The 113,741-nt window shown below is 63.0% G+C and carries 98 protein-coding genes and 3 pseudogenes (1 of these 101 running past the window's edge); 52 read left to right on the forward strand and 49 right to left on the reverse strand.

Annotated features, from left to right (window positions below):
• Window positions 1-96 precede the first annotated feature (96 nt).
• Genes OIU19_RS06940 through OIU19_RS06960 form a run of 5 tightly spaced genes read left to right on the forward strand, consistent with a single transcriptional unit; the run spans window position 97 to window position 6,590 of the window.
• Window positions 97-3,558 carry a response regulator gene (locus OIU19_RS06940; RefSeq protein WP_264234392.1) on the forward strand — a complete coding sequence of 1,154 codons (3,462 nt, stop codon included), beginning with the start codon at window positions 97-99 and terminating at the stop codon, window positions 3,556-3,558.
• Window positions 3,555-4,376, forward strand: coding sequence for a protein-glutamate O-methyltransferase CheR (locus OIU19_RS06945; protein WP_264234393.1), 822 nt, complete (start codon window positions 3,555-3,557; stop codon window positions 4,374-4,376). The genes OIU19_RS06940 and OIU19_RS06945 overlap by 4 nt, the downstream gene beginning before the upstream one ends.
• Window positions 4,373-4,948 carry a chemotaxis protein CheB gene (locus OIU19_RS06950; RefSeq protein ID WP_264234394.1) on the forward strand — a complete coding sequence of 192 codons (576 nt, stop codon included), beginning with the start codon at window positions 4,373-4,375 and terminating at the stop codon, window positions 4,946-4,948. Before OIU19_RS06945 ends, OIU19_RS06950 begins: the two co-directional genes overlap by 4 nt.
• Window positions 4,942-6,168: a hybrid sensor histidine kinase/response regulator gene (locus tag OIU19_RS06955; protein WP_264234395.1), complete on the forward strand. Its 1,227-nt coding sequence runs from the start codon at window positions 4,942-4,944 to the stop codon at window positions 6,166-6,168. Before OIU19_RS06950 ends, OIU19_RS06955 begins: the two co-directional genes overlap by 7 nt.
• Before the next feature lie 44 nt (window positions 6,169-6,212).
• Window positions 6,213-6,590, forward strand: coding sequence for a response regulator (locus OIU19_RS06960; RefSeq protein WP_186553503.1), 378 nt, complete (start codon window positions 6,213-6,215; stop codon window positions 6,588-6,590).
• Window positions 6,591-6,661: 71 nt separating this feature from the next.
• Here the strand turns inward: OIU19_RS06960 and OIU19_RS06965 are convergent, their stop codons facing one another.
• The 4 genes from OIU19_RS06965 to uvrA form a co-directional block, all read right to left on the reverse strand.
• The gene (locus OIU19_RS06965) at window positions 6,662-7,456 is read right to left on the reverse strand and encodes a class II aldolase/adducin family protein (RefSeq protein WP_264234396.1); all 795 of its coding nucleotides are present in this window, start codon (window positions 7,454-7,456) and stop codon (window positions 6,662-6,664) included.
• A 22-nt stretch (window positions 7,457-7,478) separates the two neighbouring features.
• Window positions 7,479-8,615: an acyl-CoA dehydrogenase family protein gene (locus OIU19_RS06970; protein WP_264234397.1), complete on the reverse strand. Its 1,137-nt coding sequence runs from the start codon at window positions 8,613-8,615 to the stop codon at window positions 7,479-7,481.
• A 185-nt stretch (window positions 8,616-8,800) separates the two neighbouring features.
• The gene (locus OIU19_RS06975) at window positions 8,801-9,691 is read right to left on the reverse strand and encodes a LysR family transcriptional regulator (RefSeq protein WP_264234398.1); all 891 of its coding nucleotides are present in this window, start codon (window positions 9,689-9,691) and stop codon (window positions 8,801-8,803) included.
• A 184-nt stretch (window positions 9,692-9,875) separates the two neighbouring features.
• Window positions 9,876-12,488, reverse strand: coding sequence for an excinuclease ABC subunit UvrA (gene uvrA / locus OIU19_RS06980; protein WP_264234399.1), 2,613 nt, complete (start codon window positions 12,486-12,488; stop codon window positions 9,876-9,878).
• Between the two features lie 244 nt (window positions 12,489-12,732).
• Between uvrA and OIU19_RS06985 the strand changes: the two genes are divergently transcribed.
• Window positions 12,733-13,437, forward strand: a complete 705-nt coding sequence (locus OIU19_RS06985; RefSeq protein WP_264234400.1) for an SDR family oxidoreductase — start codon at window positions 12,733-12,735, stop codon at window positions 13,435-13,437.
• A 73-nt stretch (window positions 13,438-13,510) separates the two neighbouring features.
• On the opposite strand, the gene OIU19_RS06990 is transcribed toward OIU19_RS06985, so the two are convergent.
• The 3 genes from OIU19_RS06990 to OIU19_RS07000 form a co-directional block, all read right to left on the reverse strand.
• Window positions 13,511-13,846 (reverse strand): hypothetical protein, encoded by a 336-nt coding sequence (locus OIU19_RS06990; protein ID WP_186553497.1) that lies wholly within the window; start codon window positions 13,844-13,846, stop codon window positions 13,511-13,513.
• 116 nt (window positions 13,847-13,962) lie between these two features.
• On the reverse strand, window positions 13,963-14,586 hold the full coding sequence (locus OIU19_RS06995; RefSeq protein ID WP_264234401.1) for a glutathione S-transferase family protein: 624 nt from the start codon (window positions 14,584-14,586) through the stop codon (window positions 13,963-13,965).
• A 74-nt stretch (window positions 14,587-14,660) separates the two neighbouring features.
• Window positions 14,661-15,614, reverse strand: coding sequence for a LysR family transcriptional regulator (locus tag OIU19_RS07000; RefSeq protein ID WP_264234402.1), 954 nt, complete (start codon window positions 15,612-15,614; stop codon window positions 14,661-14,663).
• Between the two features lie 275 nt (window positions 15,615-15,889).
• Between OIU19_RS07000 and OIU19_RS07005 the strand changes: the two are divergent.
• The 3 pseudogenes from OIU19_RS07005 to OIU19_RS07015 all read left to right on the forward strand — a co-directional run.
• A pseudogene (locus tag OIU19_RS07005) lies at window positions 15,890-16,717 on the forward strand (amidohydrolase).
• A 74-nt stretch (window positions 16,718-16,791) separates the two neighbouring features.
• Window positions 16,792-17,019, forward strand: a pseudogene (locus tag OIU19_RS07010) (MFS transporter); the annotation flags it as partial.
• Window positions 17,020-17,115: pseudogene (locus tag OIU19_RS07015) on the forward strand (3-oxoacyl-ACP reductase); the annotation flags it as partial. It abuts the pseudogene before it with no gap.
• Between the two features lie 14 nt (window positions 17,116-17,129).
• Here OIU19_RS07015 and OIU19_RS07020 read toward each other — a convergent pair.
• On the reverse strand, window positions 17,130-18,065 hold the full coding sequence (locus OIU19_RS07020) for a LysR family transcriptional regulator (RefSeq protein WP_264234403.1): 936 nt from the start codon (window positions 18,063-18,065) through the stop codon (window positions 17,130-17,132).
• 121 nt (window positions 18,066-18,186) lie between these two features.
• Here OIU19_RS07020 and OIU19_RS07025 point away from each other — a divergent pair, with 121 nt between their 5' ends.
• Entirely contained in the window at window positions 18,187-19,308 is a 1,122-nt protein-coding gene (locus OIU19_RS07025) for an alkene reductase (RefSeq protein WP_264234404.1), read from the forward strand.
• Window positions 19,309-19,647: 339 nt separating this feature from the next.
• Here the strand turns inward: OIU19_RS07025 and OIU19_RS07030 are convergent, their stop codons facing one another.
• From OIU19_RS07030 to OIU19_RS07040, 3 genes are read right to left on the reverse strand one after another with little or no spacing between them, the layout of a single operon-like run.
• The gene (locus OIU19_RS07030; protein ID WP_264234405.1) at window positions 19,648-20,397 is read right to left on the reverse strand and encodes an ABC transporter ATP-binding protein; all 750 of its coding nucleotides are present in this window, start codon (window positions 20,395-20,397) and stop codon (window positions 19,648-19,650) included.
• A 3-nt stretch (window positions 20,398-20,400) separates the two neighbouring features.
• Window positions 20,401-21,231, reverse strand: a complete 831-nt coding sequence (locus tag OIU19_RS07035; protein WP_264234406.1) for an ABC transporter permease — start codon at window positions 21,229-21,231, stop codon at window positions 20,401-20,403.
• Window positions 21,231-22,229 carry an aliphatic sulfonate ABC transporter substrate-binding protein gene (locus OIU19_RS07040; protein WP_372353293.1) on the reverse strand — a complete coding sequence of 333 codons (999 nt, stop codon included), beginning with the start codon at window positions 22,227-22,229 and terminating at the stop codon, window positions 21,231-21,233. The genes OIU19_RS07035 and OIU19_RS07040 overlap by 1 nt, the downstream gene beginning before the upstream one ends.
• A 274-nt stretch (window positions 22,230-22,503) precedes the next feature.
• On the opposite strand from OIU19_RS07040, the gene OIU19_RS07045 reads away from it, so the two are divergent.
• Window positions 22,504-23,328, forward strand: coding sequence for an ABC transporter substrate-binding protein (locus OIU19_RS07045; RefSeq protein WP_264234408.1), 825 nt, complete (start codon window positions 22,504-22,506; stop codon window positions 23,326-23,328).
• Window positions 23,329-23,330: 2 nt separating this feature from the next.
• On the opposite strand, the gene OIU19_RS07050 is transcribed toward OIU19_RS07045, so the two are convergent.
• Both OIU19_RS07050 and OIU19_RS07055 read right to left on the reverse strand, forming a co-directional pair.
• Window positions 23,331-23,495, reverse strand: coding sequence for a hypothetical protein (locus OIU19_RS07050; protein WP_225915593.1), 165 nt, complete (start codon window positions 23,493-23,495; stop codon window positions 23,331-23,333).
• Between the two features lie 139 nt (window positions 23,496-23,634).
• Window positions 23,635-24,237 (reverse strand): TetR/AcrR family transcriptional regulator, encoded by a 603-nt coding sequence (locus tag OIU19_RS07055; protein ID WP_264234409.1) that lies wholly within the window; start codon window positions 24,235-24,237, stop codon window positions 23,635-23,637.
• 119 nt (window positions 24,238-24,356) lie between these two features.
• Here OIU19_RS07055 and OIU19_RS07060 point away from each other — a divergent pair, with 119 nt between their 5' ends.
• Window positions 24,357-25,556, forward strand: coding sequence for an MFS transporter (locus OIU19_RS07060; RefSeq protein ID WP_264234410.1), 1,200 nt, complete (start codon window positions 24,357-24,359; stop codon window positions 25,554-25,556).
• Window positions 25,557-25,706: 150 nt separating this feature from the next.
• Here the strand turns inward: OIU19_RS07060 and OIU19_RS07065 are convergent, their stop codons facing one another.
• Window positions 25,707-26,531, reverse strand: coding sequence for a sugar phosphate isomerase/epimerase (locus OIU19_RS07065; RefSeq protein WP_264234411.1), 825 nt, complete (start codon window positions 26,529-26,531; stop codon window positions 25,707-25,709).
• Window positions 26,532-26,858: 327 nt separating this feature from the next.
• Here OIU19_RS07065 and OIU19_RS07070 point away from each other — a divergent pair, with 327 nt between their 5' ends.
• The 6 genes from OIU19_RS07070 (at window position 26,859) to sodC (ending at window position 34,071) form a co-directional block, all read left to right on the forward strand.
• Window positions 26,859-27,713, forward strand: a complete 855-nt coding sequence (locus OIU19_RS07070; RefSeq protein ID WP_264234412.1) for an IclR family transcriptional regulator — start codon at window positions 26,859-26,861, stop codon at window positions 27,711-27,713.
• Window positions 27,710-29,413, forward strand: a complete 1,704-nt coding sequence (locus OIU19_RS07075) for an FAD-dependent oxidoreductase (protein WP_264234413.1) — start codon at window positions 27,710-27,712, stop codon at window positions 29,411-29,413. Before OIU19_RS07070 ends, OIU19_RS07075 begins: the two co-directional genes overlap by 4 nt.
• A 93-nt stretch (window positions 29,414-29,506) precedes the next feature.
• Window positions 29,507-30,022 carry a sigma-70 family RNA polymerase sigma factor gene (locus OIU19_RS07080; RefSeq protein WP_264234414.1) on the forward strand — a complete coding sequence of 172 codons (516 nt, stop codon included), beginning with the start codon at window positions 29,507-29,509 and terminating at the stop codon, window positions 30,020-30,022.
• On the forward strand, window positions 30,019-30,966 hold the full coding sequence (locus OIU19_RS07085; protein WP_264234415.1) for a FecR domain-containing protein: 948 nt from the start codon (window positions 30,019-30,021) through the stop codon (window positions 30,964-30,966). Before OIU19_RS07080 ends, OIU19_RS07085 begins: the two co-directional genes overlap by 4 nt.
• Before the next feature lie 66 nt (window positions 30,967-31,032).
• Window positions 31,033-33,429 (forward strand): TonB-dependent receptor, encoded by a 2,397-nt coding sequence (locus OIU19_RS07090; RefSeq protein ID WP_264234416.1) that lies wholly within the window; start codon window positions 31,033-31,035, stop codon window positions 33,427-33,429.
• A gap of 126 nt (window positions 33,430-33,555) precedes the next feature.
• Window positions 33,556-34,071 (forward strand): superoxide dismutase [Cu-Zn] SodC, encoded by a 516-nt coding sequence (gene sodC, locus OIU19_RS07095; RefSeq protein WP_264234417.1) that lies wholly within the window; start codon window positions 33,556-33,558, stop codon window positions 34,069-34,071.
• A 33-nt stretch (window positions 34,072-34,104) separates the two neighbouring features.
• On the opposite strand, the gene OIU19_RS07100 is transcribed toward sodC, so the two are convergent.
• Window positions 34,105-35,694 (reverse strand): rhodanese-related sulfurtransferase, encoded by a 1,590-nt coding sequence (locus OIU19_RS07100; protein ID WP_264234418.1) that lies wholly within the window; start codon window positions 35,692-35,694, stop codon window positions 34,105-34,107.
• The gene (locus tag OIU19_RS07105) at window positions 35,691-36,299 is read right to left on the reverse strand and encodes a cysteine dioxygenase (protein ID WP_264234419.1); all 609 of its coding nucleotides are present in this window, start codon (window positions 36,297-36,299) and stop codon (window positions 35,691-35,693) included. Before OIU19_RS07105 ends, OIU19_RS07100 begins: the two co-directional genes overlap by 4 nt.
• A gap of 259 nt (window positions 36,300-36,558) precedes the next feature.
• On the opposite strand from OIU19_RS07105, the gene OIU19_RS07110 reads away from it, so the two are divergent.
• The 6 genes from OIU19_RS07110 to OIU19_RS07135 all read left to right on the forward strand — a co-directional run bounded on the left by OIU19_RS07110 (window position 36,559) and on the right by OIU19_RS07135 (window position 43,095).
• Complete coding sequence (locus OIU19_RS07110) at window positions 36,559-37,629, forward strand: LLM class flavin-dependent oxidoreductase (protein ID WP_264234420.1); 1,071 nt, start codon at window positions 36,559-36,561, stop codon at window positions 37,627-37,629.
• An 81-nt stretch (window positions 37,630-37,710) separates the two neighbouring features.
• Complete coding sequence (locus OIU19_RS07115; RefSeq protein ID WP_264234421.1) at window positions 37,711-38,667, forward strand: ABC transporter substrate-binding protein; 957 nt, start codon at window positions 37,711-37,713, stop codon at window positions 38,665-38,667.
• Entirely contained in the window at window positions 38,664-39,131 is a 468-nt protein-coding gene (locus OIU19_RS07120) for a tripartite tricarboxylate transporter TctB family protein (protein ID WP_264234422.1), read from the forward strand. The genes OIU19_RS07115 and OIU19_RS07120 overlap by 4 nt, the downstream gene beginning before the upstream one ends.
• A gap of 9 nt (window positions 39,132-39,140) precedes the next feature.
• The gene (locus tag OIU19_RS07125; RefSeq protein ID WP_264234423.1) at window positions 39,141-40,643 is read left to right on the forward strand and encodes a tripartite tricarboxylate transporter permease; all 1,503 of its coding nucleotides are present in this window, start codon (window positions 39,141-39,143) and stop codon (window positions 40,641-40,643) included.
• A gap of 146 nt (window positions 40,644-40,789) precedes the next feature.
• Complete coding sequence (locus tag OIU19_RS07130; protein ID WP_264234424.1) at window positions 40,790-41,752, forward strand: tripartite tricarboxylate transporter substrate binding protein; 963 nt, start codon at window positions 40,790-40,792, stop codon at window positions 41,750-41,752.
• 20 nt (window positions 41,753-41,772) lie between these two features.
• Complete coding sequence (locus OIU19_RS07135) at window positions 41,773-43,095, forward strand: LLM class flavin-dependent oxidoreductase (protein WP_264234425.1); 1,323 nt, start codon at window positions 41,773-41,775, stop codon at window positions 43,093-43,095.
• 24 nt (window positions 43,096-43,119) lie between these two features.
• Here OIU19_RS07135 and OIU19_RS07140 read toward each other — a convergent pair whose 3' ends face one another.
• Window positions 43,120-43,713, reverse strand: a complete 594-nt coding sequence (locus OIU19_RS07140; protein WP_264234426.1) for a DUF4157 domain-containing protein — start codon at window positions 43,711-43,713, stop codon at window positions 43,120-43,122.
• A complete protein-coding gene (locus tag OIU19_RS07145; protein WP_186553470.1) occupies window positions 43,700-44,263 on the reverse strand; it encodes a TetR/AcrR family transcriptional regulator in 564 nt (187 codons plus the stop codon). Before OIU19_RS07145 ends, OIU19_RS07140 begins: the two co-directional genes overlap by 14 nt.
• Before the next feature lie 89 nt (window positions 44,264-44,352).
• On the opposite strand from OIU19_RS07145, the gene OIU19_RS07150 reads away from it, so the two are divergent.
• Window positions 44,353-45,084, forward strand: a complete 732-nt coding sequence (locus OIU19_RS07150; RefSeq protein ID WP_264234427.1) for an SDR family oxidoreductase — start codon at window positions 44,353-44,355, stop codon at window positions 45,082-45,084.
• 27 nt (window positions 45,085-45,111) lie between these two features.
• A complete protein-coding gene (locus OIU19_RS07155) occupies window positions 45,112-45,702 on the forward strand; it encodes a 2-hydroxychromene-2-carboxylate isomerase (RefSeq protein WP_264234428.1) in 591 nt (196 codons plus the stop codon).
• Window positions 45,703-45,841: 139 nt separating this feature from the next.
• On the opposite strand, the gene OIU19_RS07160 is transcribed toward OIU19_RS07155, so the two are convergent.
• The 6 genes from OIU19_RS07160 to OIU19_RS07185 form a co-directional block, all read right to left on the reverse strand.
• Window positions 45,842-47,074, reverse strand: a complete 1,233-nt coding sequence (locus tag OIU19_RS07160; protein WP_264234429.1) for a DUF1835 domain-containing protein — start codon at window positions 47,072-47,074, stop codon at window positions 45,842-45,844.
• Between the two features lie 145 nt (window positions 47,075-47,219).
• Window positions 47,220-47,513: a hypothetical protein gene (locus tag OIU19_RS07165; RefSeq protein ID WP_264234430.1), complete on the reverse strand. Its 294-nt coding sequence runs from the start codon at window positions 47,511-47,513 to the stop codon at window positions 47,220-47,222.
• An 8-nt stretch (window positions 47,514-47,521) separates the two neighbouring features.
• On the reverse strand, window positions 47,522-48,067 hold the full coding sequence (locus OIU19_RS07170; protein ID WP_186553465.1) for a cupin domain-containing protein: 546 nt from the start codon (window positions 48,065-48,067) through the stop codon (window positions 47,522-47,524).
• Between the two features lie 108 nt (window positions 48,068-48,175).
• On the reverse strand, window positions 48,176-49,381 hold the full coding sequence (locus OIU19_RS07175) for an MFS transporter (protein WP_264234431.1): 1,206 nt from the start codon (window positions 49,379-49,381) through the stop codon (window positions 48,176-48,178).
• Between the two features lie 86 nt (window positions 49,382-49,467).
• Window positions 49,468-50,001, reverse strand: coding sequence for a cytochrome b (locus tag OIU19_RS07180; RefSeq protein WP_264234432.1), 534 nt, complete (start codon window positions 49,999-50,001; stop codon window positions 49,468-49,470).
• Window positions 49,998-51,050 (reverse strand): catalase family peroxidase, encoded by a 1,053-nt coding sequence (locus OIU19_RS07185; protein ID WP_264234433.1) that lies wholly within the window; start codon window positions 51,048-51,050, stop codon window positions 49,998-50,000. The genes OIU19_RS07180 and OIU19_RS07185 overlap by 4 nt, the downstream gene beginning before the upstream one ends.
• A gap of 125 nt (window positions 51,051-51,175) precedes the next feature.
• On the opposite strand from OIU19_RS07185, the gene OIU19_RS07190 reads away from it, so the two are divergent.
• Both OIU19_RS07190 and OIU19_RS07195 read left to right on the forward strand, forming a co-directional pair.
• Window positions 51,176-51,697 carry a sigma-70 family RNA polymerase sigma factor gene (locus OIU19_RS07190; RefSeq protein ID WP_264234434.1) on the forward strand — a complete coding sequence of 174 codons (522 nt, stop codon included), beginning with the start codon at window positions 51,176-51,178 and terminating at the stop codon, window positions 51,695-51,697.
• Complete coding sequence (locus OIU19_RS07195; RefSeq protein WP_264234435.1) at window positions 51,694-52,446, forward strand: anti-sigma factor; 753 nt, start codon at window positions 51,694-51,696, stop codon at window positions 52,444-52,446. The genes OIU19_RS07190 and OIU19_RS07195 overlap by 4 nt, the downstream gene beginning before the upstream one ends.
• Window position 52,447: 1 nt before the next feature.
• Here the strand turns inward: OIU19_RS07195 and OIU19_RS07200 are convergent, their stop codons facing one another.
• The gene (locus OIU19_RS07200) at window positions 52,448-53,176 is read right to left on the reverse strand and encodes a thioredoxin family protein (RefSeq protein WP_264234436.1); all 729 of its coding nucleotides are present in this window, start codon (window positions 53,174-53,176) and stop codon (window positions 52,448-52,450) included.
• Window positions 53,177-53,394: 218 nt separating this feature from the next.
• Complete coding sequence (locus tag OIU19_RS07205) at window positions 53,395-54,054, reverse strand: HAD family phosphatase (protein WP_264234437.1); 660 nt, start codon at window positions 54,052-54,054, stop codon at window positions 53,395-53,397.
• A gap of 93 nt (window positions 54,055-54,147) precedes the next feature.
• On the opposite strand from OIU19_RS07205, the gene lexA reads away from it, so the two are divergent.
• The 4 genes from lexA to OIU19_RS07225 are packed head-to-tail and all read left to right on the forward strand — an operon-like array spanning window position 54,148 to window position 59,887.
• Window positions 54,148-54,765, forward strand: coding sequence for a transcriptional repressor LexA (gene lexA / locus OIU19_RS07210; RefSeq protein WP_186553457.1), 618 nt, complete (start codon window positions 54,148-54,150; stop codon window positions 54,763-54,765).
• On the forward strand, window positions 54,765-55,382 hold the full coding sequence (gene imuA, locus OIU19_RS07215) for a translesion DNA synthesis-associated protein ImuA (RefSeq protein WP_264234438.1): 618 nt from the start codon (window positions 54,765-54,767) through the stop codon (window positions 55,380-55,382). Before lexA ends, imuA begins: the two co-directional genes overlap by 1 nt.
• Window positions 55,383-55,391: 9 nt before the next feature.
• The gene (locus OIU19_RS07220; RefSeq protein WP_264234439.1) at window positions 55,392-56,810 is read left to right on the forward strand and encodes a DNA polymerase Y family protein; all 1,419 of its coding nucleotides are present in this window, start codon (window positions 55,392-55,394) and stop codon (window positions 56,808-56,810) included.
• Entirely contained in the window at window positions 56,807-59,887 is a 3,081-nt protein-coding gene (locus OIU19_RS07225) for an error-prone DNA polymerase (protein WP_372353294.1), read from the forward strand. Before OIU19_RS07220 ends, OIU19_RS07225 begins: the two co-directional genes overlap by 4 nt.
• A gap of 93 nt (window positions 59,888-59,980) precedes the next feature.
• Here the strand turns inward: OIU19_RS07225 and OIU19_RS07230 are convergent, their stop codons facing one another.
• Both OIU19_RS07230 and OIU19_RS07235 read right to left on the reverse strand, forming a co-directional pair.
• The gene (locus OIU19_RS07230) at window positions 59,981-60,802 is read right to left on the reverse strand and encodes an aldo/keto reductase (RefSeq protein WP_264234441.1); all 822 of its coding nucleotides are present in this window, start codon (window positions 60,800-60,802) and stop codon (window positions 59,981-59,983) included.
• Window positions 60,790-61,695 (reverse strand): LysR family transcriptional regulator, encoded by a 906-nt coding sequence (locus OIU19_RS07235; RefSeq protein ID WP_264234442.1) that lies wholly within the window; start codon window positions 61,693-61,695, stop codon window positions 60,790-60,792. Before OIU19_RS07235 ends, OIU19_RS07230 begins: the two co-directional genes overlap by 13 nt.
• 120 nt (window positions 61,696-61,815) lie before the next feature.
• On the opposite strand from OIU19_RS07235, the gene OIU19_RS07240 reads away from it, so the two are divergent.
• The 3 genes from OIU19_RS07240 (at window position 61,816) to OIU19_RS07250 (ending at window position 64,775) form a co-directional block, all read left to right on the forward strand.
• Window positions 61,816-62,514, forward strand: coding sequence for a CoA transferase subunit A (locus tag OIU19_RS07240; protein ID WP_264234443.1), 699 nt, complete (start codon window positions 61,816-61,818; stop codon window positions 62,512-62,514).
• Between the two features lie 34 nt (window positions 62,515-62,548).
• Window positions 62,549-63,205 (forward strand): CoA transferase subunit B, encoded by a 657-nt coding sequence (locus OIU19_RS07245; RefSeq protein ID WP_186553450.1) that lies wholly within the window; start codon window positions 62,549-62,551, stop codon window positions 63,203-63,205.
• Between the two features lie 151 nt (window positions 63,206-63,356).
• On the forward strand, window positions 63,357-64,775 hold the full coding sequence (locus OIU19_RS07250) for a short-chain fatty acid transporter (protein ID WP_264234444.1): 1,419 nt from the start codon (window positions 63,357-63,359) through the stop codon (window positions 64,773-64,775).
• 42 nt (window positions 64,776-64,817) lie between these two features.
• On the opposite strand, the gene OIU19_RS07255 is transcribed toward OIU19_RS07250, so the two are convergent.
• Both OIU19_RS07255 and OIU19_RS07260 read right to left on the reverse strand, forming a co-directional pair.
• Window positions 64,818-65,711 (reverse strand): dihydrodipicolinate synthase family protein, encoded by an 894-nt coding sequence (locus tag OIU19_RS07255; protein ID WP_264234445.1) that lies wholly within the window; start codon window positions 65,709-65,711, stop codon window positions 64,818-64,820.
• A 33-nt stretch (window positions 65,712-65,744) separates the two neighbouring features.
• Window positions 65,745-66,527 carry an aldolase gene (locus OIU19_RS07260; RefSeq protein WP_264234446.1) on the reverse strand — a complete coding sequence of 261 codons (783 nt, stop codon included), beginning with the start codon at window positions 66,525-66,527 and terminating at the stop codon, window positions 65,745-65,747.
• A 155-nt stretch (window positions 66,528-66,682) separates the two neighbouring features.
• On the opposite strand from OIU19_RS07260, the gene OIU19_RS07265 reads away from it, so the two are divergent.
• Entirely contained in the window at window positions 66,683-67,225 is a 543-nt protein-coding gene (locus OIU19_RS07265) for a helix-turn-helix domain-containing protein (RefSeq protein WP_264234447.1), read from the forward strand.
• 10 nt (window positions 67,226-67,235) lie between these two features.
• Complete coding sequence (locus tag OIU19_RS07270; protein WP_264234448.1) at window positions 67,236-68,018, forward strand: AraC family transcriptional regulator; 783 nt, start codon at window positions 67,236-67,238, stop codon at window positions 68,016-68,018.
• 104 nt (window positions 68,019-68,122) lie between these two features.
• On the opposite strand, the gene OIU19_RS07275 is transcribed toward OIU19_RS07270, so the two are convergent.
• Window positions 68,123-68,707, reverse strand: a complete 585-nt coding sequence (locus tag OIU19_RS07275) for a LysE family translocator (RefSeq protein ID WP_264234449.1) — start codon at window positions 68,705-68,707, stop codon at window positions 68,123-68,125.
• A 277-nt stretch (window positions 68,708-68,984) separates the two neighbouring features.
• Between OIU19_RS07275 and OIU19_RS07280 the strand changes: the two genes are divergently transcribed.
• Window positions 68,985-70,556, forward strand: coding sequence for a TerC family protein (locus OIU19_RS07280; protein WP_264234450.1), 1,572 nt, complete (start codon window positions 68,985-68,987; stop codon window positions 70,554-70,556).
• Here the strand turns inward: OIU19_RS07280 and rarD are convergent.
• Both rarD and OIU19_RS07290 read right to left on the reverse strand, forming a co-directional pair.
• Complete coding sequence (rarD, locus tag OIU19_RS07285; RefSeq protein WP_264234451.1) at window positions 70,519-71,406, reverse strand: EamA family transporter RarD; 888 nt, start codon at window positions 71,404-71,406, stop codon at window positions 70,519-70,521. The two genes, OIU19_RS07280 and rarD, sit on opposite strands and share 38 nt — an antisense overlap.
• A gap of 33 nt (window positions 71,407-71,439) precedes the next feature.
• Window positions 71,440-73,020 carry an EAL domain-containing protein gene (locus tag OIU19_RS07290; protein ID WP_264234452.1) on the reverse strand — a complete coding sequence of 527 codons (1,581 nt, stop codon included), beginning with the start codon at window positions 73,018-73,020 and terminating at the stop codon, window positions 71,440-71,442.
• Window positions 73,021-73,325: 305 nt separating this feature from the next.
• Here OIU19_RS07290 and hppD point away from each other — a divergent pair, with 305 nt between their 5' ends.
• The gene (hppD, locus tag OIU19_RS07295; RefSeq protein WP_186553439.1) at window positions 73,326-74,402 is read left to right on the forward strand and encodes a 4-hydroxyphenylpyruvate dioxygenase; all 1,077 of its coding nucleotides are present in this window, start codon (window positions 73,326-73,328) and stop codon (window positions 74,400-74,402) included.
• Here the strand turns inward: hppD and OIU19_RS07300 are convergent.
• Window positions 74,399-75,226, reverse strand: a complete 828-nt coding sequence (locus OIU19_RS07300; protein ID WP_264234453.1) for a CSS-motif domain-containing protein — start codon at window positions 75,224-75,226, stop codon at window positions 74,399-74,401. The two genes, hppD and OIU19_RS07300, sit on opposite strands and share 4 nt — an antisense overlap.
• A 128-nt stretch (window positions 75,227-75,354) precedes the next feature.
• Window positions 75,355-76,044 carry a type 1 glutamine amidotransferase domain-containing protein gene (locus OIU19_RS07305; RefSeq protein WP_264234454.1) on the reverse strand — a complete coding sequence of 230 codons (690 nt, stop codon included), beginning with the start codon at window positions 76,042-76,044 and terminating at the stop codon, window positions 75,355-75,357.
• A gap of 197 nt (window positions 76,045-76,241) precedes the next feature.
• Between OIU19_RS07305 and OIU19_RS07310 the strand changes: the two genes are divergently transcribed.
• Window positions 76,242-78,356: a PAS domain-containing sensor histidine kinase gene (locus OIU19_RS07310; protein WP_264234646.1), complete on the forward strand. Its 2,115-nt coding sequence runs from the start codon at window positions 76,242-76,244 to the stop codon at window positions 78,354-78,356.
• On the opposite strand, the gene OIU19_RS07315 is transcribed toward OIU19_RS07310, so the two are convergent.
• The 3 genes from OIU19_RS07315 to OIU19_RS07325 form a co-directional block, all read right to left on the reverse strand.
• Window positions 78,346-79,971 carry an ATP-binding protein gene (locus OIU19_RS07315; RefSeq protein WP_264234455.1) on the reverse strand — a complete coding sequence of 542 codons (1,626 nt, stop codon included), beginning with the start codon at window positions 79,969-79,971 and terminating at the stop codon, window positions 78,346-78,348. The genes OIU19_RS07310 and OIU19_RS07315 overlap by 11 nt on opposite strands.
• A gap of 99 nt (window positions 79,972-80,070) precedes the next feature.
• On the reverse strand, window positions 80,071-81,126 hold the full coding sequence (locus OIU19_RS07320; protein ID WP_264234456.1) for a tetratricopeptide repeat protein: 1,056 nt from the start codon (window positions 81,124-81,126) through the stop codon (window positions 80,071-80,073).
• A gap of 188 nt (window positions 81,127-81,314) precedes the next feature.
• Complete coding sequence (locus OIU19_RS07325; protein WP_264234457.1) at window positions 81,315-81,623, reverse strand: hypothetical protein; 309 nt, start codon at window positions 81,621-81,623, stop codon at window positions 81,315-81,317.
• A 108-nt stretch (window positions 81,624-81,731) separates the two neighbouring features.
• On the opposite strand from OIU19_RS07325, the gene OIU19_RS07330 reads away from it, so the two are divergent.
• Window positions 81,732-83,108: a hypothetical protein gene (locus OIU19_RS07330; protein ID WP_264234458.1), complete on the forward strand. Its 1,377-nt coding sequence runs from the start codon at window positions 81,732-81,734 to the stop codon at window positions 83,106-83,108.
• Window positions 83,108-84,481: a PLP-dependent aminotransferase family protein gene (locus OIU19_RS07335; protein ID WP_264234459.1), complete on the forward strand. Its 1,374-nt coding sequence runs from the start codon at window positions 83,108-83,110 to the stop codon at window positions 84,479-84,481. The genes OIU19_RS07330 and OIU19_RS07335 overlap by 1 nt, the downstream gene beginning before the upstream one ends.
• 96 nt (window positions 84,482-84,577) lie before the next feature.
• Here OIU19_RS07335 and OIU19_RS07340 read toward each other — a convergent pair whose 3' ends face one another.
• The 5 genes from OIU19_RS07340 to OIU19_RS07360 are packed head-to-tail and all read right to left on the reverse strand — an operon-like array spanning window position 84,578 to window position 90,741.
• A complete protein-coding gene (locus tag OIU19_RS07340; protein ID WP_264234460.1) occupies window positions 84,578-86,317 on the reverse strand; it encodes a biotin carboxylase N-terminal domain-containing protein in 1,740 nt (579 codons plus the stop codon).
• A complete protein-coding gene (locus OIU19_RS07345) occupies window positions 86,314-87,918 on the reverse strand; it encodes a 5-oxoprolinase/urea amidolyase family protein (protein WP_264234461.1) in 1,605 nt (534 codons plus the stop codon). The genes OIU19_RS07340 and OIU19_RS07345 overlap by 4 nt, the downstream gene beginning before the upstream one ends.
• A gap of 9 nt (window positions 87,919-87,927) precedes the next feature.
• The gene (locus OIU19_RS07350) at window positions 87,928-88,722 is read right to left on the reverse strand and encodes a putative hydro-lyase (RefSeq protein WP_264234462.1); all 795 of its coding nucleotides are present in this window, start codon (window positions 88,720-88,722) and stop codon (window positions 87,928-87,930) included.
• Between the two features lie 8 nt (window positions 88,723-88,730).
• Complete coding sequence (locus tag OIU19_RS07355) at window positions 88,731-89,489, reverse strand: LamB/YcsF family protein (protein WP_264234463.1); 759 nt, start codon at window positions 89,487-89,489, stop codon at window positions 88,731-88,733.
• A gap of 19 nt (window positions 89,490-89,508) precedes the next feature.
• Window positions 89,509-90,741, reverse strand: coding sequence for an NRAMP family divalent metal transporter (locus OIU19_RS07360; RefSeq protein ID WP_264234464.1), 1,233 nt, complete (start codon window positions 90,739-90,741; stop codon window positions 89,509-89,511).
• Window positions 90,742-90,991: 250 nt separating this feature from the next.
• Here OIU19_RS07360 and OIU19_RS07365 point away from each other — a divergent pair, with 250 nt between their 5' ends.
• The 4 genes from OIU19_RS07365 (at window position 90,992) to pgm (ending at window position 97,485) form a co-directional block, all read left to right on the forward strand.
• Window positions 90,992-91,657: a GntR family transcriptional regulator gene (locus OIU19_RS07365; RefSeq protein ID WP_264234465.1), complete on the forward strand. Its 666-nt coding sequence runs from the start codon at window positions 90,992-90,994 to the stop codon at window positions 91,655-91,657.
• A gap of 193 nt (window positions 91,658-91,850) precedes the next feature.
• Window positions 91,851-93,503, forward strand: a complete 1,653-nt coding sequence (locus OIU19_RS07370; protein WP_264234466.1) for a VRR-NUC domain-containing protein — start codon at window positions 91,851-91,853, stop codon at window positions 93,501-93,503.
• Window positions 93,500-95,758 (forward strand): ATP-dependent DNA helicase, encoded by a 2,259-nt coding sequence (locus OIU19_RS07375; RefSeq protein ID WP_264234467.1) that lies wholly within the window; start codon window positions 93,500-93,502, stop codon window positions 95,756-95,758. The genes OIU19_RS07370 and OIU19_RS07375 overlap by 4 nt, the downstream gene beginning before the upstream one ends.
• Before the next feature lie 89 nt (window positions 95,759-95,847).
• Complete coding sequence (gene pgm / locus OIU19_RS07380) at window positions 95,848-97,485, forward strand: phosphoglucomutase (alpha-D-glucose-1,6-bisphosphate-dependent) (protein ID WP_264234468.1); 1,638 nt, start codon at window positions 95,848-95,850, stop codon at window positions 97,483-97,485.
• 68 nt (window positions 97,486-97,553) lie between these two features.
• On the opposite strand, the gene OIU19_RS07385 is transcribed toward pgm, so the two are convergent.
• Together OIU19_RS07385 and OIU19_RS07390 are read right to left on the reverse strand one after the other, a co-directional pair.
• Window positions 97,554-99,323, reverse strand: a complete 1,770-nt coding sequence (locus OIU19_RS07385) for an acyl-CoA dehydrogenase C-terminal domain-containing protein (protein ID WP_264234469.1) — start codon at window positions 99,321-99,323, stop codon at window positions 97,554-97,556.
• Window positions 99,324-99,339: 16 nt separating this feature from the next.
• The gene (locus OIU19_RS07390; RefSeq protein ID WP_264234470.1) at window positions 99,340-100,962 is read right to left on the reverse strand and encodes an acyl-CoA synthetase; all 1,623 of its coding nucleotides are present in this window, start codon (window positions 100,960-100,962) and stop codon (window positions 99,340-99,342) included.
• Between the two features lie 193 nt (window positions 100,963-101,155).
• Between OIU19_RS07390 and OIU19_RS07395 the strand changes: the two genes are divergently transcribed.
• From OIU19_RS07395 to OIU19_RS07420, 6 genes are all read left to right on the forward strand, one after another.
• Window positions 101,156-102,562, forward strand: a complete 1,407-nt coding sequence (locus OIU19_RS07395) for a sensor histidine kinase (protein WP_264234471.1) — start codon at window positions 101,156-101,158, stop codon at window positions 102,560-102,562.
• A 14-nt stretch (window positions 102,563-102,576) separates the two neighbouring features.
• Window positions 102,577-103,215: a response regulator transcription factor gene (locus tag OIU19_RS07400; protein WP_264234472.1), complete on the forward strand. Its 639-nt coding sequence runs from the start codon at window positions 102,577-102,579 to the stop codon at window positions 103,213-103,215.
• Between the two features lie 101 nt (window positions 103,216-103,316).
• Window positions 103,317-103,790, forward strand: coding sequence for a MarR family winged helix-turn-helix transcriptional regulator (locus tag OIU19_RS07405; RefSeq protein ID WP_264234473.1), 474 nt, complete (start codon window positions 103,317-103,319; stop codon window positions 103,788-103,790).
• A gap of 30 nt (window positions 103,791-103,820) precedes the next feature.
• On the forward strand, window positions 103,821-105,014 hold the full coding sequence (locus OIU19_RS07410; RefSeq protein ID WP_264234474.1) for an HlyD family efflux transporter periplasmic adaptor subunit: 1,194 nt from the start codon (window positions 103,821-103,823) through the stop codon (window positions 105,012-105,014).
• On the forward strand, window positions 105,011-106,546 hold the full coding sequence (locus OIU19_RS07415) for a DHA2 family efflux MFS transporter permease subunit (protein WP_264234475.1): 1,536 nt from the start codon (window positions 105,011-105,013) through the stop codon (window positions 106,544-106,546). The genes OIU19_RS07410 and OIU19_RS07415 overlap by 4 nt, the downstream gene beginning before the upstream one ends.
• Before the next feature lie 58 nt (window positions 106,547-106,604).
• Complete coding sequence (locus OIU19_RS07420; protein WP_264234476.1) at window positions 106,605-107,351, forward strand: SDR family oxidoreductase; 747 nt, start codon at window positions 106,605-106,607, stop codon at window positions 107,349-107,351.
• Window positions 107,352-107,362: 11 nt separating this feature from the next.
• Here OIU19_RS07420 and OIU19_RS07425 read toward each other — a convergent pair whose 3' ends face one another.
• The 4 genes in view from OIU19_RS07425 to ccoG are tightly spaced (at most 57 nt apart) and all read right to left on the reverse strand, a layout consistent with a single transcriptional unit that may run on beyond the window.
• Window positions 107,363-109,075: an ATP-binding protein gene (locus OIU19_RS07425; protein WP_264234477.1), complete on the reverse strand. Its 1,713-nt coding sequence runs from the start codon at window positions 109,073-109,075 to the stop codon at window positions 107,363-107,365.
• Between the two features lie 43 nt (window positions 109,076-109,118).
• On the reverse strand, window positions 109,119-111,182 hold the full coding sequence (locus tag OIU19_RS07430; protein WP_264234478.1) for a PAS domain-containing protein: 2,064 nt from the start codon (window positions 111,180-111,182) through the stop codon (window positions 109,119-109,121).
• Between the two features lie 57 nt (window positions 111,183-111,239).
• Window positions 111,240-112,649, reverse strand: coding sequence for a GntR family transcriptional regulator MpaR (gene mapR, locus OIU19_RS07435; RefSeq protein WP_264234479.1), 1,410 nt, complete (start codon window positions 112,647-112,649; stop codon window positions 111,240-111,242).
• A 40-nt stretch (window positions 112,650-112,689) separates the two neighbouring features.
• Window positions 112,690-113,741, reverse strand: partial view of a cytochrome c oxidase accessory protein CcoG gene (ccoG, locus tag OIU19_RS07440; RefSeq protein ID WP_264234480.1) — the 3' portion only. 358 nt of this gene lie beyond the right edge of the window; the window shows 1,052 of its 1,410 coding nt (coding positions 359-1,410); its start codon lies beyond the right edge, outside the window — the gene reads right to left on this strand; it ends in the stop codon at window positions 112,690-112,692.

The raw sequence follows: 113,741 nt of genomic DNA on the forward strand, positions 1-113,741 counted from the left end.
GCGCTTGAACCAGTCAGCGCAGCAGCGGGCACCACGCTACCAAGGGTGTTTCCGCCACATGTATTCAACGGACTTTTTTCGCTCGGGCGTTTTCAGATGATTCAAGCAGCCTCGATGGACCAGCAAAGCTTTCGCAAGCTGTTGAGCCGCAACATCGGCTTGCCTTTGGGGGTGGGCCTGTTAGGCGCCGTGGCTTTCGTCGCGGTGATCAACTACCTGCTCTCGGCCATGCAGTGGGTCGAGCACACCGACCGGGTGATCGGCAATGCCAATGAAACGGTCAAGCTGTCGATCGATATGGAAACCGGCATGCGCGGTTTTCTGATCACCGGTGATGAACGCTTCCTCGATCCTTATGAGGTGGCTAAACCGCGGATCTTCAGCAGCCTGGAAAGCCTGCGCGACATGGTCGCGGACAACCCGACCCAGGTTGAGCGGGTCAATCGGCTGATCGCCCTGCAAAGAGCCTGGAATGATTTTGGCCATGAAATGATTGTCCTGCGTCGCACCCAGGGCGACTACCAACTGGCCCTTGGTAATGGTCGCGGCAAGCGTATCACCGACGAAATTCGTAAAGAATTCGACGCCTTGGTTGCAGCTGAACAGCAGCTGCGCCAGGCGCGTAACGAAACGGTCAACACTGTCACCGTGACCGCCATAAGCGCGTTCGTGCTGTTCATCGTTGCCTTGAGCGGCTTGTTGGCCTACCTGGGCCGTCGTGATCTGTTGGCGCTGTCTGATAGCTATACCGAGAACCTGCAAGCCCAGCAGCGCTCGGCTGAGCGCCTGGAACACCAGGCCTGGTTGCGCAACGGCCAGACGCAGCTGGCCGAACAGGTGCTGGGCCAGCTGACCCTGCCCATGCTCGGGGAAAACATCCTGCGCTTCTTCGCCACTTATCTGGGCAGTGTGGTAGGCGCTCTGTATGTGCGTAACGAGCATGGCCAACTGCTGCGGGTGGCCAGTTATGGCCTTAACGCCGAAGAGCAGGCCCGCACCCAGAACCTCGGCTCGCATGACGGCCTGCTGGGTGAAGCTGTACGCCAGGCGCGCATCGTGCGCCTGGAGCAACTGCCCGAAGACTATTTCCATCTCAGTTCAGGGCTTGGCAGCGGCTTGCCGCGCAGCGCGCTGCTGATGCCCAGCCGCGATGATGGGCAGATCAACGGCGTGCTCGAACTGGGCTTCCTGCGTCCGCTCAGCGAGCGCGACCTGGAGATGCTGGAGCGGGTCGCGGAAAACGTCGGCATGTCGATCGAGAGCGCCCGCTATCGCCAGCGCCTGCAAGAAGTGCTGGCCGAGACGCAGCAGCTCAATGAAGAGTTGCAGGTCCAGCAGGAGGAACTCAAGACCGCCAACGAAGAATTGGAAGAACAATCGCGAGTGCTCAAGGAGTCCCAGGCGCATCTGGAAACCCAGCAAGCCGAGCTTGAACAGACCAACGAGCAACTGTCCGAGCGCACCGACGCCCTGGATCGCAAGAACAGCGAGCTCAACCAGGCCCAGCAAGAGCTGCAAGCGCGCGCCGAAGACCTGCAGCGCTCGAGCAAGTACAAGTCCGAGTTCCTCGCCAACATGTCGCATGAGCTGCGCACGCCGCTCAACAGCTCGCTGATCCTGGCCAAGCTGTTGGCTGAGAATGGCGAAGGCAACCTCAGCGAGGAGCAGGTCAAGTTTGCCGATTCGATCTATTCGGCCGGCAACGACCTGCTCAACCTGATCAATGACATCCTCGACATCGCCAAGGTCGAGGCCGGCAAACTCGAAGTGCGCCCCGAGACCACTCAGGTCGAGCGTCTGGTCGAGGGCCTGCGCGGCATGTTCCAGCCGCTGGCAGCCGACAAGGGCCTGGACTTCCAGGTGCAACTCGAGCATCCGTTGCCGGCGACCCTGTTCACCGACCGCCAGCGCCTGGAGCAGATTCTCAAGAACCTGCTGTCCAACGCCATCAAGTTCACCGAGCGCGGCCAAGTCAGCATGACCATCAGCCAGCAGGCCGGACTAGGCATTGTGTTCGCCGTACGCGACAGCGGCATTGGCATTGCTGCCGATCAACAGCAAGCGATCTTCGGCGCCTTCCACCAGGTCGACGGCACCAGCAACCGCCGCTATGGCGGCACGGGCCTGGGCCTGTCGATCTCGCGCGACTTGGCGCACCTGCTCGGTGGCCAGATCAGTGTCGACAGTAGCCCCGGCCAAGGCAGCGTGTTCAGCCTGATCCTGCCCGAGCGCTATGAATCGGCCGCTGAGCAGGTCGAAGTGCAAACCCTGCGTCCGGCCGTGGATCAACTGCCGCCGGTGCCACAGGTGGCGGCGCCGGCGCCGGTGGCTCGGCATAGCTTTACCGACGATCGTGAGCTTGCGCCCTTTAGCAATCGCTGCATCCTGGTGATCGAAGACGAGCCGAATTTTGCCCGCATCCTGTTCGACCTGGCTCATGAGCTGGGCTACAGCTGCCTGGCCGCCCAGGGTGCCGACGAAGGCTTCCAGCTCGCCGCGCAGTACTTGCCGGACGCGATCCTGCTGGACATGCGCCTGCCCGATCACTCCGGGCTTACCGTGCTGCAGCGTCTCAAGGAACAAGCCAGCACCCGCCACATCCCGGTGCACATCATTTCGGTCGAAGACCGCATCGAAGCGGCCATGCACATGGGCGCAGTCGGCTATGCGGTCAAGCCCACCAGCCGCGAGCAGCTCAAGGAAGTCTTCGCCCGCCTGGAAGCCAAGCTGACCCAGAAACTCAAGCACATCCTGCTGGTCGAAGACGACGACCTGCAACGCGAGAGCATTGCCCGCCTGATCGGCGACGACGATATCGAGATCACCGCCGTGGCCATGGCCCAGGACGCCCTGGAGCTGCTGCGCGAGAACATCTATGACTGCATGATCATCGACCTGAAGCTGCCAGACATGCTTGGCAACGAGCTGCTCAAGCGCATGACCGCCGAAGATATCCGCAGCTTCCCGCCAGTGATCGTCTACACCGGGCGCAACCTCACCCGGGAAGAAGAGACCGACCTGCTCAAGTACTCGCGCTCGATCATCATCAAAGGCGCACGCTCGCCTGAGCGTCTGCTCGATGAGGTCACGCTGTTCTTGCACAAGGTCGAATCGCAGCTGTCCAACGAGCGCCAGCGCATGCTCAAGACCGCGCGTAGCCGCGACAAGGTGTTCGAGGGGCGCAAGATCCTCCTGGTCGATGACGATGTGCGTAATATCTTCGCCCTCACCAGTGCCCTGGAGCACAAGGGCGCCATCGTCGAGATTGGCCGCAACGGGCGCGAAGCGCTCGAGCAATTGGACAAACACGACGACATCGACCTGGTGCTGATGGATGTGATGATGCCGGAGATGGACGGCTACGAGGCGACCCGGCTGATCCGCCAGCAACCGCGCTGGCGCAAACTGCCGATCATCGCCGTGACCGCCAAGGCGATGAAGGACGACCAGCAGCGCTGCCTGCAAGCAGGCGCCAATGACTACCTGGCCAAACCGATCGATCTGGACCGACTGTTCTCCCTGATCCGCGTCTGGCTGCCGCAACTGGAGCGAATTTGACTAGCGAGCGCAACACCGACATCGAGATCCGGCTGCTGATCGAGGCGATCTACCTCAAGTACAGCTACGATTTTCGCAATTACTCCGGCGCTTCGATCAAGCGTCGGATCCTTCACGCCCTGCGCCAGTTCGACTGTCGCACGGTGTCGGCGCTGCAAGAACGGGTGCTGCACGACCCCGGCATGTTCATGCAGTTGCTGCAGTTCCTGACCATTCCGGTCAGCGAGATGTTTCGCGACCCCGGCCACTTCCTCGCCTTGCGCCAGGAAGTGGTGCCGCTGCTGCGCACCTGGCCCTCGATCAAGATCTGGATCGCCGGCTGCAGCACGGGCGAGGAGGTCTACTCCATGGCCATTCTGCTGCGCGAAGAAGGGCTGCTGGAGCGCACCATCCTCTACGCCACCGACATCAACCCGCACTCGCTGGAAAGGGCCAAGCAGGGCATCTACTCGATGCAGAGCATGCACGGCTACGAAGAGAACTACCGCAAGGCGGGCGGGCGGCGCGACTTCAATGAGTACTACACCGCCGCCTACGGCAACGCCATCATGGACAGCAGTCTGCGCGACAATGTCACCTTCGCTGACCACAGCCTTGCTACCGACAGCGTATTTTCCGAAACCCAGCTGGTGTCGTGCCGCAATGTGCTGATCTATTTCAACAAGGATCTGCAGGATCGCGCCTTGGGCCTGTTCCACGAATCTTTGTGCCACCGCGGCTTTTTGCTGCTCGGAAGCAAGGAGTCGGTAGACTTCTCCGCCTACAGCGACCGTTTCGAGGCGTTGGTCAAGCCCGAACGGATCTTTCGCAAATCATGAACGGCGTCGATGCGGTAGTCATCGGCGCCTCGGCCGGCGGTGTCGCTGCGCTGTTCAAAGTGCTTGGCGGGTTGCCACAGGGCTTTGCCATCCCGGTGCTGTGCGTGCTGCACCTGCCCGACGATCGCCACAGCCAGTTGGCCGAAGTGCTGCAGCGCAAGATTGGCCGTCCGGTGCGTGAGGCGCTGGACAAGGCGACGATCGAGCCGGGGCTGATCTATGTCGCAGGACCCGGTTATCACCTGTCGGTGGAGGGCGATTTGAGCCTGTCGCTGAGCCAGGAGGCGCCGGTGCATTTCTCCCGCCCGGCGATCGATTTTCTGTTCACCTCCGCGGCTGATGCCTACCGCGCGGGGCTACTTGGCGTGCTGCTGACCGGTGCCAACGAAGACGGCGCCCAGGGCCTTGCCTACATCAAACAATGCGGAGGCCGGACGGTGGTCCAGGACCCTGAAGACGCACAGGTCGCGCTGATGCCGGAGGCCGCGCTGGCCCTGCACAGCCCAGACCATATACTTTCTCTGAGCGGTATCGGGCAGTTGCTCGCTACCCTGGAAGATCGCGCATGCTAAGCCAAATCATCGCCAAACTGCTGATCGTCGACGACCTGCCGGAAAACCTCCTGGCCCTCGACGCCCTGATCCACGGCGAGGATCGTGAGGTGCATCAGGCGCAATCGGCCGAGCAGGCCTTGTCGCTGCTGCTCGAGCATGAGTTCGCCCTGGCCATTCTCGATGTGCAGATGCCGGGCATGAATGGCTTCGAACTGGCCGAACTGATGCGTGGCACGGAAAAGACCAAGAACATCCCCATCGTCTTCGTCAGCGCCGCCGGGCGCGAAATGAATTACGCCTTCAAAGGCTACGAAAGCGGCGCGGTGGACTTTTTGCACAAGCCGCTCGATACCCTGGCGGTGAAGAGCAAGGTCTCGGTGTTCGTCGACCTGTATCGCCAGCGCAAAGTCCTCGATCGTCAATTGCAGGCGTTGGAGCGTAGCCGCCAGGAGCAAGAGCTGCTGCTCAGCCAGCTGCAGGTGGCCCGCGGCGAGCTGGAGCACGCGGTGCGTATGCGCGATGACTTCATGTCGATCGTCTCGCACGAAGTGCGCACCCCGCTCAACGGCCTGATCCTCGAAGCCCAACTGCGCAAAATGCACCTGGCGCGAGGCAATCTGGCGGCGTTCAGCGAGGACAAGCTGCAGGCCATGGTCGAGCGCGACGAGCGGCAGATCAACAGCCTGATCCGTCTGGTCGAAGACATGCTCGACGTCTCGCGCATCCGCACCGGCAAGTTGTCGCTGCGGCCCAAACCGTTCGATCTCGCCCAGCTGGTGCGCGGCCTGCTGGAGAATTTCGTCGCCCAGGCTAGCGCGCTGGACACGCGCATCGAGCTGGAACAGTGCGAGGCCCTGGCTGGCGAGTGGGATGAATTTCGGATTGAACAAGTGCTGGCCAACCTGTTGTCCAATGCCTTGCGCTACGGGCAACGACGACCGGTCAAGGTGCGGGTGTTCGCCCAGGACGGCATGGCCTGGGTGCAAGTCCAGGACCAGGGGATTGGCATCAACGCCGCCAACCAGCAGCGGATATTCCAGCAGTTCGAGCGGGTGGCAACCCAGCAGGCCAGCGGCGGCCTGGGCCTGGGGCTGTATATTTCCGAACAGATCGTCCAGGCCCATGGCGGGCGCATTCAGGTCGACAGCGAGGAGGGCAAGGGCTCGACATTCAGCGTGCTGCTGCCGCTGCCGGCGCTGTCGCAACAAACCGACCAGGCGCAGGCAACCTCTGCGTAAGCCTGGGGTCAGATGGCCAACTTATTGAATTTCAAGGCGTTGTCATGAGCGAAGATGCACAAGACGTGGTACTGGTGGTCGAGGATGAACCGGCGATTCGGATGATCCTGCGTGATTACCTGTCCGGTGAGGGTTACCACGTGCTGGTGGCCGAGGATGGCCAGCAGGCGTTTGACATTCTGGCGAGAAAACCGCACCTGGATCTGATCGTCACCGACTTTCGCTTGCCGGGCGGCATTTCTGGGGTGCAGATCGCCGAGCCTGCCGTGAAACTGCGACCGGATCTGAAGGTGATCTTCATCAGCGGTTATCCGGCGGAGATCCTCGAATCCGGCAGCCCGATCGCGCGCAAGGCACCGATTCTGGCCAAGCCGTTTGATCTGGATACCCTGCACGAGCAGATCCAGATGCTGCTGCGCTGATCTTTCAAGGCTTCATCGCACGGGCAGGCCACTGCCGCCTTGCCCGCGATCAAGGCCCTATGGGCGAGCCGTCACTGCTGGTAATCGCGCCCCTCGCGATCGAGCTGACGGATCAGTGCATCCCAATGGCGCTGAATGCCTTCTCCAAACCCATCGGAAAAGCGTTTGGATTGCTCGTGCACCTTGGCAATCGCCGCCGCTGATGCGTGCAGCAACTGGGCATTGCCGCCCGCTTGCGCCGCCACCTGGATGTTGCAGGCACGTTCCAGCCCATGCAGTTCACGGAACGCGTGCTCGACGCTGATGCCGCCGGTCAGCAGGCCATGATTGCGCAGGATGAGAATGTTGCTCTGACCCAGATTGGCCACCAGGCGTTGCTGCTCATCCAGATCCAGCGCCACGCCTTCGTAGTCGTGATAGACCACGCGGCTGTAATAGGCCAAGCCATGCTGGGAAATCGGCAGCAAGCCGTGGCGCTGAGCCGACACCGCCGCACCATCGCGGGTATGGGTGTGCAGCACCGCTTTCAGATCCGGGCGAGCGCGGTGGATAGCACTGTGGATGACATAGCCGGCTTGGTTGATGCCCAGCCCCAGCGGATCATCGATGATGCTGCCATCGACGTCGACCTTGACCAGGTTGGAGGCGGTGATTTCGTCGAACAACAGGCCAAAGGCGTTGATCAAGAAGTGCTCGTCCGGCCCTGGCACGCGGGCCGAGAAGTGCGTGTAGATATGGTCGGTCCAGCGAAACAGCGCCGCCAGGCGATAGGCGGCGGCCAGCTTGACCCGCACCTCCCACTCCTGGTGGCTGACTCGCTGGCGCACCGAGCGGGTGGCGTCGGTGACGAAAGACAATGAACTCATGGCAATCTCCGCTAGAGGGGGGTTATGCACCGGCCGGTGCCAGCGCTGCACGACCAACCTGGCCGAGGACTACGTCGTCTTGTGGGGTGTGGATGCGGCTGCACAGCACGTCACGATAATGCCGCTCCAGCGGGTTACGCCGCGACAGCCCGGGGTTGCCAGCGGCTTCGATGGCCAGTTCGACAGCATTGATGGCGTTGCTGCTGACCAGGTGCTTGATCTGCCCGGCATGCCGCGCATCGACCTGCCCGGTCGCGGCAGCGTCGAGCAGGTTGCAGTTGGCGAACAGCAGGGTGTCGATACGCCCGAGCACCTCCTGAAAACGCCCTAGGCTTGCCAGCGGCGCGCCGAGGTTGCTGGGTGTGCGCGATAGCAGGAACTGCACCAGCCAGTCGCGTGCGGCCTGGGCCACGCCGTCGTAAAGCGCCGGCAGCAACACCGACATCCACAACTGGCCTTCGCCATCGAGCTCTGGGCGTGGCGCGCTGGCTGGGCTGACGTTGACCGCATGATCCAGTGGGATCAGTACATCGTCGAAGCGCACTTCATGGCTGCAGGTGGCGCGCATGCCCAAGTGGTCCCAGTCATCGATGATGCTGATACCGGGGCTGTCCTTGTGCACCAAAAAGCCGCCGATCAGTGGATCGCTGTCATCACTGCGCGCCCACACCAGGTACCAGGTCAGGCCGTGGCTGCCGGTGGAGTAGATCTTGCGCCCAGACAATCGCCAGCCATCAGCGGTGCGCCGCGCCACGGTCGCAGGCAGGCCACCGCGCGTCGGCGTGCCCAGATCTGGCTCGACCCGAAAGGCGTTGATCAGCGCGCCGTTGTCCACGGCATCGCGAGCCACCCGCAGGCGCAGGTGCTCAGGCCAGCGGCCTTGCTCTTGCAAGCGAACGTGTTGCAGATACTGCATCGCCAGGATCAGCGCAGTTGACGGGTCGCCCTTGCCGACGGCGGCGACCACCCGCCGCGCGGTAGGCAAGTCCGCGCCGCCGCCGCCCAGGGCACTGGGTACGGTCAGCCCGAGCAGGCGGTATTGGTGCAGCAGGGCGAAATTGTCGTGAGGGAACTGACCACTGCGGTCATAGCGCTCGGCGTTGGCAGCCAGGGCTTGAGTAAGCTCGGCCAGGGCGCGATCGGAAGGTGGGTGACTCATGGGTATTCATCCCTGGAACACGGTAGATTTGTTAAGACCGTATTCGTCTGGATGAGAGCTGTAAAAGTCTTTTTGGTTCTATGCTAATTATTTGTTTTAAGAATTTAATTCATCCTACTTTATGCGTTTATTTCATTAGTTTGCTTGAGTGAAGCCTTGATCCGCAGCCCAGGGTACAGCGAGGCCTAGCTGCGCAACCGCGCTCCAGCAATTTCGCCAAACAGCTCCACCGGCTCCTGCAAATTGCCCAGGTAGCGCGGATGGAACAGCCACAGATCCACCTGCGGCTTGAAATCACTGACGTTTACCACCTCCAGTTGATCCCTGTGACGACTGGCCAGCAGCAGCGGTTCAGGCACCAGCCCCAGGCCCTGGCCACTGGCGACCAGGCCTAACTGCAAGTCCGTGCCAAAGGTCTCCAGGTTGATCGACAGCGACAAACCCTGCTCGCTGAGCGCCCGTTGCAGACCTGCGCGGAACCCGCAACCATCAGGGTTGAGCACCCAGCCTCGGGTATAGCAGTCCTTGAGCTTGTAGTTGCGTTTGCTGGCACTGCCCTTGGCTGCGACCACGCGCAGCGGCATGCGCCCGATCGACTGGCTGGCGATGCCTTCGGGGAAGATCTTGCCGGGCGGGAACAGTGCGGCTGCCGCATCGAGCTCGCCGTTTTCCATGCGCGTGATCAAGCTGCTGCCCCAGCCGCTGCTGACTTGGGTGCGCAACACCGGATAGACCTCGCGAATCTTCGCCAGGGCATCGAGCAAGACCACATCGCCCAAGGTTTGCGGTACGCCCAGGCGCAGGGTGCCGGAGGGCGCGCCATCATTGGCCACCAGCTCACGCAGGGCATCGATTTCACGCAGGATCGCCTTGCACTGCTCATACACCCGCAAGCCCATCGGCGTGGGTTTGAGGGGCTTGGTATTGCGGTCGAGCAGCGTGGCGCCCAGGTCTTGCTCGAAGTTCTGCAGGCGCCGCGTGATGGCCGGCTGGGTCAGTTGCAGGGCTTCGGCGGCAAGGTTGGTCGACTGGCAACGGATAACCGCCACGAAGGCGTCCATGTCATCGATTTTCATATTCGTCGCTCACATATTGAGGCGGGAAGACATACCTCTCAAGAATAATCTGCCTAGGCTCGGTTGTCACAGTTGACGTTCATCCGCAGGGCCCTTTCCATGGGCAAGCCCGCTTCCACAAAGGACAGCGTGGTTCGTGCGGTGAGGCGCGAGCGGGCCCCGCGATGCGCTACCAGCACCGCGATCAGCGCAAGGCACCCGCCAGAAACGGCGCCGTGCGGCTGTGCCGATGCTTGGCCACCGTCTCAGGCCTGCCGCTCACCACCACCTTGCCCCCCGCAGCCCCAGCTCCTGGGCCGATATCGATCACCCAGTCGCTCTGCGCCACCACCCGCATATCATGCTCGACCACCACCACCGTGTGCCCGGCATCGACCAGGCGGTTGAGTTGCACCAGCAGGCGATCGACATCTTGCGGATGCAGGCCATTGGTAGGTTCATCCAGCACATACAAGGTCGCGCCGCGTGCCGTGCGCTGCAACTCGGTGGCCAGCTTGATCCGTTGTGCCTCGCCGCCAGACAGCTCGGTAGCAGGCTGCCCCAGGCGCAGATAACCCAGGCCGATGTCCTGCAACACCTGCAAGCTGCGGCGGATACCGGGCTGTTCGGCGAATACCTCGAGGGCTTGGTCAACGGTCATCTGCAGCACCTGGGCGATGTTCATGTCCTGCCAGGTCACCGCCAGGGTTTCGGGGTTATAGCGTGCACCGTGGCAAGTGGGGCAGGGGGCGTAGACGCTGGGCATGAACAGCAACTCGACGCTGACAAAGCCTTCTCCCTCGCAGGTTTCGCAGCGACCTTTGGCGACATTGAACGAAAAGCGCCCGGCATCGAAACCTTGCGCCTTGGCCTGCTCGGTGGCCGCGAACAGCTTGCGCACGTGATCGAACAACCCGGTGTAGGTCGCCAGGTTGGAGCGCGGGGTGCGGCCGATCGGTTTCTGGTCAACCTTGACCAGGCGCTTGATCTGCTCCATCCCGGCCACGATCTGGCCAGTGCTGGTCGGCTGCGGTTCATCTTCCAGGCTCTGTTCTTCAGCTTCCTCAGGCTGCTGCGGCTGGCCCAGGTGGGCGCCGACCAGTTCCAGCAGGGCCTGGCTGACCAGGCTCGATTTGCCCGATCCGGAGATGCCGGTGACGGCGCTGAAACAGCCCAGTGGAAACTGTGCGCTGAGCGCATCGAGGTTGTTGCGGGTGATGCCTTCCAGGCGTAGCCAGGCGTGTGCCTGGCGAGGCTGATGTTGGCTGCTGGCCTGCTCTGCGAACAGGTAGGCGCGGGTGCGCGATGCCTGCACCTGGCGCAAGCCTTCGGGTGGCCCACTGTAGAGAATCTGCCCGCCATGCTCGCCAGCAGCCGGGCCGACATCGACCAGCCAGTCGGCCCGGCGCATGGTGTCCAGGTCATGCTCGACGACGAACACCGAGTTGCCGCTGGACTTGAGCCGCTGCAAGGCGGCATAGAGCGCTTGGCTATCGGCCGGATGCAGGCCGGCGGAAGGTTCGTCGAGCACGTAGATCACGCCGAACAGCTGCGAATTGAGCTGGGTGGCCAGGCGCAGGCGTTGCAGCTCACCGGAGGACAGCGTCGGCGTGCTGCGTTCCAGCGCCAGGTAACCCAGGCCCAAGTCGATGAGGGTGTCGATGCGCTCTAGCAACTCAGCGGCGATGCGTTGCGCGGCCAGGCGCTTTTCCAGCGACAGGTTGGGTGTGTGGCGCACATCCGGGCCGCCGCTGTGCGCAGGCTCACCCTTGGCCGCGCGTTGTTGGCGGGCGGCGCGGGTTTGTTGGTGGGTGAGCGTTTCTGAGGTTTGTTCAGGCTGCTGCAAGTAGTCGGCTGCGGCAACGTGCCTGAGCACCTTGGCCAGCTCTTGCAGCGGCATCTGTGACAGCTCGGCGATATCCAGGCCGGCGAAGGTCACGGTCAGTGCCTCGCGCTTGAGGCGTTTGCCTGCGCACAGCGGGCAGGGGCTGGGGCGCATGAACTGAGAGACACGCTTGCGCATCTGCGCGCTTTGCGACTGCATGAAAGTGTGCAGCACGTAGCGCCGGGCGCCACTGAAGGTGCCCTGGTAGCTGGGTTCTAGCTTGCGCTTGAGTGCAGCGCGGGTTTGCGCTGGGGTCAGGCCGGCATAAACCGGTACGGTCGGCGTTTCTTCCGTGAACAGAATCCAGTCGCGCTGCTCCTGGGGCAGATCGCGCCAGGGGATATCCACGTCGTAGCCCAGGGTCACCAGGATGTCGCGCAGGTTCTGCCCTTGCCAGGCCATCGGCCAGGCTGCGACTGCGCGTTCACGTATGGTCAGCGAAGGGTCCGGGACCATGCTCGTTTCGGTCACCTCGTAGACCCGGCCCAGGCCGTGACATTCGGGGCAGGCACCCTGCGGGGTGTTGGGTGAAAAGTCCTCGGCGTAGAGCATCGGTTGCTCGGCCGGATAGCTGCCGGCACGCGAGTAGAGCATGCGGATCGAGCTTGAAAGGGTGGTGACACTGCCCACCGAGGAGCGGGCGCTGGGCGTGCCGCGTTGCTGCTGCAAGGCCACCGCGGGCGGCAGGCCTTCGATGGCGTCGACATCCGGTACGCCAACCTGGTCGATCAGGCGCCTGGCGTACGGCGCGACGGACTCGAAGTAGCGGCGCTGGGCTTCGGCGTAGAGCGTCGAGAAGGCCAGCGAGGATTTGCCCGAGCCGGACACCCCGGTGAACACCACCAGCGCGTCGCGGGGGATGTCGACGTCTACGTTCTGCAGATTGTGCTCGCGGGCGCCACGCACCCTGACGAAGCCGGAATGTTGCGGCATGCGGCAGTCCTGTTGCGTAAAGATTCTACCTTAGCGTGTTTGCCGAGATCTTGGGACTACAGCCCTCAGCATGACCCTGTAGGAGCTGGCCTGCCTGCGATGGGCCGCAAAGCGGCCCCCTAAATCGCAAGCCAATAGATTTTCTACAGGCTACAAGTACTATTGATCACTGCTGCTGATCCCAACCAAGGTGTAGGCTGAACCTCACATCACCGCAGACTTCGCGTAAAAGCCAGGAGCCCCTATGTCAGTAGAAAAAGTAGCTATCGTAACCGCCGGCGGCAGCGGCATGGGCGCCGCTGCCGCCAAGCGCCTGGCCGCCGATGGCTTCAAGGTCGCCATCCTGTCTTCGTCCGGCAAAGGTGAAGCGCTGGCCCAGGAGCTGGGCGGCATTGGCGTCACCGGCAGCAACCAGTCCAACGCAGACCTGCAGCGTCTGGTCGACGCGGTCATGGAAAAATGGGGCCGGATCGATGTGTTGGTCAACAGCGCCGGTCACGGCCCGCGTGCACCGATCCTGGAGATCAGCGACGAAGACTGGCACCAGGGCATGGAAACCTACCTGCTCAATGTCATTCGCCCGAGCCGCTTGGTCACGCCGATCATGCAGGCCCAGAAAGGCGGGGTAATCATCAATATTTCCACCGCCTGGGCGTTCGAGCCGAGCGAGTTGTTCCCTACTTCGGCGGTGTTCCGTTCAGGCTTGGCAGCCTTCAGCAAAATCTTCGCCGACAACTTTGCCGGCGATAACGTGCGCATCAACAATGTATTGCCCGGCTGGATCGACAGCCTGCCGGCCACTGAGCAGCGGCGCGACAGTGTTCCGCTCAAGCGCTATGGCACCAGCGAGGAAATCGCTGCCACCATCGCCTTCCTGGCCAGCGAAGGGGCGGCCTACATCACCGGGCAGAACATCCGCGTCGATGGCGGGGTGACCCGCAGCGTTTGATGACCAGGCGCGCCCCACGCCGTGCGATCGGCGGCCGGGCGCGCCCATTGGGGAGCGCTGTCAAAGCGCTGGGTTACTGGACGTTGTTCAGCTTGATCACATCACCGGAAACCTTGGTGGTGTAGCCATTCAGGACCCAGGCCCAGAACCACTTTTCCTGCACTTGGGTATTGATCAGCGCATCGCCGCCCTTGGCCTTGATCGCCGCGTCCTGTGCACGGACAAAGCGGCTGTTCTGACGGATCGGGATAAGGCCGAACAGCATCAGGCCGGTGGCGCTGGCTTCACTGTGACCCAGCACGGTGTACTGGCTGCTGTCATAGTGGGCCGATTTGATCGGGGCACCGGTGCAACCTGCCAGAACCAGGCCGAATGCGCATGCGGCTACAACTTTACTGAGGTACTTCACTGAACAGCTCCAGGGGCCAAAGGCCGGGATCCAATTCCCGGGGGGCGACACTCTAGCCGGCCGATCAACCACTGGTAAAGCGGGGCGTTTTGCCCGCAAGGCGTGGCCGAGCGTGTCTAGGGCGTGCCGGTGCGACCATGCAGGCGAAAACCGGGTCGCTCGCTGAGCCGCTCATAATAGGCCTCGACTGATGGCAACGGCGGGTGGGCAAAAGGTGTTGCGAACCAGCGGTGGACCGACAAGCCGATGGGGATGTCGGCCAGTGAAAAGGCGTCGCCGGCCACGTAAGCCCCTGTTGCTTCGAGCTGCTGGTCGAGTATCTGCATGTAGTTGGACCATTGCGCCAAGCCAGCGGCAAGCGCCTGGCCATCCTGATGCGCAGGCGATTGCCTGACCAATGACATGAAGGCATAGCTCCAGGAACGGTTCAGATCGGAGGCCTGCCAATCGATCCATTGATCCACGCGTGCCCTGGCCCTGGCTTCGGCCGGATAGAGCGCGCTCTGGCCATCACGTGTGGCCAGGTAGCGGATGATGCTGTTCGATTCCCACAGGGTGAAGTCGCCATCCTGGATAACCGGAACCATGGCATTGGGGTTCAGCGCCAGAAACTCAGGCAGCGCTGTCGGTTTGAAGCCCGCGCCCCAGTCCTCTCGTTCAAAGCCGATGTTCATTTCCGCGCAGGCCCATAGCACCTTGCGCACGTTGATCGAGGCCGCTCTGCCCAGTATCCGTAACATGTGGTCGTCCTTGTCTGGCGGGAAATCAATCGTCTATGACAGTCGTACAGCGGTCAACCCGTCACCGTCCCGGTTCATGAATTGGGCAACTCGAAGCCGGCGATAGCACGGCCAACGTTTACCGCCTGCGCCCGCAGCACCCGCATCAGGTGCAGCGCCGCTTGCGACGGTGGCTCGAAGCGCGAATAGACGAAGCTGATATCGAAGTAGATTTCCTCGGCCAGTGGCACCACCGTCAAGCCGCTGTCTTGCGCCACGAACTCATCGATGATGCTCAGGCCCATGCCTTGCTTGACCAACGCCACCGCCTCGACGGCGTTGGTGAACGATAGCAGCGAGTGCAGGTGCAAACCGTGGTGCTCGATCTGTTGCGCGAGCAGTTGGCCAAACGGCATGTCGGGCCTGAACAGCAGCAGTGGCTGCCCCTCAAGCTGTTGCAGCGACAGCACTGGTTGCTGCGCCAGCGGGTGGTCGCCAGCCATCACCACCACCATGCGCCCGCGCATGAATGCCTGCGAATGCAGATGGTCATGCACGACCGGCAAGGCGGCGATCGACAGGTCGACTTTCTTCGACAGGATCTGGTTGGGCATCTCGTTCATCAACGAGGTCTGCCACTCGATGTTCAGTGACGGCGACTCAAGCTTGAGCTGCGCCAGCGCCGTGGGGAGGACCACCGTCGACAATGACGCGCTGCACGACAGGCGCAGGTTGCGCTGTGAGCCAGAACCTAGTGACAGCGCGCACTCGTTGACCGCCAATGCTGCCTGATAGACCCGCTCGACCTCGCGAAACAGGATCTGTGCCTCGCCAGTGGGCACCAGTCGATTGTTGATTCGCTCGAACAAGCGGTAAGCCAGGCGGCCTTCGATGTAGCCGATCAACTTGCTCACCGCAGGCTGGGAGACATACAGCATTTTCGCCGCCGCGCTGATCGACCCGGTCAGCATTACCGCGCGAAACACCTCCATATGGCGCAGCTTGAACACCATCGTGCTGGACGCTGCAGCTTCTCTGCCGGGGAGCATGGTCATTACCTTTGGTTATGGTTTTCGCCATCTGTGTATGAGCGTTAGTACATCGCCGGCAGTATCGTTAGCCCAAGCCCGCCGCCGTGTCGGCGAACAATAACAAGATCTGCAAAACGCTGCAGTGGCCTTGCCGCGCTGAGCTACGCAGGCCCTTTAGGAGCGGGCTTGCCCGCGAATACGATTGTGGATTCACTGACCTATTCGCGGGCAAGTCCGCTCCTACAGGGGGCGCGTTAACTCAGCAATGGAGGGTCGTGCCAGGGGAGAGCCGCGTGAACATCTTTGACGAGCCCAAGATCGATTGCCATAACCATGTGTTTGATCCAGCGCGATTTCCTTATCACCCCGCGGCACCCTATGCCCCCTCCGGCCAGGAGGTCGCAACGTTCGAGCAATTTAGCCTGCTGATGGATGCCTACGGTGTGCGTCACGCCCTGCTGGTCGGGCCGAACAGTGGCTATCACACCGACAACCGCTGCCTGTTGCACGCGTTGGCAGCTGGCCATGGGCGCTTGCGCGGCGTGGCGGTGGTCGAGCCTGACATCGGCATCGATCAGCTGGCGGCGCTACAGCAGCAGGGCGTGGTCGGGGTGGCGTTCAATCCTGCGCTCTACGGGGTTGAGGTCATGCAGGGTGCACAAGCCTGTTTGGGCAAGCTTGCCGAGCTGGGCATGTTCGCCCAAGTGCAGGTTTGTGAAGACCAGTTGCTGCACCTGCAAGGGCTGCTTGAGCGCAACCCGGTACGTGTGCTGATCGACCATTGTGGCCGCCCGGATGTGCGCGCTGGACTGCAACAGTCGGGCTTTCAGGCGTTGCTCAAGCTGGCGAGCTGCGGGCGGGTCAGCGTCAAGTTGTCCGGTATGCAGAAATTCGCCGCCAGCGAGGATCTGCTTGGGCAGAGCAGGGCCTAGGTGCAGGCCTTGATCGCCGCCTTTGGGGCCGATGCCTGCGTCTGGGGTTCTGACTGGCCCTTCATTCGGCAACGTTCGCGGGTCGATTACGGCCCGCTGCTGAAACTGGCAGAGCAGCTGATGCCCGACCCGCAGCTGCGCCGCAAGATCATGTGGGACACCCCACGACGCTTGTTCGGTTTTACCTGACGCGCGCAAGCGGATGCTCCCCCAGGGAGTTGCCTGGGCATTGATGACATACCAATAACAAGAGACCCGACATCATGAACTCTGAGCAAAAGATCGGCTTGGCGGTGTTCGACACCCCAGCTCAGCAACATGCCAAGACCCGTACCCGTTTCATGATTCTGGCGCTGATCTGCGGCGGTACCATGATCAATTACCTGGACCGCAGCGTGATGGGCATCGCCGCGCCCAGCATCAGCGCCGACCTGGGCCTGAATGCGGCCATGAAGGGGCTGATTTTCTCGGCATTTTCCTGGACCTACGCCGAGATCGCCAACATGGTGACTTGGATCGCGGGGCCGGAATGCAGCTTTACCACAGGCTTTGTCTTCGATCTGAGCGGGGGCAGGGCGACTTATTGAGGCCGCTGTTTGCTTCACGGGACACTGCGGTTGTGCGTGCCATGCGACGCCAAGCGTGGCAGCAGGTAATCGAGCAGGGCCCTGACCTTAGGCAGGCTCTCGCGGCTCTTGAGCCATACCAGGTTCATCGGCAAGCCATCGGTGGCCAGCTGTGGCAGCACCTCGACCAGCGCACCTGAATCGAGGTGGCGCTGCGTGAGCCAGGTCGGCAGCTGGCCGATGCCATGCCCAGCCAGCACTGCCGCGACTTCCCCTTCACCATCGCCAACGGCAATGCGCGCCTGCACCGTTCGGCGCTCCATCTCGCCCGGCTGGCGCCCTTTGAAATACCAGGGGCTGACCAGCCCATCCGCCTGGCCGTAGCCCACGCAGTGGTGTGCATCCAGATCGCGCTCGCTGCGGGGGACGCCATGGCGCTCAAGGTAGGCGGGCGCTGCGCAAAAAATCAGCCGTTGCGCGCCGAAGTAGCGATGGCCGAGGTTCGCCGGCCACGCATCCGGCCCGCCGATGCGCACGACGATATCGATGCCTTCGTGAACCGGATCGACGAACCGGTCCGAGAACGAAATGTGCGGCTGCAGCAACGGGTGCAAGCCAATGAAATCGAGGATCAGCGGCAGCACGTGCATCCTGCCGTAGGAGGCTGGCAGGTCGATCCGCACTTTGCCGTGCGGCTCATTGCCCGCGCTGACCAGCGCGTGCTCGACCTCTTCCAAATCTGCCAGTACCGCAGTGCAGGTGCGATAGAACGCGGTGCCTGCTTCTGTCAGTGACAGCTTGCGGGTGGTGCGGTTGAACAGGCGCACGCCCAGTCTGCCTTCCAGACGCGCGACACTTTTACTGACCGCTGAACTGGTCAGGTTGAGCCGCTCTGCTGCTGCGGTAAAGCTGCCAAGGTCAGCAGTCGCGACGAATACGTCGATGCCCTTGAGCCGTTCAGACGAGTACATGCCACGCTCCAATTGATGAATCAAATTCCATTCACTTGAGAAATCTTTGCGCAGATAACCGAAGATTTCTTCAATAGGCTAACCCACACGCAGTATTACTCACTACCTGTGGAGACCTTTCGTGAGCCTGTTCAGCGCATTCCAACTCGGCGATACCGTACTTCGAAACCGCTTCGTCATGGCCCCGATGACCCGTTCGCGTTCACCGGGCGATGTCGCCAATGCACTAACCGCGCTGTACTACACCCAGCGCGCCAGCACCGGCTTGATCGTGTCCGAGGGCACGCCGATCTCGCGCGAGGGCCAGGGTTACTTGTTCAACCCAGGTATCTACACCCCTGAACAGATCGCCGGCTGGCGCCTGGTGACTGATTCGGTACACAGCGTTGGCGGCAAGATCTTCGCCCAGCTGTGGCACGTTGGGCGGGTGTCGCACACCTCGATCCAGGAAGGTGGCAAGGCACCGGTCAGTTCAACCAGCAAAGCGGCTGAGGGCGCGTTCGCCTTTGGCTATGCCGACAACGGCGAGCCAGGTTTCGTCTCGACCTCGCAACCCCAAGCGCTGTCGAGCGAAGCGGTCGGCCGGGTGGTGCGCGATTTTGCCCAGGCTGCGGCTAATGCGATTGAAGCGGGCTTTGACGGCGTCGAAATTCATGGCGCCAACGGTTACCTGCTGGAGCAGTTCCTCAACCCCAAGGTTAATGACCGCACTGATCAGTACGGCGCGCAGAACCTGGACAACCGCCTGCGTTTCGTCTTCGAAGTGGTCGACGCCGTGTGCCAGCGTATTGGCGCCGGGCGCGTGGGTATTCGTTTCTCGCCGTACGGGCAGTTGATGGACATGCCGCTGTACGATGAGATCGACCAGACCTACAGCGCGCTGTGTGCCGGCTTGGGCGAGCGCGGCATTGCCTATGTCCATGTGATGGACCAGACCCACTTCTTCCTGCGTGCCGAAACGGCCGTAGCGCGCGAAGATGCGCTCAAGGCGTTGCTGGTCAGTTGCCGCAAAGGCCTCAAGTCGACCCGCTTGATTCTGGCCGGTGACCTTACCCTGCAACGTGCGCAAGAGTTGGTGGCGTCGGGGCTGATCGACCTGGCTGGGTTTGGCCAGCCATTCATTGCCAATCCGGATCTGGTCGCACGGCTGGAAAATGGCTGGCCGCTGGCGGTGGCGAACAAGGACACCTACTACGGGGGTGGGGCAGAAGGCTACATCGACTATCCGCCCTATCTGGGCTAGGACGGCGTTTCAGGGGCCTACCGTTGTGCTGCTGGAGTGGTTGTCTGGGCTGGCCCCATCGCGGGGCAAGCCCGCTCCTACCCAGGCGGCGCCACACCGGTGGGAGCGGGCTTGTCCCGCGATAGGGCCACAGCAGGCGGCGTGTTCGTGTGTACTCAGGCAAAACGGGCCCAGGTTGGGACATCTGGGGCGACTTCACGCCAGAGCAACCTCTAGGGCACGAAGAAGGGCCACTCGCGGTCGCGGAGGCTGGCCGGCATCTGGCGATTCTGGGTACATGCGCCGCGTTCTTGGGTCAGCCAGCGGATGAGCGGATGGGCAAACCGCAGTGCTCAATGCTCAAATCACCCGCGCACTGTGCAACGCCTCCAGCGCCTCCCCGCGCAACCGTGCCAGGCGCTCGTCGCGGCGGTCGCGTGGGTAGTCGAGTTTGACCCGCAACTCGCGGCACACCGTACCTGGGCGATTGCCGATCACCAGCACCCGATCACTCAGGTACAGCGCCTCGTCCACATCATGGGTTACCACCAGCAAGGCAATCCGGTGCCGACGGGCCAGGTCCAGGAGCAAGTCTTGGAGCTTGAAGCGGGTAAAGGCATCGACTGCGCTGAACGGTTCATCCAGCAACAGCAACTGCGGTTGCCCGTACAGCCCGCGGGCGATCGCTACCCGTTGCGCCATGCCGCCTGACAAGGCCTTGGGCAGGGCAGCGGCAAAGCCATCCAGGCCGACCTCTTCGATCAGCCCCGCCACACGGGCGCGGTCATAGCCTTGGTCTTGGCTAAAGCCGATGTTTTCGGCCACGCTCAGCCAGGGCATCAATCGCGGCTCCTGGAAGACGAAACCGATCTGCTCGGGCCGGCTGTGCAGTACGCCGGTAAAGTCCTGATCGAGTTGTGCCACCAATCTGAGGAGGGTGCTCTTGCCGCAGCCGCTAGGGCCGAGCAGGCTGACGATTTCACCCGGTTGCAGTTGTAGCTGGACTTGCCCCAGCACTTGGGTCGCACCGAACGCTTTGCCTTCCACCTGCAGGTCAAGCAGTGGTTCAACGGGCGGGGCTGGCTCGGCAATGCGCAGAGGTTGGTTCATGCTTCAGACTCCTGTATCCGTACCGTCGAACGTGTCGCGCCAGGTCAGCCAACGCTGTTCCAGGCTGGCCAGCAGGCCATCGCTGAGCTTGCCCAGCAGCGCCAGGACAATGATCGCCGCCAGTACCAGATCTGGTCGTGAGGTTTCCCGGCCATCGCTGAGCAGGTAGCCAAGGCCACGGGTCGCGGCAATCAGCTCGGCGGCAACCAGGAACATCCAGCTCAGGCTCAGTGCGCTGCGCAAACCGGTGAATACGCCCGGTAGGGCGGCCGGCAGCAAAATACGTCGGGCCAGCCGCAACGGGCTGAAGCCATACATGCGCCCAACCTCAACCAGCTTGCGATCGATATTGCGGATCGCTGCCACGCCATTGAGGTACACCGGAAAAAACGCGCCAATGGCAATCAATGTGACTTTCGAGGTTTCGCCAATCCCCAGCCACAGCAGCAACAGCGGCACCCAGGCCAGGCTGGGAATCGCTCTCAGGCTGGCAAAGGTGGGCTCAAGCCAGGCCTCGGCCTCGCGGCTAAGGCCAACCCAGGCGGCAAACAGTAGCCCAAGTGCCGCACCGATGGCGAAGCCGGCCAATACCCGAGACAGGCTGGCACCGATGTGTTTCCACAACGCACCATCGGCCAGGTGCAGCAGGGTCTGGGCCACTTCGCTCGGAGCCGGCATCTGGTAGGCGGCGATCCAACCAAGGCGCACCACAGCTTCGAGCAGCAGGATGATCAGCACCGGCAGGGCCAGGCCCTTGGCTCGGCGCCGCCAACGGCTCGGTTGCACGGCAGGCGCAATTACCCCCGGCGCCAGGGTCTTGCTGGAGGTGCTCATCACTGGATGCTGGCCTTGGCGAAGGATGGATCGATCAGTTGGTCGATCACCTGATTGACGTCGACACCACGCTTGACCAAGGCTTCGGACACCAGAATGGGGGCTGCTGCCTTGGAGGCGCTGATGTCCTGATCAGTCAGTTGCGGCGCGGAAAGGTCGGTCCGCGACAGCTGCAGTTTGGCCACATCCAGCGGCAACTTGGACTCATCGGCCAACAGCTTGGCGAACTCATCAGGGTGGGCGATGGCCCAGTGGCGCGCCTGTTCGTAGGCTTTGATCACTGTGGCGATAGTCTGCGGGTGTTGCTGGGCGAACGTGTCGGTGACGCTGACCACGCCATAGCTGTTGAAGTCTTTGTTGCGATAGAGCAGGCGCGAACCGGCTTGAAGTTCGCTGGCGGCCATGTGCGGGTCCAGGCCTGCCCAGGCGTCGACGTCGCCTTTTTCCAAAGCGGTGCGCCCGTCCGGGTGTTGTAGGTGCAGCAGTTCGACGTCGTCCTTCTCGATGCCGGCCTTGGCCAGGGCGCGCAGGGTGAACAGGTACGGATCAGTGCCCTTGGTGGCAGCGATCTTTTTACCTTTGAGCGCTTCGAGGTTTTGTAACGGCGAGTCTTTGCTGACTACCAGTGCAGTCCATTCGGCGCGGCTGTAGACGTACACCGACTTGATCGGGCTGCCGTTGGCGCGGGCCAGCACGGCCGAGAGGCTGGCCGACGAGCCGAAGTCGGCGCCGCCACTGTTGAGATACTCCAGCGAGCGGTTGCTGCCTTGGCTGAACACCCAGCTCACTTTCGAGTCGGGCAGGGCTTTTTCCAGCCAACCGAAATGCTTCAGGACCAGGCTCACGGGTGAGTAGTAGGCGTAGTCCAGGCGCACTTCCTTGGGGGCGGTTTCAGCCTGGGCGCTGGGGTTCAGCGCCAGCGCGAACAAGCCAGCGGCGGCCAGGGTCTTGAGGGCGTGGGGAAGGGACAGGGCGAGGGAGGGCAGGCGCATCGGCAAGATCCAAACAGTCGAAGAGGATCAACACCGATTGCACGGGGCATGCCATTCGGCCATCTCCCAGCTGGACGGGGCTCGGCGGCGGGGTAGGGAGCAACTGACTGTGGCGTGAGGCGCAGTCTGTTGATTCGCTGTTGCCTGGCCAACAGTGTGTGCGGCTGCATGCCTGCCGCCACGCGACTGTGCATTAGGTACTGTGAGGGCCCGCTGGCGGCCGGCGGATTCTGGTCCAGACTGGTTGAACTCCCCTGTCATTGATGACGTAGGCTCGCACATGATCGAGCGCCGCCCCGGGCGGTTGTGGTTGCTGCTGCTGTGTTGGGTGTTGACGCCCAAGCTGGCCCTGGCAGCCGACGACTGTCGACATCTGACCGCCACAGGCAATCCTGAATATCCCCCCTATCTGTGGCGTGACCCAGACAACCCAGAGCAGCTGATCGGCGCCAATGCCGACTTGCTCAAGCACATGGCCAAAACGCTTGGGCTTCAGGTGCAGGTGGTCTATAGCGGCCCCTGGTCACGAGCCCAGGAAGATGTGCGCACCGGCAGCATCGACATGATGGCCGGCTACTTCATCACCCAAGCCCGGCAACAGACCATGGACTTCATCAAGCCCGCGTTTCTCTCGACCCCCAGCGTGGTCTGGGTGCGCCAGGGTGAAGGCTTTGCCTATCACGGCTGGGCCGACCTCAAAGGGCGCAATGGCGGCACCTTGGTCAACAACAGCCATGGCCAGGCCTTCGACGACTACGCCAAGGCCAACCTCAACCTCGAAGCGGTGCCCAGCGCCAGCCAGGCGTTCCAGAAATTGGTGCACAAGCGCAACGACTACCTGATCTATGAGCACTATCCAGGCATGGCGCTGGCGCAGTCATTGGGCCTGGGCAAGCGGTTGCAGGTCCTGGACCCGGCGGTTTCCAGTGAGGGATTGTACCTGGCGCTGTCGCAGGCCTCGCCCTGCAACCAGCCACGGCTGCGCGAGCAGCTGGCGCAGAAGATGACAGAGATCGTCGCCAGCGACTTACCCCAGCAATGGCTGCAGCGAAATCTGCAATTGTGGCAGCGCCAGCAGCCGCCGCGAGTCGAGCCCCGGCACTGAACTCAACCGATCCCCGCTTGATTTCGCCGCAGGCACTCTGCTTCGGCATCGGCGCGCAAGTTGAAGGTTGGCTTGAGCCTCATTTTCTCAACGTTGTCGTAGAGGTCGAAGCCGGTGCACAGGCCCGAGTAGAAACGCACACCTCGCTCAAGGTATGGCTTTTCCATAGGCATAGCCGGAACTACAACGAAACGCGGTCGCATGTTAAGTGCCTCCCCAGGCAATTGAATTAACTATTAGCTTCGGACATGCAAGCTCGCAAGAAGGCTCATGCTGGGGCGACCGACGGTATTATTCTGTTTCGCTCTAAGCTTGAGCGGTTGGCAATGGTCGCCGAATGCCGTCGAGCAGCAACTGCACCGCGGCCAACCCTTGCTCAAGTCGCTCAGGTTGGTCAGCGCCATTGGCAATCCACAAGGCGGTTTCCGCCAAGGCGCCTTGAATCATCGATGCCAAGGCTTGGGGGGCGGTAGCGACGACGATGTGGTCGGCCATCAAGCCTTCGAGCAGCACCTGCAAAGAACCCACGCAGTGCAACTGTGCCGCTGGCGTGGGGGCGCCAAGCACGGCGCGCGCATCACGTAGCACGATGCGTTGTATTTCAGGTTCGCGGGCCATCTCAAGGTAGGCGCGACAACGGCTGCTGAACCCGGCCCAAGGGTCTTGGGCGTGGTCCGATATGGCTTGCAGGCGGGCGTCCATCTCGGCGTCGATGTGCCCGACCACTGCTTGGAACAAGCCCTTTTTATCGCCGAAATGATGATACAGCGCACCACGGGTCAGGCCGGCTTGGGCGGTGAGGTCATCCAGTGAGACCTCGCTATAACCCTGCTCGCTAAATACCCGGCGTGCGGTTTCGATGAGTAGGGCGCGGGTCTGTTCCATCTGCGCGCGGGTGCGTCTGACCATGCTGTCTCCTGGGTGAAAGGCTTTACATACGATCCGTATGATAATAGAGTTTTTAAACATACGGTGCGTATGTATAACTCGGCCTAGCGTTTCGGGCCTATCGATAAGGATCATCGGGCATGGCAAATCCATACCGCGAGTTGTTTCAAGTGCCGGGCGCCAAGGGCTTTACCCTGGCCGGGCTGTTGGCCCGTCTGCCATTGCCCATGACCGGCATCGGCATCATCACCATGCTGTCGCAACTGCGCGGCAGTTATGCGCTGGCTGGCGCGGTGTCGGCTACTTTTGTGCTGACCTATGCAGTACTCTCGCCACAGGTTTCACGCTTGGTTGATCAACACGGCCAGCGGCGGGTATTGCCGCTGGCCGCTGCGCTGAGCGTGCTGGGGATTTTGCTGCTGCTGGCTTGCAGCTATTGGCAGGCGCCGGTCTGGGCGCTGCTGGCCAGCGCGGCGTTGGCCGGCTGCATGCCGAGCATGTCGGCCATGGTGCGCGCGCGCTGGACGGCGCTGTATCGCGGCCAGGCCAATCTCCAGACGGCCTACGCGTTAGAGACGGTCCTCGATGAACTGACCTTCATCGCCGGCCCGCCGTTGTCGGTCGGTTTCAGTGTGGTGCTGTTTGCCCAAGCAGGGCCGCTGGTTGCCGCCCTGTTGTTGGCCATCGGCGTGTTCGCGCTGGTAGCCCAGGTGGGTACTGAGCCAGCGCTACAGCCAAGGGCGGCGACAGCACAGCGGCAAGCCTCGGTCTTGCGTCTTGGCGGTGTGCAGCTGTTGGCGCTGTTGATGGTCGCCATGGGGGTGATCGTAGGCACTGTCGACATCGTCAGTGTGGCCTTCGCCGAGCAGCAGGGCAGGCCGGCTGCGGCCAGCCTGGTGTTGTCGTGTTACGCCATGGGCTCGTGCGCGGCTGGGCTGGTGTTCGGTGCACTCAAGCTGCAATCGCCGTTGCCCAGATTGCTTTTGCTCGGTGGGTTGGCCACGGCGGTGACCACCTTGCCCTTGTTATGGGCGGGGAACATCGCGGGCCTGGCCGTGGCTGTACTGGTTGCAGGGGTGTTTTTTGCCCCGACCATGATCGTGGCGATGTCGCTGGTCGAACGCATCGTGCCTGACAGCCAACTGACCGAGGGCATGACCTGGTTGTTGGCGGGGCTGAATGTCGGCGTGGCGTTCGGCGCGGCGGGGGCGGGGCAGATGGTGGATCTGCGGGGCGCCAATGCCGGTTTTCAGCTGGCATTGGCGGCGGGCGCGGCGGTTTTACTGGTGGCGCTTTTAGGCTATCGGCAGATGCGAGGGCAGGTGGCGCGGTGCGCGTGACAGTGAGCGAAGGGGCGCAGTTATCTTGTGTGGCAATGCCGGCCTCATCGGGGCAAGCCCAGTCCTACAGAATCGTGTGCGCTACAACGGCTGTGATCGGCTCGGACACTGTGGGAGCGGGCTTGCCCGCGAAGAAGCCAGCGCGGTGGCTCAGCGGCTTTGCAGCAGCGCGCAGGTCTTGTCGAGTGCCATCTTGGCCCGCTCGAAGGCGCTGACGCCTTGTTCGAGCAACTGCCGGGTGGGGATCTCAAGGCTCAGCGCGATGGCCTCAGGCAGGGCGCTCAACAACCCGTGCAGGTCGCAATCGCCGTCGCCGGGGAAGCGCCGTTCATTACGTGCCTGGCGCAGGATCTCATCCATGTCATCCGGGCGTGGGCCGGCCACATCGCACAACTGCGCATAGCGAAAGCGATGCGGCTGTTGTGCTACGGCGCTTGCCAGCTGCGCCAGTGACGAGCCGGAGCGATCGAAGTGAAAGGCGTCGACCAGTACCCCGGCGTTGCTGCGCCCGGCGCGTTCGACAATTTGCAAGGCCTGGGCTAGATCGCGGGCGTCGGTCCAGGGCATGAACTCCAGGTGCGGGTAAATGCCAAAAGGCTTGGCCAGATCGCACAGCGCGGCGAAGTTCTCCGTCAGTCGCTGTTCATTGGCATCGTTGCCCGCGACCAGCAGTTCGCTCGCGCCAAACTCGGCGCCGACTTCGAGCAGGGCGCGAAAATCTGCCACTTGCGTGTCTGCCTTCAAGCGCAGGATTTCCACGTCCAACACCTTCACTCCGGTGTCGCTCAGGCGCTGGTGGGTCTGGCGGCGTAAGCCGGCATCGGCCATCAACGGGAAGTGCTGCTCCTGCGCGGTTGCCGGCTCCAGGCGCAAGCCTACGTGACTGTACCCGGCGCGGGCGGCGACCTCGACCATGTCAGGTGGGGACAGCTCCAGGACGGTCAGGGCAGCCAGGGAAAATACGCGATCGCTCATGCTCGACTCTCGTTCTCGGTTCGCAGAAATGCGCTTCGCCCGGGCCCTGCCAGGAGGTGCCAGGAGCGGTTGTCTTTTTAGTTAGAACTGAGTTCCAGTTTCAAATCAAGGGAAAAAACCCTTCGCCGGATAAACGCCGGGTTCGGCCGTTTTTTGCGTTCGGTAACCGCACTCATACTGCACTTAGCGGATTGACTTGCAGCCGTTTCGCCCAGCAAAAACGGGCTAATTGACACTGCGGGCGAAACTGGAATAGTTTTCCAGTCACTTCGAAAAACCCTCTGCCAGTCAATCCGCGGCGCCCTCTGCGCCAAGCAGGAGACCGTTATGCCAAGCGCTGTGAGTAACACCGAATCAACTTACGCAGGCTTGCTCGAGCGTGGCTTGGCGATCCTCGAAATGCTCGCCAGCAGCGCTCAAGGCATCGCCCTTAGCGACATCTCGGACACCTTGCATATACCCCGCAGCGCTACCCACCGGCTGTTGAACACCCTGTGCGAAAACGGCTACGTGCGTCAGCAACAGGAGCGTGGCACCTATGTGCTGACTTCCAAGCTGCAGGTGCTGGCGTTCACCCACCTGGGCGCCGATGGCACGGTCGATGCGGTGCAGCCGGTGCTCAATCGCCTGGCCGCCGAGGTGGGCGAGCTGGTGCGTCTATCGGTGGTGGACGAGGACTGCTTGACCTGGGTGGCCCGCGCCCAAGGCGCGCGCGCCGGGCTGCGCTATGACCCTGATATGGGCATGGAAGCCAAGCTCTCCTGCTCGGCCAGTGGCTACGCGTGGCTGGCGACCCTGGATAACCAGCGCGCGTTGGCACTGGTTGAGCAGCAGGGTTTTGGTCGAGCTGAACACTACGGTCCTAACGCGCCCCAGAGCGTAGAAACGCTGCTGCCGAGAATCGAATCGGCGCGTACCTTGGGCTATGCGCTGGCGATTCAGACTTTCGCCGATTGGATGGCGGCTATCGCCGTGCCGCTGTTGCATCCGCGCAGTGGCAAGGCGATTGGCGTGCTCAGCGTTGCCGGGCCGGTGTTTCGCCTTGGCGAAGCGCGGTTGCACCAGATCGCCCCGGCGTTGCTCGCGGCAGTCGCCGAAATCCAGCAGTTGATTCCTGGTTCGCCCGCCCTGATGAGCCCAGGGCTTGCGGCCATCAACGCCCAACAGGGGACTCAAGCGTGAAGCGTCTGGAGTGTGACTTGCTGGTGATCGGCTCGGGCGCCTCGGGCTTTGCCGCAGCGGTAACCGCTGCTCACCAGGGGCTTAAGGTCGTCGTGGTGGAAAAGCACGCAACGTTCGGCGGCGCCAGCGCCTGGTCGGGTGGCTGGCTGTGGGTGCCTGGCAACCCGTTGGCCAAGCGCGCCGGCATCGATGAAGACCCGCAGCAGCCGCGCACTTACCTCAAGCACGAATTGGGCGCGCGCTACGATGCTGAGCGAATCGATGCATTTCTCGACAATGCACCGCGCATGGTGGCGTTCTTCGAGCAGCACACCTGCGTGAAATGGCTCGATGGCAATGCCATTCCCGATATCCACGGCAACGTACCGGGTGCAGCGCTGCAGGGCCATCAAGTGATCGCAGCGCCTTATGACGCCAGGCAGATGGGTACGCTGATCCGCCGTATGCGCAAGACCCTGCGCGAGACATCATTCCTGGGTATGCCGATCATGGCCGGCGCCGACCTGGCGGCGTTTCTGAGCATGACCCGTTCGTTCAAAGCGTTCCTGCACGTGAGCAAACGCTTGATCAGGCACCTGCGCGATCTGGTCGTGCATGGCCGCGCCATGCACCTGGTCAACGGCGTAGCGCTGGTGGGGCGCCTGGCCAAGTCAGCGGTCGACCTGGGCGTGGAGCTGATCGAATCCGCGCCGGCGCGCCAACTGATTTTCGAACAAGGCCGGGTGCTGGGCGCGCTGGTCGACAGCCCGGACGGCCCTCTTCACATCCATGCCAGCAAGGGTGTGGTGCTGGCGGCGGGCGGCTTTGCCAACGACAAGGCACGGCGCCAGGCCCTGTTCCCGCGCACCTTTGCAGCGAACGATCATCTTGCCTTGCCGCCAGAAGAATGCTGCGGTGATGGCATCAGCCTGGGCGAGTCAGTCGGTGCGGTGCTAGAGCTCGATGTCGCCTCGCCAGCTGCGTGGGCGCCGGTTTCGCTGGTACGCCACGCCGATGGCAGCAGCGGACATTTCCCGCACATCATCGACCGGGCCAAACCCGGCCTGATCGGCGTGCTGTCCACCGGCAAGCGTTTCGTCAATGAGGCCGACGGCTACTACGACTACACCGCGGCCATGGTCGCCGCAGCTCCGGCGGATGAAGAGGTGGCCTCGTGGCTGATCTGCGATCACCGCTTCCAGCGCCGCTTCGGCCTGGGCTATTCCCGCCCGTTCCCGCTGCCGGTTGGGCCGGCTGTGCGCAGCGGCTATTTGCAGCGCGCAGACAGCATCGAAGCCCTGGCCAAGGCCTGTGGCATCGATCCGCCAGGGTTGCTAGAAACCGTGCGCGACTTCAACACCCATGCGCGCAAAGGTGAAGACCCGCAATTTGGCCGCGGTTCGACGCCGTACAACCGCAAGCAGGGTGATCCGCTGGTTACCGAGGGCAACCCCTGTGTGGCGCCTATCGAGCACCCTCCGTTCTACGCGGTAAAAGTGCGGCCCGGCAGCTTTGGTACCTTCGCGGGTCTAAAAACCAACGGCCATGCGCAAGTGCTGGACCGCACCTCAGCGCCCATCGCCGGCCTCTATGCCGTGGGCACCGACATGGCCAGTGTCATGGGCGGCTTCTATCCCTCCGGCGGGATCAACCTGGGGCCGGCGATGACCTTCGGTTATATCGCCGGGCGGCATGCTGCGGGGGTGCACGACAGCCAGTAGCAGTCTCGCACGTGCGCGTAGGCTATTGGCGCTGGCGCGACAAGCAATTAGAATCACTCGCATTCATGTTTCCAGCCCCTAGCGTGCCAACGAATGCCTGACTCTGCCGCGGCACCCCAAGCGTCCCTCAGCACCCTCTATCGCGACCACCGCAGCTGGCTGGAAAGCTGGCTGCGCAGGCGCTTGGGCGACAGCTGGGAGGCTGCCGACCTGGCTCAGGACACCTTCGTCCGGGTGCTGGCCGCCCAGCACACGCAAACCCTGCCGAGTCTACGTGAGCCGCGGGCCTATCTGCTGACCGTGGGCAAGCGGCTACTGGTCAATCATTACCAGCGCCGTAGTCTTGAGCGAGCTTACCTGGAAGCGCTGGCCAACCTGCCGCAGGCGCTAGCGCCGTCGCCGGAACAGCGCTGGTTGCTGCTGGAGACCTTGCACGCGCTGGATGAACTGCTCGATGGCCTGCCACGCGCGGTGCGCCAGGCGTTTCTTTGGTCGCAACTCGAAGGTGTCGACTACAGCACCATCGGCGAGCGTCTGGGCGTCTCCGAACGTACCGTCAAACGCTACATGGCCAAGGCCTACGCGCATTGCCTGCTGGTGGACCTGTGAGCGCCCAGGTCGATGCTCAGGCGCGCCAACTGGCTCGTGAAGCCGCGCACTGGCTGACCCTGTGCGATGCCGGCGAGCTGGACGCCGAGCGGGCTGCGGCGCTGGCGCAATGGCGTGGCCGCAGTACTGCACATGAGGCGCTTTGGCAAAAAGCTGCGGCGCTGCGCCAGCGTTTTGCCGCAGTGCCTGCGCCGCTGGCGGTGGCCTGCCTTGACCGCCCACAGCTGGATCGACGCAAGCTGCTCGGCCAGGCGTTGGCCCTGGGCGCGCTGGCGCCGTTGGCCTGGCTCGGCTACCAGCAGTTGCCCATGCAGCGCTGGCGCGCCGACCTGCGCACGGCCACTGGCGAACGGCGCACCTTGCAGTTGGCCGATGGCAGTCGGCTGCAGCTCAATACTGCCAGTGCGGTCAACCTCGAGGTCATCGAAGGGCTTGCCCGCGTGCAACTGCTGGAGGGCGAAATCGCCCTCGACAGCGTTGGCCCTGTGCAGGTGAGCCTGCCGCAAGGCTTGGCAGTGGCCACTCGCGCGAGCTTCTGTGTAAGGCTGCAAGCACAGGGCTGCCTGGTGTCGGTTAGCCAGGGGCACGTCAGCTTGCAGCCGCTGCGCGGCGCGCCGGTGCAACTTCACAGCGGGCAGCAGGCGTTGTTGTCGAGCAGCGGGGTAGGCCCGACGCGAGCTTTCGATGCGCTGTTGCCGGGTTGGCGCCAAGGCCTGTTGATCGTCGACAACCAGCCGTTAGGCGACTTTTTGCGGGAGCTGGACCGCTACCGACCCGGCCTGCTGCGGTGGGACCCGCTGCTCGAGCGCCTGGCGGTGACCGGCACCTTCCAACTGGACGACAGCGAACGCATCCTCGCCCTGCTGGCCGCTAGCCTGCCGCTCGAGGTGCATTACCGCAGCCGTTATTGGGTGTCGCTGACGCCGCGCAAAAAAATTGCCTGACGCCTGTCCCCTTTTTCCGACTCGCTTGTCATCAGTGGCATCACTCCCCCAACAAGAGCGCTTCGGATGTCCCTCAAGCCCATGCTTCGCCCTTTGAACGCGCAACTGCTGCGCGCCGGTCTCGTGTTCGTCCTCGGCTTGCCTGGCGCAGGCTGGGCAGAGGATGCGCCGCGGCGTAGTTATCAGATTGCGGCGGGCAGCCTGAGCAATGCCTTGACCCGCTTTGCCGGCCAGGCCGGGGTCAGTTTGTCGGTGGACCCGGCGCTGGTAGCCGGGCGCAGCAGCGCCGGGTTGCAGGGCGAGTTTGCCGTGGAGGAGGGCTTCAATGCACTGCTGCGCGGCTCGGGCCTGATGCTTGTCGCGGCGGGTGCGGGCAGCTATACCCTGGCCCGCCAAGCGCTGCAGGATGACCCTGCGCATGTGCTGCCCAGCACCACCATCAATGGCCAGGGCCTGGGTGCTGGCGACGATGCCTATGCCGGCGGGCAGGTCTCACGGCGCGGCAAGCTAGGCATGTTGGGCGAGCGTGATTTCATGGAAACCCCGTTCAGCATGACCTCGTACACCAGCGAGGTGCTGCAGAACCAGCAGGCCAGGACCCTGGCCGACGCTGTGGCCAACGACCCCTCGGTGCGCACCACCAACCCCTCTGGTGGGCGCTTCGAGCAATTCTCGGTGCGTGGATTCAGCCTGTACAACAGTGACGTTGCCTACGGTGGCCTGTATGGCGTGCTGCCGACCTATTCGATCGACATGGAGATGGTCGAGCGGGTCGATATTCTCAAAGGCCCCGGCGCCTTGCTTGGTGGCCTGGCGCCCAATGGCAGTGTCGGCGGTGGGGTCAACATCGAACCCAAGCGCGCCGGCGACGCGCCGCTGACCGAGTTCACCGCGCTGTACGCCTCGACTGGCCAAGGGGGCGGCCATATTGACATCGGCCGCCGCTTCGGCCCAGAGCAGCGCTTTGGCCTGCGTTTCAACGGCGTGCGCCAGGCGGGCGATACCGAGTGGGATCATCAGTCCGTCGAGCGCGAGGCGTCGGTGCTCGGTTTCGATGTTCGCGGGGAGCGAGCCCGGCTGTCGTTGGATGTTGGCCATCAGCAGCGCGATGTCGACGGCACGATGGAACGCGTCAGCTTGAATGCAGGGGTGAAGGTGCCGGATGCCGAGGACGTGCACAGTAACTTCGCCCAGCCATGGACCTATTCGCGGGCCAAGGACACCTTCGGCGCCTTGCGGGGCGAGTTCGATGTCAACGACAACTTCATGCTCTACGGCGCGCTGGGGGCGCGCAAGGGCGACTATGACTTTTTGCGCCACGCCGTGCAGTTGGTCAACGATGCCGGGCGCTTCACCGTTAGCCCCAGGACCTTCCAGCGCGAAGAGGAGGTGGTCACCGGCACTGTCGGTGTGCGCAGCTGGTTCAACACGGGGGCCGTGGGCCATACCGTGAACCTCAGCCTCAATCGCTTCGACATGACCTTCGACAACAGCGGGGCTCGCTACCGCAATGGCGTGAGCAATCTGTTCGACCCGGTGACCCTGCCCGCGCCGGGCACGCCGACCCGCGCCGATAATCCGACACACACCGAGACTGTGCTTTCCAGCCTGGCCTTGGCCGATACCTTGAGCTTTGCCGATGACAGCGTGCTGCTAACCCTCGGCGCCCGCCTGCAACGGGTGGAGGTGAACAGCTCCGAGCCTGGCGAACAAGACCAGGTCTACGATGAGCGCGCCACCTCGCCGGCGCTGGGGTTGGTCTGGCGCACCAGCGAGCAACTGTCGCTGTACCTCAACTATATGGAAGGCCTGACCCAAGGCCAGCAGGCACCGGAGACGGCAGCCAACTACGGCAAGGTATTTGCGCCTTATCGCAGCAAGCAGGTCGAGCTCGGCGCCAAGTACGACCTGGGCAGCTTCGGCGCTACGCTCAGCCTGTTTCGCATCGACAAGCCGTCCTACTACACCGACAGCCAGAACAACCTGCGCGCCGACGGCGAGCAGCGCAACCAGGGCCTGGAGCTCAATGTGTTCGGTGAGCCGCTAGCCGGGGTGCGGCTGTTGGGCGGCGCGATGTTGCTCGACGCCAAACAGACCCGCACCGCTGAGGGCCGCTTCGACGGCAATCGCGCCATTGGTGCGCCCGTGGTCAATGCCAACCTGGGCGTTGAGTGGGATTTGCCCTACGTCCAAGGCCTGACCCTCAGTGCGCGGGCGATCCACACCAGCAGCCAGTACCTGGATGCGGCCAACCAGCAGAAAGCCGAGGCCTGGCAGCGCTACGACCTGGGCGCGCGCTATGCGCTCAAGTTGGGCGACAAGGATGTGACCCTGCGCGCCAGCGTCGAAAACGTGTTGGACAAGGCCTACTGGGCCTCGGCCAACGTTCCGGAGGGCACCGCCACCGGCCTGACCCTGTCCACGCCCAGGACCTGGCTGGTATCGGCCACCGTCGGCTTCTGAGTCAGCCAGCGCATGGGTTAAGTGTTTCAGACTGTAGCTCGATGGAATCGCGGCACAGCGTTGCAGTCTCACTGCTAACGCTTGCGGCGATCATGCCCAACGCCATTCCAGCCATGGAGAAGACTGATGAAAACCCTGTTGATGACTGCATTGCTCGCCAGCGCAGGCCTGGCCCAGGCGGCACAAACCGTAGAACTCAAGCTCGCCGGAGCCGATGGCCCGGGTAAGTCGATTGGCACCGTGAGCATCGAGCAGAGCAAGTATGGCGCGGTGCTTACCCCCGACCTCAAGGACCTGCCGCCAGGCGTGCATGGCTTTCACCTGCATCAAAACGCCTCCTGCGCGCCGGCAGAAGAAAATGGCAAGGCGGTTGCCGCAGGTGCAGCGGGCGGCCACTGGGATCCAGACGCAACCAATGCGCACAAGGGGCCGTACGATGACAGCGGCCATCGCGGTGACCTGCCGGCGCTGTATGTCGGCGCCGATGGCAAGGCCACCTACCCGGTGCTGGCGCCGCGACTGAAGCTTGCCGATTTCAAGGGCCATGCGCTGATGGTGCATGCCGGCGGCGACAACCATAGTGACCATCCGGAAAAACTCGGTGGAGGTGGCGCACGGGTTGCCTGCGGTGTCGTCGAGTAAAGGCAAGGGGCCGCATTAGCGGCCCGTTTTTTTTCAGGCTTGTAGCACGCGGAAGCCGTGGGTGCCATCGCGCTCCAGTTGCGCGATCAGGCCGAACTCCCAATCCAAGTAGCCCTGCATGGCTTCACGCGGGTTATCAGTGCCTTCATAGGGGCGGCGATACCGATCGGTGCGGGGCACGGCCAGATGGCTTTCGCCGGTTTCCAATGTCAACCCTGCGCTGATCCAGCGGGCGGTGCCGTCTTCGAGTAGATAGACCGGCTTTTGCGTCAGTGCTTGCAGGTCGACCGCAGCGAAGCGCGCCAGCAGGCTGCTGCCGCAGGTCAGTACATAGCGCTCGGCGACCGGCAGTTGCTCCAGCGCTGCCGGCAGTTGGGCGCGGATGGCCCAATGGGCGCCGGGGATGTGCCGCTTGACGTAGTTGGCACTGGTGGTGAAGTCGAGCACCACGGTGCCTGGCTGCTCAAGCCAGCTGGCCAGCTGGTCGACGCCAATCTCGTTGACCTGGGGCAGGGCAGGCAAGGGCGCTTGCCAATCGCCGCGCTCGCTCAAATCGGCTGGGCGAAGGTCATCGAGCACAGCCACCTGCCAACCCAGCTGCGCCAGCCACGAGGCGCTCATGTTGGCGCGCACGCCGTCATCGTCGAGCAACACGATCCGCGCCCCACGCACGCTGGCGACATGATCGGTTTCCTGCACCAACTGGCCACCTGGCACTGAGCGGCTGCCGGGCAGGTGCCCCGCTGCATATTCCTCTGGGGTACGCACGTCGAACAGGTAGGTGGTGCGCGCGGTTTCAGCCTGCCACTCGTACAAACCCTGCAAGTCGAGCCGCAGCACGCCCGCCTTGTCAGCCACCTGGCGGGCTCGCTGCGCCGCGTTGCGGCGGGTGCTGTCGCTCACTTCGCTGAACCGCCGCGCTTGGCCGTGGGCCAGCTGTTGCCCGGCCAGGGTCCAGCCGATGGTGCCATTGCGCAGGGCGGCTACCGGGTTGGGGATGCCGGCATTGAGCAGGGACTGGGTGCCGATGATGCTGCGCGTGCGCCCTGCGCAGTTGACGATGACCTGGGTGTTGGGGTTGGGCGCCAGCTCAGCGACGCGCAACACCAGCTCTGCTCCCGGCACACTGATGCCACCAGGAATGCTCATGGTCTGGTACTCATCGAAGCGGCGGGCGTCGAGCACCACCACATCGGCCTTGGCATCGAGCAGTGCCTGGACCTCTTCGGCGCCCAGCGACGGCGTGTGCCGAACGCTCTCTACCAGTTCGCCAAAGGCCTTGCTCGGCACGTTGACGTCACGAAACAGCTCACCACCCGCCTCGCGCCAGCCGGCCAGGCCGCCTTCGAGCAGGGCGACATCGCTATAGCCGAGCGTCAGCAGGCGCTTTGCAGCGATGGCGGCCAGCCCTTCGCCGTCATCGTAGAGGGTAATGGCAGTATCGCGGCGCGGCACGCGGGCGTAGATCTCCAGCTCCAGCTTCGACAGCGGGATGTTGGCGGCGAACAGCGGGTGGTGTTGGGCGAACGGATCCTCTTCGCGCACGTCGATCAGCGCCAGCTCTTCGAAGGCCAGCAACGCACGGCGGATGTCAGGGTAACTGCGGGTAGTGATTGTGCTCATGGGGCGAAATTCTCTTTGGACAGGTCCCAGATATTGGGCAGTTGGCTATTGCAATAGCCGGAAATGAAGGCTTTCTCGCTGCCGTCCACGGCGTACACCGCACGCTGTACCGCACCGATGTTGGCGCCGTAGACGTGGATGCTGATCGACACTTGGTCGGCGAAGGCATTGCTCACCTGGTGGATGTCGCCAATGCGCGGCGAGACCGCTTCTACCTGGCCTGGGTCCAGGCGAATCGGCGCACCCACAGCTACCAGGGGGCCTTGTTCACTTTGGGCAAAACCCTGGGAGTACTCGGCGCCGCGCAGCATGCCGATCAGCCCCCAAACCCGATGGTCGTGGATCGGCGTGCGCTGCCCCGGCCCCCAGACGAAGCTGACTACCGAGAAGCGCTGGCGCGAATCGCAATGCAGCAAGTATTGCTGGTAACGGTCCGGGTCAGGCTGGGCCAGCGCCTCGGGCAGCCAGTCGTCGTGGGCGACCAGGCTGCGCAGCAAGCTTTGGCCCTGGTCGAGCAGGGTGGCTTCGTCGGGGTGTTGTTCGAGCAGCTCGGAGAGGGCGCCGATGAACTGACGCAGGCGCTCCAGGCGTAACGGTTGGCTCATGGTTCAGGCTCGCTCTGACGGTTGAAGGTAACCCTAGCAAACCCGCTTGATATTCTCAAAATGCAAAATGTGAATAAGCTAATATGCAAATACTGCATTTACAGCGAGGTGATTTTGTTCTGAAATCTATGCATGTCGAATGCATGAGGTTATGCCTAAAACGAATTTCACAAGGTAACAGCAAGTCGATAACTTATAAGCATTCGATTATTTAGATTTAAAAAGCATATCTCTCTTTCGCCAAGGTAAGGTCCTTCCCATGAGCGTTCAATTCATCGGCATGATTGGCCATCGGCTGTCCTCGGAGATCCTCGCCCCGCAAGGGCCGATCTTCGACAAGGCCTACATCACCCAGTCTGCGCGCATCCACGAACAGGCCGGCTTTGACCGCATTCTGGTCGGCTACTGGTCGGATCAGCCAGACGGCTTCTTGGTCACCGCGCTAGCGGGGCAGGCGACTTCGCGTATTCACTTCCTGTTGGCCCATCGCCCAGGGTTCGTCGCGCCGACCTTGGCCGCACGCAAGCTGGCGACGCTTGAGCACTTGCTCGATGGTCGCTTGGCGGTGCATGTGATCAGCGGTGGTAACGACGTCGAGCAGCGCAAGGACGGCGACTACCTGGAGCATGATCAACGCTACGCGCGCACCGACGAGTTCCTCGATGTGGTGCGCAAGGTTTGGACCAGTGAAGCGCCGTTCGATCACGCCGGCACTCACTACCAGGCGCAGAACGCCTTCTCGGCGATCAAGCCGCTGCAACAGCCTCACTTGCCGATCTACTTCGGCGGCTCGTCCTCCGCCGCCCTGGCGGTGGCCGGCAAGCACGCCGATGTGTTCGCCCTGTGGGGCGAGTCGCTGGAGCAGACCGCCGAGACCATCGCCGCAGTGCGTGAGCAGGCTGCGCAGCATGGCCGCGAGGTGCAGTTCAGCGTGTCGTTCCGGCCGATCATTGCCGCCACCGAGGAGGCCGCCTGGGCCAAGGCCGAAACCATCCTTGGCCAGGCGCGCCAGCGCATCGAGCAGGCCGGGCCGGTGATTGCCAACAAACCGCAGAGCGTCGGCGCCCAGCGCCTGCTCGAGACCGTGGCCAAGGGCGATCGGGTCGATGAGCGGCTGTGGACCGGCATCGCCGGATTGGTCGGCGGTGGGCACAACTCCACGGCGCTGGTCGGCACGCCGGAACAGGTGGCTGATGCCTTGCTCGCCTATTACCAGCTGGGCGTCAGCACCTTCCTGATCCGCGGCTTCGATCCGCTTACCGATGCCGAGGAATATGGCCGCGAGCTGATTCCGCTGACCCGCGCCAAAGTCGCTGCACGCAACGCCTGAACCCTTTTTCTAATCGATAGCGACGAGACCGCACGCGCGGATCGCCACCTGCTGTGTCGCAAGCGGCACCTGGAGACGAACGTGCGTTACCTGAAAACCTGGGCCGCCGCTGTGCTGGCCACCACCCTGAGTGTCAGCGCCGCCGCGCAGACCCTGGTCGTCGGCGATCAGAGCTTCAATGCCCGCGCCGTGATGGAAGCGGCCGGGGTGCTCGACGACCTGCCGTATACCCTGGAATGGAAGCAGTTCACCGCAGGCTCGCCGGTGGCCGAGGCGCTCAACGTCGGCAGCCTCGATATCGGCCTGCTGGGCGATGCGCCGCCGCTGTTTCTCGGTGCTCTGGGCGCGCCGATCAAAGTGATTGCAGTGACCCGGCAGAACCTTGGCGGGGTGGCCATCCTGGCGCGCAAGGACTCCTCGATCCACAGCCTGCAAGACCTGCGCGGCAAACGTGCGGCGATCTGGAAAGGTTCGTGGAGCCAGCAGCTATTGTTCAGCGCGCTGGACAAAGCCGGCGTACCGCGTGACTCGCTGGAGCTGCGCTACCTCAGCGCGCTGGACGCCTCGCACGCGCTCGATGGCGGCTCGGTGGATGTGATTGCCACCTGGGAGCCCTATGTCACCCAGCAGGAGCGCCAGGGCGCGCGGGTGCTGGCGACCGCCGAAGGGCTGATCCCGGCGCAGAGCTTCGTGGTCGCCAATGCCAAGGCAGTCGACAGCAAGCGGGCGCAGATCAACGATTTTCTTCAACGGATGAAAAAGGCCCGTGACTGGACCTTGAAGGATCCGGCCAACACCGAAGCCTATGCCGATGCCTGGGCCAAGCGCACCCGCGCCGACCGCGATATTGCCCGGGTCTGGTTCGCCCGTGCGCGCACTGAGCTAGCACCACTTAGCCCACAGGTGATCGTCGATGCGCAGAAGACCGTGGACTTCTTCGCAGGCCTTGGGCTGATCAAGGCCTATCCAGCGGCCGACCTGTTTGACAGCTCGTTTGCCGCCGCACTGCAACCGGCCACCGCGCAGGCCAAGCCATGAACAGCCTGCGCCTGGGCCTTGGCGACGCCCGTGAGGTGATCGCCGGTGGCCTGTTTTTGTCCTTCGCCACGCTCGGCGTGGTGCTGGCCAGCGATTATCCGCTGGGCTCGGCCATGCGCATGGGCGCAGGTTACTTTCCATTGCTGGTATCGGCGGTCTTGGGCGTGCTGGGCGTAGCCCTGCTGCTGCGCGGGTTGACCGTGCGCGTCGAGGCGCAGGCAGCCGACCGGCTGTTCAGTTGGCGGCCCGGGTTGTTGGTCAGCGGCAGCATCCTGGCCTTTGCCTGGTTGCTGCCAAGCCTGGGCCTGGCCCTGGCAACGCTGCTGATGACCGTGCTCAGCGGCCTGGCCCGACGCCAGGCGCGGGTCGGCGAGCTGGCGCTGCTGGGCCTGGCGCTGGGTGCGTTCAGCGTACTGGTGTTCGCCTACGGCCTGGGTTTGAACCTGCCCGTGCTGCCGACTTGAGATACCAATATGGAACTGCTTAACCACCTCGGCCTGGGCTTTGAGGCCGCCTTTACCCTGAACAACCTGCTGTACTGCCTGATCGGCGTCACCCTCGGCACCCTGGTCGGGGTTTTGCCGGGCCTGGGGCCGGTGGCGACCATCGCCATGTTGCTGCCGATCACCTATGGCCTGAGCCCCGCAGCGGCGCTGATCATGCTGGCGGGGATCTACTACGGCGCCCAGTACGGCGGTTCGACCACGGCCATTCTGGTCAACCTGCCGGGCGAGTCCTCGTCGGTGGTGACCTGCCTGGACGGCCACGCGATGGCGCGCCAGGGCAGGGCGGGTGCGGCCTTGGCGATTGCCGCGATCGGCTCGTTCGTGGCCGGCAGCCTGGCGATCCTGTTGCTGGCCGCGGCGGCCACGCCGTTGGCCGCCTTCGCCTTGAAGTTCGGCCCAGCCGAGTACTTCTCGCTGATGCTACTGGGGTTGGTCGCGGCCATCGTGCTGGCCCAGGGCGATTTGCTCAAGGCCTTGGCCATGACCATCCTCGGCCTGCTGCTAGGGCTGGTGGGTAGCGACGTCAATTCGGGAGTGGAGCGCTTTACCTTCGGCCTGCCGCAATTGTCTGACGGCATCAGTTTCGTGGTGATCTCCATGGGCCTGTTCGGCATCGCCGAGATCATCTTCAACCTTGAGCGCGAACAGGCCGGCAGCAGCCAGGTTGCCGCGGTTGGCCGCCTGTTGCCGAGCCGCGACGACTATCGGCGCTCATGGAAGCCGATTCTGCGCGGTACTGGCTTGGGCGCGCTGCTGGGGATCTTGCCGGGGGGGGGCGCCATGCTCGGCGCGTTCGCTGCCTACCTGGTGGAAAAGCGCCTGGCCAAGGATCCGTCGCGTTTCGGCCAAGGCGCCATCGAAGGCGTCGCCGCGCCAGAGTCGGCCAACAACGCCGGTGCCCAGACCTCGTTCATTCCGATGCTGGTGATGGGCCTGCCCTCCAACGCGGTGATGGCGCTGATGGCGGGGGCGATGATGATCCACGGCATCGTTCCCGGCCCGCAGGTGATCGACGAGCGCCCAGAGCTGTTCTGGGGGCTGGTGGTGAGCATGTGGATCGGCAACCTGTTGCTGCTGGTACTCAACCTGCCGTTGGTGGGCATTTGGGTGCGGCTGCTGCGGGTGCCGTACCGGTTGCTGTATCCGGCGATTTTACTGTTCTGCTGCATCGGCGTGTACAGCCTCAACAACAGCCTGTTCGACGTGGTGCTGAGCATGGCCTTCGGCCTGCTGGGGTATCTGTTCATCAAGCTGCGCTGCGAACCGGCGCCGCTGTTGCTGGGCTACATCCTCGGACCATTGCTGGAAGAGAACCTGCGTCGCGCGATGCTGCTGTCGCGCGGCGATGCGACGGTGTTTTTCACCCGCCCCTTGAGCCTGACCCTGCTGGTCATCACGGCGCTGTTGGTGTTGCTGCTGCTGTCGCCACGGCTGCGGGCCACGCGCAAGGTGGCCTTCAGTGAGGACTGAGGGGGTTGCTAGGGCGCCAGCGCGGGGCAAGCCCGCTTGCTACGCAAGCAGCGCGGGTGGGTGCGGGCTTGCCCCGCGATAGCGCCAGAAGGGTCGTAACAGACCATCAAACACATCAAAAAAATGATCAAAAAAATGAGCCAACCATGAACTTAAAGAAACTCATCCTCGCCACTCTGGCCCTAAGCGCCGCCACCTTGGCCCAGGCCGACAACTGGCCCAGCCGCCCGCTCACCCTGATCGTGCCATTCCCCCCGGGCGGGGCTGCCGACACCGTTGGCCGCTACTACGCCGAACAGCTCTCGACTTCCCTAGGCCAACCGGTGGTAGTCGACAACAAGCCCGGCGCCGGCACCGCGATCGCCGCTGAAGCCGTCGCCAAAGCCAAGCCCGATGGCTACACCTTGTCGCTGGCCACCGCTGGCCAGTTGGCGATCCTGCCCAACTTGCAGGCAGTACGTTACGACCCGATCAAGGATTTCACTCCAGTGGCCGTGTTGGCCTCGGTGCCCAACGTGGTCGCGGTAGGGCCCAAAACCAAGGTCGACAGCCTGCAGGCGCTGATCGACCAGGCCAAGGCCAAGCCCGGCGCGCTGAGTTATTCCTCCTGCGGCAATGGCACGCTCTGCCACCTGTCTGGTGAACTGCTGAAGAACCTGGCCGGGGTCGACCTGCTGCACGTGCCGTACAAAGGCAGTGCTCCGGCCGTGACCGGGTTGCTCGGTGGTGAAGTGGATGTCGCCGTCGACACCCTGACCGTGCTCGCCCCACAGATCCAGGCTGGCAAGCTCAAGGGCCTGGTGCTGACCAGTGCCGAGCGCTCACCGCTGCTGCCCTCGGTACCCAGTGCCAACGAAGTCGGCCTACCGGGCTTCGTCGCTTCCGGCTGGTTCGGCATCGTCCTGCCCAAAGGCGCCGAGCCGGCACTGGTCGAACGCCTGAACAATGCCATCGAGGTGATCGCCGACAAGCCAGAAACCGCCGAGCGCTTCGGCCAGCAGGGCATCAGCGTCGAGCGCAGCAGCCCGGCCGGTTTTGCCCAAGTGATCGCCGCCGACAAGGCGCGCTGGGGCGAGGTGATCCGCACCGCCCAGGTTCATATCGAATAAGCATCAGGAGCCGATCAGCCATGCGCAACCGACAGATCAAATTGGGTGCCCTGACCATGGGTTGTGGCGGTCCGGGCCGGCACAACCTCTGGCTCGACCCTGAGCTGCCAGCCGATGCCAGCGTCAACATCGACTGGTACATCGACATCGCCCGCCAGGTCGAAGCGGCCTTGTTCGACCTGATGTTCATCGTCGACAGCCAGTACATCACCCCCGGCTCGCCGTCGCATTACCTCAACCGCCTGGAGCCGCTGACCCTGCTCTCGGCGCTGGCGGTGAGCACTCGTCACCTGGGCCTGGTCGGTACCCTGACCACCTCCTACAACGAGCCGTACAACGTCGCCCGGCGCTTGGCCTCGCTGGACCTGATCAGCAAGGGCCGCGCAGGCTGGAATGTGGTCACCAGTGGCGATGCCGGCACGGCAGGCAACTATGGCCGTGACGAGCACTATGACTACGACACCCGCTATGCGCGGGCGCAGGAGCATGTCGAGGTGGTGCAGGGGCTGTGGCACTCCTACGAGGACGATGCGTTTCCCCGTGATCGGCGCACTGGCCAGTTTCTCGATCCGAGCAAGCTGCATGCCCTGAATCATAAGGGCACGCACTTTTCGGTAGTGGGGCCGCTGAACATCCAGCGCTCACCCCAGGGCCAGCCGGTGATTTTCCAGGCGGGCGATTCCGAACAGGGGCGGGCGCTGGGGGCGGCTACGGCCGATGTCATCTTCACCCACGCCGCGAGCATCGAGCAGGGGCAGGCGTTCTATCGCGATGTCAAAGCCCGCGCCCAGCGTCTGGGGCGCGATCCGGAGCAACTGCTGGTGTTGCCCGGCGCGGAAATCTATGTCGGCGACACCGATGAACATGCCCGCGAAATCGAGCGGCATTACCATCAGCTCGATCACAGCTTCGAACTGGCGCTCAAGGAGTTCGGGCGTAATTTCGGCTGGCACGACTTCAGCCAGTACGAGCTGGATGCACCTTTCCCGCAACAGAGCCTGGAGTACGCGCGCAGCAGCTTCTTCACCAATGCCAAGCGCATTGCCGAGCAGGCCCGGGACAAGGGCTTGAGCCTGCGCCAGGCGGTCGAGTTCGGTCGCCAGCTGCGCCCAGGGGCGTTCGTCGGTTCGGCGCAGAGCGTGGCGGCGAAGATGACCGAATGGTTCGAGGCGCGGGCGTTGGATGGCTTCAACATCTACATCGGCCATCCGGAGCAGTTGCGCCGCTTTACCCAGGAGGTGGTGCCATTGCTGCAAGAGCGTGGGGTGTACCGAACGGCCTATGAAGGAACGACCCTGCGCGAGAGCCTGGGGCTTGCGATTCCCCGCTTCAGCGCCAGCTGACGTCAGCCTGCGACGGGCTGGCGCTCAGCGCGCTTGCCCCGAACGGCGCTCGCGCAAGGCCTTGGCTACTTCGGCTTCGACTGTGTAGGCCGGCGCCTCCAGCTCGTCGTAGTTGCGCGTGTAGCGCCGGGCGAACTCTTCCACGCCCAATTGTTGATACTGCTGAACATGCTTGAGCTCATGGGCCCACAGCGCGACATTGTCGTCGGCGTCCTCGGCATGGCGAAAAATGATGGTGTCGATCAGGGTCACCGCGTTGACATCTGGGTTTTGCAGCAGGGCATTGGCGGCGCTGATTTGCTGTTCATTGCCGACCCGAAAGCGCGCAGCATCGAGCACGGCGAAGTCGTACCAGCTTTCGAGCTGGGCACGGATATGCAGCGGGATTGGCTCGGTGCCCTGGGCGTTGGCTTCATCACGCGCCTGGCGCAGGGCGAAGACCAGGCTGGAGGAGGTCATCAGCTCGACATCCTTGAGGATCTGGCCCGCCTGCCCAGGGTCGATCGGTGCGCAGAAACAGCCCATCAGGCACACCTGGTACTGCCCTGGTGGGCACGCGTTATCGGCTGCGGCGGGCAACGCCAGGGCCAGGCCCAGCAGCAGGCTAGCGCGTTTCATTCAGCGCCCTGCCAACCAAACTGCGGCTGGCCTCCAGGACCTGGCCTTGGACCTCTGCGCTGGCCAGCATGCGCCCGACCACCAGCGCGCCAACGCATTGGCTGATCAGTGCCCAGGCCAGCTCGGGGTCTTCCAGGGTGCTACTCCAGGCGCTGTGCAGGGCCACCAGCCAATGCTCGGCTTGTTCGCGCACCGGCAGCTCGGCGCGGGCGATCTCCACGCCAAGCGGTGGCAATGGGCAGCCGCCCTCGGCATCGCGCAAGTGGGCCAGGCTCAGGTACTGCTCAAGGCAGCGGGCCAGACGCTGGCGGTCGGCGCCGCGCTCGGCCAGGCGGGCGAGGGGGCTGTTGCTCAGCTCGCGGCGCACCACTTCGGTGAACAGATCGTCCTTGGAGGCAAAGTGGTTGTAGAAGGCGCCGCCGGTCAGGCCGATGGCATTCATCAGCCCGGCAACGCCCGTGGTGGCAAAGCCGCCGCGCTTGGCCAGCGCGCCGCTGCTGGCCAGCAACTTCTCGCGGGTCTGCTGCTTGTGTTCAGTGGAGTAGCGCATGTGAAAACCTCAGCGCGCGGGCTTGACGATGGGGGCGATCATAACATAGCGTTCGTTTACTAAATGATCGTTCATCAATGGAGGTGTGCGTGACAGAACAACAAAAAGTCGTGCTGGTGATTGGTGCCGGTGATGCCACGGGCGGCGAGATCGCCAAGCGCTTTGCCCGCGAGGGCTACATTGCCTGTGTCACCCGGCGCAGCGCCGACAAGCTGCAGCCCTTGGTGGACGAGATCCGTGCTAGCGGCGGTCAGGCGCATGGGTTTAGCTCTGATGCGCGCAACGAAGAGCAGGTGGCGACGTTGATCGAAACCATCGAGCGCGATATCGGTGCCATCGAAGCGTTTGTCTTCAATATCGGCGCCAATGTGCCGTGCAGCATTCTCGAAGAAACCCCGCGCAAGTTCTTCAAGATCTGGGAGATGGCCTGCTTTGCCGGATTCCTCACCGCCCAGGCGGTGGCCAAGCGGATGGTCAGCCGCGAGCGCGGCACTATCCTGTTTACCGGCGCCACCGCCGGCACCCGCGGCGCTGCCGGCTTTGCCGCCTTCGCGACGGCCAAGCATGGCTTGCGGGCGCTGGCCCAGAGCATGGCCAGGGAGCTGGGGCCGCGCAATATCCATGTCGCCCACGTGGTGGTGGATGGTGCGATCGACACCGCGTTCATCCGCGACAACTTCCCTGAGCGCTACGTCCTCAAGGACCAGGACGGTATCCTCGATCCTGCCCATATCGCCGACAGCTACTGGTTCCTGCATGCCCAGCCGCGTGATGCCTGGACGTTCGAGCTCGACCTGCGCCCGTGGATCGAGCGCTGGTAAAACCTTCTCACGAACAAGGACAGCAGCATGAGCAAACGTGTCGAGTTTTTCTTCGATCTGGGCAGCCCGGCCAGTTATCTGGCCTGGACCCAGCTGCCGGCACTCTGTGCGCGGCATGGCGCCGAGTTGGTGTATCGGCCAATGCTTCTGGGCGGGGTGTTCCAGGCAACCGGCAATGCCTCGCCGGTGATGGTGCCGGCCAAGGGCAAGTACATGTTCGTCGACCTGCAGCGTTATGCCGAGCGCTATGGCGTGCCGTTTGGCCTGCCGCCTGGTTTTCCGATCAATACCCTGGGCTTGATGCGTGGGCTGGTTGCCAGCCAGTTGCATGCACCTGAGCGATTCGAGGCGCTGCTGGCGGTACTGTTCAAGGCGCTCTGGGCGCAGCGGCTCAATCTGGGTGATGCGCCGGTGCTCGATGCCTCGTTGGACGCCGCTGGCTTCGATCCGCAGCAGTTCCGCGCGTTGGCCAGTCAGGTCGAGGTCAAACAGGCGCTCAAGCAGGTGACCGAAGAAGCGGTGGCGCGCGGCGTGTTCGGCGCGCCGACCTGCTTTGTCGAGGGGCAGATGTTCTTTGGCCAGGATCGCTTGGATTTTGTCGAGCAGGCGCTGGTGTGAGCGGTCTGGGCTGATCTGTTAGTGGCGGCCTCTTCGCGGGCAAGCCCGCTCCCACAGGGTCCGCGCTGATCTGTAGGCTAGCGGGGAACCTGTGGGAGCGGGCTTGCCCGCGAAGAGGCCGCTGCTGATTGAACTCAAATCAGCCGCGCCAAACCGGTTGCAGGGCTTCATCCAAAGCCCAGTGGCCTTCACCGGGCTGCAACCGCACACCGCCCACCCAGCGCTCGCAGCCGATCAGGTCCAGGCCATAGGCTTGCCCGGCCAAGACCTGCTCACCCAGGGCTGTAAGGCTGATGGTGCGCTGCGGCCAGGCGAGCTGGGCATCGGCCTGGTCAATCAGCGGTCGAGGGCCGTCGATCAGTGGCCGCAGCAAGGCATAAAACATCATGTCACCGAGAAACGGCAGCGGCTCGCGCTCCATCATCAGTAGCGCAAACACCTTGCCCATCGGCATCGGTCCGTGATCGCGCAGAATCTGCAGGGTCAGGCGTTCTGTCAACGACAGCCCGTCGCTGATAGCGGGCAATTCCTGCAATTGGCGCAGCAGCGCTGGGCCGAGCAGTGGCAGGGCGGCGTGGCGAGCATGGGCCAGTGCCGCCCACGCCTGGGGTGAGGGGGCGCGATACGCAGCCCAAGCGTCACGGGCCAATATCAGCATGGCAGCGTCCACTGGCCTGCGCTGAGGCCACAGCCAAGCCAGCACTTCGGGCGCCAGTTGGCCGATGCCGATGAAACGCTGCACCCCGGGCACCTGGTCGATGGCGATCAGGCTGAGGTTCTCCGGCACCTGCTCAAGCTGGGCCAGCACCCGCAGCAAAAACAGCTGGTCATAGGCGTCGGCTTCACACCAGAGCACACCGGGCATGCGCTGACTCAAGCGGGCCAGCGCAGCATATTCAGCTTCCTGGCGCTGGCGGGTTTGCTCAGGGGCAATATTGAACGCGTGGCTGATGAAGTTTGCCCGTACGGCGCGGTAGCTGGGGCCATCGAGCTGCGGCACTGGGCCCATGCACAGCGGGTCGGCGTACATCTGCAACTGGCCTTTGAAACCGGCCACTTGCAGGCTGTGCTGGATGTCGTTGCCGCAGCGCCAATGGCAGGTGTCGGGGGTGTCGCTGGCGACGAAGCCAGGGTGCTTGAGGGCAAAGGCGAGGGCGTCGCAGTGGGCCTTGAGCTTGGGCCAGCTGGCAAAGCCCAGATCGCGCGCGATCAGGTATTGGGCATCGGCCAGGCGCGGCGGACGCTGCGGGTCGAGGCTGCGTAGACGCTCATCGACCTGGCCACTGCGCAGGCGCTGCAGCAGCTCTTTGGCACGTTTGCGTTGTTGTTCGAGGTTGAGGCGGCCGTTGTCGGGCTGGGTAGTGACAGACATGCGAACTCCTTGGCGAGCCTTGTCCGCTGTCAGGCTGGAGTCGTCATGGGCGATGTTCCAAGCAGGTTCCTGGGCGCAGCCCTTTCCGCGGACGGGAGGCGTCGGAGTGCGCCGCTGGCGACTATAAGCGCCTGGCGACGGCGGTTCAAGCCTGGGCTAATAGGCGCTCGATCTGGGTGCGCTCCCAGATGCTCAGCAGGTCGACTGGATTGGTGCCGTAGCGCTGCCAGCGCTCGACCGCCCCTTCAACCCCTTGCGGGCTGCGGCAATGCAGGCAAAGGGCAAGCCCTTCGCGGTCGAGCACCAGGGTCAACTGCCAGCCGCCGCTCTCTATCTCGATTTGCCCGCCAAGGTGGCGGGCGCGGATGTCGACAGGCTGTACGCCAAGCGCAGCATCACGCAGGCATTGATAGACCTCGCGGCTGGTCGGCGCATCCATGGCTTGGGTCAGAAGTTGGCCGGGGTGTTGGCGCTGATGATCTCGGCCTCGTCCTGGCCGATGTTCTTGAAGCTGTGCGCCAAGGTGGTGGGGATGTAGTAGCCATCGCCAGAGTTGAGCACGCTGACCTGGCCATCGACCCACAGCTCGATGGTGCCACGGGTCACCAGGCCACACTCCTCGCCTTCGGCGTGAACGATCGGCTCGCCCGAGTCTGCACCTGGGGCATACAGCTCACGCAGCATGCGCATCTGCCGGCCCTCGACGCTGGCGCCGACCAGCAGCATGCGCAGGCCGTTACGGCCCAGGTCGGGCTGCTCGCCGCCACGGAACACGAAGCGCTCTTCGCGCACCGGCTCGTCGAAGCTGAAGAACTCGGCCAGGGACATGGGGATCCCTTCGAGCAGTTTTTTCAGGGAGCTGACCGAAGGGCTGACGCGGTTCTGCTCGATCTGCGAGATGGTCGAGTTGGTCAGGCCGCTGCGACGAGCCAGCTCCCGCTGGGAGAGGTTGTTGCGTTCACGCACCAGTTTGAGTCGTGTCCCCGTGTCCATAGCCGCCTTTTTTAACTGAAAGAGTGTGCAGGTAAAGTGTTTTCACAGGTGTAAAAAATAATAAGCGACGCATTAAAACACACTCTTGGCGGTCACGCGCAGTGCTTCTCAGCGGCGCGGCTCAGCGGGCATCGGCCATAGCCCGACCAGCAGTAACAACACCGCCACGGCGACGAACGGCAGGCGTGGATCAAGGGCGTAGACCAGGGTTCCGGCCAGCGGCCCGATCACCGCGCCCATGCCTTGGGCGGCGCCAATGGAGCCTGCAGTGGCGCCTTGTTCAGAGGCGTGCATGGCATTGGCGGCCAACGCCGAGAACGCCGGGAAGACAAAGCCCATGCCGGCGGCGGCGATGAAGAACGAGGCCCACAGCCACTCGGCACTGCCCGCCAGCGCCGCGGTCGCGAAGCCCAGGGCTGAGATGCTGGCACCCACCCGGATCATCTTCAGCGGCGGCCACTCCAACCGGCGCAGGAGGATCTGCGACAGCATCAGCGCCACGCCGACCGTGGTCAGGGCGATGCCAGCGGCCTGGGCGGCTTGGGTCGAACCCAGTTGCAGGCGGTCGAGGGCAAAAAAGCCGACGGTGATCTGCGATACCGTTACGCTGAGCATGGCGCTGAACGCCACCAACAGTGGCCGGCGCAGGCGTGGGTCGGCCAGGCGCACCGAGTTTGGCGCATGGACCTGCGCCAGCGGCTGGGGCTTGAGCTTGAACAGCAGCACCACAAACGCCGTCGCTGGTAGCAGCGACATGATCCAGAACGGCATGCTCAGGCTGTGCCGGGCCAGCAGCGCGGCAACGGCAGGGCCGAGCACCAGGCCGACGGCATTGGCCGCGCCCAGCGCAGCCATGGCGCGGGCGCGCTGCTGCGGTTCGACATGGTCGGCAACCAGGGCGTTAGCGGCTACTGGCAAGGCGGCGTAGAAGGCGCCGATCATGCCGCGCGCCAGCATCAGGCCGAGAAACGCCAGTGACGCCCCCGGCAGCCAGCGCAGCGCGCCGTCGATGAACAGGCACAGCAGCCAATAGGCAAGGGTAAAACCAGCACAACCCAGCAGCAGCACGCGGCGCCGGCCATAGCGGTCGGCGGCGCGTCCCCAGGGACGGGCGAGCATCACCCAGACCACCCCGGCCACAGTCACCGCAGCGCCGGCTTGCCAGGTGGCCAGGCCGAGCAGGCGGGCGATCGGGCCGATCAGGGCGACGAAGGCCATCATCGACATGGTGCAGGCCATGTTGACCAGCAGCAGTGGGCGCAAATCCAGGGTGCTAACGGGCTTCAGGGAAGCAGGATCCTTTGCGGCATTCATGGGCAGTCCAGGGCGATACGACGAAATGAGCGCCGATGCTAGTAATAATTATTTATATTTGTCGACCCTGGCCGCTCATTCAGCGCTCATTCGCTGCGACGTACAGGTCCTGGCCACATGCTACGCAACACGCCATCGCGGCGCACCAGGGCATGCACCAACGCCGCGCCCAGGTGCAGCACAACGGTGGCGAACAACAGATAGCCGGCCCAGCCGTGAGCACTGCGCAAGATCGCGTACAGCTGCAGGTCGTGCGGCGCAATCGCTGGCAATTGCAACGGACGTGGATAGCCGCCGGCCGAGAGCATCGCCCAGCCCAGCAGCGGCATCGCCAGCATCAGTGCATACAGCAGCAGATGCGAAGCGCCGGCGGCCAGGCGCTGGAGTGGCGGTATATCGCTGGGCAGTGGTGGGTGCGGCAGGGTCAGGCGCAGGACAATCCGCAGTAGCACCAAGGCCAGCAAGGCCAGGCCCGTGGCTTTGTGCAACTCGACCATCACGGGGTGGCGCAAGGATAGGTCGCCGACCATGCTCACGCCGATCAACAGCATGGCCACGATCAGTACGGCCATCAGCCAATGCAGCAGGCGGGCTAGGGGGTGGAAGGTGGTCGGTTTCATGGGCGGGCTCCGCTGTCGAGCGATTCGCGGCTGCGACGATTGAAGGATTCTGAATACGCGGCAGAGCGAGCGGCCAGGATCGGATCGGCGGAAGGCTCGATGCCATCGGGAAGGATCAGCGGGTCGAAGTTCAGGTCGCGGCAGGCGCCTTGTTCGGGGGCATCGACGGTTTCGATGACCAAGGTGCCGGCGTCGATACTGCGCCGTTCGGCAGGCCAGGGTCGGGCGGGGTCGTCCACCGCATCGCCAGGCTCGGCCAGCACCAGGCGCAAGGTCCAGCGCAGCGGGCCTTGCTTCAGGCGCTGGGCAAGGTCGTGCTGCAGGTAGCGGTTGTCCTCGACCTGGGCGGGCAGGGCGGCGAATGGCGTCTGCGCCTCGACCTGCCAGCGCACCGGCTGCGACCTGCCGTTCGCGTCGATCAGGCGAAAGGCATTGATGCTGTGATAGTGGGTGTTGGCGAAACTGTCGCTGGGCTTGTATGCCGCTGCCCACTGGCGAAACGCCGTGCTTTCGGGATGCGCGGCGAAGAACGCCTGCATCCGCGCAGGATCAGGCTTGCGCGTGGCAGGGTCGGGGGTCATGGCCAAGACCTGCTCATAAAAGGCTTCGGGAGTACTTACCGCCAACACTGGCGGATTGTTCATGCCGGTGCGCCACACCTGGCCATCATCGCTGGAAAACTGTAGCGCCAGGCTACGCACCGGCACCCCGGTATCGGGGGTGGAGGGGTTGGCGCCGCCAATGGCAAAGCGGCCGATCACCGGCACTCGCGGCTGGGCGAATACCCGCGCGCTGGACAGGGCTGCGGCCTGGCCGCTGCTCTGGAAATAGCCGCTGACGCACACGCCCTTGGCGTGGTTCTTGCGATAACCCGGATGATGTCCGGCCTGGGCTTCGAAGGTGTCGATGATGCGTTGCGGGGTTAGCGCGGGGCTACCGATCCAGCCAGCGGCGTAGGCAAAGCCTGCGCTCACGGCCAGCAGGCCGGCGCCAATGCCGGCCAGGCGCCAGGCCTTGGCGGGGCCGCTCAGGGGTGTGTGCATGTGCAAGGTCCGAGTGGGTGAATGTGCCGGTACGACGTGGCAGGGGGAAATTTATTCCACCGGCTTGGGAATAGATTTCGTTGCAAAGCGTCTGCCCCTTACACTGACAGCCCATGGGCCGGGACCTCACCATGCACGATCTGGACGAACATCAGTGGCGCGAGCTGCTCCGGCGTCTGCGCCGCTTCGCCTTGTGGCTGACCCGCGAATCGGCCAGCGCCGACGACCTGGTCCAGGCCACGGTCGAGCGCGCCCTGAGCCGTGGCCGCCAGCAGCGCGAGGCCGACGCCCTGCGGCCCTGGCTGTTCACCATCCTGTACCGGCTGTTTCTCGATGGCAAACGCCGTGATCGCTTGCACGCCCGCTGGCTGGCGTGGTTTGGCCGGGAGCAGCAGGGGAGTGAGCCGCTGGGTGACAACACCGAAGACATCATCCTCGCCCAGGCCGATCTGCAGGCCTTTGGCCAATTGTCAGCCGAGCAGCGCGCCTTGCTGTTGCTGGTGAGCGTCGAGGGGCTGAGCTACAAAGAGGCCGCCGTGGCCCTGAACATTCCCATCGGTACGGTGATGTCGCGCTTGTCGCGCGCCCGCGCCGCGCTGCGTGACCTGACCGAGGGTAACCCGACGCCCCCGGCCTTGCGGAGACTCAAATGACACGCCTGATCCCCACCGAGGACGAGTTGCATGCCTACGTCGACGAGCGCCTGGAGCCTGCCCGTCGGGCAGCAGTGCAGGCGTGGCTGGCGGCCAATCCACACGAGGCTGCGCGGATCGAAGCCTGGCGCAGTGACGCCCGCCGCTTGCGGGCAGCCTTGGCGGGGATAGGCGAGTTGGCGCCAGGGCCGCACCTGGATCTTGCTCAGGTACGACGGCGTTTGCGTCAGCGCCGTCAACGCCGGCTGGCCAGTGCCGCGGTGCTGCTGCTGGCGCTCGGGGTAGGTGGGCTGGGGGGCTGGCAGGCGCGCCAGGCCACGCTGGTTGCCGCTGACCTGCCGATGGCCGATGCGGTCCAGGCCCACCGCTTGTTCGTCGGCACCAGCGCCTTGGACATCCAGGCCAGCGATCCGGCCCAGTTGCAGGCGTGGCTGGGCCGGCACTTCAACCGCGTCGGCCAGTTACCGGACTTGGCAGGCTATGGCTTTCAGCCGGTGGGCGCGCGGCTTTTGAGCAACGAGCAGGGTCCTGCGGCGCTATTGGTGTTCCAAGACCGCCAGGGCGAGCGCATCAGTCTGTTCCTGCGCTCGCCCGGTGAGCGTTTTGACAAGATGCCTAGCGGCCAGCGCACCGATGGCCAGCTGGAGGCGCGCTATTGGTCGCATGGTGCCTATAACTTCGCCTTGGTCAGTGCGGCGGACGATCACCGCAGCGAGTCGCTGCGCCAGGTGTTGGGTGTGAGTTTGTGATTCAGTCATGGCAGCAGTGCGGCTTAACCGGCTGCTGCTCATAGCGATCATGGTGACGCACCCAGTCCATCGTCCCGCCTTCATTACGTCCTAGCGGGGCCAGGTCGAGGAAGTTGTACGCCCCGACCAGGATGTCCAGCCCACGGGCGTAGGTCGAGTAGGTGTGATACAGCTGGCCATCAGCCGCCCGGTAGAACGCGCTCAGGCCAGGCAGCTCGCTCTCATCGCCCTGGTAGGGTTCATAGTTGTACTGCTCGCTGCCATCGGTGGCGACACTGACCGCAAAGTCGCGATTGAAGCTGCTGCCGTGCGAAGAGTACCAGGGGAATTGCCAGCCCATGCGCCTGCGAAACGCCTGGAACTGGGGGTAGGGCGCCCGAGACACGGCGACCAGCGCCGCATCGTGGTGGGCCAGGTGCAGGTTGGCACCGTCGAAGTGATCGGCAAGGAATGAACAGCCAGGGCAGCCTTCGCTCCAGCCTTCAACGAACATGAAATGGTACAGCAGCAACTGGCTGCGCCCGCCGAACAGCGCGGCCAGATCGACTTCGCCCTCAGGGCCATGGAAGCGATAGTCGTGCTCAAGCTTTACCCAGGGCAGGGCCTGGCGGGCGGCACTGAGTTCATCGCGTTGGTGGGTGAAGGCCTTCTCATGCAGCCACAGTTGACGGCGCGCGGCGAGCCATTGGCTGCGCGAGACCACCTCGTGCTTGGGATCGGAGTTGCTCATGGCGTGGGCTCCAGGCTGTGGGGTTCAGCACTGGTCGAGCGGCGAGCGGGGGATTCGACAGGTTGGGCTTGGGTAAGCGACGGACGGGTATTGGAGTGGCGGCGCCCGAAAACGCCGTCGAGATCGAGCGCCGCCGGTCCCCACATGGGCCTATGTGATTAGGCTGGGTAATCCTGGGGCAGGGTGACAAATTGCAATCGCGATTGTGAGTTCAATGTTCAAGGATGCATGGATTCAATCAACGCCCAAAGCCGCGGATCATTGAAATCGTCGATCACCAATTGCGCCCCAGCAGCCAGCAAGCGCTCTTGGGTCTGCGTGGTGGCAATGCCCACGGTAAAGATCCAGGCGCCGCTGGCAGCCTGTACGCCGGGCAGGGAATCTTCGAACGCCAACGCTTGGCTGGCACTGGCATTGAGCTGCTGCAGGCCAGTGAGGTAGGGCAGCGGATCAGGCTTGGGACGGGCCAGCTCCTCGGCCACCAGCACATGCTCGAAGCGCTCGCCCAAACCCATGGCATTGAGCATGTGCTCAGCGTTCAGGCGTGGTGCATTGGTCACCACGCACATGCCGATGTGCTGCGCCTGGGCATGTGCGAGCAGGCGCAACAGGCCTGGCAGCGGTTGCAACTGCGGCGACATCTCGCGGAACAAGGCTTCCTTGCGGTCGGCAAGTGCCTGGCACTGCTGGCTCGTGGCCTGTGGAAACAACTCCTTGAACAGCGCGCCATTGGCTCGTCCACTGACCTGGGCAGCGAACTGGGCCTGGCTCAGCTGGCGCCCGTCGTACTCGTGCAACAGCTGGCGGAAGGCTTGCAGGTGCAAGGTGTCGGTATCGGTGAGGGTGCCATCGAGGTCGAACAGCAGGGCTTTGAGCATGGGGCTTCCAAGGGCTTAAACGTTTAATCCTGAGCATCATAGCCAAAGCCGACGACGAAGGGGGCTGTTCAGTGTTCTACAAAAAGAGTACAAATGTGCTCCATGGACACTATGACCCCCAAACGCCGCGCCATCCTGGCCTTCATCCGTGAACGCATCACCGATCACGGCCAACCGCCGAGCCTGGCCGATATCGCCGAGCGCTTCGGTTTTGCCTCGCGCAGCGTGGCGCGCAAGCACATCACCGCCCTGTGCCAGGCTGGATACATCGACGTCACGCCCAACCAGGCGCGTGGCATTCGCCTGGCCGAGCCGTTGCGCCGCCCGGAAATCCTCGAACTGCCCGTGCTCGGCCAAGTGGCCGCCGGTGCGCCGATCGGCCCTGACCTGGACATCCACGAACAACTGCTGCTCGACCCCAGCCTGTTCCGTCGCACCCCCGATTACCTGCTCAAGGTGCGCGGAGAGTCGATGATCGATGACGGCATCTTCGATGGCGACCTGGTCGGCATCCGCCAACAAGGCGAGGCCCGCGATGGGCAGATCGTCGTCGCCCGGCTGGACGGCGAGGTGACCATCAAGCGTCTGCAACGTACGCCCGGCGGTTATCGGTTGCTGCCGCGTAACCCGGCGTACGCTCCGATCGAGGTAGGGCCTGAGCGTGAGTTGGTTATCGAAGGTGTGTTCTGCGGCCTGTTGAGGCGTGACTGATGGGCGCGGTAGTCGATCTGGACGGCTTGCTCGATCAGCGGCGGATCTGGCGTGGTCGGCAAACCCAGGCACGCCCGCTCGGCCTGCAACCGACCGGGCATATGAGCCTGGACCAGCGGCTGCCGGAAGGCGGTTGGCCTGCTTCGGCGCTGAGTGAGTTGCTGCTGGCCAGCCCGGGCTGTGGTGAGCTGCAGTTGTTATGGCCAAGCCTGGCGCGGTTGACTGCTGAAGGTGGCCGGGTGGTGCTGGTAGCGCCGCCGTTCATTCCTTACCCACCTGCCTGGCAAGCGGCGGGGGTCGATTTGCGCTGGTTGGTGCAGATCGAAGCTGAGCCCGCAGACGCGTTGTGGGCTGCCGAGCAATGTTTGCGCTCCGGCAGTTGCGCTGCGGTGCTGTGCTGGCCGGAGCGTGCCGATGACCGGGCCTTGCGCCGTTTGCAGGTGGCCGCCGAGACCGGCCAGGCGCTGGCCTTTGCCTGCCGACCGCAGCAGGCTGCGCACAACCCTTCACCTGCGGCGTTGCGCCTCGCGATCGATACCCGTCCGGCCCAATGGCGGGTGCTCAAGTGCCGGGGTGGCATGCCGCCTGCTGCGCCCATCGCCAGCTCAGGCCGGTGAGGGTGGAGCATGCTTTGGGCCTGCATTGTCTTCCCTCAGCTGGCGCTGGATACGGTATTGCGCGAGCGTGATGAGCCCGACTGCGCGTTGGTTTTGATGGGGGGGCCGAGCCAGCGCCGCGTGCTGCAATCGGTCAACTGCGCAGCAGCGAAGCTGGGCCTGCGCGCCGGGCAGACGCTGACCGCCGCACGGGCGCTGGCCGATGGCTTTACTTGCGTTGAAGTCGACCCTGCGCGGGTTGATCAGGTCCAGCAACTGTTGGCCGCCTGGGCCTATCGCTTCAGTGCCCAGGTGAGCCTGCACTATCCACGCGCCTTGCTCCTGGAAGTGGGTTCAAGCTTGCAATTGTTCGGGCCGTGGCCGCTGTTTGAAGCGCGCCTGCGCCAGGAGCTGGAGGCGTTGGGCCTGCGGCACCGGATTGTCGTTGCCAGCAACCCGGTGGCGGCCCGGATGCTCGCCAATGCCCATGACGGCTTGGCGGTGACCTGCGCCGAGCAGACCCGCGCCGCCTTGCTGCAGCTGCCTATTGGCAAGATCGGTCTTCCCGCTGATGCCGCCCAGGCCTTCATCCGCATGGGCTTGCGCCGCCTCGGCGAGGTCTTGGCCTTGCCGCGCGAGGCGCTGGCTCGACGCTTCGCCGCTCAGGTGCAGCTGCACCTGGATCAATTGCTGGGCGTGCGCAACGTGGGCCTGGATTTCTATCAACCACCGGATCGCTTCGAAACGCGGCTAGAGCTGAATTTCGACGTCGAGTCGCATCAGGCGTTATTGTTCCCCTTGCGGCGGATGATCGGCGACCTGGCTGCGTTTCTAGCCGGACGCGACTGCGGCGTGCAGCGTTTCGAGCTACACTTGGAGCACGTCGAAGGGCCAGACACGCAGCTCATGATTGGCCTGCTATCAGCCGAACGCGATGCGGCCCTGCTATTTGAGCTGGCGCGGGGGCGGCTGGAGCCGCTACGCATCCCGGCACCGGTGCGTAATCTGCGCCTGCTGGCCGAAGACTTGCCGGCGTTCGTGCCTCAGCATCAGGCCCTGTTCGACCCCAGGGCGCAGCAGACCCAACCTTGGCCGCAACTGCGCGAGCGGTTGCGCGCACGTCTGGGTGACGAGGCGGTCAAGGGCCTGCGCGCCGAAGCCGATCACCGCCCGGAGTGCGCCTGGCAGTTGACCGACCTGGGCGCGTGCGGGGCATTGCAAGTCACTCCAGGCAGTCGTCCGGGCTGGTTATTGGCGGCGCCGCAGCGGCTGCCGGAGTCTGGCGTTCAACTGTTGGGACAGGCCGAGCGCATCGAGTCGGGTTGGTGGGATGGTGGCGATGTGCGCCGAGACTACTACCGCATCGAAACCCGCGAAGGCTTGCGCGGCTGGGCTTATCAAGACCTCGCCGCCCCCGGCCCGCTGTGGCTGCAAGGCTGGTTCGCATGACTGCGCTGGCTTACGCCGAACTGCACTGCCTGTCCAACTTCAGTTTCCAGCGCGGTGCTTCCAGCGCCGATGAACTGTTTCGACGGGCCCGTGAGCAGGGTTATCAAGCCTTGGCCATTACCGATGAATGCACCCTGGCAGGTATCGTGCGCGCCTGGCAGGCGGCCAAGGCGCATCAACTGCGCTTGATCGTCGGCAGTGAGATGCGCGTGCAGAATGGCCCTAAACTGGTGTTGCTGGTCGAGGATCTCAGTGGCTATCAAAGCCTGTGTGCGCTGATCACCCGAGCTCGTCGGCGTGCACAGAAAGGCGAGTATCAGCTACTGGCCGATGACCTTCAGGCTCACGCCAAGGGCTTGCTCGCGCTGTGGATCCCAGACGATCCAGATGAGCCTGCAGCGGGCCAATGGTTGCAGTCGTTGTTTGCCGAGCGCCTGTGGCTGGCGGTGCACCTGCATCGGGGCAGCGATGATGCCAGCCGGCTGGCGCGCCTGCGTGCACTGGCCGCTCGGCTGGGGATTGGCGCGGTGGCCTGCGGCGATGTGCACATGCATAGCCGCGGTCGGCGCGCCCTGCAAGACTGCATGACCGCCGTGCGCCAGCATTGCAGTATGTCTGAGGCGGGCCGTTATCTGTTCGCCAATGGCGAACGCCACCTGCGTCCTTTGGCGCAATTGAGCGAGTTGTATCCGCCCGAGCTGCTCGCTGAAAGCCTGGTCATCGCCGAGCGCTGCCAGTTCAACCTGGGCGAGCTCAAGTACAAGTACCCCCGCGAGCTGGTACCAGCAGGGCACAGCGCGGCCAGTTGGCTGCGTCACCTGTGCGAGCAAGGCTTGCCCAAGCGTTGGCCGAATGGCCCTGACGCCAAAGTGTTCGAGGCTTTGGAGCGAGAGTTGGCGCTCATCGAGGAACTGGGGTACGAGAGCTATTTTCTTACCGTTCACGACATCGTCGCTTTTGCCCGCAAGCAATCGATCCTCTGTCAGGGCCGCGGTTCGGCGGCCAACTCGGTCGTGTGTTTCGTACTCGGTATCACCGAACTCGATCCGATGGAGCACCACTTGTTGTTCGAGCGGTTTCTGTCCCGCGAGCGCAACGAGCCGCCGGACATCGACGTCGACTTCGAGCACAACCGCCGCGAGGAAGTCATCCAGTACGTGTTCCGTCGTTATGGCCGCCACCGCGCCGCGCTGACAGCGGTGGTCAGCACCTATCATGCTGCCGGTGCGGTACGCGATGTGGCCCGAGTGCTGGGGCTGCCTGCCGATCAGGTCGACGCGTTGGCCAAGTGTTGTGGCCGCTGGAGTGATCGTATCCCCGATGCCGAGCGCCTGGCCGAGGCCGGCTTCGAGGCCCAGAGCCCGTCGCTGCGGCGCATTCTGGTGCTGGCCGGGGAGTTGATCGGTTTTCCCAGGCACCTGTCGCAGCATCCCGGTGGCTTCGTCATTTCCGAGCAGCCGCTGGACCAACTGGTGCCGGTGGAAAATGCCGCCATGCCCGAGCGCACGGTAATTCAGTGGGACAAGGACGACCTGGACCTGGTCGGGCTGCTCAAGGTCGATGTGCTCGCCTTGGGCATGCTCAGTGCCTTGCGTCGCTGTTTCGATCTGATTGCGCTGCATCGTGGTCGGCAGTTGAGTTTGGCCACCATTCCCAGTGAAGACCCTGCCACCTACGCCATGATCAGCCGCGCCGAGACCATGGGCGTGTTCCAGATCGAATCGCGGGCACAGATGGCCATGCTGCCGCGCCTGAAGCCGACCACGTTTTACGATCTGGTCATTGAAGTGGCCATCGTCCGCCCGGGGCCGATCCAGGGCGACATGGTCCACCCTTACTTGCGCAGACGTCTCAAGCAAGAGCCGATTAGCTATCCCTCGCCAGCCTTGAAAGCGGTCTTCGAACGCACCCTGGGCGTTCCGCTGTTTCAGGAACAGGTGATGGAACTGGCCATGGTCGCCGCCGACTACACCCCTGGCGAGGCCGATCAGCTACGCCGCAGCATGGCCGCCTGGAAGCGCCATGGCGGGCTGGAGCCGCACCGCGAGCGGCTGCTCAAGGGCATGCTGCGCAATGGCTACGAGCTGGCGTTCGCCGAGCGCATTTTCGAACAGATCAAAGGCTTCGGCAGTTATGGCTTCCCCGAGTCGCATGCGGCCAGTTTTGCCTTGCTCTGCTATGCCAGCAGCTGGTTGAAATGCCACGAACCGGCGATCTTCACCTGCGCCCTGGTCAACAGCTGGCCGATGGGCTTCTACAGCCCTGATCAGTTGCTGCAAGAAGCCCGTCGCCAGGGCATCGAGGTGCGCCCGGTGGATGTCTTTCACAGTGACTGGGATTGCACGTTGGAGCCGTTGGGGCAGGGCGCTTTGGCGATTCGCCTGGGGCTGCGGCAGATCCGTGGGTTTGCCGAAGTCGATGCCCGCCGGCTCGAGCAGGCCAGGGCGCAGCGGCCCTGGCGCGATGTCGAAGACTTGTGTCTGCGCGCTGAGCTCGACAGCCGGGCGCGCACCCGGCTGGCCGATGCCGGGGCGTTGCGAGCGCTGGCCCAGAATCGCCATCAAGCGCGCTGGCAGGTGGCTGCGGTGCAGGCGCAATTACCCTTGTTCGCAGAGGTGCAGGCCAGCCCTGAGCGCGCGGTGGCGCTGCCCGCGCCGACAGTGGGCGAGGATCTGCTGGCGGACTACGACACCCTCGGCACCACACTTGGCCCCCATCCGTTGACTTTGCTCAGGCCACGCTTGCGGGCGTTAGGCTGTCGCAGTTCGAGTGAACTGGCCGATCTTGAGCATGGCGATCACGTTGCGGTGGCGGGGTTGGTGGTGGGCCGCCAGCGGCCACAGACGGCCAGCGGGGTGACATTCGTCACCCTTGAAGATGAGTCGGGGATGGTCAATGTGGTGGTCTGGCGCGAGCTGGCCGAGCGCCAACGACGGGCGCTGGTGGGCTCGCAGTTACTCAAGGTCAGCGGCAGGCTGGAGCAGGAGAATGGCGTCAGGCACCTGATTGCGCGCAAGCTGGAGGACGTCAGCCCGCTGTTGCTGGGGCTGGATGTGCGTAGCCGGGATTTTCATTGAGGTCTTGTGCTCTATAGTACCGCCCTCATCGCGGGGTTTTGTGGGAGCGGGCTTGCCCCGCGATGAGGCCGGCACTGACAAACAACTACTCGCTCAAACCATCGCCAACCGCTGCTTGCGTGTCGGCGCTGGAAACGCCTGGTCAATCGCCCGCAGATCCTCTTCGCTCAATTTCAATGAGGCCGCCCCCGCATTGAGCTGCACATGCCGCGGGTTGACCGCCTTGGGGATGGCAATCACCCCATCAGAGCGGGTCACCCAGGCCAAGCTGACTTGCGCAGGAGTTGCCCCATGGCGCTCGGCAATTTCGGCCAAAAGCGGATGCTTGAGCAATCGCCCGGCCTGGGCCAGCGGGCAATAGGCCATGGTCGGCAAGCCATTGGCCTGGCTCCAGGGCAGCAGGTCGAATTCGATCCCGCGCTCACCCGGGTTGTACAGCACCTGATTGGTGGCGCAGTCGCTATTAGCCAGTTCATGCAAATCGTCGAGGTCGAAGTTGGATACCCCCCAACGGCGAATCTTGCCTTGCTCGCGCAGACGCTCGAAGGCCTCCACGGTTTCTTCCAGCGGATACTGGCCGCGCCAGTGCAACAGGTACAGGTCGATGCAGTCGGTGCCCAAGCGCTTGAGGCTGCGTTCGCAGGCCAGCGGTAGACCACGCTGGCTGGCGTTGTGCGGGTAGACCTTGCTGACCAGAAACACCTGCTCGCGACGGCCGACCATGGCTTGGCCGACGACCTCTTCGGCGCCACCCTCGGCGTACATTTCCGCAGTGTCGATCAGGCTCAGCCCCAGCTCGATGCCTTGCTGCAGGGCGGCCACTTCGGCGCCGCGCCGAGCAGGATCTTCACCCATGTACCAGGTGCCCTGGCCAATGGCCGGAACGCTGTTGCCTGCAAGCTTCACTGAACGCATGTCACCTCCGGTAGATGGGTATTGCACAACACGACCTCGAGCAGCGCCTCGGCTGCGGTGGACAGTTTGTGGTCGCTTAGCGCCATGACGCCGATGCGCCGCTCAACGCTCGGCTCGACCAGGGCCACGCAGCGCGCACCGAGCTCTTGCATCTGGTTGATGCACAGCGCCGGCACCGCGCTGACCCCCAGGCCATTGGCAACCATGCGGCCGATGGTCGACAGTTGATGGCTCTCGAACGCCACTGTCAGCTTGCCGTGCCCGGCGGCAATGTTCTGCTCCAGCAGCAAGCGCACCGCCGACGGGCGTTGCAGGGCGATGAAATCTTCGGCCAGCAGTTGCTGCCAGGTGACTTGCGGCTGTTGGGCCAGCGGCGAATCGCCCGGTACCACGGCGACGAAGCGATCCAGGTACAGCGGATGAAAGCGTAGCCCATCGAGGTTGTCCGGCTCGAAGCCAATGCCCAGTTCGACGCGCCGGTGGCGTACCAGTTCCAGCACCTGTTCGTTGATCACGTCATGGACGGTAACGTTCACCCTCGGATAGCGCTGGCGGAACACCTTCAGCGACTGTGGCAGCAGGTTGCCGGCAAAGGCGGGCATGGCCGCGACCGACACCCGGCCAAGCTGCAAGGTAAAGCGCTGGCGCAGCATTTCTTCGGTGTCGTCCCAATCGGCCAGCAGGCGCCGGGCCAGCGGCAGCAGCACCTCGCCTTCTGGGGTCAGGCTGACGCTGCGGGTGGTGCGGGTGAGCAGGGCGCCGCCAAGGTTATCCTCCAGCGCCTTGATGGTCAGGCTCAACGCCGGTTGCGAGACGTGCAGGTGCTCGCCGGCCTGGGCGAAGCTTTGGTACTTGGCCACGGTGATGAAGGCGCGTAGCTGCTTGACGTTCATGCGGGGGGTCGACCTTTTGTTTTGGAAAAGTTATCAATCGATGACGAAAACAAAATTAACAAATCAGTCGCCAGCGGTGAAGATGGCTGCACGCACAAACAACTACAAAGGCGGATCAGCATGGCCGGACTGGACAAGCGCGTTGCAACCTACGAACAGGCCCTCGAAGGCCTTACCGACAACATGACGGTACTGGCCGGCGGCTTCGGCCTGTGCGGCATCCCCGAGAACCTCATCGCGCAAATCAAGCGTCTGGGCGTCAAGGGCCTGACCGTGGTTTCCAACAACTGCGGCGTCGATGGCTTTGGCCTGGGCGTGTTGCTCGAAGACCGGCAGATCCGCAAGATGATCGCCTCCTACGTCGGCGAGAACGCCGAGTTCGAACGCCAGCTGCTCAGCGGCGAGCTGGAGGTCGAGCTGACCCCACAAGGCACCCTGGCCGAAAAAATGCGCGCCGGTGGTGCTGGCATCCCGGCTTTCTTTACCGCCACCGGCTACGGCACCCCGGTTGCCGAAGGCAAGGAAGTGCGCGAGTTCAACGGGCGCAAGTACATCCTTGAAGAAGCCATCACCGGCGACTTCGCCATCGTCAAAGGCTGGAAGGCCGACCACTACGGCAACGTGGTGTACCGCAACACTGCGCAAAACTTCAATCCACTGGCAGCCACCGCCGGCAAGATCACCGTGGTCGAGGTCGAGGAAATCGTCGAGCCTGGCGTGCTTCTGCCCAGCGAGATCCACACCCCGGGCATTTATGTCGACCGGGTCATCGTCGGCACCTTCGAGAAGCGCATCGAAAAGCGCACCGTCAAGGCCTGAGCGCCGTCCACAGAACAACAAAGAGATCCAGACCATGGCACTGACCCGCGAACAGATGGCTCAACGTGTTGCCCGTGAACTGAAGGACGGCTATTACGTCAACCTCGGCATCGGCATCCCGACCCTGGTGGCCAACTACGTACCTGCCGACATGGACGTGATGCTGCAATCGGAAAACGGCCTGCTCGGCATGGGCGAATTCCCCACTGAAAGCACCCTCGACGCCGACATGATCAACGCCGGCAAACAAACCGTCACCGCCCGCCGCGGTGCCTCGATCTTCGATTCGGCGCAATCGTTCGCCATGATCCGTGGCGGCCACGTCGACCTCACCGTGCTGGGCGCGTTCGAAGTGGACGTGGAGGGCAACATCGCCTCCTGGATGATCCCCGGCAAGTTGGTCAAGGGCATGGGCGGGGCGATGGACCTGGTTGCCGGCGCCGACAACATCATCGTCACCATGACCCACGCCTCCAAGGATGGCGAGTCCAAGTTGCTGTCGCGCTGCAGCCTGCCGCTGACCGGTGCTGGTTGCATCCGCAAGGTGTTGACCGACCTGGCTTACCTTGAGATCGAAAACGGCGCGTTCATCTTGCGCGAGACGGCCCCAGGGGTGAGCGTCGAGGAAATCATCGAGAAGACCGCAGGCAAGCTGATCGTAGCCGATGATGTAAAGGAAATGACCTTCTGATAGCCGCTTGAGTACCGTGGGAGCGGGCTTGCCCCGCGATAGCGTTGATCGGGACAACTGGGTTGTCTGTCGGCACGCTATCGCGCGGCACGCCCGCTCCCACGGTTTTTGCGTTTGTAACAGCCAATAAAATCAATAAAAGGAAAATCCCGTGGCCGCTGAAATCCAAGACAGCCGCTCCGCTCGCTTTGCCCTGCGTTGCTCGAACTGGGCTGAACGCTGGTTCCCTGATTCCTGGGTGTTCGCCGCCCTGGCGGTGGTGCTGGTGTGTATCGGCGCACTGGTGATGGGCGCCAAGCCGACCGACACCGCCAAGGCCTTTGGCGATGGTTTCTGGAGCCTGATCCCGTTCACCATGCAGATGGCTTTCGTGGTCATCGGCGGCTATGTGGTCGCCAGCTCGCCACCGGCGGCGCGGCTGATCGATCGCCTGGCGCGCATCCCCAAAAATGGTCGCTCGGCGGTGTGCTGGGTGGCGCTGATCTCGATGCTCGCCTCGTTGCTCAACTGGGGCTTGTCGCTGGTGTTCGGCGGTTTGCTGGTGCGCGCGTTGGCCCGTCGTGCCGACCTGAAGATGGACTATCGTGCAGCAGGCGCAGCAGCCTACCTGGGCCTGGGGGCGGTGTGGGCGCTGGGCCTGTCGTCCTCGGCGGCGCAGCTGCAGGCCAACCCTGCCAGCCTGCCACCGTCGATCTTGTCCATTACCGGGGTGATCCCGTTCACCGAAACCATTTTTCTTTGGCAATCCGGCGTAATGCTGGCGGCGCTGGTGATCGTCTCGCTGGTGGTCGCCTATGCCACCGCGCCTGGCCCGGGTAGCGCCCGTAGCGCCGAGGCGTGCGGCGTCGACCCAAGCTTCAGCGCGCCGCCACCGCCGCAGCGCACCCGTCCAGGCGAATGGCTGGAATACAGCCCGATCCTGATCCTGCTGTTGGTGGCGCTGGCCGCCGGTTGGCTGTACCAGGAGTTCGCGACCAAACCTGCGATCACCGCTATCTCCGGCCTGAACACCTACAACCTGCTGTTCATCATGCTCGGCGCCTTGCTGCACTGGCGTCCGCGCAGCTTCCTCGATGCGGTGACCCGCGCCGTGCCGACCACCACCGGGGTGCTGATCCAGTTCCCGCTGTATGGCTCGATCGCCGCCATCCTCACCCAGGTCAAGGGCGTGGATGAGCAGACCCTGGCCCACCACATCTCGACCTTCTTCGTGCAGATCGCCTCGCACGACACCTATGCCGTGCTCATGGGGGTGTACTCGGCGGTGCTGGGCTTCTTCATCCCGTCCGGTGGCGGCAAGTGGATCATCGAGGCGCCCTACGTGATGCTGGTGGCCAATGACCTGCAGTATCACCTGGGCTGGGCCGTGCAGATCTACAACGCCGCCGAGGCGCTGCCGAACCTGATCAACCCGTTCTACATGCTGCCGCTGCTCGGGGTGCTAGGGCTCAAGGCGCGCGACCTGATCGGCTTCTCGTTCGTCCAGCTGTTGGTGCATGTGCCATTGGTCCTGGTGCTGCTTTGGGCGCTGGGCACGACGCTGCAGTATGTGCCGCCTGTGATGCCTTGATTTGTGAGTCAGATTCTGGGGCCGCAACGCGGCCCCAAAATCTCAAAGCGCTACGCCGAGCTCATCCAACAGTCCGCGCAACGTCGCGCGTCCTTGTTCATCCAAGCCAAACACCGGCCGCCGCGGTTCGCCCACCGCCAGCCCCGTCAGCGCCAAACCGGCCTTGATAGTGGCCGGCAATCCACCCTTGAGAATGAAGTCGAGCATCGGCAATTGCTGGTAGAACAGCGCTTTGGCCTGCTCCAGGTCACCTGCTCGAATCGCCTGGTACAAGCCCAGGTTGAGCGCGGGTATCAGGTTGGGCGCCGCCGTGCACCAGCCTCTGGCGCCCGCCACGAACGCCTCCAGGGCCAGCGGGTTACAGCCGTTATAAAACGGTACCTGGCCTTCGCCGCGCAGCTGTAGCTGGTGCATGCGCTGAATGTCACCGGTGCTCTCCTTGACCATGGTGACATTCTCCACCTCGCGCACGATGCGCAAGATCAACTCGACCGGCATGTCGGTGCCACTGGTGGCAGGATTGTTGTAGAGCATGATCGGCAGGTCGACGGCAGTGCCAATCGCCCGGTAGTGCTGGAGTATTTCCGTGGCGCTGAGCTTCCAGTAGGCAGACGGCAAGACCATGACGGCATCGGCGCCATGGGCCTGGGCGAAGCGTGCGCGGCGGATGGCACCGGCAGTGGTGAGGTCGGAGACGCTGACGATGCTCGGCAGCCGCTTGCCAATCTGCGCCAGGCTGTACTCGGCCACTTGCTGCCACTCAGTGTCACTGAGGTAGACGCCTTCACCCGTGCTGCCCAACGGGGCGATAGCGTGCACTCCCGAGGCGATCAGGCGCTCGATGGACTGGCCCAGCGCCGGCAGGTCGAGTTGGGCGCCGTCGTTGCTGAACGGGGTGATGGTGTAGCCGATGATGCCGTGAAATTCTGTAGTCATGATTGTGGGCTCCGCAGGCAAGGCATTGAAAGGTCAGTTCAGGCAATCGGCATGGATACGCAGGGTTTGGCGCGCGTAGTAGTTGAACGTAGCGGCGTGACGCTTGGGTCGGTCGATCCAGTCGTGAGCTTCGTGGCCCAGCGCCGCGGCGATTGGCTTGATGGTGCCGGCCGCCATCGCCAGCAGTTGCAGGCGTGCGGCGCGTTCGATCAATTGGGCGTACACGCAGGCTTGCTCGACGCTGCTGCCAGTCGACAGCTGACCATGGTGCGAGAGCAGGATGGCGCGTTTGTCACCCAGCGCCTGGCTGATGATCTCACCTTCTTCGTTGCCAACCGGCACTCCTGGCCAGGCCTCAAGGAACGCGCAGTCGTCATACAGTGGGCACAGGTCCATCTGCGAGACCTGCAACGGCACCTCCAGCATCGACAACGCGGCAACGTGAGTGGGGTGGGTGTGGATGATGCAATTGACGTCCGGGCGAGCACGGTACACCCAGCTGTGGAAGCGGTTGGCCGGGTTGGGCATGCCCTGGCCTTCCAGCACTTGCAGGTCTTCGTTGACCAGCAGCAGGTTACTGGCGGTGATTTCGTCGAAACCCAGGCCCAATTGCTGGGTGTAGAAGGTGCCTGGCTGCGGGCCGCGGGCGCTGATCTGTCCGGCAAGGCCCGAGTCATGGCCATGCTCGAACAGAATTCGGCAGGCCAGGGCCAGCTTTTCCCGTACAGTCCACGTATTATCGGCGAGCGAGCCTTGCATCTGCGTCAGGGCCTGGCGCACCAGTTGGTCTTTGCTGTGAGTCAGGGTCGTTGCCATGGGGGAGGGTCCTCGGTGGCGTGATGGTAGAGGTCAGTGCTTGCCCGCCTAACTGCTTTGGTCGGTGGAAGGGCGGTCAATTACATGACACAAATGATCTTATATGACACAAAGTGTCATGCGCAACTGCGTTTTGCCTGGGAAAGCCGCGTCACATGTCTATCCGACTGAAACTGCTGAGAAAAAAACTCGGGATTACCCTGGAGGTGCTGGCTGACAAGGCCGGCATGACCAAGAGCTACCTGTCCAAGGTCGAGCGGGGGCTCAATACCCCGTCCATCGCCACGGCGCTCAAGCTTGCCCGGGCGTTGAACGTCAATGTCGAAGAGCTGTTCGCCGATGACCCATCGGGCGAGGCGCGTTACAGTCTGGTGCGCGGGACGGAGCGCCAGGCACTGGTAGGCAGCGGTGAGGGGCCGGGCTACGCGGTGTTGACCTCGCAGGTTGGAATGCGCAGTTTGTTGCCGTTCATGATCCAGCCGCCGAGCGAATTCAGCGACCCGACCTTCAAGGCGCATGAGGGTGAAGAGTTTCTGTTCGTCCACCAGGGCCAGGTCGAGGTGGACTTCATGACCGAGCGGGTGCTGCTGGAGCAGGGCGATGCCTTGCACTTCAATGCCCAGACGCCGCACCGCCTGCGTTCGGTCGGGCCACAGCAGGCGCAATTGCTGGTGGTGGTACAAGGCAGCGGCGAGTGAGGGCAGGGCGATGATCGAGGTGTCGCGGTTCTGGCGTGATCCGGCCTTGCCGTTCGTCGAAGCGCGGCGTGTCGGTGATGGGCGCCAGGTCTGCTATGGCGCACATTCTCATGAGAGTTTTTCCATCGGTGTGATCACCGGCGGGCGCAGTACCTATGTGACCGGCGACAGCTGTCGCGAAGTCGCAGCGGGGGCGACGGTGCTGATGAAGCCGGGCGTGGTTCACACCTGCAATCCGATCGAAGGCCAGCCTTGGTCGTATGTGATGTTGTTCGTCGATGTGCCGTGGTTGCAGGCCCAGGGGATAGACCTGCCGGCTGCAACGCTGAGTACCTCGCCAGCTCTGTACAGCCACTTGTTGCAAGTGCTGGCGGGGTTGTTTGATGGCGACACGCCAGGTCGTGAGGCGTTGTTAGCGGGTTTCTTTCAGGTATTGCCGGGCTACCTGGATCGCCCCTCGGTCACTCGATCTGTGCAGCATCCGCGCCTTGAGGCCGCAGCTGCGTTCATCCGCGCGCATCGGCTGGATCCGTTGACCCTTGAAGAAATCTGCGCTGCAGCCGGCCTTTCGCGTGCTTACTTGATCCGTGCGTTCCGCCAGCGTTTTGGCCTAACGCCCCATGGCTATCTACTTGATCAGCGCGTGCAGCATGCGCGTGCTCAACTGCGTGTGGGCCGGCCGATTGCCGAGGTGGCGCTGGAGGCGGGGTTTGCTGACCAGGCGCATTTGCAACGGGCGTTCAAGCAGCATCTGGCAGCAACGCCTGGACATTATCGCCAGGCGCTCTGGTGAGGGTGGCTGTTCGCAGGTAACACCGATCCCACCACTGCCGCTACAGCGCGAGCCCGGTAGGCGCGGGCTTGCCCGCGTACAGGCCGGTACACGCAATAATTTCATCAGCCCCCAATCAGATAGAGGGCACTGGCAACCAGTAGCGCGGCCAGCATGCGATTGAACCCCCTCATGTACCTTGGATTGCCCAGATACTGACGAATCACACTCCCAGCCCAGGCCCAGCTGGCGATCGACACGAAGCAGATCGGCCCATAGATCCAGATAAACAGCCACAACAGCTGTTGTTCTCCGCTGGTATAGGCGCCCACCCCAGCCAGCGCCGCCAGCCAGGCTTTCGGGTTGAGCCATTGCATCGCCGCACCGTGCCAGGCCGACGGTGCCCGCAACTCCCCCTGGTTGCCCAGTCCACCCGTGTCAGTGGCCAGTCGCCACGCCAGGTACAGCAAGAACAGCACTCCACCCCAGTGCAGCCCCAGACCGATCAGGGGCCAGCGCACTAACAGTTCATGCAGGCCCTGGCCAACCACAATCAATAGCAGGCAAAAGCCCAAGGTGGCTCCCGCCACATGCCTCAGGCTGGCGCGCAGGCCATGGCGGGCCCCGCTGCCAAGCGCGACGATATTGACTGGCCCCGGTGAAATCGAAGCCGCCAGGGCGAAGGCGGCCATGGACAATGACAGGCTCATGGATGACATCTCGTGTTGGAAGATGTCCGCTATCCTGATCCGCAAGCGCGGCGGTGTATTGAATAAAAGTGCCCTGATAGGGTCGCTGCATGCACCGCTGTTACAGGTTTTGTAATAGTTTCGCGCTGTGAGAAAAAGCGTCTGTGATTGTAGGATCTCCATCCGTATTTTCTATCAAGGTATGTATGAGCACCTTCTCGGAGCCCCCCAGTTTCAGGCCATCCTGGCCTTCCTTCTCCCCCCGTCCTCGTGACGCTTGCTTCGTGAGTACCCGCTAATGGAATGGCTAGCCGACCCCACGGCCTGGCTGGGCCTGCTGACGCTTATCGTCCTCGAGCTGGTACTGGGCATTGATAACCTGGTATTCATCGCCATTCTGGCTGACAAGCTGCCCCCGCATCAGCGCGACCGCGCGCGGGTAATCGGCTTGACCTTGGCGCTGGTCATGCGCCTGGGCTTGTTGGCGAGCATCTCGTGGATGGTCACCCTCACCGCGCCGCTGTTCGAGATCTTCGACAAGAGCTTCTCGGGCCGCGACCTGATCATGCTGTTTGGTGGTGTGTTCCTGTTGTTCAAGGCGACCATGGAGCTGCACGAACGGCTTGAGGGCCATGTCACCCAATCCAGCGGCACCCTGCGTCATGCCGCGTTCTGGCCCATCGTGGCGCAGATCGTGGTGCTCGATGCGGTGTTCTCGCTCGATGCGGTGATCACTGCGGTAGGTATGGTCGAGCATCTGTCGGTGATGATGATTGCGGTGATCTTCTCGATCGGCATCATGATCGTCGCCAGCAAACCGCTGACCCGCTTCGTCAACGCCCACCCCACGGTGATCATGCTGTGTCTGGGCTTCTTGATGATGATCGGCTTCAGCCTGACCGCCGAAGGCCTGGGCTTCCACATCCCGAAAGGCTACCTGTATGCGGCAATTGGCTTCTCGATCCTGATCGAGCTGTTCAACCAGTTGGCCCGTGCCCGGCGCAAGCGCAGCTTGCAGCAGCACCGGCCACTGCGTGAACGGACCGCCCATGCGGTACTGCGCCTGATGGGCGGTCGCCGGGTCGAGGCCGACGAGGTAGGTGAAGAGATCGCCGACCTGGTCGAGGGTGGCGAAGAGCAGGTGCTGTTCGATCGCCGCGAACGGGTGATGATCAGCGGCGTGCTGAACCTGGCCGAGCGGCCGATTCGCACGGTGATGACGGTGCGTGCCGAAGTCGATGCGATCGACCTGGCGCAAGCGCCCGAAGCCATCACCCAGGCCCTGGCCAACTCGCCATACTCGCGCCTGCCGTTGATTCGCAATGGACGTATCGAGGAACCGTTGGGCTTTGTGCACAAGAAGGAGTTGCTCAAGGAGCTGCTCGACGGCAATCAGCCGGACCTGGAACGCATGGCCCGCGCGCCGCTGAACCTGCTGGAAAGCTTCACCCTGCTCAATGCCTTGGAACAGATGCGCAACCAGTCGACGCACATCGCTTTCGTGGTTAACGAGTTCGGTGATTTCACCGGCGTGCTGACCATGACCGACATCCTTGAGTCGATTGCGGGCGAGCTACCCGACGCCAGCGAGGTCGAGGGCCCGGCGATCATCGAGGAGGAGGGTGGCTTCGTCGTCAGTGGCGCCTTGAACCTCAGCCAGGTGCAGGCGCGCATTGGCTTCAGCGCGCGTGCCACCGAGGACTACCAGACCCTGGCGGGCCTGGTGATGAGTCTGCTGGATCGGCTGCCGGTGGTCGGCGACCGCCTGGCCTGGAACGGCTGGAACATGACCGTGGTGGCGGTGGAGGAGCGCCGTGTGCGTCAGGTGCGCCTTACACCGAACGCCGACGTTGACGCAGCAGGTGCTTGAAGCCTTCAAGCACTAGCACCAGGACGGCGGCCCAGATCGGCAGGTAGGTCAGCCACTGGTCGGGGCCGATGGTCTCGCCCAGTAGCAGGGCCACGCCCACCAGCAATACCGGCTCTACATAGCTGAGCAGCCCGAACAGGCTGAACGGCAACAGCCGACTGGCCAGCACGTAGGCGATCAGGGCGCAGGCACTGATCGCCCCGAGCAGCGGGATCAAGCCATACAAGCCTGGGTGTTCGACCAGGTCAGCCGCCGACAGCGGCCCCTGGATCACGAAGTACAGCGCCCAAGGTAGCAACAGGCACATGTCGCACCACAGCCCGCCCAGGTGATCGGTGCGGCAGCGTCGGCGCAGCACGAAGTAGATCGGGTAGCCGATCATCACCAGCAGGGTTTCCCAAGCGAAACTGCCATTCTGATACAGCTCATGGCCCACCCCCAGGGCTGCGCAGCTCACCGCCACTTTCTGCAAGCGCGACAGACGCTCGCCGTACACCAGGCGCCCGGTCATGACCATGGCCAGCGGCAGCAGGAAGTAGCCCATCGACACCTCAAGGCTGCGCCCATGCAGCGGCGCCCAGAGGAACAGCCACAGCTGCACGCCCATCAACCACGAGGTGCCGACCATGCCGAGCAGCAGCATTGGCGTTTCTCGCACCCTGGCCAAAAGCTCGCCGACCCGCTTCCAGTCTTTGCTGACCAGCATGAACAAGGTCAGGCAAGGCAGGGTCAGCAAGGTCCGCCAGCCAAAGATCTCCTCACCGTCCAGCGGTGCCAACAAGGAGGTGTAGAAATACATCACGGCGAACAAACACGACGCCATGACCGACGAAAGAATGCCTTTTGACACGAATGCCTCGGTTACAGGAGATGAGCGGGTGGATCAGCCGCGCATGATCTCAGGGCGCGCTGGTTGCGGCAACCGCGAGCTTTGTGCAGCCAAGGCACGCAGGAACTCATCCAGCGGCATCGGCCGGGCGAACAGGAAGCCTTGCTGGAAATCTACCTGGCGCTGTTCGAGGTAATCGCGTTGGGTCTGGGTTTCCACCCCCTCGGCGACAATGCCCAGGCCTAGCTTGGTCGACAGCTCGATGATGCTGTCCAAGATGTGCTGGGACAGCGCATCGCCGCCGATCATGGCGACGAAACTTTGGTCGATCTTCAGGTAATCGACGTTGAACTGGCGCAGATAATTCAGGCTGGACTGGCCGGTGCCGAAGTCATCCAGGGCAATCATCACGCCCATTTCGTGAAGTTTTTCGAATAATTCCAGGGTCACCGGTGTGGCTTCGATCAACTTGCGTTCGGTCAGCTCCAGGGTCAGCTTCACCCGACCTGGCTCGAAGTGCTGCAGGAAGGTCCGGCAGTCGTCGAGCAGGCGCAGGTCGCGGCAATGATCGGCAGTGATATTGATGCCGACATGGAAGCCGTCTTCGAGCAGCGCTGCGTAAGGCGCCAAGCCTTGGGCGGTATGCAGCATCAGTGCGCGGGTCATGGCGACGATCTGGCCGCTGTGCTCGGCATACGGGATGAACAAATCAGGGCGCACCAGGCCTTCGCGTGGGTGATTCCAGCGCATCAGCACTTCGGCGCCGGCCCAGCGATAGTCGCCTTTGCGTACCACTGGTTGGAAATAGGGCAGGAATTCATCTGCTTCCAGGGCGCGATCCAGCTCGCTGCGCGGCGACGAGGCGCGGCGGATCTGCCAGCGTACGACACTTCCGGCCACCACCCCCAGCAACAGCAACAGACTGAGCAGCGCAGGATAATGATCGCGCATCAGTTCGGCTTGTTTATGCGCGCCATAGCCGCCATGCACACTGAACGGATAGCGCGCTGAAGCTTGTACCACTGCTGCGGTCGCTGCCGTCGGCGGGGCCCCGTGACGAACCACGCCGTCCTTGCCCATCCAACTATTGCCCACCTGGATCTGCAGGTCCTCGTCCCTACCGAGCATGCGTAGGACCGTGAGCAGGTGATCGCCGTCCACTGTGGTGATGGCGCCGCGAGCGCCTTCGCTGGCGCGATAGACCAGCAGCGGGTGGCCAGGTGTCACCGAATTGCCATCCATCAGCCACAACCGGCCTTCGGTGTAGTCAGCCGCGTTTACAGGCTCGTCAAATTCGCCAAACAGCGAGTTGCAATAGAGCGTGTTGCGTTCGAACAGATTGGTCGAACGTACGAACGCGTTGCGCGTCACTTGGCTGCGCAAGGCTACCTCGACTTCAGCGCAGGGCTTGCCGACCAAGGGAAACAGTGACCTGGCAGAATCCGACAAACTGTCCAGGATCTGCTCGATGTGCTGCAGCACCTGCTCGGTGATGGCCTGGCTGCTCTCGCGCAACTCTCGCTGCGCCTGCCAGTTCATCACCGCCGCCCCACACACCAGGGGCAGTGCGCCGACCACCCAGGGCAGCAGGGCGCGCCAGCTCCAGCGGGCGGGACGTTTAACTGAAAGGGGCATGCTGACCTAATCTTGAAGAAGGAGTACGCACAGGATAGCCGTTTGTCGGTTAGCTTGACGCACTTAAAACGCGACAAACCGATTTACGCCAGATAGAATCGGTTTACGAATACAACAATAAGGTTCTCCCTCCTGGAGGATCAAGCCCGCCGAGAATGGGTCCATATGACATATCATGGGTTCACGTTGATCATAGGTGGCTTCCTCGCCCGCAGCGTGCGGGGCATCCCCTGCTCACCACCACGTCTGTCCGACATCCCAAGCACCTGACCCACCGTTAATGCGCTGTAGATGAGGACACGAACATGGCTGATATCTTTGACAATCCAATGGGCCTGATGGGCTTTGAGTTCATCGAGCTCGCCTCGCCGACCCCGGGTGTGCTGGAACCTGTATTCCAGATCATGGGCTTCACCAAGGTGGCGTCGCACCGTTCCAAGGACGTGCACCTGTACCGCCAGGGCGGTATCAACCTGATTCTGAACAACGAACCCAAGAGCATCGCATCCTACTTTGCCGCCGAGCATGGCCCGTCGGTGTGCGGCATGGCATTTCGCGTGCGCAATGCCCATGAAGCCTATGCCCGCGCGCTGGAACTGGGCGCCCAGCCGGTCGAGATCGAAACCGGCCCGATGGAGCTTCGCCTGCCTGCGATCAAGGGGATTGGCGGCGCGCCGCTGTACCTGATCGACCGCCATGAAGAAGGCAGCTCGATCTATGACATCGACTTCAAGTTCATCGACGGGGTCGATCGTAATCCGGTCGGCGCAGGTCTCAAGCTCATCGATCACCTGACTCATAATGTCTATCGCGGCCGGATGGCCTATTGGGCAGGCTTCTACGAGAAACTGTTCAACTTCCGCGAAATCCGCTATTTCGACATCAAGGGCGAATACACCGGCCTGACCTCCAAGGCCATGACCGCTCCCGACGGCATGATTCGCATCCCGCTCAATGAGGAGTCGTCCAAGGGGGCGGGGCAGATCGAAGAGTTCCTGATGCAGTTCAACGGCGAGGGCATCCAGCATGTCGCCTTCCTCACCGATGACTTGATCAAGACCTGGGACGCCCTCAAAGGCTTAGGCATGCGCTTCATGACCGCTCCGCCGCAAACCTACTACGAGATGCTTGAAGAGCGTCTGCCTGGTCATGGTGAGCCGGTCGATCAGCTGCAGGCCCGCGGTATCCTGCTCGATGGTGCTTCAGAGGCCGATGACAAGCGACTGCTGCTGCAGATCTTCTCGGAAACCTTGCTGGGGCCCGTGTTCTTCGAGTTCATCCAGCGCAAGGGCGATGATGGCTTTGGCGAGGGTAACTTCAAAGCCCTGTTCGAATCGATCGAGCGTGATCAGGTGCGTCGCGGTGTGCTTAGCACCGATTAACTGCTCGCACGCCCCCGTCTGGTGTTAAGGGCGGGGGTTGCCGTGGTTTTATGCCTTTTTCTGTGAATTCCCCAATAGGCCATGGCAGCGGTCAGCACGCCCACTAGCGCCAGTGACGGGAGAGTTCCGAGTAGGGAATGGTGTATCTCCTGAGCAGTGTGACCGGTTGGATAGCCTGCTTTAAGCGTGTAGCCATGTTTGGCTGATCGCTCACTCTGGAAGAACTCCGATTGCGATGGCCGCGTCGGCTCCCGACTGTCGCCTCGGGCCCAGATGTACTTGTCATCGAACTCCAACAGCATCACCAAGTCACCCTGGAAACCATACAATGCGTTGCGCAGCTCAAGGCCATAGGCGGTGGCGACAACGCCTGAGTTGCGGGCTGCTAACCGATACTCAACGACCACCCCATTGGGGGTGCTAGGAGCGGTTAAATTAAGTCTGACATTCGGGCCTTGGCTGTCAGAGTGGTGCAGCCTTGGATAGGGAGGCGGTAAAGTGCTGCAATAACCTTTGTTGTTGCGCGTCAACATCAGTGAACTAATTCGTGAGTCCTTGGCTGTGCGGGCTTTCAACGCACCGATCACGCGGTCGCACGGTCTACCGGCATATACCAAGGACTCGCTGGCGGCGCTAAGCAAGTTGTCCAGCACCTGATCGATGACTAGCACAGCTTCGCTGGCCGACACGCGAGCGTGCTCGTCTAGTTTGCGCTCCAGCTGATAGACCATCACTGTCAGTCCCGCAGCCACAGGCACCAACCCAACCCCTATAATCAGCAAAAGCTGCAACAGGCTTTGTGCTGCATACTTGAGTTTCGACATCGGCTTACCCTCCTTGTCAGAGCTGTCCATGGTTGGACAGATGCTGGGGAGGGTACGGGGGACATCCTCACTGAGCTGTAGGCTTGAGCCGGTTTAACTCTGGTAAATGTGGTCGCGCGCTGTGGGAGTCAGCTCTTCTTGCCGAGCGTTTCTACAACTTTTTCCGCCACCGACGCGCTAGAGGCTGGGTTTTGGCCGGTAATCAACCGCCCATCGCACACAACGAACGGCTTCCACGGATCTTCATGTTTTTTGTATTTACCACCTCGAGCGCCTAGTTCGTTTTCAGTCAGATAGGGCACGACCTTATCCAGCTCAACCAGCTGTTCTTCGATATTGGAAAACCCGGTGACTTCACGGTCTTTGACCAACAGCGTGTTGTCGCTAAGTTTGATGTTCAACAAGCCTACCGCCCCATGGCAGACTGACGCGACCACGCCCCCTTTTTCATAGATGCGCCGCGCCAGCTCTTGCAGCGCCGTGTTATCCGGGAAATCCCAGATAACCCCATGGCCACCGGTGTAGTAAATCGCGCTGTAATCATCAGGTTTGACCTGGCCCGGGCTGAGGGTAGTGCCCAGACGGTTCATGAACTGCTTGTCGTCATACCACTGCCAATCCAGATCCTGCGCCATCTGCAGGCTGTGCGGGTCAATGGGAATGTACCCGCCGTTGGGGCTGACATAGTCAACGGCGTAGCCACTTTTTTCGACCACCTCGACAAAGTGGACCGCCTCGCCCAGCCACAGGCCGGTTGCGCGTTTAAGGGTTGGATATTTGGCGGTGTTGGTCAGTACGACTAGAATTTTCTTGCTCATGACCTCGCTCCATCGACAGGAAAGGGCCCGGTGACTCCGGGAACGCATGGCAAAGCCTAATCAGCATAGCTGGCACTGAGCGCGATGCCATCAGCGCAGTGATGGCAATGTGCTAGCCTTGCGGCATGCGCGATGAGCCGAGTTTTTCGGCTGAGCCGGTGGTTAACCAAATATTGCAGTACGCCTTGTCCGGGCAGATGATGCTGGGCAGCCAACCACGTCAAGGAATGAACAAATTGGTCGCGAAAGGTAGGTCATCCGAGCCTGGACTCCAGGTAATTAGCCTTACGCCAGCCGCCCCCCTTGCTGACAGCATGGACAAGTCGATCAGCCAGTTCGACTGGAGCACAACATCCTTGGGGGCTTTACCCCAATGGCCGCCAGCCCTGCGCATTGCCGTTGACATGATGCAGCATTCGCCGTTCCCCAGCGCACTGGCATGGGGGGCGGAGCTCACGGTGATCCATAACCAGGGGTACCGAGGCCTATTTCCGGCAAACCTGCAGACCTTGGGCTGTTCTTTCGATTCGTTGTGGAGCGACGAACACTGGCAAGTGATCGGCCCGTGTGTGTTCAAGGCGCTGCAAGGGCAGGCCAGTTTCGTTGAAGACACCCCTATTCGGATAGGCCCTGGCAACAGCATTGGCCAAGCCTGGTATGCCTTCAGCTACACCCCCATCAGGGATGACCAGGGTGCAGTGGCGGGCGTTCTGCACACGGTCATCGATACCACCGCGAGCATGGAAACCATAGGCCTGTGGCGAGAATTGGCGACAACCTTCGAAAAACAGATCGCTCGCTACATGGCTGACCGAGACCACATCTGGCAGCTTTCGCGCGATGCCATGGTCATGCTTAAGCGCGACATGCGCTTGCAGGCGGCCAATCCTGCGTGGCTGCAGATCTTGGGTTGGAGTGAGGATGAAGTGGCGGGCATGCCGATCCTTGAACTGGTGCATCCAGCCGATCGACCGCAAATCCGTAGTGCAGTCCTGGATGTTCTGCATGGCAACGGGGTTGAGCAGATCGAAACCCGGCTGCGTCACAAAGAGGGGCATTACCGCTGGTTCAGCTGGAGCGGCAGGCTTGAGGGTAATGTGCTGACGGCGGTGGGGCGCGATATCAGCCAAGAGCGCGAAGACGCCATTCGCCAGAGCGAGATGCTCCTGCGCAACAGCCAGCGGATGCAAGCTGTAGGGCAGTTGGCGGGTGGTATGGCCCATGAGATGAATAACCTGTTGTCGGGTATCGGCGGCAGCCTCGAGCTGCTGCAACGGCGCTTGGCGCAAGGGCGATTAGAACGAATCGACAACTATGTGCTATTGGCCCGTGATTCAGTCCAGCGGGCCATGACCCTCACTCATCGATTGTTGGCATTTTCCAGAAGCCAGCCACTGTCACCGCGCAACTTGGATATCAACCGTTTGCTGGAAGCGGCTGAGCCGATCCTGTTGCAGGCACTGGGGCCGGAGATGCGTTTGCAGTGGCAATTGGATACGGCGTCATGGCCGGTCTATCTGGATGCCGCGCAATTGGAAAATGCATTGATCAACCTGTGCGCCAACTCCCGTGATGCCTGCCGGGACCGCGGCCAGCTGACGATTCGCAGCGTCAACCAGCGTCTGACGGGCTCGGAGGTAAATGGTAGCGGTTTGCCCAACGGCGATTACGTGGCCATTCATGTCGAGGACAATGGCCATGGCATGTCGAGCGAAGACGTGATACGCGCGTTCGAACCATTTTTCACCACCAAACCGGCTGGTCGAGGGGCCGGGCTGGGGTTGTCGATGGTCTACGGTTTTGTCAGGCAGTCGGGTGGCCACGCGTGGGCTGAATCGACCTTGGGTAGGGGCACCCGGGTGTCGATGATGTTTCCGCGTGGCCAGGCGTTGCCGGAACCAGAACAGGCCCCAGCAGCGTTACCGGCAAGTTCGGCACGTGGACGCGGAGAGCGCGTGCTGCTGATCGACGATGAGGCCAATCTACGCAATTTGATGAAGGAGGCATTGTCGGACTTTGGTTTTGAGGTCAGTGATGCTACCGATGCCAACTCCGCTTTAGGGCAGTACCGGCTAGCTGGCAAGTTCGATTTGGTCATCACCGACATTGGGCTTCCTGGAGGGTTTAGTGGACGTCAGGTCGCCAAGGCCATGCGTCTGCTCAACCCCGAACAGAAAATTCTGTTCATTACCGGGTTTACCGAACAACCCGTAGAGCAGCAATTGCTCAGCCAGCCAGGAACTGCGCTGATGCTCAAACCCTTTACCCTGGACAGTTTGGTAGAGCAGGCCAAGTGCATGATTAGTTGCTAGCGCCGCTTGAGCGTTTGCCCAGTATCCGCGCAACCCTCTGTTGCAGGTGGTTGAGTTCAAACGGCTTGCAGATCAATTGCATGCCTGGCCCAAGAAAATCATCCCTGGCCATCGCCGTTTCTGCGTAACCGGTGATGAACAGCACAGGCAGCTCCGGACGCAGCTGCTGGGCGATTTCAGCCAATTGCCTGCCATTCATTCCGGGGAGCCCGACATCACTGATCAGCAAGGCCAGTGGGCGAGGGGAGTGCAGCACCCGCAGCGCCTCGTTGGCGTTGCTCGCTACCTGGCAATCCAAGCCATCTTCGGCAAGCGCCTGGCACACCAGCAGGCGCACATGTTCGTCGTCTTCGACTATCAGCACATGCTGATCAGCCCAGGCAGTGGGGGCGGGTAGGTGATTGGTCTTGGCTTGAGGCTGCACATTGCCTGGGTCGCGTGGCAAATACAGATCAACCCTGCTACCTCGGCCAATTTCACTGTGCAACGCTACATGGCCATGCGATTGTTTACTGAAGCCATAGACCATCGACAACCCCATGCCGATGCCCTGACCCACCGGTTTGGTGCTGAAAAATGGCTCAAAAGCCCGCTCCAGAGTGCTTTGCGACATCCCTTGGCCGTTGTCGCTGATGCTGATGCGCAGATAATCACCGCTGGCCAAGCCTTCATGGGCCAAGCGTGCCTTGTCAACCCGCAGGTTACTCGCCTCGATGGTCAGTTCGCCGCCGCTGGGCATCGCCTCCGAGGCGTTGGTCAGCAGGTTGCCCAGCGCTTCGCGTAGCTGCTGATCATCCGCCTGTACTCTCCAGAGGTTCTCCGGCAGGCGTAAGTGCACGCGGATTGCGCCGCCCAAGTCAGTCAATGGCATCGACTCGAGCAAGGCGCTCAGGTCGACACTGCGGCTGTCCAGCGATTGCCGGGAGGAGAACGCCAATAACCGATGGGTCAGGCGTGCGGCACGCGTAACGGCTTCCTGGCCCATGCGCAACACCGCGCCAAGCTTGTCGGTGTGGCCCTGTTGCAGGTAGCGGTCAATTAACTCGAAGCTTCCGCCTATGCTGGTCAACAGATTATTGAAGTCGTGGGCAACGCCGCCGGCCAATTGACCTACGGCTTCCATCTTGCACGTTTGGTGCAGTGCCTGGACTTCTTTTTGCCGCTGCTGCGCCTGATCGTGCAATTGCTGCTGCAACTCAAGCAGCTGGTCGCGAGCAAGGTACTGACGGCGTCGGGCCCGAAGGGCCGATTGGCTAAGATTCAGTAGCTGGCAATCATCGAAAGGAAGCTGCAGCAACAGCAGGTTACCCAAGCGTTCTCGCGGTGGGCCGGTGGTTGGCGAGTGGATATCTGCCAGCAACACAATGGGCAGGTCGGACCATTCAGGTTGGCCATCTATAAATTGCTGCAACGGTGATTTCTGATCGTCGGATAGGCTCTCTTCAGCGACGATCGCCAGGCCAACGCCCTCGGATAACCAGCCACACAAGCGCGCCAGATCGGTTGTACGTTGGCAGCCGATTCCTGCGGCCGCAAGCATTCTGCTGGTCTTCGCCCCCAGACGTGCTGGAGCCAGGATCAGTGCACGCTCGTCCAGCGACAACGAAGCGGCCAAGGCTGTTCTCCCTAAACAGTTGGCGGGTCGCAAGTGACCCTGCCGATATCCACTGGACAATGGCCCGGGGACCGGGGTTCAAACTGTTTAAGGATTTCTCTAAAGGCCTTGCTGGAGTATTGGATCATCCGGGTTTAGCCGCTCAAGTTCGGCCAATAGCACCTGAACGTTTTGCAACTGCCCGGTCTCTTTCCAGTATTGGATTAGCAATACCCGCGCCTTGCGATTGGCCGGCTGTCGATTCAATACCGTCTCCAACTGTTTTTGCGCGGCCTCAACCTGCTCCAACTGGTGCAGAGTCAGCGCCAGCGCGTAGCGATAGTCGGGATCGTCAGGTTGCAGTTCCACTGCGCGGGAGAACGCCAATAGCGCGTATTCGTGCTGATCGTGGCGAGTCAGCCAGAGGCCTAGTTGGTGCTGCAAAAAAGCAGAGTCTGGCTGCAAGGCCAGGGCCTTGCCCAGCACCTGCCGAGATGCATCGTGCTGACCCTGGCGCTCCAACAAACGAACTTGGATAGCTAACGCCTCGAGACTCTCCGGTGACGCTTTCAGGCTGCGTTGCAGGGCTGCATTAGCGCGCTGGTAGTCGTGTTCGTGCAAATACAGGCGTGCCAGGTGGATTTGCGCGGCGGGATCTTGCGGTTGCGCTTCAAGTGCTTGCTGGAATTGGTCAAGGGCCTGTTGCAGTGGACCGAAGTACAGGCCAATCGCATCGGGATCCAGGCCCAGCAAGGCGTCCACTGCGGCAAAGCGAACACTCTGGTCATCGTCATCAAGCAGTGGCCCTAGCACCAGGCTGCGCTGCGTCGCGGGCAATAGCTGGCGAATGCTGGCAATGGCGGCGCGGCGCACCAACGGTTCGTCGTGCTGCAGATCAAGCTTGGCCAGCTCCAGCGCTTTAGGTGAAGGGTAGTTGGCCAGTTCGGCATACAACGCCGCGCGACGAATCGGCGCCAGGTCGTTGCGCTGCAATTGCTGATAGAGCACGCGGGCGGCGCCCGGTTGGCCGTTATGGGCCATGCGCAGGGCTTTGGCGTAGCTATGTGGCGGCAGGGCGGGCGCGGTGGGCGCTTCGCTGCGCGACAAATAGCCGATCACCACCGATACCAGAATCAGCAACAGCACAGCGATCAGGTAGTGACGGTGTCGGGGCATCGGCGAGTCCGTTGAGGCAGAGGGGCTGAGCTTGGGCGAGCTTGAAGTGAATTGCAATCTTGGCGAGGGTGTGTTGTGTGAAGGGCTGTAGCGCGAATGGCTATCTGCAGCGGCTAGGTCGCTTAACCGACCCCGACACGAACTAAATGATCAAGTATCCGCAGATGCATGTTTTTTTCGGATGTTTCCTACGGGTTTTGAAGTAACAGATGACGGTCGTTTATGTTTTCGTAAGTTGCAAGTCCACTTTTTCTTTTTGTTCTTTTGTTTTGTTTGGTCAATTTTATGGGCAGATCCTTGGTGGTTCCTTGCTGAATGGTTTTTTTACCGAGATCTGTATCTTTTATTCGTTGGGCAAGGATTGATAATGGCCCGATGATAGTCAGCTCCGGGAGTGCTGAATGAATATGCACGTTGATATGCAGCAGGGTAGAGCGCGGTTGGGGGCGATGGTGGTGCGATTTTCTTTCAATGGTTTGGCGGCAGTAGGTTGTCACTTGGCTGGTTCCTAAATAGATGTAAGAAACGTCCGATAAGCGAGAAGCTAACTTGATTTTGCGCACTATTTAGTGGTGAGCAGAAGTCCTCGAAAGGAAGGGGTGCCCATGAGTGATATTCATGACCAAGCCATGCAGTACATTTATCAGCAAGTGCTGGAGCGCTTGTTGAAACATATGTCCCAAGCCCAGCGCGCATCTATGCAGTTATTGATCCAGCGACTGCTGGTGGCGGCTGGGGGCGTTGAGTACATTGGCCAGTTTCAGTTGCTAGTGGTGCATGGGGAAGACCGACGAAGCGCACATTTGCTAGCCTGCTTGCGTGCTGCGCAGTTGACCATCGCCTTGCGTGCGCCTGCCACCTTCCGACTGCGCGTGGTGGTCGCCGCGCTGCCGGCCATCAGTCACAAGACCCTGGTCAACCATGAGCGCAGCTTCGGCAAACTGTTTATGCAGGATGATGCGCGGGTGGAGTTGCTGATGATCGAAGGGCAATCGGTGGTGCCCTTTGGCGTGCGGCCAACGATGTCGATCGAGCCTTGGGCGCAATCGCGCCAAGCGTTGTTGCTTTTTGGCCACCTGACCGCAGGCCAGCCTGAAGCCATGTTCGGTAGCCGTCTGCACCTGCAACTGGCCAATGCTTTTTGCCTGGTACTGGACAATAGCCATGGTGCGAGCGCCCTGATCACGCTCATCCCTGAGCGCCAGCGCCTGCTCTATCTGGCGTGGAGTCGGCGCTGCCTGCGTTTGACGGGCGAGTTGGGTCTGCAGGGTACCTATCTGAATTTGGCGACGCTGGCCGAGGCGCTTGGCTGGCTGCAAGCATTGGCGGACGCACCTTTGGATGCTCCCAAGCATCCAGCGGCCGCGGCAAATCCAGACAGCCCGCTGCGGGTGATCGCGGTGGACGACTTGCTGCAGGACAGGCTCGACGACAGCCAGTTGCAGCAGATGCTCGGCGTGCACCTCGAACCTACCAGGTCCCAGGCACCCCTGATGGCTTATTTTGATCTTGACGCGTTGCTGCACCTGCGCCAGTTGCGTGGCCGTCAGCAGCGCAAGGGGCACAAAGAAGGGCGCTTGGGGCTGGCGGTGCGCGATCGAGCTCATTCCACGCAGGCGTGTGACTCGGCCCAGGCGCGCTTTCTGAACCTGGCGGGGTTGACCGAGCAGCAGTTGATTTGCCTGATTCATGCCCCGTTCGCCGATCATGGGCGCGGGCTTGAGGGTTTCGTTGAGTATTGCCATCCCGGTATGCGGGTCGCCTTGCCCTATCTGCATCGGGCCTTGCAGGGCAAACCCTGCCCTGAGCCGGTGCAGCAGTGGTTGATGGATGTCAGCGGTCTGAGTTTGGCGCAGCTCAAGGCGATCTATGCCCGGCGCATGGGCCAGCCGGCCAGACGCGTAGTGGCCAATCTGGCGCGGCGTGACTTGGCCCTGCGTCTGCACGTTAGCGCTAGAGCGGTGCCTCAGGTCGCGACCTGATGAGCCGGTCGGCCCGCGGCGAGTTCGCCTACCAGACGGTTTATCGCTACCTGGAGCGCTTGATTGGCGAAGCGGACCGCAACGGTGAGGGGCGTTTGCCCTCGCTCCGCGATCTGGCACGTCGTCTGCGCGTGTCGCTGGCGACGGTGCAAAGTGCCTACAGCCTGCTCGAGCATGAGGGGCGGGTGCGTTCAGTGCCCAAGTCGGGTTACTTCGTGCGTGCTTGTTTGACGGACGAAGCTCAGGCCGCTAACCCACGCTCGCAGCGGTTGTCGGCATTGCATGTGCCGCTGTCTTCATCAGCCGCGCTGGAGCGCGCGTTGCTCCGGCAGGAGCGTCGCTTGTCGCGCCAGAGCGCGTGCCAGAGTGGGCCACGGCGGGCGGTGGGGGGCGCGTTACTGCGTAACGCACTGGCGGCGCGCTATACCCGCTCTTCGCGTCAATGCTGGAGCGCCGAGGATGTGCACCTGGCCACCGACGTCCAAGCACTGCTGCAAACCCTGCTCTGCGCCTTGCACCTGCGCGGCGCCACAGCGCTGGTCGCATCGCCCTGTTGCTGGCGACTGCTGCGCGGGTTGCAGTTGGCCGGCCTGCGTGTGCTGGAGGTTCCGCTGGATGCCGAGTGCGGCTTGGACCTGGATGTTTTTGCGCGGCTGTTGGCGCGTGAACCGGTGCGTCTGGTGGTCATGCCGGCGTGCCTGAGCTTGCCGACCGGGCGGCTGCTGACCGAGCTTGAACAACACAAGATTGCCGCGTTGCTGGCTGAGCATCCGGCCTGGTTGCTGGAGAACGACCTGGACAGTGAGCTGAGCTTCGCGGCGCCCGCGAACCGACGTCTGCGCGACTGGCTAGAGCCTAAAGGCGTGCTGGTGCTGGGTTCGTTGGAGGCTGAAGTGGGGGCCGAAGCGCCCTATGCCTTTGTCTTGTGTCGTCATGCAGGCGTCGCCGAAAAGTTTGCCCAGCGAGGTTTTTTGCTGCCGCCGCTGCGCCAACAGGCGCTGGCCCAGTTGTACGTGAAAGGCGAGGTGGATTGCCATCTGGCGCCCTTGCGCAGGGAACGCGAGGCGCGCATGCAGTTGCTCTGTCAGCAGGTCCAGCTGCATTTGGGTGAATGGGTGGTTTTTTGTATGCCGCAGGGAGGCCAGGCACTGTGGGTACGCCTGCACCAGCCGTTGGCCAGCAATCGCGCAGTCGAGGTAGTGGCGGGCAGTGACCTGCTGATTGTCCCTGGTGATCGGTTCAGTTTGCAGGGGCGCTTTCATCAGTGCCTGTTGTTGGTCTGGGAGGGCACCAACGAGCAAAACCTGCAGCATGGGTTACGTCTGCTCAGCCAGGCGTTGCAAGAGCAGGTGCCTCCAGAGGATCCACGGTGAACGTCAGGCAGGCGCGCAATGGTATTCACTTGAATGCGCGCGGTAACCGGGCGAACACCCAATTACCACGCACGTTACGCAGATTCAGCCCTGGCCTCAGTCTGGCGTTTGGATACGGCCGATCACCGACCTGGCTTCAAAGTAGGCGCCAGGCTGCTGGCCAATCTGCAACTGACCTGCACAGGGTGCGAGGATGGACGTCTCCATTTTCATCGCTTCCATCACCGCCACCACTTGCCCGGCCTGCACCGCTTCACCGTTGGCAACGACCCAAGTATGCAGGTTGCCCGCGACCGGGGTGACTATCGCTTGTGGGTCTAAGGGTTCCACCTGGGCTTGGCCGATAGTGCTCTGTGCGGCCGAGTTCAGGCTCAAACCGCCCAGAAGCGCCGCTGGCAAGCCCAGTTGGTGGCGCTTGCCGTCAATCTCGACAAAGCTGCGCAGCACGCCAGGGTCGGCAGCATTGGCACTGCGCGGGGCGATTGCTATCTGATCGGCGAAGTCGGTCTCGATCCAACGGGTGTGCACCGCGAAGGTATCGGCGGCGGTGAAATCGGCATGCGCCATCACCGCCTGATGGAACGGCAACACAGTGGCAACGCCATCGACCTGGAATTCGGCCAAGGCGCGCCGGGCACGGGCGATGGCTTGCTCGCGGGTCGCGCCAGTCACGATCAGCTTGGCGATCATTGAGTCGAAATTGGGCGAAACCCGCGAGCCCTCGACCACCCCGCTGTCCAAACGCACGCCAGGTCCGGTGGGCGGCTGGAAGCGGGTGATGGCGCCGGGCGTTGGCAAGAAGCCGTTGCCGGCATCTTCAGCGTTGATGCGAAACTCAAAGCTGTGGCCGCGCGGAACTGGCGTATCGCTGAACGACAACGCCAGCCCTTGGGCAACGCGCAGCTGCTCGATGACCAGATCGATACCACTGGTTTCTTCGCTGACCGGGTGCTCCACCTGCAAACGCGTGTTGACCTCCAGGAACGACAGCGTGCCATCGTCACTGAGCAGGAACTCCACCGTCCCGGCGCCGACATAACCGGCCTCGGCGCAGATGTCGCGTGCCGAGGCATGGATGCGCTGGCGCAGCTCATCGGTCAGATACGGCGCAGGTGCTTCTTCGATCAGCTTCTGGTTGCGCCGCTGTAGCGAGCAGTCGCGGGTGCCGACTACCACCACCCGGCCGTGGCGATCGGCGATGATCTGCGCCTCGATGTGCCGAGGGCGATCGAGGAAGCGTTCGACGAAGCACTCGCCACGACCGAAGGCGGCAACCGCCTCGCGCACCGCCGACTCATACAGCTCGCTGACTTCTTCGAGCTTCCAGGCGACCTTGAGGCCACGCCCACCACCGCCGAACGCGGCCTTGATGGCAATCGGCAGGCCGTGCTGCTGGGCGAACGCGACAACTTCGCTGGCATCCTTGACCGGGTCTTCAGTGCCGGCCACCAGGGGCGCGCCGACTTTCAGGGCGATGCGCCGAGCCTGCACCTTGTCGCCCAGTGCATCGATGGTGCTGGGGTCTGGGCCGATCCAGGTCAGGCCCGCGGCGATCACCGCACGGGCGAAGTCGGCGCGTTCAGAGAGAAACCCATAACCAGGGTGCACGGCGTCAGCGCCGGCACGTGCCGCCACCGCCAGCAGTTTGTCGATGTTCAGGTAGCTGTCGGTCGGCCGTTGGCCGTCCAGCGCATAGGCCTCGTCGGCCTGACGGACATGCAGCGCATCGATATCGGCATCGGCGTACACCGCCACCGATGCCACCCCATAGTCGCGACAAGCGCGGGCGATACGGACGGCGATTTCGCCGCGATTGGCAATCAGAACCTTTTTCATCGCTGTTGGATCTCGTCAGAAAGGGCAGGGCACACGGGCTCGAATGCGCCCAGCGGGTTGAAGCGAATACGTGCGTTGACTGGAATTTGCCCGGCCAGGTCCAGGTGATAGGGCGCAACCACGCCGATTACCGGGTAGCCGCCGGTCAACGGATGGTCAGCCAAGAACAGCACCGGCTGGCCACTGGGCGGCACCTGGATGGCGCCGACGCAGGTGCCTTCGCTGGGCAGCTCGCCATCGACGGCGCGCGCCAAGGGCTGCGCGCCGGCCAGGCGGATACCGATCCGGTTCGATTGCGGCGTGACCTGCCACAGCTGTTCGGCCAGCAGCGTCTGTGCGTGGGGCGTGAACCAATCGCTACGCGGGCCCATCAGCACATCCAGGGTGATGACCTGATCGGCGCGCGGCATGGCGAACGCCGCTTGCTCGCTGAGCGACACTGCGGCGCCGCCACTGCGGTGCTGGAAGCCTAGGCGAGTCCCCGCCGCCAGTGGCGCGGGGCCAACCTGGGCGAGGGTGTCGGTCGACAGACTGCCCAGCACTGGCGGGTGATCGAAACCGCCGCGAATGGCCAGGTAATTGCGCAGGCCAGCCGTAGGCGCGTCGATGCTCAGTTGATCGCCATCGTGCAAGGCAAAGGGCATGTACAGCTGCGGTTGCAGCAGTTGGCCGTCAGCTGTGCGCACTTGCAGCGCCGCTGTGGCGCCGGTAACTGCGACCACTGCCTGGCCATGGCAAATGAGCTTCAGGCCGCCCATGAGAATTTCCAGGCAGGCGCTCGCCGCAGCGTTGCCCACGGCCTGGTTGGCGGCGCGCAAGGCGCCCCTGTCCATTGCCCCCGAGGCCGATACGCCTTGTCCGGCCAGGCCTGGGCGGCCAAGGTCTTGCAACAGCGTTTGCAGCCCAGGCGAGACAATCTCCAGGGTCTGGCCCACGGTGGGCGCTGTTGCTTGAGGGTTGGCTAGGGCAACCGAGACCCGCGTCCCTGGCAGGGGGCCTGCATCGTGAAAGCGCACGCGATAGCCCGGCTGGAGCAAAGCCGGCTGCTCGCGCTGCAAATCCCACATCTTTTGCTCAGTGATGCCGATGATCTGCCAGCCACCGGGGCTGGCTTGCGGATAAACACCACTGAAGCCGCCAGCCAGGGCTACGGCTCCGGCAGGAATGCGGGTGCGAGGGGTGCTGCGCCGGGGCACGACGAATTCGGCGCCGCCGCTGAGGTAGGCAAAGCCTGGGGCGAAGCCGCAGAAGGCGACGTTGTAATCGCTGCCGGTATGACGGCGTATTACCTCCTGGACGCTGATATCCAGCGCCCGCGCCACCTCTTCGAGGTCTTCGCCATTGTAGTGCACGGCAATCTCGACCAGCTTGCCGGCCGCGCGCGCCTGGCCGTGCAGCTGGCGCGAAGCAATTCGTGCGGCCAGCGCCTCGCGGCGCAGGGTCAAGGGGCAAAAGTGCACGAGCAGGGTGCGCGCTGCCGGAATGATCTCGCTCACGCCGACGATGGGCTCATGCTGGAGCGAGTCGAACAAGACCAGGGTCTCGTCCAGGTTCGCCAATTCAACCAGGAGCGCGTCCAGGCTGACCGGATAGAAACGCATGCTCCACTCCTATACGTGGTAGTAGCTGTCGGCAATGTCGGTAATGAACATGTGCCCGGGTGCATGGGAGATGGCAAATGGCACCTTGGAGGCCATCACCACCGCCTGCGGTGTTACCCCACACGCCCAGAACACCGGGATCTCGCCGGGTTTGAGGGTGACCGCGTCGCCAAAGTCGGGACGCCCCAGATCCTCGATGCCGAGCAGAGCCGGTTCGCCCACATGCACCGGTGCGCCATGCACGCCTGGGTAACGCGCGGTGATCCTGGCCGCATCCGCCACGCGCTCGGCAGCGATCGGGCGCATCGACACCACCATTTCGCCATGCAGGCGCCCGGCCGGGCGGCACAGCTTGTTGGTGCGGTACATCGGCACGTTGCAGCCTTGGCTGATGTGGCGCACGTCGATGCCGGCGTTGATCAGGTCGGCCTCGAAGGTGAAGCTGCAACCGATCAGGAAGCTGACCAGATCGTCGTGTTGCGCCCAGTGCTCGCGGACATCGCTGACTTCCTCGGTCAGCTGGCCGTCGCGCCAGACTCGGTAGGCGGGCAGGTCGGTACGCAGGTCGGCGCCCTCGGCCAGAAACGTGCTGTAGCTGCCAGGCTCGGTGACGTCTAGGACGGGACACGCCTGCGGGTTGCGTTGGGCGAACAGTAAAAAGTCGTAGGCCCATTCGCGGGGCAGGGTAATCATGTTGGCCTGGGTCAACCCAGGCGCCTGGCCGGCGCTCGGTGCTACCAGCCCTGCGCGATAACGGGCGCGGGCGTCGACGGCGGCTTGGCGGGCCTGCTGCAATGGTGTCATGGTCAACCTCAGGAAAATGCGCGGAGTGTGACGCCTGCCTCGAGCAGGCGGGTTTTCAGGTCGCGGGCGATGCTGACCGCATCGGGGCTGTCGCCATGCACACAGATCGACTCGGCTTGCAGGCTGATCACCTGGCCGTCCTCGGCTTCGATCACGCCTTCACGCACCAGGCGCAGCATGCGCTGGGCGATCAGCTCAGGGTCGTGCAGCACAGCGCCCGGCCGCGAGCGTGAAACCAGCGTGCCCTGGGCGGTGTAGGCGCGGTCGGCGAAAGCCTCGGCAATACACGAAAGGCCCGCCTCGCCGGCCCAGTCCAGCAGCGGCGAGTTGGCCAGGCACACCAGTTTCAGTTGCGGATCGATCCGCAGTACCGCCTGGATCACCGCGTCTGCCTGGGTGCGGTCATGGGCGATGGTGTTGTACAGCGCACCATGCGGTTTGACATAGCTGACCCGGGTGCCGGCGCTGCGCGCCAGGCCCATGAGCGCGCCGATCTGGTAGATGACATCGGCGCGCAGTTGCTCGGCAGGGATATCCATGTTGCGCCGGCCAAAACCGACCAGGTCCGGGTAGGCCACGTGGGCGCCAATGGCTACGCCTCGCGCCGCGGCGGTCTCCAGCGTGTGCAGGATGCCCAGCGGGTCGCCAGCATGAAAGCCACAGGCGACGTTGGCGCTGCTGACCACTTCGAGGATCGCCGCATCGTCGCCCATGCTCCAGGCGCCGAAGCTCTCCCCCAAGTCGCTGTTCAGATCAATGGAACGCATGTTGAAGTCTCCGCGGTAATCAGGCTGCGTTGATAAAGGCAAAGATGGCACCTGCCGACTTGAATGCCATGAACCACGACAACAGGCAGGTCACCACGCCCAGCACCAGCAGCCAGCGAGGGTAGTGATAGCCTTCCATCAGGTCGGCGCGACGCCAGCCAACGTACATGAAAATGCTCAGGCCCAGCGGCAGGATCAAGCCATTGAAGCCGCCGGCGAACACCAGCAGCGCCGCAGGTGGCTTGCCCAGCATCATGTACAGGACCAAGGCGATCAGGATGAACACCACCGTGCTCAGGTTGCGTACGCGTTCATCGATACGCTTGGAGAACACCGTGATGAACGACATCGAGGTGTACGAGGCGCCGATCACGCTGCTGATCCCGGCCGCCCACAGCACTAAGCCGAAGGCCATCATGCCGATGTCGCCGGCAGCGGCTTTGAACGCTTGCGCAGCCGGGTTGGCGCCTTGGCCGGAAACGTCGATGACCACGCCGCTGGCGACCACCCCAAGCACGGCCAAGAACAGTACGTAACGGGCAATGCCGGTGACCAGAATGCCGGTCAGCGCAGCCTTGGACACCACCTCGATGTTCTTTACCCCGACCACGCCGCGATCGAGCAGGCGGTGTGCACCGGCATAGGTGATGTAGCCACCGACGGTGCCACCAACGATGGTGGTGATCGAGGCGAAGTCGATGAAGTCAGGCCAGACCGCCTGGCGCAGGGCCTCGCCCAACGGCGGGTGGGTGGCGAAGGCGGCGAACACGATCAGGCCGACTTTCAGCGTGCCGAGCACCATCATGATGCGGTCCATGGCAACCCCTGCGCGGTGCGAGGAGAAGATCGCAATGGCCACCAGCGCGCTGAACGCGCCACCCCATTTGGGATCGAGGCCCGTCAGGGCATTCAGGCCCAGGCCGGCGCCGGCGATGTTGCCCAGGCTGAACACCAAGCCACCGAACACCACCAGTACCGTGAGCAGATAACCGCTGCCGGGAATGGCGGTATTGGCCAGTTCCGCGGCGCGCATGCGGGTCAGGGTCACGATGCGCCAGACGTTCAGCTGCACGACGAAATCGATCAGGATCGAGGCCAGGATACCAAAGGCAAACGCAGCACCCAGGGTGGCGGTAAAGGTGGTGGTCTGGGTGAGAAAGCCTGGCCCGATGGCGGAAGTCGCCATCATGAAGATCGCGGCGATCAGCGAAGACCGTCGCGCCTTGGTGAAGTCATGAGCGAGCTGTGTCACGGCATCATTCCTACAATGAGAGGTGCTTGTGTAGAGCAATGTGCATGCCAAGCTCAAATAAAACCGCTGCAATGTAGGTATATTGGTAATGGATTGTTCAACAATGTTTTGTTTGTGGATGAGCAATGTGCACCAGATTGTAACAATTGTCGGTAGCGGTGTTACCTAATGGAGCAGCCGTGACGCTGCGTCTTGCCAAGCACAAGGTGCTGATGGAACATCTGCACGGTTATCTCCTTCTGGATTGCTTATGAACGACGCTGCTTGTTCCCTGCCACGCACGCTGGGCGAGTCCATCACCCAGGAAGTCCGCAGAATGCTGGTGGAAGGCGAGCTGGTACCCGGCCAGCGCCTGTCCGAAGCAGCGCTGGCCGAGAGCCTGCAGATTTCCCGCAATACCTTGCGTGAGGCCTTCCGGGTGCTGACCCGCGAGGGCCTGCTCAAGCACGAGCCCAACCGTGGCGTAACCGTGGCAGAGCCAGACATGGCGTCGATCATCGACATCTATCGGGTGCGCCGTTTCATTGAATGCAAGGCCATTGCCCAGGGCTTTCCCATGCACCCAGGCACCCTGCAGATGCGCGAGGCGGTCGAGGCCGGCATGCGTGCGCGCGAGGCCAAGGACTGGGTAGCTGTCGGCACCGCCAACATGATGTTCCACAAGGGCATCGTCGAGCTGGCTGATAGCCCGCGGATGGTGGTGTTCTATGGCCAGATCGCCGCTGAGTTGCGCCTGGCCTTTGGCGTGCTCAATGATCCGGAGTTTCTCCACCTGCCTTATGTCGATATGAATGCGTCGATCTTGCGTTGTGTCGAGGAAGGCCGGCCCGATGAGGCCACGGCAATGCTCGATGCCTACCTGGTGCAGTCGGAACGTATCGTGCTGGCGGCTTACGAGCGCAGCCGAAATCGCTAGCCCCTGGCCCGGATAATCTGCGCCACTCGTCGGCTGTTGCCAGTGCCAGTCGACGAGTAGCAAAGGCGTGCAGCACAGGCAGGGCGGGCTTTTGCCGCTGCTCGATGGCGCTAGGTGGCCGGGCGCAGCGCTTGCCAGGCACCGATATCTGTATGTATAACCAGTGTTCGTTGCCGCTGCCCGACCTTTTGCCGTGATCGCTCATTCTGTCGATGACCCCCTCTATTATCTGCATAACTTCCGTAAGGTCCTGGCGTGGGTGGCTGTGCGCTATGCCGATCTGCTCGACGACCACGAGCAGGCGTTCATCAGTGCGTTCGAGCAATTGCAGCAGCCTGCCCAGGCGCTGTTGGTGCGCATGGTCATGCGCAAGGGCGAGCTGTTTCGCAGCGACAAACTCGAGTATGTCGAGATCGGTGACAGTCACTGCGCCTTACAGCCGCTGACGGCGTTGGGCTGGGTCAGCACGCAGGCCCCCTTGTCGCTGGAGCAACTGTTCAGCGTGCTGCGCAAGGAGGAGCTGGTGCAGTGCTTCGCGGCGCAACTGAGCCGCCCGCGTGCGGCCAAGCCGGACCTGCTGGCGCAGTTGCAGGCCTTATCATTACCCCCCAGGCCTTTCGCGCAGTGGTTTGCCGACAGCCCCGTGCAGATCATCCATTGGCGCCTGCAACCCTTATGCGACCGCTTGCGCTTGTTGTTCTTCGGTAATCTCTATCAGGACTGGTCGGATTTCGTCCTGGCCGACCTGGGCATGCTGCGTTTTGAAAAGGTCCCGTTCAGCGATGACAGCCGAGCGCTGCGCCAACGCGCCGAGATCGACCTGGCCATGGCCTTGCACCAGTGTGCCGAGCGTCTGGAGCAGGGCGAGGCGCCGGCGCTGCTGCTGGCCACGCTGCAGGGCCTGCACAGCGACAACCCCTGGCTGGCGCGGCGCCGCTCGCGGGTGCTGTTCAGCATCGGCCAGCAGTGCGAACGCCTGGCCGAATGGGACTTGGCGCTGAAGGTCTATGGCCAAAGCCGCCACCCTGAGGCACGGATTCGCCAGGTGCGGGTACTGGAGCGCAGCGAGCAGTGGGCGCAGGCCAAGACACTCGCCGAGCAGATGGCCGCGGCGCCCGGCAACGCCCACGAGGTTCAGGCATTGGCGCGCATGCTGCCGCGCCTGACGCGCAAGTTGGGCGGGCCACCCGCGGCCAGGCGCCGTGCGTCCGTGGTCACGCCGATCGAGCTGCAACTGCCCGTAGAGATGGCCGAACTTGGGGTCGAGGAGGCCGTGCGCGTGCATTTGGCCAAGCAAGGGGGGCAGGTCCATTACGTGGAGAACACGCTGCTCAACAGCTTGTTCGGCCTGCTCTGCTGGGAGGCGATCTTCGCCCCGGTGCCGGGGGCATTCTTTCACCCGTTCCAAATGGCCCCTCAGGACCTGCACGACGAAGATTTTCAGCAGCGGCGCAGTGCCCTGTTCGAGGCCTGCCTGGCGCGCCTGGATGATGGCAGCCATGCCCAGGCCATCCTGGCCTGCTTTGCCGCCAAGCAGGGGCTGCAGTCACCGTTCGTGTTCTGGCAGATGCTCACCCCGCAGTTGCTCGAGCAGGCGCTGGCCTGTGTGCCCGCCGCCCATCTCAAGCAGTGCTTCATGCGCTTGTTGCAGGATATTCGCAGCAATCGCGCCGGCATGCCGGATCTGATTCAGTTCTGGCCTGAGCAGGGGCGTTACCTGATGGTCGAGGTCAAGGGGCCGGGGGATCGCTTGCAGGACAACCAGCTGCGCTGGCTTGAGTTCTGTCGTGAGCACGGTCTGCCGGTCGCCGTGTGCCACGTGCGTTGGTGTGAGGCGCCGGCATGAGCTACAGCGTGGCGGTGCGTGCATTATGCGAGTTCAGCGCCAAGGTCGGTGATCTGGACTTGCGCTTCACCCCGTCGCCCACCGCCCAGGAAGGCATCGCCGGGCATCGGCGAGTGGTGGCGCGGCGCGCTGGTGATTACGAGGCCGAAGTCGCCCTTGAAGGGGACTATGAAAGCTTGCGCGTGCGCGGGCGTGCCGATGGCTATGACCCGCAGCTCAATCGCCTGGAAGAAATCAAGACCCACCGCGGTGACCTGGCCCGGCAACCCGACAACCACCGCCAACTGCACTGGGCCCAGGCCAAGGTCTATGCCTGGCTGCTGTGTCAGGCGCGGCAACTCGCAGAGGTCGAGGTAGCGCTGGTCTACCTGGATGTCGACAGCGATCGGCAAACCGTGATCAGCGAGCAGCACACAGCGGCAGAGTTGCAGCGCTTCTTTGAGCTTCAGTGCCAACGTTTTCTGGCCTGGGCGCAGATGCAGGAACAGCGCCTCGCCGAGCGTGACCAGGGCTTGCAGGCGCTGAGCTTCCCCTATCCGCAGTTCCGCCAGGGCCAACGCCAATTGGCCGAGACCCTGTACAAGGCGGTGAGTACCGGCCGCTGCCTGATGGCCCAGGCCAGTACCGGCATCGGCAAGACCCTGGGCACGCTGTTCCCGCTCCTCAAGGCGATGGCGCCGCAGCGCCTCGACAAGCTGTATTTCCTGACGGCCAAGACGCCCGGCCGGGCATTGGCACTCGATGCCTTGCGCCAGATCGACCAGGCCACGCCCCAGCCAGCCTTGCGTACGCTGGAGCTGATCGCCCGCGACAAGGCCTGCGAACACCCCGGCAGCGCCTGCCATGGCGAATCTTGCCCGTTGGCCAAGGGTTTCTACGACCGCCTGCCTGCGGCGCGCGAGGCAGCAGGCGCGCGGCCATTGCTCGATCGCCAGGCGCTGCGTGAGGTGGCCCTGGAACATCACGTGTGCCCTTACTACCTGGGCCAGGAGATGGCGCGCTGGGCTGATGTGCTGATTGCCGACTACAACTACTATTTCGATGCGCACGCCTTGCTGTTTGGCCTGGCCCAAGCCAACCAGTGGCGGGTATCGGTGCTGGTGGACGAGGCGCATAACCTGGTCGAGCGGGGGCGAGGCATGTACAGCGCCAGCCTGGATCAAGGCCAACTGCAGGCGTTGCGCCAGAGCAAGCCCGAAGGGTTGGTCAGTGCGCTGGATCGGCTGAACCGCCAATGGAACGCCCTGTACAAGGACCAGCATGCGCAGTACCAGGCCAGCGAGCGATTGCCCGACGGCTTGCTCAGCGCGTTGCAGCAGTGCATTGGCTTGATTCAAGAGCGCCTGAACCAGGCGCCTGCGCAAGTCGACCCGCTGCTCTTGCAGTTCTTCTATCAGGCCTTGCATTTCAGCCGGGTGGCGGAGTTGTTCGATGAGCATTTCATCTTCGACATCAGCCTGCGCAATGGCCCGCGCAAGCGGCGCCTGGCCACCCTGTGCCTGCGCAATGTAGTGCCGGCGCGCTTGCTGGGCCCGCGCATGAGTGCCGCGCGCAGTGTCACGTTGTTTTCCGCCACCCTCAGCCCACGGCATTTCTATGCCGACCTGCTGGGCATGCCTGGCGATACTGCTTGGCTTGAGGTCGCGGCGCCGTTCAAGGCAGAGCAACTGGATGTGCGCATTGTCAGCCAGGTGTCGACCCGCTTTCAGCACAGGCAGGCTTCGCTGGCGCCGATCGTCGAACTGATTGCCGAGCAGTATCGCAACCGGCCGGGTAACTACCTGGCGTTTTTCAGCAGCTTTGAATACCTGCAGCAGGTCGCCGGACTGCTGGCCGAACGTTACCCGCAACTGCCACGCTGGGAGCAGGCTGCGGGTATGGATGAAGCGGCGCGCGAGGCGTTTCTTGCGCGCTTTGTGCCAGACGGGCAGGGCATCGGCTTTGCCGTCCTGGGCGGGGCATTCGGCGAAGGGGTGGATTTGCCGGGTACGCGCCTGATCGGCGCCTTTGTCGCTACCCTCGGCCTACCTCAGGTCAACCCGATCAATGAGCAGTTCAAACAGCGCCTGGGTCGCCAGTTTGGCGCGGGGTTCGACTATGCCTACCTGTACCCCGGCGTGCGCAAGGTAATCCAGGCCGCCGGGCGGGTTATCCGCGGTGATGACGACCGTGGCGTGCTGCTGCTGATCGACGAGCGTTTCGCCGAGCCACGGGTGCAGCAGATGTTTCCCGCTTGGTGGCAGACGGCCCGTTAATAATCCCCGCTCGCCCCATCGCACGGCATTGCAACTCCCAGTACACTGCGCGTTCCAACACCTACATTCGTTGAACTCGAGGTTCTTGCATGACGCTCAGTCCTTTGGCAGGCAAGCTGGCTCCGGCCAGCGTTCTGGTTGATATTCCCCGCCTGCTGACCGCCTACTACACCGGCCGCCCTGATGCGTCCGTGGTGGCCCAGCGGGTTGCCTTCGGCACCTCCGGGCACCGGGGGACCTCCCTTGAGCTGAGCTTCAACGAGGACCACGTGCTGGCCATCACCCAGGCGATCTGCCTGTATCGCCAGACCCAGGGCATCGATGGCCCGCTGTTCATCGGCGCCGACACCCACGCACTGTCGGCACCGGCCGCCGCCAGCGCCCTGCAAGTGCTGGCGGCCAATGGCGTGCAGGTGATGCTGTCCAAGGATGACGAGTACACCCCGACCCCGGCGGTGTCCCACGCCATCCTCTGCTACAACCGTGGCCGCCAGACTGGCCTGGCCGATGGCATCGTCATCACCCCCTCGCACAACCCGCCACAAAGCGGCGGCTTCAAGTACAACCCACCCAACGGCGGCCCTGCGGACAGCGACGTGACCAAGTGGGTCGAGGCCAAGGCCAACGAACTGCTGGCCGCAGGTCTGGCCGGGGTCAAGCGCATGGACTACGCCCAGGCCCTCAAGGCGCCGACCACCCAGCGTCATGACTATGTCGGCAACTATGTCGCGGACCTGGCCAACGTCATCGACTTCGACGTCATCCGCGCCGCCAACCTGCGCCTGGGCGTCGACCCGCTGGGCGGTGCCGGGGTGCGTTACTGGCAGGCGATCGCCGAGCACTACCAGTTGAACCTGGAAGTGGTCAACACCGAGGTCGATCCGACCTTCCGCTTCATGACCGTCGACTGGGATGGGCAGATTCGCATGGACCCATCCTCGCCTTACGCCATGCAGGGTTTGATCGGCCTGCGTGAGCGCTTCGACGTGGCCTTCGCCTGTGACCCGGACCACGATCGCCATGGCATCGTCACCGCCGATGGCTTGTTGGCGCCGAACAACTACCTGGCGGTGACCATCGACTACCTGTTCCGCAACCGCCCGCAGTGGCGCAGTGATGCGGCAGTGGGCAAGACCGTGGTCAGCAGCGGCTTGATCGACCGCGTCACCGCGCGGCTGGGGCGCACCCTGTACGAAGTGCCAGTGGGCTTCAAGTATTTTGCCCAGGGGTTGTTCGACGGCTCGCTGGGCTTTGGCGGCGAGGAGAGCGCCGGTGCGTCGTTCTTGCGTCGGGATGGCTCGGTGTGGGCTACCGACAAGGACGGGCTGATCCCCGCGTTGCTGGCGGCGGAGATGACCGCACGCACCGGACGTAACCCGAGCCAGGCCTACGCTGACCTGACCGAGGCCCTGGGCAAGCCCTTTGCCACGCGGGTCGAGGCCAAGGCCGATGCGCGGCAGAAAGCCCTGCTGAGCAAGTTGGCGCCGGAGCAGGTCAAGTCGACCGAGCTTGCCGGTGAGCCGATCGAGCAGGTCTTGAGCCATGCCCCAGGCAATGGCCAGGCCATCGGTGGGCTGAAGGTGATGACCCGCAACGGCTGGTTTGCGGCGCGGCCATCGGGCACCGAGGACATCTACAAGATCTACGCCGAGAGTTTTGTCGACGAGGCGCACCTGCAGCGGCTGGTTGAAGAAGCTCAGGCGTTGGTGGATGCGGCCATTGCCTGATTGCGCGGTTTTGTCGATTCCGGCCCTATCGCTGCCACGTGTCACGCGATAGGGCCGGATGATTCAACCTAGAACTGGCCTGCCTCCATCCTATACAAACTCGAACTCCCCGCCCGCACACTGGCCTCCAGCGCCAACCCCCGCGGCAAGATTCGTTCGAAGAAAAACGCTGCACAGGCAAGCTTGGCCCCGCAGAACTCGGCATCTTCAGCCAATTTGGCCTGGGCTACCGCGGCCATCCGCGCCCACATGTAGGCATAGGCCGTCAGCCCAAATAGATGCAGGTATTCCACCGCCGTGGCACTGATCAGGTTGGCGTCGCTCGCCACCCCGGCCAGCAACCAGCGGGTGGTGTTTTCCAGTCGCACCAAGGCCTCGAGCAGCGCTTCGCGATGCACGGGCGCATCGACCGCGAACGCGCGAATTTCGGCGGCAAAGGCTGCTAGCCCCTGGCCGCCATCGGCCACCACCTTGCGCCCCAGCAGATCCAGCGCCTGGATACCATTGGTGCCTTCATAGATCTGGGCGATGCGCACATCGCGCACCAACTGCTCCTGACCCCACTCGCGAATGTAGCCATGGCCGCCGAACACCTGCTGGCCGAGCACGCAGCTCTCCAGGCCGTTGTCGGTGAAGAAGGCCTTGGCCACTGGCGTCAGCAGGGCGACCAGGCGCTGGGCATGCTCACGCTCACCGGCATCCTCGGCATAGCGCGCCAGGTCCAGCTGCTGGCCCACGTAAGTGGCAAAGGCGCGACCGCCTTCGGTGAGGCTGCGCATGGTCAACAGCATGCGCCGCACATCGCCATGGGCGATGATCGGGTCGGCGATCCGCTGCTGGGCTTGCGCGCCGCTGGCGGCGCGGCTTTGCAGGCGCTCATTGGCGTAGCGTGCGGCGTTCTGGTAGGACGCCTCGGCGCAGCCAATGCCCTGGATGCCGATCGACAGGCGCTCGTAGTTCATCATGGTGAACATCGCGGCCAGGCCCTTGTTCGGCTCGCCTACCAGAAAGCCGGTGGCGGCATCGAAGTTCATCACGCAGGTGGCCGAGGCCTTGATGCCCATCTTGTGTTCGATCGAGCCGCAGTGAGCGCCATTGCGTGCACCCAGGCTGCCATCGGCCTCGGGCAGGAACTTAGGCACCAGAAACAGTGAGATACCTTTGGCGCCTGCGGGGGCGTCGGGCAATTTCGCCAGGACCAGATGGACGATGTTCTCGGTCAGGTCCTGCTCGCCGCCGGTGATGAAGATCTTGCTGCCGCTGATCTGGTAGCTGCCATCGGCCTGCGGTTCGGCGCGGGTGCGGATCAGCCCCAGGTCGGTGCCGGCGTGGGGTTCGGTCAGGCACATGGTGCCGGCCCATTGGCCGCTGTACAGCTTTGGCAGGTAAGCGGCCTTGAGCGCTTCGCTGGCATGCGCATCGATCGCCAAACAGCTCCCGGCACTCAACGCCGAATACAGGCTGAAGCTGCTGTCGGCGGCGTACATCATCTCTTCGAACAGCACCCCGAGCATCTTTGGCATGCCCATGCCGTCATAGTCAGGATTACCGCCCAAGCCGACCCAGCCGCCTTCGCGGTAGGTGTGCCAACTCTCGCGAAAGCCGTCTGGGGTGCTGACCTGCCCCGCGTCGAAGCGCACGCCTTGCTCATCGCCGTTGCGGCTGAGCGGGGCGATCAGTTGGCCGGTTATTTTCGCCGCCTCTTCGAGAATGGCGTCGGCGGTGTCGGCATCGACCCGTTCGGCCAGGGCCGGCAGGCGCGCCCACAGGGCAGGGCCTTGGAACACGTCATGAAGCACGAAGCGCATGTCGCGCAGTGGAGCGTTGTAGTCGGTCATATCGAAGCTCGTCGGTTCAGAGGGCCTTGGCCCGGTCGCGCAGCAGGTATTTCTGGATCTTGCCGGTGGAGGTCTTTGGCAGGTCGCCGAACAGCACGGTCTTGGGCACTTTGAAGGCTGCCAGGTGCTCGCGGCACCAGGCGATGATCTCAGCTTCGCGGGTGGCGCCATGGCCCTGCTTGAGGGCGACGAAGGCGCACGGCGTCTCGCCCCATTTCTCATCTGGGCGGGCGACCACTGCGGCTTCGAGCACGGCAGGGTGCTTGTACAGGGTGTCTTCGACTTCGATGGTGGAGATGTTCTCGCCACCGGAGATGATGATGTCCTTGAGGCGGTCTTTGATCTCGACGTAACCGTCGGCATGCCACACCGCCAGGTCGCCGGTGTGGAACCAGCCGCCGCGGAAGGCTTCGGCGGTGGCTTCGGGGTTTTTCAGGTAGCCCTTCATCACCGTGTTGCCGCGCATGAAGATCTCGCCCAGGGTGTTGCCGTCGCGCGGTACTGGCTGCAGGGTCTGCGAGTCGGCCACCATCAAGCCTTCCAGGGTTGGATAACGCACGCCCTGGCGCGACTTGATGCGTGCACGCTCCGCTAGCGGCTGCTGGTCCCATTCGGCATGCCAGGCGCACACCGTGACCGGGCCATAGACCTCGGTCAGGCCGTAGACGTGGGTGACCGCGATGCCCATCTCCTCGACCGCGCCGATCACCTTGGCCGGTGGTGCAGCGCCGGCCACCATCGCCTGCACCGGGTGCTCGATGGCGGCCTTGGCGGTATCCGGCATGTTCACCAGCGCGTTGAGCACGATCGGCGCACCGCACAGGTGGCTGACGCGGTGTTCGCGGATCAGGGTGAGGATCTTTTGCGGATCGACCCGGCGCAGGAACACATGGGTGCCGGCCAAGGCGGTGACGGTCCACGGGTAGCACCAGCCGTTGCAGTGGAACATCGGCAAGGTCCACAGATACACCGGATGGTTACCCATCGCCCAGGTCATCTGGTTGCCGATGGCGTTGAGGTAGGCGCCGCGGTGGTGGTAGACAACGCCTTTCGGGTTACCGGTGGTGCCGGAGGTGTAGTTCAGCGAAATGGCCTGCCATTCGTCTTCAGGCCACTGCCAGGCGAACTCAGGGTCACCCTCGGCCAGCAGCGCTTCATAGTCCAGGTCACTGACCGGCTGGCCTTCGCCGTATTCCGGATCGTCGACGTCGACCACCAGGGGTGGCTGGGCCAGCAGCGCGAGGGCGCCTTGGATCACCGCGTGAAACTCGCGGTCAGCGATCAGCACCTTGGCTTCGCCATGTTCCAGCATGAAGGCAATGGCTTCGGCGTCCAGGCGCACGTTGAGGGTGTTGAGCACCGCGCCGAGCATGGGCACGGCAAAATGCGCTTCGAGCATCGCCGGGATGTTCGGCAGCATCACCGCAACGGTGTCGCCCTGGCCGATGCCGCGCTCGGCCAGGGCGCTGGCCAGGCGTCGGCAGCGTTGATAGGTCTGCTGCCAGTTGCGCCGGATAGCGCCGTGGATCACGGCCGGGTATTGGCCGTAGACCGAGGCGGTGCGCTCGATGAAGCTCAGCGGGGTGAGGGGAACATGATTGACAGCAGCGGGCATCAGGCCCTGGGAGAATATCGACATGCGGTGGTCCTGTGTGGGAGGCAGGCGCAGCCTGTGCGCTGGGCTCCCGGTGGCTGATTGTTAGCTCTGATCAGGGAAGGGGCAGCGAAAAATGGCTCGCTTGCCCTGTCGCATTTTTACGCGAACCGCTATGTTAGCTGGAAGATCGACTATAGCAATATGGTAGAAATACTATAAAAAGTGAGCTCAAGCCGTGGATCACACCTCATTACCGTTGCTAGCTAAAGACCCGCAGCCCAGCGCGCTGCTAGCGGCCGACGCTCAATTGATCAGCGCCAATCGCGCCTTGCAGGCGATGATTGCCCAAGGGCCGGCGCTGGCGCAGTGGCTGCCGGCAAATTGTGCAGCGCTGGTTCGCGCTTGCCTGCGCCAAGACCGCGCGATTGCCGAGGTCGAGGCGCAGGTTGGCCAGCGGATCTTGCTCTGGACCTTCATCCCCGATGCTCGTGGCCAGCAGGTCCTGGCGCGTTGTCGCGATGCCAGCGACGAGCGCCACGCCGCGCGCGAAGCCAATCAATCGCGCCGGCTGTACCGCCTGATTACCGAGAACACCACCGACCTGATCTCCCGGCACAGCCCGGACGGGCGCTTTCTCGATGCCACGCCAGCGGCCTTTCGCCTGCTTGGGGTGTGGCCAGAGCAGTTGCGCGGCACTCCGGTGCGCAACTTGCTGCACCCGCACGAGCGTCGCCAGGCGCTGCGTCAGGCGGCTGCGGCGTTGGATGCGGATGGCTATCACCTCATGACCTGCCGCGTGCGTCACGCCGATGGCGGCTATCGCTGGTTCGAGATCGCCAGCCGGGCGATACGCGAAACCTATACCGGGGCGGTGGTGGAGATCGTCAGTGTCTCTCGCGACATCAGCCTGCGCATCGAGGCCCAGCAGAACCTGGCGCACAGTGCCCGGCTGGCGACCCTGGGCGAGCTGGCCTCAGGCATTGCCCACGAAATCAATCAGCCGCTCGCGGCAGTGGTCAATTACGCCAACGCCAGCCAGCGTTACCTGCACGCTGTGGAGCATGACTCACAGGCGCGGGATCGGGTCGGCCAGGGCTTGCAACGCATCGTTGAACAGGCGACCCACGCCGCCGAGGTGATCCGCCGCCTGCGCGCTTTTTTGCGCAAGGGGCCACGTCGCCTACAGGCGCTGGCGATCGCCGATGTCGCCGGCGAAGCGGTGCGTCTATGCGCCTGGGAGGCCGACCGCGATCAGGTCGAGATCGAGCTGCGCCTGCCCAGCACCTTGCCCCAGGTATACGCCGACCGGGTGCTGCTGGAGCAGGTACTGCTCAACCTGCTGCGCAACGCCATCGACGCCAACCGTGACCAGCACAGGGGCCAGCCGTCGCGTATCGTCCTGGCTGCACGCCGCGAGGGGGACTGGCTACAGGTCGAGGTCAGCGATCAAGGGCCGGGCGTTGCCTGCGAGCGGCTGGATGATATTTTTACCCCGTTCACCACCAGCAAGGCAGACGGTCTCGGCCTGGGCCTGAGCATGAGCCGCAGCCTTATCGAAGGCTTTGGCGGCAGCTTGCAGGCGCGCTTGGGGGAGGCGGGCGGCTTGGTGCTGTGCTGCCGCTTGGCGGCGATCAAACTTTGAAGGGCAGGGCAGTGATGCAGGCGAAGGTTTATGTGGTCGATGATGATCTGGGCATGCTCGATTCGACCGTCTGGTTGCTCGAGTCGGTGGGGTTGCAGGCGTTGCCATTCAGCAGTGGCCAGGCGTTTCTGGATGCCTGTGCAGGCGATGAGCCGGCCTGCGTCCTGCTCGATGTGCGCATGCCTGGCCTGGGCGGCCTGGCGGTCCAGCAGGCGTTGCGTGATCGCGGGGTACTGATGCCGGTGATCTTTGTCAGCGGCCATGCCGATGTACCGATCGTGGTACGGGGGTTCAAGGCTGGTGCCTGCGACTTCATCGAAAAGCCCTACAACGAGCAGCTGTTGCTCGACAGCGTCCAAGCGGCATTGAGCCACGCGCATCAGGCGCAGCAGGGCAGTCTTGAGTTGGCCGCCATTCAGGCCCGTATCGACGGCATGACGCCACGTGAGCGCGACGTGTTCATCCCGCTGGTGCAAGGCCTGAGCAATCGGCAAGTCGCCGAGCAATTGGGGGTCAGCGTGAAGACCGTCGATCTGTATCGAGGACGTGTGATGAAACGCATGCAGGCCAGCAGCCTGGCGCAGTTGGTAGGGATGGCGATTGCCTGTGGTCAGGTGCAGGCGCTGGGGCTGGGTGCGATTGAAGTGAACTAACTGGCAGTCATGAAGGCTAATTTACATAGCCCGCTAATCAAAGCTTTGACATTCACTGCCTAGGCAGTAATATTTTCACACAATTGTCCGAGCAGCTGTCGATGTCTCATTTCAACCCGGAAAATTTCCAGACCTGCGCCATCGGCATGCTGCTGGGCCGCGCCGCGATCCTCAAGGACCGCATCCTCGACTGGCACCTGGAGAGCGAGGGGGTTACCGCCGCGCAATTCAAGGTGCTGATCATCGTCACCCAGTATCAGGTCGACACCCCAGCCGAGCTGTGCCGCTACCTGGGCCTGGATAGCGGTTCGATGACGCGCATGCTCGATCGCCTCGAACACAAAGGCCTGATCCTGCGCAACCGCTGCGCAGATGATCGGCGCCAAGTGCGCCTGGCCTTGACCGCTGATGGTCAACGTCTGGCCGACCGCCTGCCGGAGATCGGCGCGGCGGCAATGAACGAGCTGGTCGGTGTACTTCAGCCCGAAGAACTCAAGACCCTCGAAGGCCTGTTGGCCAAGGTGCTGCTCGGCGCTGGCGACCCCCTGACGATCCGCCGCTTTGGCGATCGTTGATCCCTGTTACGCATTATCCAAGGTATTGTCATGGCCACTCCCACGGACACCTCTCCATCCACCTCTGCAGCCCAGGGCTCAGGCAAGCGCAAGGCGTGGCTGCTCGCTTTGCTGCTGTTGGTGATCCTTGCCGGTGCTGGCACCTGGGCCTGGTACAGCCTGGTCGGGCGCTGGCACGAAAGCACCGATGACGCCTATGTCAACGGCAACGTGGTGGAAATCACCCCATTGGTCACCGGCACGGTGATCAGCATCGGCGCCGATGACGGCGACCTGGTGCATGCCGGCCAGGTACTGCTGCAGTTCGACCCCGCCGACAGCGAGGTGGCCTTGCAGGCCGCTGAAGCCAAACTGGCGCGCACAGTGCGCGAGGTGCGCGGGCTGTACAGCAATGTCGACGCGCTCAAGGCCCAGTTACAGAGCCGTACGGCCGAGCTGAAGAAAGCCCGTGACAACTACAACCGGCGCAAGGTACTGGCTGACAGTGGCGCGATCGCCGCCGAGGAAATCTCCCATGCCCACGATGACCTGACCTCGGCGCAAAGCGCGCTGGACAACGCCCGTCAGCAGCTCAATACCAGCACTGCGCTGATCGACGACACGGTGGTTTCCTCGCACCCAGAGGTGATGGCGGCAGCGGCTGACCTGCGTCAGGCCTATCTGGACCACGCCCGCACCACCCTGGTGGCGCCGGTCACCGGCTACGTGGCCAAGCGCACCGTGCAATTGGGCCAACGCCTGCAACCGGGCACGGCGACCATGGCCGTGATTCCGCTGGATCAGGTGTGGATCGATGCCAACTTCAAGGAAACCCAGCTGCGCCAGATGCGCATTGGCCAACCCGTGGAAATCAGCGCCGACTTGTACGGCAGCGAGGTCAAGTACACCGGCACCATCGACAGTCTCGGCGCCGGCACCGGCAGTGCCTTTGCCTTGTTGCCGGCGCAGAACGCCACCGGCAACTGGATCAAGATCGTCCAGCGGGTGCCGGTGCGTATTCACCTCAATCCCGAGCAGCTCAAGGAGCATCCGCTGCGTATCGGCCTGTCCACCCTGGTCGAGGTCGACCTGCACGACCAGAGCGGCCCGGCCCTGGCCCAGCAGCCACCGCAGCAGGCCAGCTACACCACCCAGGTGTACGACCGCCAGCTGGTCGAGGCCGACCACCTGATCGCCCGGCTGATCCATGACAATAGCGCCAGCGGCAAGACGGCCCAGCGATGAGCAACACAGCGCCCGCGCAGTTCACCCCGCCGAGCCTGCTGTTGACCACCATCGGCCTGTCGCTGGCGACCTTCATGCAGGTGCTCGACACCACCATCGCCAACGTTGCCTTGCCGACCATCTCGGGCAACCTGGGGGTCAGTTACGAGCAGGGCACCTGGGTCATCACCTCGTTTGCCGTGAGCAACGCCATCGCCTTGCCGCTGACCGGCTGGCTGAGCCGGCGTTTTGGTGAAGTGAAGCTGTTCATCTGGGCCACGCTGCTGTTCGTGGTGGCGTCGTTCCTGTGTGGCATTGCCCAGTCGATGCCGGAGTTGGTGGGCTTTCGTGTGCTTCAGGGGGTGGTCGCCGGCCCCCTGTACCCGATGACCCAGACCCTGCTGATTGCGGTTTATCCGCCTGCCAAACGGGGGATGGCCTTGGCGTTATTGGCCATGGTCACGGTGGTCGCGCCGATTGCCGGGCCGATTCTCGGCGGTTGGATCACCGACAGCTATAGCTGGCCATGGATCTTCTTCATCAATGTGCCAATCGGCCTGTTCGCTGCCGCCGTGGTGCGTCAGCAGATGCGTAGTCGGCCCGTGGTGACCAGCCGCCAGCCGATGGACTACATCGGCCTGATCACCTTGATCATCGGCGTTGGTGCATTGCAGGTGGTGCTGGACAAGGGCAACGACCTGGACTGGTTCGAGTCGTCGTTCATCATCGTCGGCAGCCTGATTTCGCTGGTGTTCCTGGCGATCTTCGTCATCTGGGAGCTGACCGACCGCCATCCGGTGGTCAACCTGCGGTTGTTCGCGTACCGCAATTTCCGCATCGGCACCCTGGTGCTGGTCGGCGGTTATGCAGGCTTTTTCGGCATCAACCTGATCTTGCCGCAGTGGCTACAGACGCAGATGGGTTACACCGCCACCTGGGCCGGGCTGGCCGTGGCGCCGATTGGCTTGCTGCCGGTGGTGATGTCGCCGTTTGTCGGCAAATACGCGCACCGCTTCGACTTGCGCGTGCTGGCTGGCCTGGCGTTCCTGGCCATCGGCACCAGCTGCTACATGCGCGCAGGCTTCACCAACGAGGTGGACTTCCAGCATATCGCCCTGGTGCAGCTGTTCATGGGTATTGGTGTGGCGCTGTTCTTCATGCCGACCTTGAGCATCCTGTTGTCGGACCTGCCGCCCCATCAAATTGCCGATGGCTCGGGCCTGGCCACCTTCCTGCGGACCTTGGGCGGCAGCTTCGCCGCATCGCTGACCACCTGGATCTGGATTCGCCGCGCCGACCAGCACCACGCCTACTTGAGCGAGCACATCAGCCAGTATGACCCGGCCACCCGGCATACTTTGGAGCAACTGGGCGGCGCTAGCCCGCAGAGCTATGCGCAGCTTGAGCAGATCCTCAATGGCCAGGCCTACATGATGTCGACGGTCGACTACTTCACCCTGATGACCTGGATATTTGCCGGGTTGATCCTGCTGGTGTGGTTCGCCAAACCGCCGTTCACCGCCAAGGCGGCGCCGGCTTCGGCAGGGCACTAGTTGTCAATCCAGTGAGGCAGGCGTTAGCCTTGTGCCATCAATTTCCAAGGGGGAATGGATGGACAAGGTAATCGTCATCACCGGTGCCAGCCGTGGCATCGGTGCCGCCACCGCACTGCTGGCTGCGCAACAGGGCTATCGCATCTGCATCAACTACCATGCGGACGACCAGGCTGCCGAGCGCATCCTGGCCCAGGTCCGCGAGCTGGGCGCCGAGGCGATCGCCGTGCGCGCCGATGCCAGCGTCGAGGACGAGGTAGTGCAGCTGTTCCACCGCGTCGATCAGGAGCTGGGGCCCGTCAGCGCATTGGTCAACAATGCCGGCACTATCGGTCAGCAGAGCCGGGTCGAGGAAATGTCCGAGTTTCGTCTGCTCAAAGTGATGAAGACCAACGTGGTCGGGCCGATACTGTGCGCCAAACATGCGCTGCTGCGCATGGCCCGCCGGCATGGCGGTCAGGGTGGGGCGATCGTCAACGTGTCATCGATGGCCGCGCGCCTGGGCTCGCCCAACGAGTACGTTGACTACGCCGCCTCCAAGGGCGCCCTGGACAGTTTCACCATTGGCCTGGCCAAGGAAGTGGCGGGCGAGGGCGTGCGGGTCAATGGCGTGCGCCCGGGCTACATCCACACCGGCTTTCATGCCCTGAGCGGCGATCCTGAACGGGTCAGCAAGCTCGAACCTGGGCTGCCGATGGGGCGCGGTGGCCAACCGCAAGAGGTGGCCGAGGCGATCCTTTGGCTGCTGTCGGACAAAGCTTCCTATTCCACTGGCAGCTTTATCGACCTCAGCGGCGGGCGCTGACGCACGCTGTCTCACTGCTCGAGCATCTGGCCGATCCGTTCGGCCAGGGCTTGGAGGGTGAATGGCTTGGTCAGTACGCTCATGCCAGGCTCCAGTTCGCCATTGCTCAACACGGCGGTTTCATCGTAGCCCGTGACGAACAGCACTTTCAGCCCTGGGTAGCGCGCCCGCAGTGCGTCCGCTACCTGGCGGCCGTTGAGCCCACCCGGCAGGCCGACGTCAGTGACCAGCAAATCAGGGCCCGCTGCGTCGTGCAGGCCACTGAGTGCGATCGGCCCATCCTCGAACATCTCAACCTGATGCCCCAGTTCTTCCAGCACTTCGGCCATGACCAGGCGCATCGCCGCTTCGTCCTCTACCACAACCACCCGGCAACCTGTAGCAGGTGGCTTTGTCGTGCTCAAGACCCGCTCAGGTTGCACTGCAAGCGATCCTGCCGTCGGTACATGACGCGGTATGAACAGCTTCACCACGGTGCCCTGGGCAAGCCTGGAGTCGATGTGCATTTGACCGCCCGATTGACGTACGAAGCCATACACCATCGATAGGCCCAGCCCGGTCCCGCGACCCAGCGCCTTGGTAGTGAAAAAGGGTTCGACTGCACGCGCCACGACCTGGGCCGACATCCCTCGGCCGCTGTCTTCCACGCTCAGGCAAAGATAAGCCCCGGCAGCTAGATCGAGTGGTTTGGCCTGGGCCTCAAGCAGCTCGACATTGTTGCAGCGAATAACGATATCGCCACCTTCAGGCATGGCATCGCGAGCATTGATACAGAGGTTGAGCAGGGCGCTTTCCAATTGCGGTGGATCGATGCGTACCGGCCATAGGTCAGTGGCGCAGTGGTTGTGCAGACGGATATGCGGACCCACGCTACGACCAATCAGCTCGTGCATGCCGGCGACCAATTCTGCGACAGAAGTCAGCCTGGGCAGCAGCGTCTGCCTGCGGGAGAACGCCAGCAGCCGATGGACCAGGGCGGCGGCGCGATGGGCCGCGTCATGGGCACTGTGCAGTAGCGCTGGGAGGGCATCAGGGCGCTCGTCCGCCAGCCGCGCTTGGGCCAGCTCCAGTGCGCCGAGGATACCGCCAAGCAGGTTGTTGAAGTCATGGGCCACGCCTCCGGTGAGTTGGCCGACAGCCTCCATTTTTTGTGCCTGACGCAAGGCCTCCTCAGCTTTTATGCGCTCGGCCATTGCTTGGTTGACGCGTTGCTCAAGCTGCTCGTTGAGCTTCTGCAGGGCATTTTCGGCACGTTTGCGCGCAGTCACATCGCGAAAGATCACCGCAACCATTCGTTGCTCGGCGGGCTCCAGGCGCAGCGCGCTGAGGGCCAGGCAGCGATCAGTGGCGTACAGGTCATGCTCGAAGTAGACCGGCTCACCGCTACGCGCTGCATCACCGAAGCGCTTCAGCCAGACCTCGGCTTCGTCCGGGATGACCTGGCGCAAGGTCCGCCCCACCACATCAGGCAGGCCGGCGTGACGCGAATAGGCCGCGTTGGCCATCAGGTGCACGTAGTCGCTCATCGGGCCATTGGGGCCGTCGATGAACTGGATGACGCAAAAACCTTCTTCCATGGTCTCGAACAGGAAGCGGTAACGTTCGGCTTCTTGTATGCGCTCGTGGAATAGCGCAGCTTCGTGGGTGAGGCGTGCATTGTCGCACTGCAAGGCCATCACCTGTTGGCGCAGGTGGTTCAGTTCGCTAGACGTCTGTGTCGACATCCGTGTCTCCATCCCTATGTTGGTCGAGCTGGGCAGAGCTGAATCAGCCCTGCAACAGTTGGCTTACCCGTTCGGCGAGTGTGGCAAGCTCGAAAGGCTTGAGCAGCATTTGCGCGTCAGCTGGCGGCGTGCCGCCGGTCAATGTGCTCGGCTCATAGCCTGTGATGAACAGGATCGCGGTATCCGGGCACGTGTCCCTGCAGGCGTTTGCCACCTGGTAACCGCTGATTCCACCGGGCAGGCCTATGTCACTGATCAGCAGATCTGGGCGGATACCCTGGGCAAGTGCTTCGATAGCGGCCGTGCCTGACTCGAACACATGCACATGATGACCAAGTTCCTCAAGCACATCGCACAGCACCATGCGCATGGTGGCCTGGTCTTCGACCAGCATGATCTGCTGCCCAACCTGCGCCGGGGCAGGGCGTGCGCCACTGCTGACGGTCGAGGGCAAGGGGGGGATCTCGGCAACATGTCGGGGCAGGAACAGGCGTATACAGGTGCCTTGCTCAGCCTGCGAGTCGATCCGCAACTGGCCACCCGATTGGCGCACGAAACCGTAAACCATCGACAGCCCCAGGCCCGACCCCTGGCCCAGCGGTTTGGTGGTGAAAAACGGGTCAATGGCCCGCTGCGCTACTTCGGCTGACATGCCGTGGCCGTTGTCTTCGACTGCCAGGCACAGATAATCACCAGCGTTCAAATCAAGTTGGCGTGCTCGATCATGATCAAGCGCGATGTTCTCACCTCGCACAGTGATCAGGCCACCCATGGGCAGCGCGTCGCGGGCATTGATGCAGAGATTGAGCAAGGCACTTTCCAGCTGTGGCGGATCAATGAAGGTTGGCCACAGCTCTTGACTGAAACAGCTGCGCAATTCGATGCCCGGACCGATGCTGCGACGCAGTAATTCCTCGATGCCATCGATCAACCGGCCCACCTCGGTAGGCTGAGGTTGCAAGGTTTGCTTGCGTGAGAAGGCCAGCAGGCGATGGACCAAGGCGCAGGCGCGCTCGGCGGAGCCGTTGGCAGTCTCCAGCAAGCGTGCCAGATCGTCGTAGTTGCCCTTGTCCAGGCGCTGTTGTATCAATTCGTGAGCGCCGAGAATGCCTCCCAGCAGATTGTTGAAGTCATGGGCAATGCCACCACTGAGTTGGCCCACAGCTTCCATTTTTTGCGCTTGGCGCAGGGCTTGCTCAGCCTGTAGCAAGCGTTGCTGGTCTTCCATGCGTCCAGTGATGTCGTAGGCAAACAGGTACGCGCCTTGTACAGTACCGGCCTGATCGCGCAGTGCATGGAAATGCAGTTCGAAATACCGTCGCAGGGATCCCTCACCGAAGGCCTCGATTGCAGTGAAACGCTCACCCGACAGCGCACGCAGCCACATAGGCAGGATCAATTGACTATCGATGGCGTGTTTACGCATGACATCCGGCATGTAGTCGCCCACTTGCGGGACGTGACCATACAATTGATGAATTTCGAGCCTGGCCGTGCGGTTGATGGCGATCCAGCGCAAATCCATGTCGATCACATGGACATTGGCAATGCTGTGATCGACCAGTTCGGCAAACAGCCGTCGTTCGGCCAGCGCCGTGCTGGAGCGATGCTCGAGCTGTGCGTTCAACGCTTGCAGAGCATGTTCGGCGCGCCGACGTTCGGTGACATCCTTGAACAACACCGCCACTTGGCGTTTGTGTGCAGGTTCGATGCGAAATGTGGTTACTGAAAGCACACGACCGGTGGCGATCAGTTCCTGTTCGAAATGCAATGGCTGGCCACTGCGTAAGACCTCACCATAGCGTTCCACCCAATGATCGGCTTCCTCGGGCACCATCTCGCGAAGCTTCTGCCCGACCACGTTGGCGATTCCGGCGTGCTTGGCATACGCAGCGTTAGCCATGATGTGAACGTAGTCGCTCAACGGCCCGTGCGGGCCATCGAAGAACTCGATGATGCAAAAGCCCTCGTCCATGGTGTCGAACAAAAAGCGGTACAGGCCATCGTCGAGGTTCTGGCCGAGCGCCAGTTGTGCTTCGAGCTCGCTATTGCGACGCTCAAGAGCATCAATCTGCTGGCGCAAGGCGTGTAGTTCGGAGTCGGGCATGCGGGCATCCTGCGCAAGGCATCACGGCGCAACTGTAGCCTGCTCGACCCCCTTAAGCTAGAACGACCTTACGATACGCCCGAGGGTTTCCATAGCCTGTTCCGAACTGTCCGTCCATGGGCTGCCATAGTTCAGGCGGATGCAATTGGCAAAGCGCCCGGTAGGCGAGAAGATCGGGCCTGGGGCGATGCTGATGCCTTGGGCCAGGGCCAGGTGGAACAGCTTGAGCGCGTCCATCTGTTCGGGCAGTTCCAACCACAGGAAATAACCCCCGGATGGCTGGCTGACGCGCGTCTGCGCCGGAAAGTGTCGGGCGATTGCCGCCAGCATGCTCGCCTGCTGGCCTTCCAGGGCGTAGCGCAGCTTACGCAGATGCCGATCATAGCCGCCATGCTGCAAGTAGTCGGCAATGGCTGCCTGGGCTGGCATCGAGGCGCACAGTGAGGTCATCAGCTTGAGTCGCTCGATCTTCTGCGCGAAGCGCCCGGCCGCGACCCAGCCGATGCGGTAGCCGGGGGCCAGGCTTTTGGCGAACGAGCCGCAGTGCATCACCAGCCCCTCGGTGTCGTAGGCCTTGGCCGGCTTCGGCGCTTGTTGCGCGTAATACAGCTCGGCGTAGACGTCGTCCTCGATCAGCGGCACCTGGTGGCGGCGCAGCAGTTCGACCAGCTCCTGTTTCTTGGCATCAGGCATGCTCGCGCCCACCGGGTTCTGGAAGTTGGTCATGCACCACACGGCCTTTACCGGGTGCTTGTCCAAGGTCTGCGCCAGCACGCCCAGGTCCATGCCTTCGCGTGGGTGTACCGGGATCTCCACCGCCTTGAGCTTGAGCCGTTCCAGCACCTGCAAGCAGGCATAGAACGCTGGCGCCTCGATTGCCACCAGGTCGCCGGGTTCGGTCACCGCCTGCAAGCACAAGTTCAGCGCCTCCAGGGCACCATTGGTGATCAGCAGCTCTTCCATCGGCAGCATCAGGCCGCCGACCATGTAGCGCAGGGCAATCTGCCGGCGCAGCTGCGGGTTGCCCGGCGACAGGTCGGTGACCACCATGCGTGGGTCCATGGCGCGGCTGGCGCTGGCCAGCGAACGGGCCAGGCGTTGTAGCGGAAACAGGGTGGGGCTGGGGAAAGCCGAGCCGAACGGGATGGTGTGCGGATCCTTGATCGAATCAAGAATGGAAAACACCAGGCCGCTGACGTCGACATCGGTCGATTCGCTGACCGGCTGCAACGCTTGCGGCTCGCTGAACTGGCGCGGGGCATGGGCGTTGACGAAATACCCTGAGCGCGGCCGGGCGCGGATCAGCCCGCGGCGTTCCAGCAGATAGTACGCCTGGAACACCGTGGAGGGGCTGACGCCGTGGGTCTGGCTGGCGTAGCGCACCGAGGGCACCCGTTGGCCGGGGCCGAGCACCCCGGAGCGGATCAGTTCGGCAATGTCATCGGCGAATCGTTCGTAACGTTTCATTGTGATTTTGGCAGGCAAGGTAATGGCTCAGTGTAAGGGATCAGCGGTTCAACGGCGCGACGAAACGGCTGCGCGCGGTACTGCGGACCTCAGCTTGGTCGCTGTCCTGGACCTGGAATACCAGGTCTTGTGAGCTGCTGGTCGGGCGCTCGGCAAGCAGGGCCACTGAAACCGGCATCTCACTCATTTCGCCAGCAGCGATGGTGAACTCGGTCTTGCCGTGCAGCTCAAAGCCGTCGGCATCCACCAGGCGCAGGTGGTAGCGCTGGGCTTGTTGGGTCTTGTTGATGACCTTGAGCAGGTAGATGTTCTCGATCTGCCCCTGGGCGTTTTCGCGGAACAGGCCGCGGTCCTTGATCACGTCCAACGAGACCATCGGGCGCCACTGCAAGGCCAGTACCAGCGCGCCGATCATCACCACCAGCGCGCAGGCATAGCCGAGCAGGCGCGGGCGCAGCCAATGGGTGACACCCCCTTGCAGGGTGTGCTCGGACTTGTAGCCGATCAGGCCGCGGGCGTAGCCCATCTTGTCCATCACCCCGTCACAGGCATCGATACAGGCGGCGCAACCAATGCAGGCCATCTGCAGCCCTTCGCGGATGTCGATACCCGTGGGACAGACTTGCACACACAGGGTGCAGTCGATGCAGTCACCGAGGTTCTGCGCGCGCGGGTCGCTGCCTTTCTTGCGTGGGCCACGCGACTCGCCCCGGGCCGGATCGTAGGCTACGGCCAACGTGTCTTTATCGAACATCACCGCCTGGAAGCGGGCGTACGGACACATGTGCATGCACACCGCTTCGCGCAGAAAACCTGCGTTGAGGTAGGTGGCCCCGGTGAAGAACAACACCCAGAACAGCGCGACGCCGCCCAACTGCAAGGTGAACAGCTCTGCGGCCAATGGCCGGATCGGTGTGAAGTAGCCGACGAAGGTCAACCCGGTCATCACCGCAATAGCCAGCCACAGCGTGTGCTTGAGCGTGCGTCGGGAGACTTTCTCCAGGCTCCACGGCGCGGCCGCCAACTTGATCCGTTGGTTGCGATCACCCTCGCTGATCTTTTCACACCACATGTACAGCCAGGTCCAGGTGC

The sequence above is a fragment of the Pseudomonas sp. BT-42-2 genome, from assembly GCF_025847435.2.
Lineage (GTDB): Bacteria > Pseudomonadota > Gammaproteobacteria > Pseudomonadales > Pseudomonadaceae > Aquipseudomonas > Aquipseudomonas urmiensis.

Coding starts and splice junctions, on each gene's coding strand:
- OIU19_RS07110 (WP_264234420.1), top strand. CDS start 36,559: ATGAGCGTTCAATTCATCGGCATGATTGGCCATCGGCTGTCCTCGGAG.
- OIU19_RS07350 (WP_264234462.1), bottom strand. CDS start 88,722: ATGACACCATTGCAGCAGGCCCGCCAAGCCGCCGTCGACGCCCGCGCC.
- OIU19_RS07365 (WP_264234465.1), top strand. CDS start 90,992: ATGAACGACGCTGCTTGTTCCCTGCCACGCACGCTGGGCGAGTCCATC.
- OIU19_RS07410 (WP_264234474.1), top strand. CDS start 103,821: ATGGCCACTCCCACGGACACCTCTCCATCCACCTCTGCAGCCCAGGGC.
- OIU19_RS07055 (WP_264234409.1), bottom strand. CDS start 24,237: ATGGTCAGACGCACCCGCGCGCAGATGGAACAGACCCGCGCCCTACTC.
- OIU19_RS06975 (WP_264234398.1), bottom strand. CDS start 9,691: ATGAAAATCGATGACATGGACGCCTTCGTGGCGGTTATCCGTTGCCAG.
- OIU19_RS07305 (WP_264234454.1), bottom strand. CDS start 76,044: ATGAGCAAGAAAATTCTAGTCGTACTGACCAACACCGCCAAATATCCA.
- OIU19_RS07355 (WP_264234463.1), bottom strand. CDS start 89,489: ATGCGTTCCATTGATCTGAACAGCGACTTGGGGGAGAGCTTCGGCGCC.
- OIU19_RS07385 (WP_264234469.1), bottom strand. CDS start 99,323: ATGACCGACTACAACGCTCCACTGCGCGACATGCGCTTCGTGCTTCAT.
- OIU19_RS07160 (WP_264234429.1), bottom strand. CDS start 47,074: ATGTCTGTCACTACCCAGCCCGACAACGGCCGCCTCAACCTCGAACAA.
- pgm (WP_264234468.1), top strand. CDS start 95,848: ATGACGCTCAGTCCTTTGGCAGGCAAGCTGGCTCCGGCCAGCGTTCTG.
- OIU19_RS07165 (WP_264234430.1), bottom strand. CDS start 47,513: ATGGATGCGCCGACCAGCCGCGAGGTCTATCAATGCCTGCGTGATGCT.
- OIU19_RS07000 (WP_264234402.1), bottom strand. CDS start 15,614: ATGCTCCCCGGCAGAGAAGCTGCAGCGTCCAGCACGATGGTGTTCAAG.
- OIU19_RS06950 (WP_264234394.1), top strand. CDS start 4,373: ATGAACGGCGTCGATGCGGTAGTCATCGGCGCCTCGGCCGGCGGTGTC.
- imuA (WP_264234438.1), top strand. CDS start 54,765: ATGGGCGCGGTAGTCGATCTGGACGGCTTGCTCGATCAGCGGCGGATC.
- OIU19_RS06965 (WP_264234396.1), bottom strand. CDS start 7,456: ATGAGTTCATTGTCTTTCGTCACCGACGCCACCCGCTCGGTGCGCCAG.
- OIU19_RS07405 (WP_264234473.1), top strand. CDS start 103,317: ATGTCTCATTTCAACCCGGAAAATTTCCAGACCTGCGCCATCGGCATG.
- OIU19_RS07375 (WP_264234467.1), top strand. CDS start 93,500: ATGAGCTACAGCGTGGCGGTGCGTGCATTATGCGAGTTCAGCGCCAAG.
- mapR (WP_264234479.1), bottom strand. CDS start 112,649: ATGAAACGTTACGAACGATTCGCCGATGACATTGCCGAACTGATCCGC.
- OIU19_RS07260 (WP_264234446.1), bottom strand. CDS start 66,527: ATGGCAACGACCCTGACTCACAGCAAAGACCAACTGGTGCGCCAGGCC.
- OIU19_RS07290 (WP_264234452.1), bottom strand. CDS start 73,020: ATGCCCCTTTCAGTTAAACGTCCCGCCCGCTGGAGCTGGCGCGCCCTG.
- OIU19_RS06955 (WP_264234395.1), top strand. CDS start 4,942: ATGCTAAGCCAAATCATCGCCAAACTGCTGATCGTCGACGACCTGCCG.
- OIU19_RS07420 (WP_264234476.1), top strand. CDS start 106,605: ATGGACAAGGTAATCGTCATCACCGGTGCCAGCCGTGGCATCGGTGCC.
- OIU19_RS07300 (WP_264234453.1), bottom strand. CDS start 75,226: ATGTCGAAACTCAAGTATGCAGCACAAAGCCTGTTGCAGCTTTTGCTG.
- OIU19_RS07145 (WP_186553470.1), bottom strand. CDS start 44,263: ATGCGCTACTCCACTGAACACAAGCAGCAGACCCGCGAGAAGTTGCTG.
- OIU19_RS07265 (WP_264234447.1), top strand. CDS start 66,683: ATGTCTATCCGACTGAAACTGCTGAGAAAAAAACTCGGGATTACCCTG.
- OIU19_RS07240 (WP_264234443.1), top strand. CDS start 61,816: ATGGCCGGACTGGACAAGCGCGTTGCAACCTACGAACAGGCCCTCGAA.
- hppD (WP_186553439.1), top strand. CDS start 73,326: ATGGCTGATATCTTTGACAATCCAATGGGCCTGATGGGCTTTGAGTTC.
- OIU19_RS07275 (WP_264234449.1), bottom strand. CDS start 68,707: ATGAGCCTGTCATTGTCCATGGCCGCCTTCGCCCTGGCGGCTTCGATT.
- OIU19_RS07335 (WP_264234459.1), top strand. CDS start 83,108: ATGAGCCGGTCGGCCCGCGGCGAGTTCGCCTACCAGACGGTTTATCGC.
- lexA (WP_186553457.1), top strand. CDS start 54,148: ATGTGCTCCATGGACACTATGACCCCCAAACGCCGCGCCATCCTGGCC.
- OIU19_RS07245 (WP_186553450.1), top strand. CDS start 62,549: ATGGCACTGACCCGCGAACAGATGGCTCAACGTGTTGCCCGTGAACTG.
- OIU19_RS07100 (WP_264234418.1), bottom strand. CDS start 35,694: ATGAGCACAATCACTACCCGCAGTTACCCTGACATCCGCCGTGCGTTG.
- OIU19_RS06995 (WP_264234401.1), bottom strand. CDS start 14,586: ATGTTACGGATACTGGGCAGAGCGGCCTCGATCAACGTGCGCAAGGTG.
- OIU19_RS07270 (WP_264234448.1), top strand. CDS start 67,236: ATGATCGAGGTGTCGCGGTTCTGGCGTGATCCGGCCTTGCCGTTCGTC.
- OIU19_RS07235 (WP_264234442.1), bottom strand. CDS start 61,695: ATGAACGTCAAGCAGCTACGCGCCTTCATCACCGTGGCCAAGTACCAA.
- OIU19_RS07230 (WP_264234441.1), bottom strand. CDS start 60,802: ATGCGTTCAGTGAAGCTTGCAGGCAACAGCGTTCCGGCCATTGGCCAG.
- OIU19_RS07340 (WP_264234460.1), bottom strand. CDS start 86,317: ATGAAAAAGGTTCTGATTGCCAATCGCGGCGAAATCGCCGTCCGTATC.
- uvrA (WP_264234399.1), bottom strand. CDS start 12,488: ATGCCGCAACATTCCGGCTTCGTCAGGGTGCGTGGCGCCCGCGAGCAC.
- OIU19_RS06960 (WP_186553503.1), top strand. CDS start 6,213: ATGAGCGAAGATGCACAAGACGTGGTACTGGTGGTCGAGGATGAACCG.
- OIU19_RS07070 (WP_264234412.1), top strand. CDS start 26,859: ATGCCAAGCGCTGTGAGTAACACCGAATCAACTTACGCAGGCTTGCTC.
- OIU19_RS07330 (WP_264234458.1), top strand. CDS start 81,732: ATGAGTGATATTCATGACCAAGCCATGCAGTACATTTATCAGCAAGTG.
- OIU19_RS07090 (WP_264234416.1), top strand. CDS start 31,033: ATGTCCCTCAAGCCCATGCTTCGCCCTTTGAACGCGCAACTGCTGCGC.
- OIU19_RS07135 (WP_264234425.1), top strand. CDS start 41,773: ATGCGCAACCGACAGATCAAATTGGGTGCCCTGACCATGGGTTGTGGC.
- OIU19_RS07030 (WP_264234405.1), bottom strand. CDS start 20,397: ATGAACCAACCTCTGCGCATTGCCGAGCCAGCCCCGCCCGTTGAACCA.
- OIU19_RS07200 (WP_264234436.1), bottom strand. CDS start 53,176: ATGAGCAACTCCGATCCCAAGCACGAGGTGGTCTCGCGCAGCCAATGG.
- OIU19_RS07345 (WP_264234461.1), bottom strand. CDS start 87,918: ATGCGTTTCTATCCGGTCAGCCTGGACGCGCTCCTGGTTGAATTGGCG.
- OIU19_RS07175 (WP_264234431.1), bottom strand. CDS start 49,381: ATGAATGCCGCAAAGGATCCTGCTTCCCTGAAGCCCGTTAGCACCCTG.
- OIU19_RS07045 (WP_264234408.1), top strand. CDS start 22,504: ATGATCGAGCGCCGCCCCGGGCGGTTGTGGTTGCTGCTGCTGTGTTGG.
- OIU19_RS07225 (WP_372353294.1), top strand. CDS start 56,807: ATGACTGCGCTGGCTTACGCCGAACTGCACTGCCTGTCCAACTTCAGT.
- OIU19_RS07320 (WP_264234456.1), bottom strand. CDS start 81,126: ATGCCCCGACACCGTCACTACCTGATCGCTGTGCTGTTGCTGATTCTG.
- OIU19_RS07170 (WP_186553465.1), bottom strand. CDS start 48,067: ATGGACACGGGGACACGACTCAAACTGGTGCGTGAACGCAACAACCTC.
- OIU19_RS07390 (WP_264234470.1), bottom strand. CDS start 100,962: ATGTCGATATTCTCCCAGGGCCTGATGCCCGCTGCTGTCAATCATGTT.
- OIU19_RS06940 (WP_264234392.1), top strand. CDS start 97: ATGATTCAAGCAGCCTCGATGGACCAGCAAAGCTTTCGCAAGCTGTTG.
- OIU19_RS07190 (WP_264234434.1), top strand. CDS start 51,176: ATGCACGATCTGGACGAACATCAGTGGCGCGAGCTGCTCCGGCGTCTG.
- sodC (WP_264234417.1), top strand. CDS start 33,556: ATGAAAACCCTGTTGATGACTGCATTGCTCGCCAGCGCAGGCCTGGCC.
- OIU19_RS07415 (WP_264234475.1), top strand. CDS start 105,011: ATGAGCAACACAGCGCCCGCGCAGTTCACCCCGCCGAGCCTGCTGTTG.
- OIU19_RS07310 (WP_264234646.1), top strand. CDS start 76,242: ATGATGCTGGGCAGCCAACCACGTCAAGGAATGAACAAATTGGTCGCG.
- OIU19_RS07255 (WP_264234445.1), bottom strand. CDS start 65,711: ATGACTACAGAATTTCACGGCATCATCGGCTACACCATCACCCCGTTC.
- OIU19_RS07430 (WP_264234478.1), bottom strand. CDS start 111,182: ATGCCCGACTCCGAACTACACGCCTTGCGCCAGCAGATTGATGCTCTT.
- OIU19_RS07130 (WP_264234424.1), top strand. CDS start 40,790: ATGAACTTAAAGAAACTCATCCTCGCCACTCTGGCCCTAAGCGCCGCC.
- OIU19_RS07020 (WP_264234403.1), bottom strand. CDS start 18,065: ATGTACTCGTCTGAACGGCTCAAGGGCATCGACGTATTCGTCGCGACT.
- OIU19_RS07120 (WP_264234422.1), top strand. CDS start 38,664: ATGAACAGCCTGCGCCTGGGCCTTGGCGACGCCCGTGAGGTGATCGCC.
- OIU19_RS07220 (WP_264234439.1), top strand. CDS start 55,392: ATGCTTTGGGCCTGCATTGTCTTCCCTCAGCTGGCGCTGGATACGGTA.
- OIU19_RS07050 (WP_225915593.1), bottom strand. CDS start 23,495: ATGGAAAAGCCATACCTTGAGCGAGGTGTGCGTTTCTACTCGGGCCTG.
- OIU19_RS06985 (WP_264234400.1), top strand. CDS start 12,733: ATGTCAGTAGAAAAAGTAGCTATCGTAACCGCCGGCGGCAGCGGCATG.
- OIU19_RS07035 (WP_264234406.1), bottom strand. CDS start 21,231: ATGAGCACCTCCAGCAAGACCCTGGCGCCGGGGGTAATTGCGCCTGCC.
- OIU19_RS07125 (WP_264234423.1), top strand. CDS start 39,141: ATGGAACTGCTTAACCACCTCGGCCTGGGCTTTGAGGCCGCCTTTACC.
- OIU19_RS07195 (WP_264234435.1), top strand. CDS start 51,694: ATGACACGCCTGATCCCCACCGAGGACGAGTTGCATGCCTACGTCGAC.
- OIU19_RS07425 (WP_264234477.1), bottom strand. CDS start 109,075: ATGTCGACACAGACGTCTAGCGAACTGAACCACCTGCGCCAACAGGTG.
- OIU19_RS06970 (WP_264234397.1), bottom strand. CDS start 8,615: ATGAGTCACCCACCTTCCGATCGCGCCCTGGCCGAGCTTACTCAAGCC.
- OIU19_RS07065 (WP_264234411.1), bottom strand. CDS start 26,531: ATGAGCGATCGCGTATTTTCCCTGGCTGCCCTGACCGTCCTGGAGCTG.
- OIU19_RS07060 (WP_264234410.1), top strand. CDS start 24,357: ATGGCAAATCCATACCGCGAGTTGTTTCAAGTGCCGGGCGCCAAGGGC.
- OIU19_RS07400 (WP_264234472.1), top strand. CDS start 102,577: ATGCAGGCGAAGGTTTATGTGGTCGATGATGATCTGGGCATGCTCGAT.
- OIU19_RS07205 (WP_264234437.1), bottom strand. CDS start 54,054: ATGCTCAAAGCCCTGCTGTTCGACCTCGATGGCACCCTCACCGATACC.
- OIU19_RS07080 (WP_264234414.1), top strand. CDS start 29,507: ATGCCTGACTCTGCCGCGGCACCCCAAGCGTCCCTCAGCACCCTCTAT.
- OIU19_RS07180 (WP_264234432.1), bottom strand. CDS start 50,001: ATGAAACCGACCACCTTCCACCCCCTAGCCCGCCTGCTGCATTGGCTG.
- OIU19_RS07280 (WP_264234450.1), top strand. CDS start 68,985: ATGGAATGGCTAGCCGACCCCACGGCCTGGCTGGGCCTGCTGACGCTT.
- OIU19_RS07155 (WP_264234428.1), top strand. CDS start 45,112: ATGAGCAAACGTGTCGAGTTTTTCTTCGATCTGGGCAGCCCGGCCAGT.
- OIU19_RS07105 (WP_264234419.1), bottom strand. CDS start 36,299: ATGAGCCAACCGTTACGCCTGGAGCGCCTGCGTCAGTTCATCGGCGCC.
- OIU19_RS07140 (WP_264234426.1), bottom strand. CDS start 43,713: ATGAAACGCGCTAGCCTGCTGCTGGGCCTGGCCCTGGCGTTGCCCGCC.